Raw genomic sequence first — 115,343 nt, forward strand, 5'->3', positions numbered from 1 at the left:
TCTCCAGGAGACGGGCGATGCCTTCGACCGTGGGTGTCGCGAACAGGGCGCGCAGAGAGGGGCGCCGGCCGCACCGTTCCGCGATCCGCTGGGCGAGGGTGACGGCGAGAAGCGAGTGGCCTCCCAAGGCGAAGAAGTCGTCCGTGACTCCCACCTCGGGCACGCCGAGCGTCTCCGCGAAGGCCTCGCACAGGGCGCGCTCGCGAGCGGTGCCCGGCGCCCGACGGCCGGCCGGTGCGGTCATGTCGGGCGCGGGCAGGGCGCGCCGGTCGGTCTTGCCGTTGGGAGTGACGGGCAGGACGTCGAGCCGTACGTGGGCGGCGGGGATCATGTGGTCGGGCAGGGTGGCGGCGAGGTGCGTGCGCACCTCGACGTCGTCCGGGCCTGCGGCACCGCCCGCGGACACGGTGTAGGCGACCAGCCGCCGGTCGCCGGGCCGGTCCTCGCGGACGACGACGCAGGCCGCGGCGACCCCGGGCAGGGCGGTGAGCGCGGTTTCGATCTCACCGAGTTCGATGCGGAAGCCGCGGAGTTTGACCTGGTCGTCGACGCGGGAGACATAGAGGAGCTCCCCGTCGGCAGTCCAGCGCACCAGATCACCGGTGCGGTACATGCGACCCCCCGCCCGGTCGAACGGGTCGGCCACGAAGCGGGACGCGGTGAGGGCGGCCCGGCCGTGGTACCCACGGGCCACTCCCGCACCGGCGACGTACAGTTCGCCGACGACGCCGGCCGGCACCGGTGCCAGCCGGTCGTCCAGGACGTGGACGCGGGTGCCGTTGACGGGCACGCCGATGGGCACGGTGCGGTCGGGGGCGAGCGGCCCTTCCGCGTGCTGGAAGGTGCTCATGGTGGCGCAGACGGTGGTTTCCGTCGGGCCGTAGGCGTTGACGAGAAACCGGTCCCGCGCCCAGGTGTGCACCAGGGCCGGTGGGCACGCCTCCCCGGCGAGGACCACTGTGGTCCCGACGGGCAGCGAGTCGGGCGGCATCACCGCGAGGGCGGCGGGCGGCAGGGTGAGGTGGCTGACGCCCCGCTCGCGGACCAGCGCGGCGAGGGTGGGACCGGGCAGCAGGGCGTCGCGTTCGTCGATCTCCAGACAGGCCCCGGAAAGCAGGCCCATGCACAGTTCCCAGAACGCGGCGTCGAAGCTGACGGATGCCATGTGCAGTACCCGGCTGCCCGGCGCGACGCGCAGCCGCTCGCTCTGGGTCCTGGCCATGGCGCCGGCCCCCCGGTGGGTGACCACGACCCCCTTGGGGCGGCCGGTGGAGCCGGACGTGTAGATGACGTACGCCGGGTGCGCCGGAAGCAGGGCCGGGGCGGGGCCGGTGGGAGCGGACGTCGATGTGCTGAGGTCGCCGACGTACATGCAGGGCGTCGTCGACCTGGGGAGGCGGCGGCGTACGGCGGGCGTGGTGAGGAGCAGGCGCGGCCGGGAGTCGTCGAGCATGTAGGACAGGCGACGGGCCGGGTAATCCGGGTCGAGCGGCACGTATGCCGCGCCGGCCTTGAGGACGCCGAGGAGGGCGACGACGAGGTCCTGGGTGCGGGGAAGAGCGACGGCCACCCGGTCCTCCGGGCCGATGTTCCGCGCCGCGAGGTGCCGGGCGAGGGCGTCGGCGCGGGCGTTGAGCTCACCGTAGGTGAGGGTGGTGCCCGCGTCGCGGACGGCCGGGGCGTCCGGGGTGCGCTCGGCCCACTGCTCGAAGAGTGCGGGGACTGTCGACTCGGGCACGTTCTCGACGGGACCGGTTTCCCAGGCGGCGAGGCGGGTGCGCTCGGCGGCGGTGAGAACGTCGTACGTGCTCAGCCTGCGCTCCGGGTCGGTGGTGACGGCGGTGAGCAGCCGGACGAGCCGTCCGGCGAGGCCGCCGACCGTGGCCGCGTCGAAGAGTTCCGTCGCGTAGTCGACGGCGGCCCGCATACCGCTGGGCGTGCCGCTGTCGTCGTACGTCTCGGTGAAGGTGAACGACAGGTCGAACTTGCTGACCCCGAGGTCGACCGGTACGCCGCACGCAGTGAGGCCGGGCAGGTCGACCGGAGCCGCGGGGGTGTGGTTCTGGAGAATGATCATGGTCTGGAAGAGCGGGTGGTGGTTCCGCGAGCGCTCGGGGTTGAGCAGCTCCACCAGGCGCTCGAAGGGCACGTCCTGATGCGCGTACGCGGAGAGGTCGAACTCCTTCACGCGGTCCAGGAGTTCGAGGAACGTGGGGTCGCCGGTCAGGTCCGTGCGCAGCACGAGTGTGTTGACGAAGAAGCCGACGAGGTCCGAGGCGGCCTCGTCGGTGCGTCCTGCGACGGCCGTGCCCAGCGGGATGTCGTCGCCCGCGCCGTGCCGGGAGAGAAGGGTCGACAGGGCGGCCTGGAGCACCATGAAGACGCTGCACCCGCGGGCGCGGGCGAGCTGCGCGAGCCGCCGGGCGGTGCTGGGGTCGAGGGCGAAGTCGTGGGTGGCGCCGGTGTGCCGGGGCGTGGCGGGACGCGGCCGGTCCCACGGCAGGTCGACCATCTCGGGCAGTCCGTGCAGCGCGCCTTTCCAGTACGCCAGCTGTCGTCCCACGAGGCTCTCGGGGTCGTGCTCGTCGCCCAGCAGGCGGCGCTGCCAGAGGGTGTGATCGGCGTAGTCGACGGGAGGTTCCGTCCATGCCGGCGCCCCGCCGCGAACGCGGGCGCGGTAGGCGACGCCGAGGTCGCGGGCGAGGGGTGCCAGGGAGGAGCCGTCGGCGGCGATGTGGTGGATCACGAGGACCAGGACGTGGGCGTCGTCGGCTGGGCGCAGCAGCACCGCCCGGAGCGGGAGACGGTGCTCGATGTCGATCGGTGTGGTCGCGGCGGCTCTGATCCGGTCGGGGAGCCTCTCCTCCCGGACGGCTTCGAGGGTGAACGGGAGGCGGACGTCGTCCGGGGCGGTGATGTGCTGGTGCGGTCTGCCGTCACCGGCCGGGAAGACGGTGCGCAGGGAGGCGTGCCGGTTGATGACGTCGCGGAGGGCCCGGCCCAGGGCTTCCGTGTCGAGCGGTCCGTCGATGCGCAGGGCGAAGGGAATGTTGTAGGTGGCGGAGGGGCCTTCGAGGCGGTGGAGGAACCACAACCGCTGCTGGGCGTAGGAGAGCGGAAGCACGGTGGGGCGTTCCTGCGGCACGAGGGCGGGGCGGGCGGGACGGTCCGCGTCCTGCAGGGCGGTGGCGAGGGTGGCGACGGTGGGGTTCTCGAAGAGGGTGCGGATTTCGGTCTCGGTGGCCAGGGCGGTGCGGATGCGGCCCACGAGCCGGGTGGCGAGCAGGGAGTGTCCGCCCAGGGCGAAGAAGCTGTCGTCCATGGCGACGCGGGTCACACCCAGTACGCCGGCGAACAGCCCGGCGAGGATCTCCTCGTACGCATTTCGCGGCGGACGCCCCCCCGCGCCGGGCAGGGTGTCGGGCGCGGGCAGGGCCGACCGGTCGAGCTTGCCGTTGGGAGTCAGCGGCAGCGCGACGAGTGACTGGATGGCGGCCGGCACCATGTAGGTGGGCAGCTGACGGCCTACGTGTGCGGCGAGCAGTTCCGGGTCCGCGGTGTGTCCGGGGGCCGGGACGACGTAGGCGGTCAGGGTGCGATCGCCGGGCAGATCCTCGCGAACGAGGACGCAGGCCGCGCGCACGGACGCGTCGGCGCGGAGGACTGCTTCGATCTCGGCGGGCTCGATGCGGTGGCCGCGGAGTTTGATCTGCTGGTCGACTCGGGCGATGTAGTGCAGGGTGCCGTCGCTCCCCCGGCGGACGAGGTCGCCGGTGCGGTACATCCGCGCGCCGGTCCCGGCGAACGGATCGGCGACGAACCGGGTGGCGGTGAGGCCGAAGCGCCCCAGGTAACCGCGGGCGACACCCGTGCCGGCGACGTACAGTTCGCCCTCGGCACCGGGCGGCACGGGCCGCATCGCCGCGTCGAGGACGTAGGCGCGCATGCCGTCGAGCGGCCGGCCGATCGGCGGCACGCCGTCGGGAGCGTCGCCGGAGCGTACGCGGTGCCGAGTCGCGAACGTGGTGGTCTCGGTGGGCCCGTAGACGTTGAAGAAGGCGGTACCCGGATGGGTGGCGGCGATGCGCTGCAGGACGCCGGGCGCCGCGGCCTCGCCTCCGGAGGCGGCCAGCCGCAGCAGGCCCAGGGCACCGGGGTCGGTCTCCGCGACGACGTTGAACAGGGCCGTCGTCAAGAACGCCGCCGTCACGCCGTCGCGGGCGACGAGGTCCCGGAGCACGGCGGGCTGGAGGGCACCCTCGGGGGCCACGACGACGCGGCCCCCGTTGAGGAGAGGGGCCCAGATCTCGAAGGTGGAGGCGTCGAAGACGTACGCCGAGTGCAGCAGGACGGCTTCGGCCGCGCCGTCACTCCACGTCCGGTCGAACGCGAGGGCGGTGATGTCGGCGTGGGAGACGCCGACGCCCTTGGGCAGGCCGGTGGAACCGGAGGTGAACATCACGTACGCGAGCCGGGCGCCACCCGTGACGGTGGGGAGAGCCCCCGGGACGGTGGGCCCTCCGTGGACGACCCGACCCGCACCGTCTACGGTCACCACGCGCACCCCGGGGCCGAGTCGGCACACCCACGGGTGTGTGCGGGTCGTCCCGTCGACGATCAGGACGCGCAGGGCGGCCACCTCGGCGACACGCGTGAGCCTTTCGGCGGGCCAGCTCGGATCGAGCGGTACGTAGGCGGCGCCCGCGCGCAAGACCGCCAGGGATGTGGTGACCAGGGCCGTCGAGCGGCCCAGGAGGATGCCGACACCATCCTCCGCGCCCGTGCCGAGCCCAGCCAGGGCACCGGCCAAACCGGCCGTCATGTCCGTGAGTTGACGGTACGTCAGCTGTTCACCCGCTCCGGAAACGGCCACGGCATCCGGATGCCGGGCGGTGCGCCTGGCGACGGCGTCCGGGATGCTCTCGTCGAGGGAACCGCATGCGAGCTCCGAGCCACGCCCTTGGGCGAGCAGCGCCTCACGCTCGCCGTGCAGGAGGACGGGGGCGGCGTCGACGCGACTGTCGAGCCCTTCCGCCATCGCGGTCAGCAGCCGCCGCATGCGGACGACCGTGCGGGCCACCTCGTCACGGTCGACGGCAGCGGCCCGATGACCGAAGGTGATCCTCAGGGCTTTGCCCGGAGCGATGGTGAGGGTGAGCGGGTAGTGAGCCGCGTCCGTCCCGCTGAATCCGGTCACGGTGATTCCGAGACCCTGCTGGGCGGTGCGCAGGGCCTCGGCGTCCATCGGGTAGTTCTCGAATACGACCAGGGTGTCGAAGAGTTCGTCCAGGTCCGTGACGCCGCGTATCTCGGTCAGACCCACGTACTGACTGCCGAGGAGACGGCCCTGTTCCTCCTGGAGGCGGGTCAGGAGGGCTGCCAGGGTCTCGCCCGGTGCCGGGCGGACCCGTACCGGCACGGTGTTGATGAAGAGGCCGACCATCGACTCGATGCCGGGGACCTCGGGCGGTCGGCCGGAGACGGTGGTGCCGAACACGACGTCGGAGCGTCCGGTGAGGTGCGCGAGCAGCAGACCCCAGGCGCCCTGGACCAAGGTGTTGAGGGTGAGCCGGTGGGCGCGGGCCGTCTCACGCAGCCGGTGCGTCGTGGCCGCGTCCAGGTCGAGCACCAGGGTCTCGGGCAGGTCACCGGACTCCGGCACGTCCGCCCCGCCACGCCCCGCGAGCAGGGTCGGCGTCTCGATTCCGGCCAGGGCGGTGCGCCAGACGTCCAGGGCGGCGGCACGGTCCTGCTGGGCCAGCCACGCGAGGTAGGTGCGGTAGGGGGCGACGCGCGGCAGGGCGCTGTCGTCGCCTCGGCGTGCGTACAGCTCGAAGAGTTCCCGCACGAGCAGGGGCATCGACCATCCGTCGAGCAGGATGTGATGGCTCGTCATGACGAGCCTGTGGCGTTCCGCTCCGGTTCGCACCAGGGTGAAGCGCATCAGCGGCGGGGTGGCGAGGTCGAAACGCCGGGTACGGTCGGCGGCGAGGAACGCGGTGAGACGCGCCTGTGCCGTACCCGTGCCGTCGGCGCCGCTCAGGTCCAGTTCCTCCAGCGGCGCCGGAACCTCGGCGGCGACCGCCTGGACGGGCTCGTCCAGGTCCTCGTGGAGGAAGCCGACCCGCAGGTTGGCGTGCCGCCGCAGCAGGCCGTCGACGGCTGCACGCAGAGCGGGGACAGCGACGGGGCCTTCGAGGTCGAAGACGAACTGCGCGGTGTAGACGTCCACGGCGTGGGAGTCGTACAGCGCGTGAAAGAGCATGCCTGCCTGCAACGGCGTCAACGGAAGTACGTCTTCCAGTCGGAACCCGGTCACTTGCGTCCACCCCACTTGTTCTGCAGTCGGTCGATCTGGGCCTGGTCGAGCGAGACCAGCGGCAGGTCGGAGGGCGTCCAGCCGCCGGCCTCGGGCCGTCCGGCATGTTCGGCGATGGCGCGCAGGGCGCGGACGAACGTGCCGGTAAGGGCCTCCACGTCCTCCTCCTTGAGGAGGTCGCTGGGCCAGGTCCAGCGGGTCACCAGGCGTGGACCCTCCGGCAGGTCCTCGGTGTGCGCGTTGATGTCGAGCACGTGGTGGACGGGCATGTCGGGGTCCTGAGCACGCGGCCCGCCGCCGTCGAGCAGTACCTCCCAGTCGACGCCTTCGCCCCCGTACGCCGTCCCGTGCGCGGCGGCGTACCTGCCGAGGTAGTTGAAGCCGATCTGGGGGTCGGGCGCAGTGGCCAGCGGAGGACGGGTGGCCGGGTTGAGGTGGCGCAGCATTCCGTAGCCGACACCGTGGTCGGGGATGGTTCGCAACTGTTCCTTGACGCGCTTGAGGGCGCGTTCGACCAGAACCGCGTCGAAGCGTCCGGGACGGTGGGCGTCGACGGGCCCGGGGTCGAGCCGGACCGGGTAGAGACTGGTGAACCAGCCGACGGTACGGGAGAGGTCGAGGTGGCCGGCGATCTGCTCGCGGCCGTGGCCCTCCAGGTCGAGGAGCACGGCGGTGCCGCCCGGCCGGGCCCCACCGAGGGCGTCGGCCCGCTCCGCCCGCCAGGCGCAGACGGCAAGAGCGAGTCCCGTGAGCAGGACGTCGTCCACCCCTGCGTGGAAGGCGGCGGGCACGTTGGTGAGCAGGGCTTTCGTCCACCTGGCGGGCAGGTGCGTGATCAGGGTGCGCGTCCGGTCGGCGGTGTCCCGGTCGGGGTCGAGCGCCCGGTACCCCATCTGCGGGTCGGGGGTACTCAGCGCCGTTCGCCACAGATCGAGTTCCGCCTCGCGCGTGGCGTCGCGCGCCTGGGAGGCGAGGAGTTGTGCCCACTGCCGGTAGGACGTGGCAGCCGGGAGAAGTGCCGCCACCCGTTCCCCGGCGGCGGGGGCCTCGGTAGTGACCTGCCAGGCGGTGGCCACGTCGGCGGCGAGGATGCGCCAGGACACCGCGTCGACGGCCAGGTGGTGCACGACGAGCAGCAGCCGCCCGCGTGTGCGGGGCCCGGCGTCGCACCAGACGGCCTCGATCACCCGCCCGTGTGCGGGCCGCAGCCGCCTGCGGGCCTGTTCGCCCGCCTCGGTGACGGCGGCGCGGACGCCGTCGGTGTCGAGACCCGCGACGTCGACCCGGGTGAAGCGGCGTCGGGCCGGCACGGAGCCGGGTGGCAGGGCCTCGAGGACGGGTGCGCCGTCCGCCGACCGGGTGGTGCGCAGGCGGAGCATGTCGTGGTGGTCGATGAGCAGTTGGAGGGTGTCGACGAGGGAACCCTCGTCGGCGCCTGCGGGCGTCCGCAGCACCCCGGACTGGTTGTATCCGTCAGTGGTGCCGGGCCGTTCCAGGAACCAGGCGGCGATGGGCGTCGGTGGCATCTCGCCCGTGCCCGGCCCGGCCGGGGCGGCGGTCTCGCGGCCCAGGGGGGTGGCGACGGCCGCGATGGCCTCGGGCGTGCGGTGGACGAAGACATCGCGCGGAGTGACACCGAGGCCGGCCTCGCGGACGCGGCTGACCAGCTGGATGGAGAGGATGCTGTCACCGCCGAGCGCGAAGAAGTCGTCGTCGGTGCGGACGGCGGGTGTACGCAGGACGGAAGCGAACACGTCGCACAGGACGCCTTCCGGGGCGGTGCGCGGCTGTCCGCCGGGCCGGGTGGCCGCGGGGCGCTCCGGGGCGGGCAGGGAGCGCCGGTCGGTCTTTCCGTTGGGCAGCAGGGGCAGCGCGTCGAGGGGGACGAAGACGGCGGGCACCATGTACGGCGGCAGGGCCGACATCAGCCGGGCACGCAGCTCACCGTCGGTGAGGGGTGCGGTGCCGCCCCGCTCGTCGGAGACGGTGTAGGCGGCCAGACGCCGCTCCCCCGGGCGGTCCTCCCGGACGAGGACGCAGGCGGCGGCGACGCCGTCGAGCGCGGCGAGAGCGGCCTCGATCTCGCCGAGTTCGATGCGGAAGCCGTGCAGCTTGACCTGGTCGTCGGCACGGGAGACATAGCTGAGCAGGCCGTCGGTGTCCCTCCGGACGAGATCGCCCGTGCGGTACATGCGGCTCCCCCCGGGACCGTACGGATCGGCGATGAACCGTGAGGCGGTCAGGCCCGGGCGCCGGAGGTAGCCGCGCGCGAGGCCGTCGCCCGCGACGTAGAGCTCACCGGTGACGCCCGGCGGCACCGGCTGGAGACCGGCGTCCAGGACGTAGGCGCGAGTGTTGTCGACGGGGCGGCCGAGCGGGACGGTCCCCTCGCCAGCCGGGACGTCCGCCTTCCCGCCCCGGTAGTGGTGGGCGGCGGCGTCGATGGTCGTCTCGGTGGGCCCGTAGAGGTTGTGCACGTCGACCGACCACACCGACCGGACTCGCTCCGCCAGGCTCCGGGGCAGGGGTTCACCGCCGCACAGGACGGCACGCAGCGTCGTGGGCGCCTCCTCGGGAGCGGTCTCCGTGAGGACGAGCGAGAGGTGTGAGGGCACGAACTGGGCGAGGGTCGTGCCGGCCTCGCGCATCCGGGCCAGCAGCTCCGCCGGGTCGTGGTTGACGGTGGGCGGCACGGGACAGGTGGCACCGCCGTGCAGGAGGGGCAGCCAGGTCTCCCAGACCGAGGCGTCGAAACTCGGCGACGTGCGGGCGAGGACCCGGTCCTCGCCTGTGAGGCCGAGGTGGTCCGCCATCCACGCCATGTGGTTGGTCAGGGAGGCGTGGGTGACCATGACGCCCTTGGGGCGGCCGGTGGAGCCCGAGGTGTAGATGACGTACGCCGCGTCCTGCGGGTCAGGCACGACGGCCTGCGGAGCCGCGCGCCCGGTGGACCAGGCCGCCCGGTCGTCGAGGGCGAGGCAGGGTATGGACGCGCCGTACCGCGCGGCCCGGGCGGTGCCGTGGGTGAGGAGAAGCGCCGGACGGGCGTCGTCGAGCATGTAGGTGATACGCGCCTCGGGGTACTCCAGGTCGACCGGCAGGTACGCGGCCCCGGCCTTGGCGACCGCCAGCATCGCCACGACCTGGTCGGCGGTGCCTTCGAGGGCGAGGGCGACGAGGTCGTCGCGGCCGATGCTCCGGCTGTGCAGGTGGTGCGCCAGGTCGTCGGAGAGCGCGTCGAGTTCGCCGAAGGTGAGGCGGTGCTCGCCGTCCAGCACGGCGGTCGCCGCGGGGGTCCGTGCGCACTGGGCGCGGAACGCCTCGGGCGCCGTGCGGGCCTTGATCGGCCGGACCGCGGCGTGCGCGGCGCGGTGGAGGTTCCGCCGCTCGGCCGGGTCCAGGACGTCGGTGGTGTGGACGCGCCGTCCGGGATCGGCGGCCAGTGTGGCGAGCAGGCGGGTCAGCCGGGCGGCAAGCGTGTGCGCGGTGGCATGGGCGAAGAGTTCGGTGGAGAACTCCAGGACGCCGTAGAGGCCGGCCGGCCGGCCTGCGCCGTCACGTGTCTCGGTGAAGGTGAAGGTCAGGTCGAATTTACTGATGCCGGTGTGCACGGGCTGTTCCGTCACCGTGAGACCGGGCAGATCGACCACCGCGTCCGCCTGGTTCTGGAGGACGAGCATGGTCTGGAACAGCGGGTGGTGGTTCTGGGCCCGGGCCGGGCTGAGGGAGTCCACCAGCCGTTCGAACGGTACGTCCTGGTGGGCGTAGGCGGCCAGGTCGAATTCCCGCACGCGGTCGAGCACCTCGCCGAAGGTGGGGTCCCCGCTCAGGTCGGTGCGCAGGACGAGGGTGTTGACGAAAAAGCCCACCAGTTCGTCGAGGGCTTGGTCGGTGCGTCCGGCGACGGCGGTGCCGAGCGGGATGTCCTCGCCGGCGCCGTGACGGGACAGGAGCACCGACAGAGCCGCCTGGAGCACCATGAAAAGGCTGCACCCGCGGGCCCGGGCGAGTTCCACCAGGGCCCGGTGGGTGTCCGCGTCGACGGGGAAGGTGAGCGCGTCACCGCTGTGCGCCGTGACGGCGGGGCGCGGGCGGTCGTAGGGCAGATCGAGCAGGTCGGGAGCGCCGGCGAGTGCGGCGCGCCAGAATTCCAGTTGGCGGGCGGCCTGCCCGGCCGGGTCTTCCTCGTCGCCGAGGAGCGCACGCTGCCACAAGGTGTAGTCGGCGTATTGGACGCCGAGTTGTGTCCAGGAGGGCTCCACCCCCTCGGTACGTGCCCGGTGCGCCTCGCCCAGGTCGCGAGCGAGTGGGGCGAGGGACCAGCCGTCACTCGCGATGTGGTGGACGACCAGCACCAGGACGTGGTCTTCGGCGTCCAGCCGCACCAGCCGGGCCCGTACGGGAATGTCCGTGCTCACGTCGAAGGTGTGCGCCACCTCGGCGCTCAGGATGTCGTCGAGGAGGTCGGGGGCGGTGTCGCGGGGCGTCAGGTCGAGGTCGGCGCCGGCGGCGTCGAGGACGACCTGACGCGGCACGCCGTCGGTGTCGGGAAAGACCGTGCGCAGGCTCTCGTGGCGTTCGACGACGTCCGCGAGGGCGTTCTCCAGCGCGTCCGCGTCGAGCGGGCCGTGCAGGCGGAGCACCAGCGGCACGTTGTACGTGGCGCTGGGGCCCTCGAACCGGTTGAGAAACCACAGGCGCTGCTGGGCGTAGGACAGTGGCAGCGGATCGGGGCGGTCCGTGACGCGCTCCAGGGGGCGTTCGGCCGTTTCGGCGCCGTCCAGCGTGGCGGCGAGCGCCGCCGGGGTGGGGTGTTCGAAGAGGGCCTTGACCTGGACCTCCACGCCGAGTGCGGGGCGTATGCGCGCGGTGAGGCGGGTGGCGAGCAGCGAGTGGCCGCCCAGGGCGAAGAAGTCGTCGTCGGCGCCCACCCCGTCGAGGCCGAGCACGTCGGCGAAGAGTCCGCACACGATCTCCTCGACGGCGGTGCGGGCGGCGCGTCCGCGGGCCGGAGCATGGAGCTCGGGGGCGGGCAGAGCGTGCCGGTCGACCTTGCCGTTGAGGGTCAGCGGCAGTGCGTCGAGCACGACGAAGGCGGAGGGCACCATATAGGCGGGCAGGGACCGGCCGACGGCGTGGGCGAGGTCGCCGGGTTCAGGGCGCGCGCCGTCGGCGGGCGTCACGTAGGCGACCAGCCGCCGGTCGCCGGGCGTGTCCTCGCGGACGACGACGACGGAGTCGGCGATGCCGTCGCAGTAGGCGAGCACGCCTTCGATCTCGCCGAGTTCGATGCGGTATCCGCGCAGTTTCACCTGCCCGTCCGCGCGGTCGACGTAGGCGATCTGGCCGTCGTGGGCCCACCGGACGAGGTCGCCGGTGCGGTACATGCGCCCGCCTGCGGGATCGAACGGGTCGGCCACGAAACGGGTGGCGGTCAGGCCCGGGAGGCCGGTGTACCCGCGTGCCACGCCGCGTCCCGCGAGGTACAGCTCGCCCACGACTCCCGGTGGCACCGGGCCCAGGGAGCCGTCGAGGACGTACAGGCGCATGCCGTCCAGGGCGCGGCCGACGGGCGGCGGGCCGGACGGCAGGTCGGCCGCCACGTCGTAGCGGGTGGCGAAGGTGGTGGTCTCCGTGGGCCCGTACACGTGCAGGACACGCACGCCGGGCACGGTGCCGGCGACCCGCTGCATCGCCTCCGGTGAAGCCGGTTCCCCACCGGCGCACACGAGTCGGAGGCCTGCGAAGGCGCCCGGCCCGGTCTCGGCGATCACATTGAAGAGAGCCGTCGTCAGGAAGACGGCGGTCACGCCGTGCTCCTGGACGGCGTCGCCCAGTACACCGGCCTCCAGGAAGCCGTCCGGCGCCACGACGATCCGGCCGCCGCGCAGGAGCGGAGCCCAGATCTCGAAGGTGGAGGCGTCGAATACGTACGCCGAGTGCATCAGGACCGCGTCGGCGGCGCCTCCGTCCCAGGCGGAGTCGGCCGTGAGCGCGAGCACGTCGGCGTGCGTGACACCGACGCCCTTGGGCAGGCCGGTCGAGCCGGAGGTGAACATCACGTAGGCGAGCGCACCGGGGCCCGGTACGGCGGCCGGGCGGCCCGGCCGATCGGGAGCGCCCCGAAGGACCCGGCCGAGCCGGTCCACGACCACGACCGGCAGCCGGCGGGCCGTCGCGGTGACCCAGGGAGTGGCCGAGGCCTCCTCGTCGACGACGAGGACGCGCACAGCCGCCACCTCGGCGACCTGGTCGAGCCGTTCCTCCGGCCAGCGCGCGTCCAGCGGAACGTAGGCGCCTGCCGCGCGGACCGCGCCCAGGGACACCGACACCACGGCCGGCGACCGGGCGAGCAGTACGCCGACCCCGGCCTCGGGTTCGACGCCGTGGCCCGCCAGGGTGCGTGCGAGGTCGTCGGAGATCTGGTCGAGTTCGGCGTACGTGAGGGTGGCGTCGCCGCCTGTCACGGCCACGGCGCCGGGTGTGCGGTGTGCCTGAGCCGCGTAAAGCACGGGCAGCGTGGCGTCCACGGCACGCGTGGGCAGGCTGCGGCCGGTGCCCCAGTGCGTGACACGGGCGTGCTCGTCCGGGGTCATCAGGCCGTAACCCGCCAGGGGCAGGCCGGGGTCGGCCGCCACCTGCTCCAGGAGGCGGACCAGGCGGGTGGCGAGGGTTTCGACGGTGGTCCGGTCGAAGAGGGCGGATGCGTACTCGATCCCGGCGGTGAGGCCGCCCTCGGCCCGCTCCTCGGTGAAGGCGAAGGTGAGGTCGAACTTGCTCAGGCCGTTGTGCGCGAGCCGGTCCTGGACGGTGAGACCCGGCAGGTCGGCGCGGGCCGCCTGCTGGTTCTGCAGGACCAGCATGGTCTGGAACAAAGGGTGGTGGTTGCGCGCCCTGACGGGGTTGACACTCTCGACGAGACGCTCGAAGGGCACGTCCTGGTGTGCGTACGCGGCCAGGTCGAATTCTCTCACCCGTACGAGCAGTTCCCGGAAGGTCGGGCTACCGGACAGGTCCGTGCGCAGGACGAGCGTGTTGACGAAGAACCCGACCAGTTCCTCCAGTGCCTCGTCCGAGCGGCCGGCGACGGGCGAGCCGAGCGGGATGTCGTCACCCGCGCCGTGCCGGTGCAGCAGGGTGGCCACCGCCGCCTGGAGCACCATGAACAGGCTGCTGCCCGACTCCGCGGCGAGACGCAGAAGACGGGTGTGCAGATGGGCCGGGACGTCGAAGGTGTGGACGGCTCCCCTCGGGTCGGTCGTGACCGGGCGAGGCCGGTCCAGCGGCAGGTCGATCAGACCCGGCAGGCCCGCCAGGGCGACGTGCCAGTGGTCGAGCTGCTGCCGCAGGACGCTCTGCGGCGCGACGCCGTCCCCCAGGACCGCGTGCTGCCAGAGGGTGTAGTCGGCGTACTGGAGCGGGGTGCCGACCGTCTGCTCGGGTTCCTGGCCCGCCAGCCGGGCCCGGTAGGCGTCGCCGAGGTGGCGGGCGAGCGGAGCGAGTGACCAGCCGTCGGCCGCGATGTGGTGCAGGACGAGCACCAGGACGTGGTGGCCGGGTGCGGCGCGCAGAAGCAGGCCGCGCAGCGGCGCGTCCGTCACGACGTCGAACGGCTCGCGCACGGCGGCCAGGACGGCGTCCTCGAGGTCCGCGGGCGCCGAAGTCACGACGGGCAGGCGGGGTGCGGCGGTGCTCGCGGGGAGCACCACCTGGTGCGGGACGCCGTCCCGTTCGGGGAAGACGGTGCGCAGCGCCTCGTGCCGCTCCACGACGTCGAGCAGGGCGACGCGCAGGGCGTCGCTGTCCAGGGCGCCGTCGAGTTCGAGGACGAGCGGGATGTTGTAGGTGGAGCTGGGGCCCTCGAGCCGGTTCAGGAACCACAGGCGCTGCTGCGCGAAGGACAGCGGCAGCGGGTCCGGCCGTTGTGCCACGGGCACCACCGGTGGGCGGGTCCGGCCCGGTGTGCCGAGGACACGGGCCAGGCCGGCGACGGTCGGGTGCTCGAAAAGGGTGCGTACGGCTGTCTCGGCACCCAGGACGGCACGGACGCGGCTGACGACGCGCATGGCCAGGAGCGAGTGCCCGCCGAGGTCGAAGAAGCTGTCGTGCGGTCCGACGAGGGACCGGCCCAGGACATCGGCGAAGATTCCGGCGAGCACGTCTTCCTGGAGTGTGCTCCCGCCCGGCCCGCCGGGGGTGTCGCTGCCCGCCTCGGGTTCGGGCAGGGCACGCCGGTCCACCTTGCCGTTGGGCAGAAGCGGGAGGCTGTCCATGACGACGACGGCGCCGGGAACCATGTGGCGCGGCAGGGTCTCGGCGAGGCCGTCGCGCAGAGTGGCGGGGCGCAGCGCGGGGTCTTCCGTGACGGCGTAGGCGACGAGCCCGCGCCGCCCCGGTATGTCCTCGCGGATCAGCGCGCAGGCGGCGGTGACGCCGGGTCTCGCCAGGAGGGCGGCCTCGACCTCGCCCAACTCGATCCGGTAGCCGCGGAGTTTGACCTGGTCGTCGGCGCGGGCGACGTAGTCGAGCAGACCGTGCCCGTTCCACCGCACGAGGTCGCCCGTCCGGTACATGCGGGCACCGGTGGCGTCGAACGGGTCGGCCACGAACCGCGCGGCAGTCAGGCCCCGTCGGTCCAGGTAGCCGCGGGCGAGGTTGGGGCCCGACAGGTACAGCTCCCCGGTGACGCCGGGTGGTACGGGCCGCAGCCGGCCGTCGAGGACGTAGGCGCGCATGGTGTCGACGGGGAGGCCGATCGGCACGGTCTCGGACGGCGTGCGGGCATCCGGGTGTCCGTCCGTGCGGTGGGCGGTGGCGTCGATGGTCGCTTCGGTCGGCCCGTAGAGATTGTGCACCTCGGTCCGCCACAGCTCGGTGACGTCGTCGGCGAGGGCGCGCGGTAACGGTTCCCCGCCGCACAATACGGCGCGCAGGTTGGGGAGCGGCGCGGCGTGCGCCGCCTCGGCCAGGACGAGGGCCAGGTGCGAGGGAACGAACTGGGCGACCGTGACGCCGAATCGGCTCATCCAGGAGACGAGGGTGCGGGCTTCCCGGTTGGCGTCGTGCGGGAGCAGACAGACTTCGGCGCCGTTCGTCAGCGGGAGCCACAGCTCCCATACGGAGGCGTCGAAGCTGCTCGAGGTGCGGGCGAGGACCCGGTCGCCCGGGGTGACGGCCAGGTGCCGCGCCATCCAGGCCATGTGGTTGGCCAGAGCGGAGTGTGGCACGACCACACCCTTGGGGCGGCCGGTGGAGCCGGAGGTGTGGATGACGTACGCGGGATCCGCCGGGTGGGGTGGGTCCGGGACGGGTCCGGTGGGCCCCGTGGGCCGGGCGGCCGGGCCGTCGAGGGCGAGCCACGGTACGTCGCAGGCGGGCAGGCTCGCGTGGACGTCCGCGGTGGTGAGCAGCAGGACGGGCCGGGCGTCGTCGAGCACGTACCGGATGCGGGCGGCCGGATACTGCGGGTCGACGGGCAGGTAGGCGGCGCCTGCCCGCAGAACGGCCAGCATGGCGACGACGGTGTCCACGGACGGCGGCGCGGCAAGGGCCACCCTGTCCTCCCGGCCCGCGCCTCGCTCGCGCAGGACGTGGGCGAGTGCGTCGGCGCGGGCGTCGAGCTCGGCGTAGGTGAGGCTCGTGTGCTCGTCGCGCACGGCGACGGCGTGGGGTGTGCGTGCGGCCCACTCCCGGACCGCTCCGGGCGCCGTACGGGCGGGCAGTGGAAGATCCGCCCCGCGCCCCAGGCCGAGGAGGCGGTCCCGCTCGCCCGGAGCGAGGGGGTCGAGGTCGCCGACTGAACGGTCGGGGTCGGTCACGGCCAGGGTGAGGACGCGGGCGAAGCGTGCGCACAGAGCGTGTGCGGTGGCGGCGTCGAAGAGGTCGGTGGCGTATTCGAGGTGACCGCCGATGCCGCCGGTCGCGGCGAAGGTGTCCGCGGACGCGCCCTCGGCCGGGTCGGGGTGTGCGGCGGGTCGGGTGACTTCGGTGACTTCGGTGACTTCGGTGACTTCGGTGAGCGAAAACGTCAGGTCGAACTTGCTGACTCCGGTGTGCCGGGACCGGTCGTGGACAGTGACTCCGGGAAGATCGAGCCTCGCCCGCTCCTGGTTCTGGAGGACCAGCATGGTCTGGAAGAGCGGGTGGTGGTCACCGGACCGCTCAGGGTTCACCGCCTCCACGATCCGCTCGAAGGGGATGTCGCTGTGACTGAGGGCGGCGATGTCGAACTCCTTGACCCTCTCCAGCAGTTCACGAAAGGTGGGGTCGCCGGACAGGTCGGCGCGCAGGACGACGGTGTTGACGAAAAACCCGACCAGGTCGTCGAGTGCCTCGTGGGTGCGCCCGGCCACCGCGGTGCCCATCAGGATGTCGGTGCCGGCGCCGTGGGCCTGCAGCGTCACGGCGAGGGCCGACTGAAGCACCATGAAGGGGGTGCAGCCGGTGGCGCGTGCCAGCCGGGTGAGCGCGGCGTGCGCGGGCGCGGGCAGTTCGAAGGGGACCGCGTCGCCCCGGTGGCTGGGCACGGCCGGGCGGGGCCGGTCGAGAGGCAGGTCGAGCAGGTCAGGGGCGCCGCGCAGCGCCTTCTGCCAGAAGGCGAGCTGGCGTGCGGCCAGGCTGTCCGGGTCGCGGTCGTCGCCGAGCAGCCGACGCTGCCAGAGGGCGTAGTCGGCGTACTGCACCCGCAGCACGGGCCAGTCGGGCGTGCCCGTGCCCGAGCTCCTGGCGCGATAGGCGGCGCCGAGGTCGCGGCTGAGCGGGGCGAGGGACCAGCCGTCGGCGACGACATGATGGAGGGCGAGGATCAGGACATGGCGGGTGGGGCCCAGGCGGAGCAGATACGCCCGGACGCCGACGTCGCCGGTGAGGTCGAAGGGCACCGCGGACAGGCGGCGTACCGACTCCTGGGCCCAGGCTTCGGCGCTCTTCCCGGCCGGGGGCAGCTCGGCGAAGAGGGGGACGAGCGTCGCGGCGGCGGATGCGTCGAGGACTTCCTGGCGGGCTGTGCCGTCGTGCTCGGCGAAGACGGTGCGCAGGCTTTCGTGCCGGACGACCACATCGGCCAGGGCGCCACGCAGCGCTTCCGTGTCCAGAAGGCCTTCCAGTTCGAGGACGAGCGGGACGGTGTAGGTGTCGTTGGGGCCCTCGACGCGGTTGAGGAACCACAGGCGTTGCTGCGCGAAGGACAGCGGCACCGTTTCAGGCCGTTGCTGCGGGATGAGAGCAGGCCGGGCTGTCCGGGTCGTGTCGAGGACGGCGGCCAGCGAGGCGGCCGTGGGGTGGCCGAAAAGGGTACGCAGATCGAGTTCGGCGCCCAGGACGGCCCGCACCCGGCCGGTGAGGCGGGTGGCGAGCAGGGAGTGGCCGCCCAGGGAGAAGAAGTTGTCGTCGGTACCGACGGCGGCCACCCCGAGGACATCGGCGAAGAGGCCGGTCAGGACCTCTTCGTAGGCCGTGCGCGGGTAACGGCCCGTGGCGGCGACGACGCGAGGGGCGGGCAGGGCGCGGCGGTCGACCTTGCCGTTGGCGTTCAGGGGCAGCGCGCCGAGGAAAACGAACGCGGAAGGCACCATGTACGCAGGCAGTGTGCGTCCTAGGCGGCGGGCAAGCGCGGTGTCGTCCGGCCGGGCGCCCGGTACTCCCACGACATAGGCCACGAGCCGCCGGTCGCCCGGTATGTCCTCACGGACCACGACACAGGCGGCGCGCACGGCCGGGTCGGTGAGCAGGGTGTTCTCGATCTCAGCCGGCTCGATGCGGAACCCGCGGAGTTTGACCTGCCCGTCCGCGCGTCCGACGTACTCGATGTCGCCGTGCGCGGTCCAGCGCACGAGGTCGCCGGTGCGGTACATGCGGCCACCGCGCGCGTCGTACGGGTCGGCGACGAACCGGGTGGCGGTCAGCGCCGGTCGCCCCTGGTAGCCGCGGGCGACCCCGCGGCCGCTCACGTAGAGCTCCCCCACGACGCCGGGCGGCACCAGTCCGAGGGCGCCGTCGAGCACGTACAGGCGCATTCCGTCGAGGGCCCGGCCGATGGGCGGGACACCCGGTGTGCCGGTGGCGACCTGGTGGCGGGTGGCGAAGGTCGTGGTCTCCGTGGGCCCGTAGACGTGCAGAACGCGCGTGCCGGGCGCGGCCGCGGTCACCTGCTGCATGAGGTCCGGGCGGGCGGCCTCACCACCCGTGGCGACGAGGCTCAACCCCGCGAACGCCGCAGGGTCGGCTTCGGCCACCACGTTGAACAGAGCTGTCGTCAGAAACAGTGCGGTCACCCCGTGCCGGTCCACCAGATCTTCGAGGTCCGGGCCTTCCAGGACACCGCCGGGCGCGACGACCACAGAGCCGCCGTTCAGGAGCGGCACCCAGATCTCGAACGTCGAGGCGTCGAACACGTAGGCCGAGTGGAGCAACACCGCCTCACAGGCACCGTCCGTCCAGGCGGCGTCGGCGGCCAGCGCCAGGACGTCGGCGTGGGTGACACCGACGCCCTTGGGCAGGCCGGTGGAGCCGGAGGTGAACATCACGTAGGCGAGCCGGTCGGCGCGGTTCACTCCCGGCAGCGGTCTCGGTCGTGGTGGAGCGCCGCGTACGACACCGCCGAGACCGTCGACGACGATCACCGGCACGGAGGCGGCCGTCTCCTCGACCCAGGGCCGAGTGGCGGTGGCTTCGTCGACCACCAGGGCGCGGACGCGGGCCACTTCGGCGACACGGCCGAGCCGCTCGGCAGGCCAGGCCGCGTCCATAGGTACGTACGCGGCTCCCGCGCCGGTCGTGCCGAGCGTGGCGGACACCAGAGCTGCCGACCGGCCCACGAGGACACCGACGCCGTCTTCGGCGCCGATGCCCCAGCCGGCCAGGGCGCCGGAGAGGTCTTCGGCCGCCTGCGCCAGCCGCTGGTACGAGAGCGTGACGGTACCGTCCACCACTGCCGGGGCGTCGGGGGTCAGGCGGGCCTGCGCGCCGAAGGCCTCCGGCAGGCTCGAGGCCGTCTTCATGAGCGGCAGGTCAGTGCCTCGCCCCCGGGCGAGCAGCGTTTCGGCGGCGGCGCCGTCGAAGAACGGCAGGTCACGGAGAGGCGTCTCGGCGTCTGCGCGGGCCAGAGCCGACAGGAAGGACACGAGCGCCTGCTGGAGCAGCCGCACGTCTTCGGTGCGGTACAACTGCGGGTTGGCGTCGAAGCCGATCAACGGCCCTTTGCCCTCCGCCCGTTCGGAGACGAAGAGAGCCACGTCGTCGACCGGTCCGATGGACAGGACGCGGGAGGGGGCAGGGCTGCCGGCGAAGTCGAGGTCGTAGTCGTAGCCCATGATGTTGACGACGACATCGGAGAGGCGCGCGGCACCTTCCGGCATGTTCAGCTCACGGGCGAGCTGGTCGCGGGAGAAGCGGCGATGGCGCAGGGCGCCGCCCATCTCGGCCGCGACGGCACGTACGAGAGCGCCGACCGTCATGTCGGCGGTGACGGTCAGGCGTAGCGGCAGAATGTTGGCCGTCATGCCGACGACGTGCCGCAGTCCGCTGTGACGGCCGTTGGAGGCGAGGCCCACGGTGATGTCCCGTGCGCCGGTGACCCGGCCGACGTAGGCGGCGACCGCGCTCACGAGGACGGCGGTCCACCTGGTGCGATGAGCGGCGGCGAGCCTGCGCAGGTCGTCGAGGACGGTGACGGGCAGGGTCTCGCCGTGGTGCATCCGCATGTCCGCTCCGGCGGATGCGGCCGGTGCCGGAGCGTCGGTGCGCCGCCGGATGAGCGCCCTGCCGCCGCGCGCGTGCACATCGGTCCCGGCACCGGCCGGATCCACCGCGTCGGCGCCCGCCAGGTCGGCGAACTTGCCGGTCCAGTAGGCACGGTCGGCCTCGTAGCGGCCCGAGCCGCGGTAGGCCGCCTCGTCGGCCACGAGGTCGCGCAGGGGTGCGGCGGGCAGCTCGGCCAGGGCGAGGTTCTCGCCGCGCACGGCCCGCCCGTAGAGATCGGCCACGGCGCGGCCGAAGACGGCGCCGCTCAGGCCGTCGAAGGCGATGTGGTGGAAGCGGACGTACCAGTAGCGCAGCCGGACGCCCAGGCGCAGCAGCGCGAAGTGGTGGCGCGGGGCGTCCAGCCGGTCGACGGTGGACATGTCGTCGGCCATGTAGACCTCGGCCGCGGCGGCGGCATCGTCCGCGCCGGACAGATCGACCATGCGGAGCCGCTCGGTGCCGGCCGTGGGGCGGCGTGCGACGTGCTGCCGCACTGTATCGCCCTGGGTGACGAACTCGAGGTGAAGGCTGTCGCACAGGTCGACGGCCCGGCCGAATGCCTCGGCGAACAATACCTCGTCGAGGTCGCCCAGGATCTCGAAGCATTCCCCGATGTTGTATTTGGGGCTGTCAGGGTCGATGAGCTGCCCGTACCAGACGCCCTGCTGAGCCGTGGTCAGTTCGAGGAGATCTTCGGGAAGTATGTTCGTCGGAAGTGAACGGTTTTCCTGCATGCCGGTCCACACCTTTGGGGAGAGTTTCGGGGACGGTGAAGAAAGGCCGGGTAAAACCGACCACGCCAGTGCATCCTCACCAACGCCGGGGTAGGCGCAGGCGCAGGCGGAGAAAAGCATGCCATGCCCACGACGACAGGCGCGGCTGGAATCATGTACCGGCCATGGCCGCCCGACAGCAGGCTCGTCGACCCGCGCGTCGAGGGCGGCGGGCACGAGGTAGTCATTGGTCATATATGAACGCCGCGCGAAGGAGACATGAGCACGCGCGAGCGAACTGCGACAACTACGCGGTCACACCTGATCGATTTCGCTCAAAAGCGAAATCGATCAGCCGGAGTGCGCCTGCACTCCCCTTGACCTGGGGAAGCACCTCGGCGGCCGGCCGTCGGCCTATCCGGCGTCGGCCTCCATCACCCGCACCAGACTGGCGGGGCGCATATCGGTCCAGGCGCCTTCGATGACGTCCAGACATTCCTGACGCGACCCTCCGGTCCCGTCGACGCGCCAGCCGCCCGGAACATCGATGTGCGCGGGCCACAGCGAGTACTGGCCCTCGTCGTTCACCAGTGCCACGAACCGTCCCGACTCGTCATCGAAAGGATTGGTCACGGCCGTCCCCCACCTGTTAGCACACGTCTACGACATGTTCATGAATTGTGCCCGGTCATACCGTGCCGGTCGCTTCCGCGGCACACCGTCGAGCCCCCAGCCCTTCTGATCAATCCAGGGCCAACCCGACTCCACCCGTTCGCGCCAATCACATTAGAGGACTCGAGGCGGGGAACGGCGTGTATTCGCCAGGTTACCCACAAGTCCCCGATCAGCCGCCGGGAAGCACAAGCACCCGGGGTGTATGCCAACGGGATCTCCGCAGAAATATTCAGCCACCAGATGTCCTTAAAGTGCGGGTAGAACTTGATATGCACCACGCACTTTCGGATAGCCTCCGGCGTGCGCCCGCGCACTCCAGTTACATCCGAATATCACGCCGCGCCCCCATACGCCGGAGCGCGCCCCCACCCGACCGGCGAGCCGGACAACCCACCGGAGGGGAGGTGCCGGACCGTGCCGCATCTTCGCGGGCCCGCCTCTGATCCGTAACCACCTCTTCCGAACCGAGGCATTGGCACACTCCCCGCCCCTTCCCGCACCGCGAAGCGCCGCTCTCGCCACATCGCCCGCAGCGGTCAGGTCCCCGTGCAGATCAGAGGCCGGCCATCCGGGGCAAGCCGCCGGTGGAGGCACGAGTCGGGCGGTACGCCGGGTTCCGTCCGGCCCGCAGGTGCATGGCAGGCGTGAGGGTCGCACGCCCGATGCCGCTCCCAGCGGCATCGGGACTGCGTAGCCGCTCCTCACGGGCGAGCACTAGAGTGCGATGCGAAGTATGTACGCGTCTATCCCGGTGTTGGAGCAACAGGCTCAGGATCCGCGCCGCGTACTGGAAGGGAACGAAGCCGTGCATGGCGAGTACAAGGTGCCCGGCGGCAAGCTTGTCGTCGTAGATCTGGACGTCGAGGAAGGCGTCCTGCGCAACGTGCGCGTCGCCGGGGACTTCTTCCTGGAGCCCGACGAGGCGATCCTCTCGATCGACAGAGCCCTGGAGGGCGCCCCTGCTTCGGCGGATGCCGCAGACCTGGCCGCCCGGATCACGGCGGCACTCCCGGAGCCGACCGTCATGCTCGGACTGACCGCGGAGGGCGTCGGCATCGCCGTTCGGCGAGCCGTGGGCCACGCGACCGAGTGGAGCGACTACGACTGGCAGCTGGTGCACATGGGGCCGCAGGCCCCGGCCCTGCACATGGCGCTGGACGAAGTCCTCACCGCCGAGGTGGCCGCCGGGCGACGGGCACCCACCTTGCGGGTCTGGGAATGGGCTTCGCCTGCTGTGGTCATCGGCAGCTTCCAGTCGCTGCGGAACGAGGTGGACCCCGGAGGGGCGGCGAAGCACGGGATGACCGTGGTACGCCGTATTTCCGGTGGCGGGGCCATGTTCGTAGAGCCCATGAGCACCATTACCTACTCCCTGTCCGTGCCGGAGCCGCTGGTGTCGGGCCTCTCCTTCGCCGACAGTTACGCCTACCTCGACGACTGGGTCCTGGGCGCACTCGGCGACATGCGGATCAAGGCCTGGTACCAGCCTCTCAACGACATCGCCACCGACGCCGGCAAGATCGCCGGTGCCGCCCAGAAGCGCGTGGTCGGCCCCGGCGGTGGTCCTGGAGCCGTCCTGCACCACGTGACCATGTCGTACGACATCGACGCCGACAAGATGCTCGAGGTCTTGCGTATCGGCAAGGAGAAGATGTCCGACAAGGGCACCAGGAGCGCCAAGAAGCGCGTCGACCCACTCCGCCGCCAGACCGGCCTCGCCCGGGAGCAGGTGATCGAGAACATGATCGCCTCCTTCCGTGACCGCTACGGGCTGACCAGCGGCGAGGTCACAGCGGAAGAGCTGGCCCGGGCGGAGGAGCTGGTGCAGATCAAGTTCGCCACCGAGGAGTGGACCGCACGGGTGCCGTGAGCGCCCTGCCCCGTACAGCCATCGATCATGGAGCAGCCATGGACTCCCCCCACGTCGCCCGCGAGCCGGGCGAAGGCCAGGACGGTCTGTTCGGCATCGAGGACATCCGCAGCGGACCGGAGGTCCCCCGGCCGGCCGGGCCGCTCTTCCGCGACTCGGACGACGCCCGGAGGATGCTGGCGGTACGCGAGATCCACGCCGAGCCCGGCGCCGCCGCCTCACCGCGTGGCAGGCAGATCCTCGCGAGATACCCGGACGCCGAGCTCATCCCCACGGACTCCCACTGGCGCATCCCGGAACTCCACGGCAACAAGGGGAACGCGGAACGCTGGGTACGGGTCAAGAGCACGGTCCTGGTGCTCGGGGAGAAGAAGTCCCTGACCGTGCGGCCCAACGGCCGGTCGGCGGACTGGATCGCCCCGGGCGCCGCGAACGGATGCGCCATGGCGTGCGCCTACTGCTATGTGCCACGGCGCAAGGGCTACGCCAACCCGATCACCGTCTTCACGAACATCGACGCCCTCGTCGGCCGGCTGAGGCGCCACGTGACCGCCCAGGGCCCGAAGAAGGAGCCGAACCAGTGCGACCCGAGCGCCTGGGTCTACGACATCGGAGAGAACAACGACTGCTCGGTCGACGCGTTGATCAGCGAGAACACCGCTGATCTGGTGCACGCCTTCACCCGCTGGCCGACCGCCAAGGCCTCCTTCGCGACGAAATTCGTGAACCCCGACCTTCTGCAGCTCGAACCCCGCGGCCGCACCCGCGTGCGCTTCTCCCTGATGCCGCCGGACGACTCACGCCTGCTGGACATCCGCACCAGCCCGGTCGAGCAGCGCATCGACGCGGCGGCGGACTTCGTCGAGGCCGGTTACGAGGTTCATTTCAACCTCTCCCCCGTCGTCATCAGGCCCGGCTGGGAAGAGGCCTGGGCTCAGCTGCTCGAGCAGATGGACGACGTACTGCCCCGCACGGTCAAGGATCAGGCGGCGGCCGAGGTGATCATGCTGACGCACAACCGGGACCTGCACGACGTCAACATGAACTGGCACCCGCGTGCCGAGGACGCCATCTGGCGTCCGGGGCTTCAGCAGGCCAAACGCTCGGAGAACGGCAGCTGGAACGTGCGCTACCGCAACGCCGTCAAGGCGGAGGCGGTCGAGACCGTACGCCGCCTGGTGCGCACGCACACGCCGTGGCTGCCGATCCGCTACGCGTTCTGACACCGTCCCGCCGGGCCGGGTGGTGCGCGCCACCCATCGGAACGACGGAACGGGAACGGCCGCCCCGGCAGGCACATGCCTGCCGGGGCGGCCGTTCGACGTGCTACGCGGCCCGGATCAGCCCAGGGTCGCGATGGCCTTGTTGAAGGTGGCCGACGGGCGCATGACGGCCTCCGCCTTCGCCGGGTCGGGCTGGTAGTAGCCACCGATGTCGGCCGGCTTGCCCTGGACGGCGACCAGCTCGTCGATGATGGTCTGCTCCTGCTCGGACAGCGTCTTGGCGAGCGGCCCGAACGCCTCGGCGAGCGCGGCGTCGTCGGTCTGCTCCGCCAGCTCCTGGGCCCAGTAGAGCGCCAGGTAGAAGTGGCTGCCTCGGTTGTCGATACCGCCGAGCTTGCGGCTCGGGGACTTGTCCTCGTTGAGGAAGGTGCCCGTGGCCCGGTCCAGGGTGTCGGCGAGCACCTTGGCGCGCGCGTTGTCCGTGGTGGTGGCCAGGTGCTCGAAGCTGACCGCGAGGGCGAGGAACTCACCCAGGCTGTCCCAGCGCAGGTAGTCCTCCTTGACCAGCTGCTGGACATGCTTCGGCGCGGAGCCGCCGGCACCCGTCTCGAACAGTCCGCCGCCGTTCATGAGCGGGACGACGGAGAGCATCTTCGCGCTGGTGCCCAGCTCGAGGATGGGGAACAGGTCGGTGAGGTAGTCACGCAGCACGTTGCCGGTGACCGAGATGGTGTCCTCGCCGCGGCGGATGCGCTCCAGGGAGAAGGCCGTGGCCTCCTCCGGCGTCCGGATGGAGAGGTCCAGGCCGTCGGTGTCGTGGTCGGCCAGGTAGGTGTTGACCTTGGCGATGAGGTTGGCGTCGTGCGCGCGGCCCTCGTCGAGCCAGAACACGGCCGGGTTACCGGTCGCGCGGGCGCGGGTGACGGCGAGCTTGACCCAGTCCTGGATCGGCAGGTCCTTGGTCTGGCACATCCGGAAGATGTCACCGGCGCCGACGGCCTGCTCCAGGACCACGTCGCCCTTGCCGTCGACGACCCGCACGGTGCCGGTGGCGGGGATCTCGAAGGTCTTGTCGTGGCTGCCGTACTCCTCGGCCTTCTGCGCCATCAGACCGACGTTGGGTACGGAGCCCATGGTCGACGGGTCGAAGGCGCCGTTGGCGCGGCAGTCGTCGAGGACGACCTGGTAGACACCCGCGTAGCTGCTGTCGGGCAGGACCGCCAGGGTGTCGGCCTCGTTGCCGTCCGGGCCCCACATGTGGCCGGACGTACGGATCATGGCCGGCATGGACGCGTCGACGATGACGTCGCTCGGCACGTGCAGGTTGGTGATCCCCTTGTCGGAGTCGACCATCGCCAGGGCGGGGCCCTCGGCGAGCTCGGCCTCGAAGGACGCCTTGACCTCGGCGCCGATGTGCGGCACGGAGTCGAGACCCTTGAGGATGCCGCCGAGACCGTCGTTCGGGGTCAGGCCGGCCGCCGCGAGCACATCCCCGTACTTGGCGAAGGTGTTCGGGAAGAAGGCGCGGACCACGTGGCCGAAGATGATCGGGTCGGAGACCTTCATCATCGTGGCCTTCAGGTGCACGGAGAACAGCACGTTCTCGGCCTTGGCGCGCGCGACCTGGGCGGTGAAGAACTCACGCAGCGCGGCGACGCGCATGACGGCCGCGTCCACGACCTCACCCGCCAGGACCGGAACGGACTCGCGCAGCACGGTGGTCGTGCCGTCGTCGCCCGCGAGCTCGATACGCAGCGAGCCGGCCTCGGAGATGACGACGGACTTCTCCGTCGAGCGGAAGTCGTCGACGCCCATGGTGGCGACGTTCGTCTTGGAGTCGGCGGTCCAGGCACCCATGCGGTGCGGGTGCGCCTTGGCGTAGTTCTTGACCGACGCGGGGGCGCGGCGGTCGGAGTTGCCCTCACGCAGGACGGGGTTCACCGCACTGCCCTTGACCTTGTCGTACCGCGCGCGGACGTCCTTGTCCTCGTCGGTCTGCGGGTCGTCCGGGTAGTCCGGAAGCGCGTAGCCCTGCTCCTGGAGCTCTGCGATCGCGGCCTTCAGCTGCGGGATCGAGGCGGAGATGTTGGGCAGTTTGATGATGTTCGCGCCGGGAGTCCTGGCCAGCTCACCGAGCTCCGCGAGCGCGTCATCGATACGCTGATCGGCCTTGAGACGCTCCGGGAAGCCGGCGATGATCCGCCCCGCCAGGGAGATGTCACGGCGCTCCACCGTGACACCCGCGGTCGAGGCGTAAGCCTCGATGACGGGCAGGAACGAGTACGTCGCCAGGGCAGGGGCCTCGTCGGTGTGCGTATAGATGATGGTCGAGTCAGTCACCGGGTGCTCCGCTCCACGTCTGCAACATTGCTTGACATCAAGATATCTCGTTGACCGGCCCCTCTCCACAGTGGCCCGCGCCCTTTTCCGGCGGAACCGGTCACTCCTGTCCGGCCGGGCGCGGAGGGCGGGACCGCCTGCGCGGCTTCGACCGGCCCCGACTCGTACGCGAAGACCGCCGGCTGGGCCCGGCACGGGCGCCCGGCTCGGTCATGGCCCGGCTGATGTGGGTTCCGGCCGTGGAAGGACTGACCACCATGTGGACGGCGATGTCACCTCGCTCCCGGTGACGCGGTGGATTTCTGGCTGGTCAGGGCCCGACAGCCGTCCCGCTGAGCGGCGGCGCCCCCGGGGCCGGCGGCCGGTGTTCGTACCAACGACGGTCGGCCTCCAGCTGGGCGGCGAGCGAGATGAGCCGGGCCTCGCTGCGGGAGGGGCCGAGGAGCTGGGCACCGATGGGGAGGCCGTCGTGCGTGAAGCCCGCCGGGACGCTGATCCCGGGCCAGCCGAGGACGTTCCAGGGCCAGGCGTAGGGGCAGGCCGAGGTCATCGCGAGATCGGTGCGCCAGGCGTTGAGGTGGTCGAAGGCCCCGACCCTCGGCGGCGGGGCGGCCGTGGTCGGGGTGAGCAGCACGTCGTATCCGTGTCCGGATCCGCCGCGGGCCGTGTCGAAGAAGGTCCCGATCCTGGCGTGCTGGCGCACCTCGCGCGCGCGGGCGGCCCGCACGATACGGCCGCCGAGACGGGTCCCGGTGCGCAGGGCACTGCGGGTGCGCGGGTCCAGGAGCCCGGGCTCGGGGTGCAGCGCGGCGAGCTCGGCGATGCCGGCGGTGGCACGGGGGACGAAGGAGAGGCCGATCAGGCCGTAGCGGGGGCGGGCCTCCTCGACATGGTGGCCCAGCCGGGCGAGAACTTCGGCGAGCGCGGTGACGGCTCGCAGGACCTCCGGGTGGGGCGCGTTGCGGGTGAGGGTGAGCGGGGGCCGCAGGGACAGGCCGATGCGCAGCCGGCCCGGGTCGCGGCGGGCCGCGGCGGACGCGTCGACGGCGGGCGGGCGGTGCGGGTCATGGGGGTGCGGTCCCGCCGCGGCATCCAGGAGCAGGGCGGCGTCCGCGACGGTACGGGCGAGGGGGCCGTTGACCGTGAGGCCCTGGAAGGCGTCGATGCGCGGGTGGACGGAGATCCGGCCGCGCTGCGGCTTGATGCCGACGAGGTGGGTCCAGGCGGCGGGGATACGGATGGACCCCGCGCCGTCGGAACCCAGGGCGGCGGGGACGAGCCCGGCGGCGACGGCCGCCGCGGAGCCGCCGGACGAACCGCCGGGCGTGTGCGCGGTGCTCCAGGGGTTGCGGGTGACGCCGAAGGCAGGCCCTTCGGTGAAGGCCCACTGCCCCAGCTCGCAGGAATTGGTCTTGCCTACGACGACGGCCCCGGCGGCCCGGAGCCTGCGGACGGCCTCGCTGTCGGCGGTGGCGGGCGGCAGTACGCCGTCGCACCCGAAGTACGTGGGGAGACCGGCGACGTCGGTGTCATCCTTGACTGCGATCGGCACCCCGAGCAGCGGAAGCCGCTCCCCCGCCCCGAGCCGCCGGTCGGCCTCGGAGGCCTCGGCGAGCGCGGCTTCCGCCCGCAGCTGACGGAACGCGTTGAGGGTGGGCCGGCTCGCCTCGATGCGCGCGAGCGCCGCGGCGACCAGGGCGGACGAGGTCGTCCGGCCCTCGGCCAGTTCCCGGACGCAGTCCAGGAGTCCGGGCTGTACGGGCGGCTCCGCCGGGCCGAGGGGCCCGGTCCGCTCCGTGGGGTCTGCTGAGGACATCGCCACCGCCTCCTCACGTCCGCCGGAGCACCGGCCCTCGGGGGTCCGCCCAGGGTCCGACCGGGCGGGTCTACTGGAGAGTAACGAGGCCGGAGAGCCCACTCAAGCACGCCGCACGCGAATCGGAGCCCGTCTCCCCTCCCCGAAGAAGCGAGACGGGGTTCCCACGGCGGGTCGCTACGGCCGCACGTGGATCTCGCCGATGCCCGAGCCGAGGCCGGCACAGTGGGCGGTCGACTGCCCGGACTCGCCCGGCCTCAGCGTGACGTGCTCACCGTCCACATCGGGGGACCAGCCGCAGACCAGGTGCACCCAGAAGGTCTGCGTGGCCGAGCCGTTGTTCCTGCAGAGCGCGAATCCGGTGTAGTCGTCGATCGCGTGCTTACCGGTGTCGCAGGACAGCCCCGGCGGAACGGCGGCGGCCTGTGCGACGGCGGCCGCGGCGGTGGCCGGCACGGCGAGTGCCATGGTGAGACCCGTGACGGCAGCGCCTCGTACCAGCGCGCGGGCGGCGTTCCCCTTGAGCGTGTTCTTCATTTCTCCCCTTGATTCCGGTCGAGTTCCGGTGATCTCCAGGGCAGCTCTCCCCCACGTTCCGTAGCCGAAAACAGCGCCGAACCTCACCCTCCGTACACCGGGCCCGTCGCGCAGGGGACCGTGCGCGGGCGTACGCTCGCCAAGAGGGGTGAGTCCAGCTTGTGAAGGCCCTGACCAGGGATGTTCCCGAGGAGGCGCGGTGACAGAACAGCGCATCGCCACACGCGCTGCCGCGTGCGCGGCAGTGCTCGTACTCGCTGCCACCGGCGGCACTGCGGCGCAGGCGGACGACGACATCGAATCGCTCCCCGCCGAGCAGATCGCAGACCGCTCCCGTGACGCCCTGCTGGACGCCCGGTCCCTGCATCTGCGGGCGCGGGGCGACCTCGGGGAGAACCGCTCTCCGATGACGGTCGACCTCAGCCTGGACCGGGACGGCAATTGTGTGGGCGGCGTCGACCTGGGCGAGGACAAGGGTTCGGTCGAGATCGTCAAGCGGGGCGACTCGGTCTGGCTGAAGCCGGACGCAACCTTCTGGAAGGACCAGGTCCCGGTCGGCGGCTCGGCCTTCGACGCCGTCCTCGCCGGGCGGTACATGAAGGGGTCGGCCGAGGACTCCAGGCTGCGGCCCGTCGTGGAGGCGTGCGATCTGGACACTTTCCGCGAACTGGTCTCGGACAACGCCGACACGGCCGCCGGGGCGTTCTCCAAGGGGAAGGTGACGACGGTCGACGGCGTACGGACCGTCCCGGTCACCAGGACCCTCCACGGACAGCGGCTGACGGCCTACGTGGACACCGAAGGCGCGCACCACCCGGTGCGGATCACCGTGCGGGGCGACGGGGCGGACGCGTCCGTGGACTTCTCCGGCTTCGACGATCCGGTACCCACGGCCACACCGTCCGCGGAAGACACGGTCGACGTCAGCGCCCTGCTCGGCCGGGCCCCGGCGCAGTCCTGACCTCCGGGCTCGGCACGGGGTGCGACAGCACCAGCCCTGCCGCTCAGCCGTCACGGGTCGTCGTCAGCCGCCGGCCAGCAGACGTACGAGGTGTGCGCGAGACGACGGAGACGGGTGGTGGCAGCCAGTTCCGTACGCTGGGGGCCATGCGCATGCGCCCGACTCTGAGCTGGACCCCTGCCGAGAACCTGCCGCCGGGCACCACGGATCCGGAGCCGGTCGCCGGTGCGCTGCGCGCCGGCGGTGTGCTGGTACTCAGCGGGGCAGGCATCTCCACGGAGTCGGGCATTCCCGACTACCGGGGCGAGGGCGGGAGCCTGAGCCGGCACACCCCGATGACCTATCAGGACTTCACCGCCGGCGCCCAGGCCCGGCGCCGGTACTGGGCGCGCAGCCATCTCGGCTGGCGCACCTTCGGCCGCGCCCGCCCCAACGCCGGGCACCGGGCCGTGGCCGCGTTCGGGCGGCGCGGCCTGCTCTCGGGTGTGATCACCCAGAACGTCGACGGCCTGCACCAGGCCGCCGGCAGCGAGGGTGTCGTGGAACTGCACGGAAGCCTGGAACGGGTGGTCTGCCTGTCCTGCGGTGCTTTCAGCCCGCGTCGCGAACTCGCCCGGCGGCTGGAGGAGGCCAATGCGGGCTTCGGGCCGGTGGCCGCCGCGATCAACCCGGACGGTGACGCCGACCTCACGGACGAACAGGTCGGGGACTTCCGCGTGGTGTCCTGCACGGTCTGCGGCGGCATCCTCAAACCGGACGTGGTGTTCTTCGGCGAAGCCGTGCCCCCGCGGCGGGTCGAGCTCTGCCGCGAACTGGTCCGTGAGGCGTCCTCGCTGCTGGTCCTGGGCTCCTCGCTGACGGTGATGTCGGGGCTCCGGTTCGTCCGCCAGGCGGCCCAGGACGGAAAGCCGGTACTGATCGTCAACCGGGACCCGACCCGGGGTGACCAGCACGCCGTCACCCGCGTCTCGCTCCCGCTGGGAACGGCCCTCACCACGGTGACCGGCCTGCTGGGCATCCCCGCCGATACAGAGGCGGCAGGGCCCGCGTGAGCTGGTGACGGTGGTGGGGGGCGTCACCGGCGTTCGTCGGCGGAGCAGCCGGGTGCGGTGAGGGGCTGCCGCGAGACCGTGCCCGCCTCACTCCTCCGTGAGAGCGGGCTCGCTTGCTTTACCGAGCCAAAACCTCTGGAATACCTCAGATTTGTTTTCGTCAGGTACAAAGCACTGCCAGAATCACAGGGCTCCTGATCATGCACCTCAGGCCATCGCCGGGTCACTCCCCCACGGGCCCCGGCCGGGACCGACCATCTTCCCCTCACAAAGGCGAACCCCCTCCATGAGTGACGGCAGCATCACAGCAGCCGATCAGCTCGCCGCCGGCACACCGGCGACGAGCTCCCCCCATGTGGACGCCGGCGACGCCGGTTACAGCAAGGACCTCAAGTCCCGCCACATCAACATGATCGCCATCGGCGGCGCGATCGGCACCGGGCTCTTCCTGGGTGCGGGCGGACGTCTCGCCGACGCCGGGCCCTCGCTCGCCATCGCCTACGCCGTCTGCGGTGTGTTCGCGTTCTTCGTCGTGCGCGCGCTGGGTGAACTGATCCTCTACCGCCCGTCGTCCGGCGCCTTCGTCTCCTACGCCCGTGAGTTCATGGGCGAGAAGGGCGCCTTCGCGGCCGGCTGGCTGTACTTCCTCAACTGGTCGACCACTGCGATCGCGGACATCACCGCGGCGGCGACCTACGCCCACTTCTGGGGCATGTTCAGCGACATCCCGCAGTGGATCCTCGCGTTGATCGCCCTCGCAGTGGTGCTCACGGCCAACCTGATCTCGGTGAAGTACTTCGGCGAGATGGAGTTCTGGTTCGCGATCATCAAGGTGGCGGCCCTTGTCGCCTTCATGCTGATCGGCATCTTCCTCGTCGTCACCCAGCATCCGGTGGACGGCCACACCCCAGGTCTGTCCACCGTCTCGGACACCGGTGTCTTCCCCGTCGGCACACTTCCGATGCTGCTCGTGATCCAGGGCGTCGTCTTCGCCTACGCGTCCGTAGAGCTGGTCGGCGTCGCCGCCGGCGAGACCGAGAACCCCGAGAAGATCATGCCTCGTGCGATCAACTCGATCATGTGGCGGGTCGGACTGTTCTACGTCGGCTCTGTCGTGCTGCTCGCGCTCCTGCTGCCCTACACCGCCTACTCCGGGGGCCAGAGCCCGTTCGTCACCGTCATGGACAAACTCGGCGTACCGGGTGCGGCCGGCGTGATGAATCTGGTCGTGCTGACTGCCGCCTTGTCCAGTCTGAACTCCGGTCTCTACTCCACCGGCCGCATCCTGCGCTCCATGTCGCTGTCAGGTTCCGCACCCCGCTTCACCGGCCTGATGAACAAGGGGCAGGTTCCCTACGGCGGCATTCTGCTGACCGCGGGCTTCGGGGTGCTGGGAGTCGGGCTGAACTACGTAGTTCCCGGCCAGGCGTTCGAAATCGTGCTGAACTTCGCGTCCATCGGGATCCTCGGGACCTGGGGCATGATCATGCTCTGCTCCCTGGTGTTCTGGCACCGCTCGCAGGACGGCCGGGTCACGAGGCCCGCCTACCGCCTGCCCTGGGCCCCGTACACCCAGATCGTCACCCTGCTGTTCCTCCTCGGGGTTGCCTTCCTGATGTGGTGGGGCGGCGGCGTCGGCCGGACGACCGTGACGTGCCTGCCGCTGATCGCGGCGGCACTGGTCGGCGGCTGGTTCCTGGTCCGCGGCCGGGTGAAGGAGATGGCGCGGGCGGCCGGGCAGGGCGTCTGAGCCCCTTCGCACCGGCCCGGAGAGGGTTCTCCCGGCCGGTCCTACGGTGTGTGGTCCCCCACCTGCGGGTGGGGGACCACACACCGTAGGACGCTGAGCGTTCGGCGGCTCGGCCGCGGTGGAAGAAGCGGTCAGACGGAGAGCGCGGGGATGACCGTGGAGCCGTAGGCATCGATGGTCGCCTCACGCGCGTCGTGCATGTCGTAGACGGCGAACTGGTCGACGCCCAGGTCCCGCAGGACCTGGAGCTTTTCGATGTGGGCCTCGGCGGGCCCCAGCAGACAGAAGCGGTCCACGATCTCGTCCGGGACGAAGGCGGTGTCCGGGTTTCCGGTGCGGCCGTGATGGCTGTAGTCGTATCCGGAGCGTCCGGCGATGTACTCCGTGAGCGCGTCGGGCACGAGGCCGGAGTGCTCCCCGTAACGGGTGACGAGGTCGGCCACGTGATTGCCGACCATCCCGCCGAACCATCGGCACTGCTCGCGGGCGTGGTCCAGGTCCTCGCTCACGTAGGCGGGCGCGGCGACGCAGATGGTGACGGAGTCCGGGTCGCGGCCGGCGCCGGCGGCCGCGTCACGTACCGCGTTGATCATCCATTCGGTGAGGTAGGGATCGGCCAGCTGGAGGATGAAGCCGTCGGCCTTCTCCCCGGCCAGCGCGAGGGCCCTGGGCCCGTACGCGCCCATCCAGACGGGGAGTCTGCCGTCCTTCACCCATGGGATCCGGACCGGCTGTCCGTCGACGGTGGCCTCGCGTCCCTCGGCGAGGTCCCGGATCACCTCGATGGCCTCACCCAGTCTGGCCAGTGTGTTCGGCCTGCGGCCGGCCACTCGCATCGCGGAGTCGCCGCGCCCGATGCCACAGACGGTGCGGTTGCCGTACATCTCGTTGAGGGTGGCGAACGTGGAGGCGGTGACCTCCCAGGCGCGGGTCCCCGGGTTCGTCACCATGGGCCCGACGATGAGCCGCTCGGTGTGCTCCAGGATCCGGCTGTAGATGACGAAGGGCTCCTGCCACAGCACGGCGGAGTCGAAGGTCCAGCCGTAGCGGAACCCGTTCCGTTCCGCGCGGCGCATGAGTCCGACGACGGCCGAGGCGGGCGGGTCGGCCTGGAGGACGAGTCCGAAATCCATGACAGATGCTCCTACTCGAAGTACTGACACATGGCGCCCGGTCAGAAGGACTGCGGGCGATTTTCCGGGCGGCCCGCTCCGGGCAGAGTCTTCCGCATCGGGCAGCGCCGGGTCCGCCGCCGCGGCTCATCGGATCGCGAGTCGCGGGGGACAAAAGTTTGGAGCATGGACGGCGGACCCTGGGGCCGGCCCACCCGTGAACGGCTCGGCGCGCGCCCGATCGCCCTCCGGTAGGCCGTGAAGCCACGAAGTGAGGGTTTCACCACGTGAAGGTATCGTTTGTGGCGTTTGGTCGCGGTCTCGGCCTCGTCCGCGCCGGCACTTCCTGCCGCCCCCACGAGGCTGAGCATGTCGCACGTCTCACCGCACAAGCACCTCGAGCGGAAGGATCGGCCATGGGCACGGTCACTACGGCTGACGGCACCGACATCTATTACAAGGACTGGGGCCCGCGAGACGCCCAGCCGATCGTGTTCCACCACGGCTGGCCGCTCAGCTCCGACGACTGGGACAGCCAGCTGCTCTTCTTCCTCGCCCACGGCCATCGGGTGATCGCCCACGACCGGCGGGGTCACGGGCGCTCCACCCAGAGCGCGACGGGGCACGACATGGACACCTACGCCGCCGACGTGGCGGCGTTGGCCGAGGCGCTCGACCTGCGGGAGGCCGTGCACATCGGCCATTCCACCGGTGGCGGCGAAGTCGCCCGGTACGTCGCCCGGGCCCAGCCCGGCCGGGTGGCGAAGGCCGTACTGGTCAGTGCGGTGCCGCCGGTCATGGTGAAGTCCGAGTCGAATCCGGGCGGCCTGCCGATCGAGGTCTTCGACGGGTTCCGCGCCTCCCTCGCCGCACATCGCGCGCAGTTCTACATCGACGTGCCGTCGGGCCCGTTCTACGGATTCAACCGTCCCGGTGCCGAGGTGTCGCAGGGACTGATCAACAACTGGTGGCGGCAGGGCATGCAAGGTGCGGCCAACGCCCACTACGAGTGCATCAAGGCCTTCTCGGAGACCGACTTCACCGAGGACCTCAAGAAGATCGAGGTGCCGGTCCTGGTCGCCCACGGCACCGATGACCAGATCGTGCCCTACGAAGACGCGGGGCCCTTGTCCGCCGAACTTCTGCCGAACGGCAGGCTGAAGAGCTACGAGGGCTATCCCCATGGCATGCTCTCGACGCAACCGGATGTCATCAATCCCGACCTCCTGGCGTTCGTGAGGGAGTAGGGCTTCACGTGTACCAGCGGATCCCCCACGACGGCGACTGAGGAGGCTCGCAGATCGGACAGCATGCGCCGCGCCGCTTCCATCAGTATCTCGTCGCGGCCACTGACGGAGGCCCCCTCAGCCTGCCGGCCATCACCTGACGTGTCAGAGCCCATACCGTTCAGCTCCACGCGTTATCGGGCACGCCCCCCACGTCAGCTTGCACGGTCCACGCTCAGCCGCACCCCCTCCGGTCCTCAGCGCCCCGGCGGGCCGGGGCGCCCGGAGCGTCAGCCATGAACGCGACACATGAACATGCGACCTCACCGGTCCCATGCCGGTGGTAGGCCACGGGCCGAGCGCCCGTCCGCTCACAGGTACTGGCACAAACCTCGTGGCACGTACACTCCGTGGCCCGCACGCCCCACGTACGAGCCGTCCTCGATGACGGGGACGCCGCGCGACAGGACCGTCTCCACCCGCCCGGTGATCCGCTTGCCCTCGTACGCGGAGTAGTCCACGTACATGTGGTGCGTCTCGGCGGACAACACCTGCTCGGCCTCCGGGTCGTACACGACGATGTCCGCGTCCGCGCCCGGCGCGATCGTTCCCTTCCTCGGGTAGAGGCCGAACATCCGGGCCGGGGCGGCGCAGGCGATCTCGATCCAGCGACGGCGGGAGATGTTCCCGTCCACCACGGCCTGGTGCAGCAGATCCATCCGGTGCTCCACGCCCGGCATTCCGTTGGGGATCTTCGAGAAGTCCCCCATGCCCATGTCCTTCTGTCCCTTGAAGCAGAACGGGCAGTGGTCCGTGGAGACGACCTGCAGGTCGTCGGTCCGCAGCCCCCGCCACAATGCCGCCTGGTGCTCCTTCGGCCGGAGCGGCGTCGAACAGACGTATTTGGCGCCCTCGAAGTCCGGCTCGGCCAGGTTGTCGGTGGACAGGAAAAGGTACTGCGGGCAGGTCTCACCGAACACCGGCAATCCCTCGTCGCGGGCTCGTGTCACTTCCGCCAGAGCCTCCTGAGCGGAGACATGAACGACGTAGACCGGAGCGCCGGCGACCTGACTCAGCCGAATGACGCGATGTGTCGCTTCGGCTTCCAGGAGAGCCTTTCTGACCTCTCCGTGATACCGCGGATCACGTTCTCCTCGTGCGAGGGCCTGCTCCACGAGGACGTCGATAGCGATGCCGTTTTCGGCGTGCATCATGACCAGCCCGCCATTCGCACCCGCTCGCTGCATGGCGCGGAGAATCTGACCATCATCCGAATAGAACACTCCGGGATACGCAGTGAAGAGCTTGAACGAGGTCACGCCGGCCTCGATCAGGGCATCCATCTGCTTGAGGGAAGACTCGTTCACGTCGGACATGATCATGTGAAAGCCGTAGTCGATGGAACATTTACCGTTGGCCTTCTCATGCCATGTATCGAGACCTTTCCGGAGAGAGCTGCCTTTCGACTGGATCGCGAAATCGACGATCGTGGTGGTGCCTCCCCAGGCGGCCGCCCGGGTTCCCGTTTCAAAGGTGTCGCAGGACATGGTGCCGCCGAACGGCATCTCCATATGGGTGTGCCCGTCCACCCCGCCCGGGATGACGTATTTCCCTCTCGCGTCGATGACTCGGTCAGCCGTCCACCCCTGGCTGCCGGGAGTGGCCAGCGCGACAACCCGGCTCTCGTCCACGAGCACGTCCACGTGGAGTTCGTCGGACGCGGTGATGACCAGACCACCGGTGATCAGAGTGCGTGCCACAGCTCGGCTCCATTCGCTTCGGATCACGAGTTCTCGTCCAACGGGACCCCGGCACCGGCTCGCCGTCAGGACGGCCCCGCCCCGGCAGAGGGCGGTGGCGGGGGGCCGGCCCCTCCCCGCAGGGAAGCCGTCGTCGATGGCACTGTTGCCGTCGGCCTTCGCATGCCGGGCACCGAGTCGTTCGCGCAGGGAGCGGCCACTGGTCCGGATGGCGAAGCCGACGATCGTGGTGGTATCGCCCCCGGCCGCGGCCCGGGTCCCGGTCTCGAAGTTTTCGGCGGCGCAGACCCCTCCGAACGGCGTCTGACGGTACGTGTGTGCGTCGACGCCGCCCGGGACGACGAAGATGCTTCCGTTTTTCCCCGCCCAGACGGGTCACCGCGCCGCGTGCAGAGCCTCGCCGAGGATCTCCGCGCCCTCCTCGGCCTCGGTGACGGTGAGAGACAGGGGCGGAGCGATCCTCAGGACGCTGGTGTTGTGACCGCCGCCCTTCCCGATGAGCAGCCCGCCCGCGCGGGCCGCTTCGAGTACGGCCGCCGCGGCCTCCGGGTCGGCCTCGTCCGTGCCGGACTTCACCAGCTCGATGCCGATCATGAGCCCTCTGCCGCGCACCTCCCGTACGGCCGGTGAGCCTGCGCCCACCGCCCGGAGCCGCTCGATGAGCAGGCCGCCGACCCGCCGGGCGTTGCCCTGGAGGTCGTGCTCCAGCAGGTACGAGAGGTTGGCGAGCCCGGCCGCCATGGTGACCGGGGATCCGCCGAACGTCGAAATGGAGTGGGCGTCGAGGCAGTTCATGACCTCGGCGCGAGCGACCACTCCACCGATGGACATGCCGTTGCCGAGGCCCTTGGCGAAGGTGAGGATGTCCGGAGGCCCGTTCGAAGCGTGCGCCTGCCAGCCCCAGAAGTGGTCACCCGTACGCCCCCAGCCGGTCTGCACCTCGTCGGAGATCCACAGGATGCCGTGCCGGTCGAGGACCTCACGGAAGGCCGCGTACAGCCCGTCGGGCGGCGCGGTGAACCCGCCGACTCCCTGCACGGGCTCGGCGATCAGCGCCGCGACACCCCTGGTGTGCCCGAGCAGGTCTTCCAGATCGGCCACACAGGCCTTGATGAACCCTTCGTCGCTCAGCTCCGCGTACGGTCCCCGGCCGCGCACCCCGCCATGGACGTACAGCGTCTGCAGCGGCGAAAGGCTGGTGGTCGACCAGACCTTGTTGCCGGTGACGGACACCGCCGAGAACGACCTGCCGTGGTAGCTGTTGCGCATCGCCAGGATCTGGTTGGACCCGCGGTAGGCGGTGGCGAGCAGCAGGGCGGTGTCGTTGGCCTCGGTGCCCGACGTGGTGAAGAAGACCCGGGCGTCGGGGATACCGGACAGCGTGGCGACCCGCTCCGCGAGTTCGACCATCGGGCGGTTGAGGTAGAGGGTCGAGGAGTGGATGAGCCGGCCGGCCTGCTCGGCGACGGCCTTGGTCACCTCGGGCAGGGCGTGCGCGGTCATCGTGGTGAGGATGCCGCCGAAGAAGTCGAGGTAGCGGTTGCCGTCCGCGTCCCAGACACGGCGGCCCTCGCCGTGGGTGAGCTCCAGGGGGTGCCGGTAGTAGAGCGCCAGCCAGTCGGGGCTGACGGCCAGGTGCCGTTCGTGCAGTCCGGTCACGGCTCCACCAGCCCGTCGTACGCGTCCGGCCTGCGGTCCCGGTAGAACGCCCATTGCCGGCGGACCTCGTCGATCAGACCGAAGTCCAGGTCGCGTACGACGAGTTCCTCCTCCTTGTCGCTCGCGACATCACCCACGAACTGCCCGCGCGGGTCGACGAAGTAACTCGTGCCGTAGAAGTCGTTGTCGCCGTACTCCTCCTGGCCCACGCGGTTGATCGCCGCGACGAAGTACTCGTTGGCGACGGCGGACGCGGGCTGTTCCAGCTGCCACAGATGACCGGAGAGCCCCCGCGAGGTGGCGGACGGGTTGTACACCAACTGGGCTCCGTTGAGTCCGAGTTGTCGCCACCCTTCGGGGAAGTGCCGGTCGTAGCAGATGTAGACGCCGACCTTGCCGGCGGCGGTGTCGAAGACCGGCCATCCGACGTTGCCGGGCTTGAAGTAGTACTTCTCCCAGAAGCCCTTGACCTGCGGGATGTGGTGCTTGCGGTACTTGCCGAGGTACGAGCCGTCGGCGTCGATCACCGCCGCGGTGTTGTAGTAGAAGCCGGACTGCTCGACCTCGAAGACCGGCACGACGATCACCATGCCGGTCTCACGGGCCAGGTCCCGCATACGCCGGACCGTCGGCCCGTCCGGGACGGGTTCGGCCCAGCGGTAGTGCTCGGGCTCCTGGACCTGGCAGAAGTAGGGGGCGTTGAACACCTCCTGGAAGCCGATGATCTTCGCGCCCTGCCGGGCGGCTGCGCGCGCGTGTTCCTCATGCTTGGCGATCATGGATTCGGTGTCGCCGGTCCAGGTCGCCTGGACAAGTGCGGCGCGTACGACGTGGGCCACGAGCTGCTCCTTCGACGCGGCGTCAGAGAGCCTTTACGCGTTCTCTACGCCCGTAGCCACGGTGCGTAGGAGGAGAACGTAAGCCCCGTCACACAGCGGGGCAAGACCATCGCCGTGAACCGGCGGAGTCGATCATGTTTCACACTCGAGCGGTCCACACCATCCCCGGGGCTGTGACTCCGGTCCGTACGGAGTTCCGTACGCGGACAGGATGAAGGGTGCAGGCGAGGTGGGAGCCGTGTCGGTGCGAGCTACGAGGCCCGTGGCCGAGCCGGGAAGGAAGCCGGCGAAGGCGGTGAAGCGCGGGACCCGCCGGAGCGGTGCGGCAGCGCGTCGCCCGGGCGGGGGCGGAGGGTTCCGGATGAGGACCGGTCGCCAGCCCTACGGCGCCGCGATGCCCGCCATCCGAAGCGCGTGAATCAGGTCCCCCTCCCTCGCGGCAGATACCTCGCGTGCCGCTGCGAGCAGTTGGGGGACGAGGTGGCGTGGCCCTCCCTCGGCGATGCTCGCCGCGTCCCGCGGAGTCCGTACGCGGACGAACGCGCTGAGCAGTGCCCGCGCCTCGGGTTGCAGACCCGCCCGGTCGAGGGCTGAGACGGCGTCGGCGATCTCACCGGCGGGCCGGGCCACCCCCTGCCGGAGCAGCTGCCCGCAGTCGTCGGCGCGGCCCGCGGCCGCCAGCGCACCCGCGGCGGCGGCGAGTGACGCGGGTGGCTGGGAGGACACCTCCCACAGCAGGGTCGCCCAGTCGGGACCCAGGCCCGCCTCGTGCAGGGCGACGGCCAGCACCGGCAGATGCCCGGCCGGCCACGCTGCCGCCTCGCAGAGCACCACGTGCGCCTCACCGCTGCGGCCCTCCGCGCGTAGCCGTACGAGCAGCGCGACAGCGTCTGCGGCGGCCCGGCGCGCGGCGGGGCCGGGCGCCGGGGCCTGCGGTGCGGCCGGGCCGGCGCCTTCCTCGGCCGGGGTGCCGCCGAAGCGGGCCCCGCGTGGCAGGGAGGCGGCCGACGAGGGGACCGGCAGTACGGGCACCTCCGACGGGAGCGGACCCGCTTCCGCCCCGTCCTCGATCTCGAGGCCCGCGAAACGCGCACCGCGCGGCTTCCTGCGCTTCTTCGCGGGGGTGGGCGCATCGGATCGCGCACCGTCGGCCCCGGGCGCTTCCGGGCGGCGGGGGTCTGGGGCCGTGGGCGCGTTGCCGGGCTCCGGTGTGTTCATGTCCCCGCCTTCGTGGGACCGGACGTACGCCACCGCCCTCTCCGTCGCCGAGAGCCGGGCACGGAGCTCCGCACAGCGCGCCGTGGCACGGGCGTGGTCGTCCCGCGCCCAGGCCAACGCCTCCGTCTCCCCGTCCGCCCCGGCGGCCCGCATCCGCCGGGCCGCGTACGCCTGCTCCCTGAGCATCACGTTCAGCCGGTCGGCGAGGGCCTGCCGCCCGCCCGGGCGCCTGTCGTGCGCGGCCGCCGAGGCGGCGCACAGCGCGGCGGCCTGTACGGACTCCCGCACGGCGAACGCCGTGCCGCGCACCGCTGCGAGGTCCTCGAGCAACGACTCGACCACGTCCCAGGGCGGGACCTCCGAGCCGTCGAAGCAGGCGCGCATGCCTTGGGGATCGCGTGCGCAGAAGATTCCGTACCAGCCCTGCCCGGGATCGAGCGAGCCAGCCATGTCACGTAAATACAGCGCGAACGCCCTTACTTCCACCGCGTGCTGATGCTCTGTCATCGCCGCCCCATCGGTCGCCCGGGACTGGGACGTTCCAGTCCGCGGGCATTCGACCGCACGCGTGTTACGGGAGGACTACACGCGCTTTTCCGGCACGGTGCGTCCGGAGCGCGACCGGGGCCGGCGCGCCCCCTGTCAGAACGTGACGGCGATCCCGGTGTGGGGCCTCTTGCCGAGCCGGACGACCATGGCGGGCCAGTCCACGAGCCAGAACTTCCAGGTGTACTTGCGGGCGAGCACCTTGCGCGCCTCCGCGGTCCCGTCGCGGTCGAGCAGCCGGGCCGTCCCCTCGGTGCTCGGCGCGCCCTCGGCGATCCGGCCGCGGACGTCGCAGACGGTGACGAGGACCCTGCTGTCGTTGCGCAGCCGCTTGACCTTCCAGGAGTCGGACCGGGTCCAGACGTACAGCACGTCACCGTCCGCCGCGGCCCAGACAGGCGTGGCGACGGGCGTGCCGTCCTTCCGGTACGTGGTCAGGCTGACGTACTCACTGTGTGCGAAGTCCTGGAGAGTCACGGGCGCGACCCTACTCGGCCTGCGCGGTGAGCAGCAGCACCCCCCCGTTCCGCCCACGGCCTTGGGGGCTCCCGTCGGCCCCCGCCGTGAGGTCGCACAGCTGTCGAGGCCCCATCATGTCGGCTCAGCCGAAACACACCCCGTCATCGGTCGCCGTGGACGAACGAACGGGCCAGCGACCGGCCGGCGGCGACGGCGGCCCGGTGGCTCTCGATCGGCGACGCCTTGGAGTTCTTGAACAGGATGTAGGTGACGCCGGACGCGGTTCCGCCGCTCTTCGGATCCGGGTCGATACCGAGGGCTTCGGCCGTGGCATACGAGGCCTCCCCGATGATCCCGGTGGGTCCGGTGTCCCCGACGACGGCGTACTGCACCTTGCCGCGGTAGATGACGGCGGCCACACCGCCACCGCTGATCCCGGACTCGGTGTGTTTCCAGAGCGGCCCAGGGCCCGGTACGACGACGTACGGCAGCCGGGCGGCGTCCAGGGGCTTGCCCCGCGACGTCTGGAACGTTGTAGCCGGCAGGAAGGAGGGGTCGATTCTGTTGTTGCAGGCCCTGGTGATCCGGCCGTCGCAGTCGATGTCCATGTCCGCCTTCCAGAACACGACTCCCTTCGTCCCGCACACCGGTACCTTCGCCGGGCCGCCTTGGTCCGTTCGGTACTTCCCGTCGGAGATCCGGGTGCAGGTCTTCACCCGGGCCAGCAACTCGGCGGCGCTGACCGAGCCCTCCCCGGTCACGCCGTCGGCATCGCCGGCCGCGGCGGGAAAGGCTGTGGGAGCGAGCAGAACGGCGCCGGAGACGGCCGAGAGGGCGAGCATGCTCGTACGCACCGTGGGGGATGCCTTTCGCTGGACGCGAAGAACCCCGGCGGGTCCTTCCTCTTCTACGCGGCGGGGGCAGTCCCCGCCGCGCACGGCCTCGGGGCCGGCAGAACGCGACTGAGCGCGTTCTGCCGGCCCCGAGGCCACTGCTACTGCTGCTACTGATGACCGGTCACGAACGACCGCTCGGATACACCACCATGGCCGAGCCACCACCGCGCCGCACCTTTTCGGCGGCCGCGAGCCAGCGTCCGCCGGGGAGCCTCTGGATGCCCGTGGCGGCCCCGATCTCCGGGTTCGCCTTGAACACGTGCCCGAGCGCCTCGAGCTCCGTGCGCACCGGGCTGTTCCACAGCCCCGGCTCGATCTCGGTCGTGGCCGAGTTGCGCTGGCTGGCACGCGGCGCGGCGATCGCGTCGACCAGTGGCAGCCCCCGGTCCAGATGGCCGGTCAGCGACTGCAGGACGGTGGTGATGATCGTGGCACCGCCCGGCGATCCCAGGGCCACTACGGGCTTCCCGTGCTCCAGCACGATGGTCGGTGAGATCGAGGAGCGCGGACGCTTCGACGGGCCGGGCAGGTTCGGGTCATGCACCGCCGGGTTCGCCGGTGCGAACGAGAAGTCGGTCAGTTCGTTGTTGAGCAGGAAGCCCCGCCCCGGCACGGTGATGCCGCTGCCGCCCGTCGACTCGATCGTCAGGGTGTACGCGACGACGTTGCCCCACTTGTCGGCGGTGGTCAGATGCGTCGTGTTCTCACCCTCGTACGTCGTCGGGGCGGCCTGGCCCCCGGTGGCGCAGCGGGCGGGGTCGCGCGGATCGCCCGGCGCGAGCGGGCTGGTGAGGACCGCGTCGTCCTTGATGAGGCACTCGCGGGAGTCGGCGAAGCGCTGGCCGGTCAGCTCTCGCGTCGGCACGTCCTCGAACGCCGGGTCGCCCACCCAGCGGCCCCGGTCGGCGAAGGCGATGCGGCTCGCCTCGATGAGGCGGTGCAGGTACCGCGTCTCACTCGCCTTCGAAAGGTCGGTCGACTCAAGGATGTTGAGGGCCTCGGCCACGCTCGTGCCCCCGGATGAGGACGGTGCGATGCCGTACACGTCGAGGCCCCGGTACGCGGTCTTCGTCGGGGCCTGGCGCAGCGCGCGGTACGCCTTCAGGTCACCGGTCGTCAGGTCTCCCGGTCGCACCACACGCGTCGCCTCCGGGTCCACGGGCGGCTTCCGCACCGTCGACACGATGTCCCGGGCCAGCTCGCCCCGGTACAGCTCGTCTACGCCCTCGCGGCCCAGCGTCCTGTACGTACGGGCGAGGTCGGGGTTCTTGAACACCGATCCGGTGACCGGCAACTGGCCGCCGGGCAGGAACAGTTCGGCGGACGCCGGGAAGTCGGCGAACCGCGCATGGTTGGCCGCGGTCTGGGAGCGGAAGGTCTCGTCCACGACGAACCCCTCGCGGGCCAGCCGCTCGGCCGGCCGGAGCAGCTGTGCGAGCGGCTTGCTGCCCCAGGCGTCGAGCGCCTTCTCCCAGGTGGCGGGCGTACCGGGGGTGCCGACCCCCAGTCCGCTGGTGACGGCGTCGTTGAACGGGATCGGCTGCCCGTCCTCCAGGAAGAGAGAGGAGTCCGCGCTGCGTGGCGCGGTCTCGCGGCCGTCGACGGTCTGTACACGCCCCGTCCGGGCGTCGTAGTGGACGAAGTACCCACCGCCTCCGATACCCGCCGAGTAGGGCTCGGTGACACCCAGTGCGGCGGCGGTGGCAACGGCGGCGTCAACGGCGTTACCTCCCTTGCGGAGCACCTCGATGCCGGCCGCCGAGGCGTCCGGGTCGACGCTCGACACGGCTCCCCCGTAGCCCACCGCCACCGGCGACTTGGGGGGCGGCACGGGTGGCGCCGAGGCTGCGGGCGCCGCGGCGCCGAGTGTGCCGATGACGGCGATCACGATGGGGAACGACACATTCCGGCCGACGGAATGACGCATCCATACCTCCAGTGCAGGATCGTCCGCGCAGGGTAACGCCGCACCACCCGTATCGTCAGGACCGCCTCGGCCACACGTCCGAAAGGACCAGGTATGCCCGCTCATGCATGACGACGCACGAGCGAGCTCGGTCTCACGGTTGCCGGAATGAGCGGTGTGCGTCGCGAATTCCGCAGATCAAATGGGCTGGTGTGCGGGCATGTTGCTGTGCTCCCGTGGGTCGGGGACCGAATGTCCGCAGCGTGAGCTGTTGGGCGGCGGACCACAGCAGGAGGCTGCGCTTCGACATGGCCCAGCTGTCCCGGCGCATGTGGGTGAGTAATCGGTCTGTTCACCCGGAACGTGGTGGATTCCTTCGATCCTCCCACTGCCGCGATGGCCGTCCGGGAAGATCCGGACGGCCTGGCAGTCGGTGTGGCCACCGCAGCCCCCAGCCTGACGTTGCCGGCCTGCCCGGTCAGCCGGTGACCGCCGGTACCGCCGCACGGTCGGCGATCATGCGGATGATCTCCTGCTGATGCGCGACCAGGTAGAAGTGGCCGCCCCGGAAGACGCGGAACTCGAAGGCCTGCTCCGTGTGCTTCGACCAGGCCCGTGCCTCGTCGAGGGTGACCTTGGGGTCGTTGTCGCCCACGAGGCTCCACACGGGGCAGTGCAGCGCGGAGCCCGGCTCGTAGACGTAGGTCTCGGCAGCGCGGTAGTCGGCGCGGATCGCCGGCAGGGCCATGCGGATCAGTTCCGGGTCATCGAGGATGGCCGAGTCCGTACCGCTCAGCAGCCTCATCTCCTCGACGATGCCGTCGTCGTCCCGGAGGTGGACGGTCTCCGTGCGGGGCGCTCCGGGGGCCCGGCGCGCGGAGGCGAACAGAGCGTGCGGCACGACGCCGTGGTCGCGCTCGAGCCGACGCGCGACCTCGAAGCCGAGGGTCGCGCCCATGCTGTGCCCGAACAGAACCAGCGGGCGGTCCGCCCACTCCAGGAGTACGGAGGTCACCTGGTCGGCCAGTTCGGTGATCGTGGCGACGCAGGGCTCGGCCCGCCGGTCCTGTCGTCCCGGGTACTGCACGGCGAGCACGTCCGTGTCGGCGGGCAGGCCCGCCGACACGGGCCGGTAGAAACTCGCCGAGCCTCCCGCGTGCGGCAGACACACCACCCTGACCGCCGCGTCCGGACGGGGGTGGTAGCGGCGTATCCACAGGCGGTTGAGCTCAGCCGGCGTGGTCATGGGGTGCGGGTTCCCTTCGTTGCGGCGGCGCGGACCTGCCGCACCGAGCGTGCCCCAACAGTCTCACCGGCCGGGTGCGTGGGCCACACCCCTACCGCCCCCCTTGGCCGGGGGGCGGTAGGCGGGACTCACGCGTTGAGGTAGGCCAGGACCGCCAGGACGCGGCGGTTGTTGTCGCTCGACGGGGGGAGCATGAGCTTGGAGAAGATGCTCGAGATGTGCTTGGCCGCCGCGCCCTCGGTGACGGTCAGCCGTTGGGCGATGGCGGTGTTGGAGCATCCCTCCGCCATGAGTTCCAGCACCTCGCGTTCGCGGGCTGTGAGCGCGGACAGCGGCTCGTCGCGGGAGTGGGAGGTCATCAGCTGGGCCACGACGGCGGGGTCCATGGCCGTGCCGCCGGCCGCGACCCGGCGGACGGCGTCGATGAACTGCCCGTCGTCGAGGACGCTGTCCTTGAGCAGATAGCCGATGCCGCCTGTACCGTCGGCCAGCAGTTCGCGGGCGTACATCTGCTCGACGTGCTGGGACAGGACGAGGATGGGCAGACCGGGCTGCTCCCGGCGGGCGAGCAGGGCCGCCTGCAGGCCCTCGGTGGTGAACGTCGGTGGTAAGCGGACGTCCACCACTGCCACGTCGGGACGGTGTTCGGCTATGGCCTGCCTCAGGTCGGTCCCGTTGTCGACGGCGGCGACCACCTTGCAGTCGTAGGCCTCCAGCAGCTGGATGATTCCCTGTCTCAGGAGGAAGAGGTCTTCGGCGAGGACAACGCGCACGGCAACTCCATTTTCATGACGGTCGGACCGCCCGGGGGACTGTTGATCTCCAGGACACCGTCAAAGGATGCCAGCCGCCGGCGGATACCCTCCAAGCCGCTCCCGGCCGACATCTCGGCGCCCCCTCGGCCGTCGTCGGTGACCTGCCCGTGCAGGGCGCCGTCCGCGTACCGGAGAGCCACCTCGACCTGTCGGGCATCGGCGTGCTTGAGCGCGTTGGTCAGCAGCTCCGACACCGAGAAGTAGATGGCGGACTCGACCGGATCGGGCAGTTTTCCGGGCACGTCCGCCATGACCGTGACGGGCAGTGGACTGGCCAGGCCCAAAGCCCTTACGGCGTCGGCGAGTCCGCGCTCGGCCAGCACCGGGGGGTGGATCCCCCGGACCAGGCCGCGCAGTTCACGCAGCGCCTGCACGGAGGAGCTTCGCGCATCGTGCAGCAGCCGGCGGGCCTCGTCGGTGTTCCGGTCCAACTGCCGGTCGACGGCGCCGAGGGTGAGACCGAGGCTGACCAGCCGGGCTTGGGCGCCGTCGTGCAGATCGCGTTCGATGCGGCGCAGTTCGGCGGCCTGGATGTCGAGCGCGCCGGAGCGCGTCTCCGACAGGTGCCGCACCCGGGAGTCCAGGCGGGCGCGCTGGGTCGGGCCCAGCAGGAACAGGACGAAGTAGGCGTAGCCCTTCAGCACCCAGGGGCTGAGGTACAGCCAGCCGGCGAACACGGCGAGTGCCGCCAAGGCCACGGCGAGGGCGTCAGGCCAGCTGTCGACGGTGATGAACGCGTACCAGCGGCCTACGCCGTCGGCGGCGACGGGCCGCCACAGTCCGCAGGCCAGCGCCAGCCCCTCCGCCGCGTAGTACAGCAGCGCGGCCGGGGCGCAGCCGAGCAGAAGGCCGACGGCGCTGTTGAGGAGCAACCACAGCAGGTCCCGCCAGCTCGCCGGGTCGGCCAGGATCCACTTGCAGCGGCGCACCCAGCCGACGATGTCCTGTTCGATCTCTTCCGGCTCGGGCCGGTACGGCCGTTCCACCGGGACTCCGGAGCGTGCGGCGGCGCGCCGGTTCAGGTCGCAGAGCCAGCGCACCGCGGTGGTCAGGTGGGGCAGGGCGAGGAAGCCGATCCCGATGACGCACATGATGACGAAGTACGTGGTCGTGACGAACAGGACGACCGAGGTCAGGGCTCCGGCGGCAATCAGTGCGCCGACCAGTGTGTCCTGGGCGGCCCGGCTCAGTCGCATGCGCCCATCCTCCCATCCGCGAGGAAGGGCGAGGGATGGGCCGTCCCCGTACGGGGGTGCCGGGGACGGCCCGGTTGGGATGCGGCTCACGCGGCCTTCACCACGTCGACGGCGGGCGTGCGCATGCCGCGCCACGAGGGCAGGAGGGTGGCGCCGAAGATCAGCACCACGGACCCGCCGACGATGGCGAGGTAGATCCCGAGGGATCCGGAGGGCAGGTAGGAGTCGGCCTTGACCATGCTGTAGGGCACGATGGTGGTCGCCGCGGCGATCGTGCCGAGGACCGTGGCGATGATTCCGATGAGTACGCCCTCGACGGTCAGCATGCCGAGCACTTGGCGGCGCGTCGCCCCTGTCAGCTGCTGGAGGCCGAACTCCGCACGGCGCTTGCGGGTCACCGCCACAAGGGTGTTGACGACGGTGATGGCTGCGTATCCGACGATCATGGCGACGATCGTATAGTTCGCGGCGACCAGGATCTGCTGAATCTGGTTGTTCCGGCCGGCCAGTGAGTCTCCGTCGTCCAGCTCGGTGCCGGGCACACTCGCCGCCAGCCCGGCCAGTGCGTCGCGGACTTCGGCCGGGGCGCCCGGTTCGGAGCGGACCAGGATCTGGTGCGGGAGCCCGTCGCTCGTGTGCGGGGCCAGGGTCGCCACCGGCAGGGTCACGTACTGCTGCTTGGGGTTGTCGGTGTAGAGGGCGACGACGGTGGGGCGTACGGCGGTGCCGTCCCCGAGGCGCATCGGCAGCCGGTCGCCGACCCCCACGCCGTATTCCTCGGCCTTCTTGTCGGAGAGGGCGACGGTGTCGCCGCGCAGGCCGGACAGTGATCCGGCGACAGGCCGCAGGTCGAGGCTCTGCCGCACGCCGTCGGCGGACACGCCCCGCAGTTCGGCGTCGGCCGGCCCGCCGGGTGCGTCGACGAATCCGCGGCTGGTGACGAACTCCGAGGCCGCGGCCACACCGGGGGTCGCCCGGACCCGGTCGACGACGCCGGGGGCGAATCCGCCCGTGGTGGAGTCGAGGACGTAGTCGGCCAGGACGTTCTGGTCGTAGGAGCGCTGGGAGACTTCGTCCTCGGTGGCCTGCATGTAGAGGGTGCCGGTGGCGATGCCGATGAGCAGGACGATGGGCGCGACGGCGCCCGCCATACGGACGTTGGCCGTGGCGGCGTTGCGCAGGGCGAGCATGCCGGAGATGCCGGAGAAGGCGCGCACCGGCAGTCGCAGCAGGGCGACCATCGCCTTCGTGATGCCGGGGGCGAGCAGCGCCAGGCCGATGCAGAACAGTACGGATGCGGGTCCGGCGGTGCTGGCGAGGGTGGGGCCGTCCTCCATCACCGTGGCGGTGGCGATGGCGAGGCCGATGCCGTTGGCGAGGAAGAACAGCGCGATCAGCAGCCGCGGCACGCTGAACCAGCGGGTGCCCGCGGCGCTCTCCGCCAGGGCGGCGACCGGTTCGGTGCGGGCGGCGCGACGGCCCGCGAAGCGGGTGGCCCCGGCTGCGGCGAGCACGGTGACGACGGCGCCGACGGCCATCGGCATCCAGCCGGCGTGGTAGACGATCGCCGACGAGACGACGCCGCTGGAGGTGAGCACGCCGAAGAGCAGCCGGCCGAGCAGATAGCCCGGGTACAGGGCGAGCAGTACCGAGCCCACCGAGAGCACCGCCGTCTCGGTGAGGATCATGCGGCGCAGTTGCCGCGGGGTGGAACCCACGGCCCGCAGCAGGGCCATCTCCCGGGTGCGCTGCTGGAGCGACAGCCCGAGGGTGCTGGCGACGCCGAACATCACGATCAGCACCACGGACGAGCCGAAGATGGCCGCCAGGATCACGACGGTGCGCTGGCTGGAGAGGGTGCCGGGCAGTTCCGCCAGACCTCGCCGCTCACCGGTGAGTACCTCGGCCCGGTCGCCGACGGCGGACCGCACCACGTCGGCGACCGCCGCCGTGTCCGCGCCGTTCTCCGGCAGTACGCCGATCGAGTCGATTCGGCCGCCTGCCAGGGTGCGGGCCTGCTCGTCGCTGAAGAACACCGCCGCGTCTGGGTTGCCGCCGCCGCGCTGGCCGGCGACACCGCTGACCGTGAACTGCCGGGTGTCGCCGTTGACGACGATGTCGACGACGGAGCCCGGGCGGGCACCGGCGTTCTCGGCGAGCTCGGCGTCGAGGACGACCTCGCCACCGGCGGCGGGGGTTCCACCGGCGGCGAGGGCATAGGGGGTGAGCCGGGCACTGGCCCAGCCATGACCGTACGAGGCGTCCTCGCCGGTCAGCGCCTTGCCGTCCTTGAGAACGGTGGCGGGGAACGACACGTCGCCGACGGCCTCGCCGACGCCTTCCACCCGGGCCACCTCACCGACCAGCGCCGGGTCGATGCGGTGCCGTTCGGTCAGGGCGGCGCCGTCGTAGGACTGTTCGCCGGTGACCACGACCGGGGCGCCGTTCAGGCGCAGCGGATCGGCGGCCATCCGGACGCCGGTTTCCATCAGGCCGCCGCAGCCGATGACGATCGCGGCGCCGAGGAACATGGCCAGGAAGGTCGCGACGAAGCTGGTCCGCCGGAACTTCAGGGTGCGCAGGGCGAGCCGCCACATCAGTACATTCCTCCGGACGTCATCGATGCGGCCTGCTGGCGGTTCTCGTCCTCCCAGGCGCCGAGCCGTGTCATCCGCGCCGCGACCGCGTCGGCCGTCGGCCGCTGCAGTTCGCCGGCGAAGGCGCCGTCGGCGAGGAAGATCACGTGGTCGGCGTACGAGGCGGCCACCGGGTCGTGGGTGACCATGACCAGGGTCTGGCCGGCCGTGTCGACGGACTCGCGCAGCAGGGAGAGCACGGCAGACGCGGTGCGGGTGTCCAGGGCTCCGGTGGGCTCGTCGGCGAAGACCACGGCGGGCTGGGTGATCAGGGCGCGCGCGATGGCGACGCGCTGCTGCTGGCCGCCGGACAACTCGGACGGCAGATGGCCGAGTCGTTCGGTCAGGCCCACGCGCTGCACGACGGTGCGGATCAGGTTCTTGTCGGGCCGCTTTCCGGCGAGTTGCAGCGGCAGGGTGATGTTCTGCATCACGGTCAGAGCGGGCAGCAGGTTGAACGACTGGAAGATGAAGCCGATTCGATCGCGGCGAAGCATGGTCAACTGGGTGTCGTCCAGGCCGGCGAGGTCGGTGCCGCCGACGGTGACCGTTCCGGAGGTGGGCCGGACCAGGCCTGCGGCGCAGTGCAGGAACGTGCTCTTGCCGGAACCGGACGGTCCCATCACCGCGGTGAAGGTGGCGTCGGCGAAGCTCAAGGAGAGCTCCCGGAGCGCGGCCACCTGACTGTCCCCTCGTCCATAGATCTTCGACACGGTGTCCAGTCGTACCGCCTCCGCCCGGCGGAGGTCGTGTGATGTGTGCATCGGGCTCCCCAATGATTGACGCGCTTCGCACGCGGTGTCTGCAGATCAGATTAGGAGGGGCGGGGCCGCTGCACATTGGCTTTATTCCGCCGATTCGAGGTAGAGGTTTCTCTACCTCCGTACCGCATGTATGTGGAGTCGTGCGGCGGTTTCATGTCATGGAGCTATTTCCAACTCACGTCGAGGCGTGATGAAGGAGACCGTGGACGGATCCCCGCGACGCGGGTGCGACCCCCAGCAGGCGGCCGGCCGGCGGCAGCATGCCGTCCAGGGTCACGCATGTTCCCCTGCGCGAGGTCTTCTTGCCTCGGCCGGGGTCGGGGCGGGGCGGCCGGGGCGTCGACGGCTTCGACCATGGAGCGGTACACGGTCGTCATGGCGATACCGAACCCGGCGGTGAGCTGGGCGTATGCGTCCCCGCACCGTGGATGAGCCAGAACGGGCGGAGCCTGACAGCCGGCGGGAGCCCGCCGCCGGTGCGTCCCGGCCCGCCGTTGACGGGCCAGGAGGTGCCCGGCCGAATGCCGCAGGGTGTGGCTGGACAGATCGATCGGCGGGGGATGGACAGACGCACGAACGCAGGCCGGGAAAATCTCAGGTGCGGCGCATTTTTTTCGAAAGTGTTACTGACACCCTGTCAAGGGGGCAGAAATACCCGTAGGACAGTGCATCTGGCGTCGCCCTGTCCGAATCGTTTACCCCACCGTAAAAGTGCGGTCACTGCCAGTGCGACAGTGTGGATGAACGGGTAACGTCGAAGCATCCGAAAAACCGTCAAGGGATAGGATTCTCTGTGTCCAGGACAGCCGGCCTCCCCACGGCCGAGAGGTATTACGGCACCGCACAATTGAGGTCGGTGCGGCATGGGGCATGACCACGGGCTGATCGCCAGCGTGCAGCCCGACGGGCACCTGGAACTGCTCGTACCGCTCACCGGGAAACGCCACCGGTGCGGTCCTCGCGGCACGACGATGTGGCTGGCCCTGCAGCGCAGTGATTGGCAGACAGAAGTGGCCGCGGAAGAGATCTCTGTGCGCTTGGGTGTGGATCCGGACAGTGTTCGGTGTGATATCGAGGCCTGGATGTCGCATTTCCTTGAGGCGAGTGAGTGACGAAGCCGCGACGCGGCGGCCGTTCGGCCGCCGCGACGCGCGGCGGGTCCGGCGGCCGGTGCGTGCTTCACGACCGCCGGTTTCCTTCCGGTGCTCCTTGCGTCAGGTCGCCACGATGCCGGACAGCCACTTCTCCACCGCTCCGGCGGTCGACTCGGCCCGGTCCTCCAAGATCGTGAAGTGCGTGCCGGGCACCTCGGCGAGTTCGTGCGTGCCCTCCCAGACCGCCTGCCAGCCGTCGAGACCGGGGGCGAAGGGCTCCTCGGGCCGGACGAACAGCACCGGAGCGGTCAGTGCTCCCGGCAGGCAGTCCGCGATCAGGTCGCTGTAGCGGCTCATCGCGGCGAGGCGCGCGGTGCCGAAACCGCCCACGGACGATTCGCGGTCCAGCATGCCGTTGAACATCTCGCGCCGGAGCTGTTCGGTGCCGTCGTCGGCGAGCAGGTAGGTGTCCAGCAGGACCACGCCGGAAGCCGGCCGGCCCGCCTTCTCCATCGCCTCGGCCGCCGCGTAGGCGAACTGCCCGCCGGAGGAGTAGCCCAGCAGCACGTAGGGCCGTCCGTCCGCGCAGGCCCGTTGGATGCCTTCGACCACGACCTCCACGACCGCCGCGGCGGAGCGCGGCAGCGGCTCCCCGGGGACGAAGCCGGGCACGTCCGGTACCAGGACGTCGCGCCCGCCGTGGAAATGCCGGGCGAACCGGGCGTACTGGTGGGCGCCACCCAGCGCCATCGGGGAGGGCAGGCAGAACAGGCGGGGTCCCGCGTCTCCCGTGGCCAGCCGCACGGGATCGCTCACGTCGCCGAACTCGGCCGCCGAGGAGAAGCCCGGCAGGATGTCCGCCACGCTGTGCAGCAGGGTGATGGCTCGTTCCCAGCCGCCTTCGGCCGCCGCGCGCCGTACCAGCCCGCTGATCGATTCGATGTCGTCGTCCGCCGGCTCGGCCTCGCCGCCCCCGGCGAGGTGCTCGCGCAGGTGGGCGGCGAGCGCGACGGGCGTGCGGTGGTCGAAGACAGCCCCGGCCGCGACGGTGACGCCGAGGGCGTTGCCGAGGGCTCCGCAGAGTTCGGCTGCGGAGACCGAGTCCATGCCGATCTCCAGGAACGCGTCGTCGGGTTCGACGGCCTGCGGCCCCTCGTGTCCGAGGATCGCGGCGGTCTGCGCCCGCACCAGGTCGGCCAGCAGGGCCTCCTGCTCGGTATCCGAGGCCGCCGCCAGCCGCTCCCGCAGCCCCTGCGCGTCCGGAACCGCGGCGGGGGTGAAGGATTCGGCCGGGCCGGCGGCCGGCTGCGCGGTGGGCCGGTCCATGGTGAGGGGGACGTCGGCGTTCAGCCAGTACCGTTCGTGCCGGAACGCGTACGTGGGCAGCTCGGCGCGGACCGTACCGGGGAAGAGCGCCGCCCAGTCCAGGGGCAGGCCGTCGGAGTGCAGCCGGGCGAGCCCGGCCAGCAGGACCGCCGGTTCGGCGCCGTTGCGCCGGCCGAGGGCCACGAAGGCGGCGTCGCCCTCGCCGACGCACTGCCGGACGAGCCCGGTCAGGACGGCGTCGGGACCGACCTCGACGTAGCGGGTGACGCCCGAGCCGGCGAGGGCGGCGACGGCGTCGGAGAAGCGGACGGTGCCGCGCACGTGCCGTACCCAGTGCCGCGGGTCGCGCAGCTGCTCCCCGGTGGCGGTGCGTCCGGTGAGCGCCGAGACCACGTCGACGCTGGGTTCGTGGAAGGTGAGCTGCTCGACGACCGCGTGGAAGTCGTCGAGCATGGCGTCCATCAACGGGGAGTGGAAGGCGTGCGAGACGCTGAGCCGCTTGGTCTTCGCGAACGTCGCGGCGGCGGAGAGGACCGCCTCGCGCTCCCCGGACAGGACGACCGCCGCCGGTCCGTTGACCGCGGCCAGGCCCACCCGTTCGTCCAGCAACGGGCGGACCTCGTCCTCGCCGGCCTGCACGGCGACCATCGCGCCGCCCTCGGGCAGGGCCTGCATGAGCCGGCCGCGTGCGGCGACCAGGGTACAGGCGTCGGCCAGGTCCAGCACTCCGGCGACATGGGCGGCGGCGATCTCTCCGACGGAGTGCCCTGCCAGCACGTCGGGCCGTACGCCCCAGGACTCCAGCAGCCGGAAGAGGGCTACCTCGTAGGCGAACAGGGCGGTCTGCGCGTACTGCGTGCGGTGCACCGCCTCGGTGTCGTCGCCGCTCAGTACGCCCGCCAGGTCCAGGCCCAGGTGGGCGTCGATCGCGTCGAACGTCTCGGCGAACACCGGGTAGTGGGCGCGCAGTTCGAGTCCCATGCCGGGGCGCTGGGCGCCCTGCCCGGTGAACAGGAAGGCGGTGCGGCCACCGGTGCGGGCCCGGCCGGTGACGGCGGAGGCCGACGGGCGTCCGGTGGCGAGGGCGTCCAGGCCGGCCAGGAGCTGCTCCCGGTCGCCACCGACGACGGCGGCCCGGTGGCCGAAGGCCGCGCGCCGGGTGCCCAGCGCCCGCGCGACGGCGGACACGGGCAGGCCGGGGCGGGCGTCGAGGAAGTCGCGCAGCCGTTCGGCCTGTGCGGGGAGGGCGCGCGCGGACCGGGCGGACAGGGGCAGGAGCACGGCCGGTGCAGGGGGTTCGGCCTCGGCGCGGGGTGAGGTGCCGGCGCTGTCCTCGGCGGGGGCTTCCTCCAGGATCACATGCGCGTTGGTCCCGCTGATCCCGAACGACGACACCCCCGCACGACGCACCCGCTCACCCCGCACCCACTCCCGCTCCTCCTCCAGCAACCGGACCCGACCCGCACCCCACTCCACCTTCCGCGACGGCTCACCCACACCCAACGTCCGAGGCAACACCCCCTCCCCCAACGCCAACACCATCTTCATCACACCCGCCACACCCGCAGCCGCCTGCGTGTGACCCACATTCGACTTCACCGACCCCAACCACAACGGCACCTCACGCCCACCGCCATACACCGCCAACAACGCCTGCGCCTCGATCGGATCACCCAACTCCGTACCCGTACCATGCGCCTCCACCACATCCACATCCGCCGCCGACACCCCCGCCGACACCAACGCCTGCCGCAACACCCGCTGCTGCGACGGACCATTCGGCGCCGTCAGACCATTCGACGCACCATCCTGATTCACCGCACTGCCACGCACCACCGCCAACACCCGATGCCCCAGCCGACGCGCATCCGACAACCGCTCCAGCACCAGCACACCGAGTCCTTCTGAGAACCCCGTGCCGTTCGCGTCGTCGGAGAAGGACCGGCACCGGCCGTCCGGCGAGAGGGCACCCTGCCGGCTGAACTCGACGTAGGTACCGGGTGAGGCCATGACGGTCACCCCGCCGGCCAGGGCGAGGGTGCACTCGCCCTGGCGCAGCGCCTGCGCGGCCAGGTGGAGGGTGACCAGGGAGGAGGAGCAGGCGGTGTCGACGGTGAGGGCGGGGCCCTCCAGGCCGAGGGTGTAGGCGACCCGGCCCGAGACGACGCTGCCGGAGCCGAAGCTGCCGAAGTAGTCGTGGTACATGACGCCCGCGAACACCCCGGTGGGGCTGCCGCGCAGCGACGTCGGGTCGATGCCGGCGTGCTCCAGCGCCTCCCACGACCCTTCCAGCAGGAGCCGCTGCTGCGGGTCCATCACCAGTGCTTCGTGCGGTGAGATACCGAAGAACGCGGCGTCGAAGTTTCCGGCGTCGTACAGGAACCCGCCCTCTCCCGTGGAAGAGCGGCCCGGGGTCCCGGGCACCGGGTCGTACAGGTCCGGGTCCCAGCCACGGTCGTCGGGGAACGTGCCGATGCCCTCGCGGCCTTCGGCGACGAGCCGCCACAGGTCCTCGGGCGAACGGACTCCGCCCGGGTAGCGGCACGCCATGCCCACGATCGCGATCGGTTCCCTGGCCGCGGCGGTCTGAGCCCGGTTGCGCTCCCGCAGCCGCTCGATCTCCTTCAGCGAGGCGCGCAGCGCCTCGACCATCCTGGTGTCCGGCTTCTCGGACTCGGCCATGGTTCTCTTCCTTCTCACAGGGCGTCGTCGTCGCCGACGAGGTCGTCGAGCGCCAGGGTGATCAGACTCTCGGCGTCCATCTGGTCGATCGCGGGGCGGCTGGGCTCGTCGTTCGCGGACTGCTCCCGCGAGGGTCGCAGCCCGGCGAGTTCGAGCAGGCTGTCCAGCAGTCCGGCTTCGCGGAGCCTGGCCACCGGGAGGGCGGCCAGGGCGGCGCGGACGGTGTCCTCCTCGCGCGGGCCGCCGGCGGCGGACGGCGCCAGCTCGGCGGCGAGGTGGTCGGTGAGGGCAGCCGGGCTCGGGTGGTCGAAGACGAGCGTGGCGGACAGCCGGAGCCCGGTCGCCTCGTTGAGCCGGTTGCGGAACTCGACGGCGGTCAGTGAGTCGAAGCCGAGGTCCTTGAAAGGCAGCTCCGCCTCGAACTCCCCGGTCCCGAGCACCTGCCGGGCCTCGTCCCGCACCAGTGCGAGCAGCCGCACGGTCCGCTCCTCGGGCGTGCGCCCGGCCAGGTCGCGGCGGAGCGCCGCCGAGGCCACGGACGTGGTGGCACCCGTACGGCGGGGCGCGCGCACCAGGCCGCGCAGCAGCGGGGCGATACGGCCGGCGTCCAGCGGGGTGCTCAGGTCCAGGCGGGCGGGCAGCAGGACCGGCTCCTCGCGTCCCACCGCGGTGTCGAACAGGTCCAGGCCGGCCGCCGCGTCGAGGGCGAGCACGCCCCCGGAGGCCATGCGGCGCGCGTCGGTGTCGCCGAGGCGGTCGGCCATGCCTCCGCTGCCCGCCCAGGCGCCCCAGGCGAGCGAGACGGCCGGCAGCCCCAGGGAGCCCCGGTGCGCGGCGAGGGCGTCGAGGAACGCGTTGCCCGCGGCGTAGGCGGCCTGGCCCGGGCTGCCGAACAGGCCGGCCGCGGACGAGAACAGTACGAACGCGGTCAGCGGACGGTCCGCGGTGAGTTCGTGCAGATGCCAGGCGGCGTCCAGCTTGGGCCGCAGCACCGTGTCCAGTTGCTCGGGCGTGAGAGAGGTGAGGACGGCATCGGCGAGGACACCGGCGGTGTGCACCACCGCGGTGACGGGGTGGTCGTCCAGGACGCGGGCGAGGGCGGCGCGGTCGGAGGCGTCGCAGGCGACGAGGGTGACCCGCGCACCGAGGGCGGTCAGTTCCTCCCGCAGTTCGCCGGCGCCGGGGGCGTCGGCTCCGCCGCGGCTGAGCAGGACGAGCCGCGTGGCGCCGTGCTCGGTGACCAGGTGGCGGGCCACCTCCCGGCCGAGAGCGCCGGTACCGCCGGTGATCAGTACGGTGCCCGTCCAGTCGGCGGGGGCGTGCCCGTCCCGGCGCGGGGCGCGGACGAGGCGCGGGGCGCTCACCGTGCCGTTACGGAGCACCAGTTGGGGTTCGCCGGAGGCGACCGCGGAGGGCAGCAGGCGGCGGGACGCGTCGGTGTCGTCGAGGTCGGCGAGGACGATCCGGTCGGGGTGCTCGGACTGGGCCGAGCGGATCAGGCCCCACGCTGCGGCGGCACCGGGGTCGGTGATCTCCGCGGGATCGGGGCCGGTGGCCCCCCGGGTGGTGACGACCAGTCCGGTGCCGGCGAACCGCTCGTCCGCCAGCCAGTCCCGCACCACGGCGAGCACCCGCCGGGCGCCGGCCCGGATCTCCTCGGGGTCCCGTCCGCCGGGGTGCGGGACGACCAGGGTGTCGGGGGCCTGGGCGGCGGCATCCGGCAGTGCGGTGACGGTCGCGACCTCGGCGACCTCCCCGGCGAGTACGGCGGCCAGGTCCTCGTGGCCGGCGCCGAGGACGGCCCACCGGCCGGCCTGGGGTGCGGTCGGGACGGTGACGGGCACCCAGTCGAGGACGAACAGGTCCTCGTGCCCGCCGGCGGCGGTCGCGGCGATCCGCGCGGGGTCGACCTCCCGCAGTGTCAGCGACGCGACCCGGGCCACGGGCCGTCCACCGGCGTCGGCGGCGTCGATACGTACGGCGCCGGAGTCCAGTGGCGTGATCCGCACACGCAGGGCGCTCGCGCCCGCGGCGTGCAGTTCGACGCCGTTCCAGGCGAACGGCAGTGCCATCCGCTCCGGGGCTCCGGTGCGTAGTCCGATGGCGTGCAGCGCGGAGTCGAGCAGCGCCGGGTGCAGTCCGAAGGGAACTCCGTCGGTGTCGACGGCGACCTCGGCGTACACCTCCTCGCCGAGGCGCCAGGCGGCACGCAGCCCCTGGAAGCGGGGCCCGTACTCGGCGCCCAGTGCGGAGAGCCGTCCGTAGACGTCGTCCAGGTCGACGGGTTCGGCGCCGGGCGGCGGCCAGGACGTCAGGTCGTGGGCGGGTGCCGGGTCCGCGGGGCGCAACGCGCCGGTGGCGTGGGTGGTCCACGGGTCGTCGTCGGCCGCCGCGCCGTACACGGTGAAGGCCCGGGCGCCGGTGGCGTCCGGCTCGCCGACGGTGCACTGGAGGCGGACGCTGCCGTGCTCGGGCAGCACCAGCGGTTCGGCGACGGTCAGTTCCTCCACCACGGGGCAGTCCAGCCGGGCCCCGGCGGCGAGGGCCATCTCGACGAACGCCGTGCCCGGCAGCAGCACTACGCCGCCGACGGCGTGGTCGGCCAGCCACGGCTGGGCGGAGAGCGAGAGCCGGCCGGTGTGCAGGGCAGCGTCGGCGTCGGCGCGTTCGACGGCGACGCCCAGCAGCGGGTGGCCGACGGCCGGCCCTGCCTGCCCCTGGTCGCCGGTCATCCAGTAACGGTCGCGCTGGAAGGCGTAGGTGGGCAGGTCAGAGCCGTCGCGGTGGGACAGCAGGTTCGTCCAGTCGACGGTGACGCCGTGCACGTGCAGCGCGGCGAGCCCGGTGACCAGGGCCTCGGTCTCCTCACGGTCCTTGCGCTGGAGCGCGACGACGGCGGCCGTGCCCTCGGGCAGGCAGTCACCGGCGGCGGCGGTGAGCGCGCTGCCGGGTCCGACCTCGGCGAAGTGCCGGGCGCCCGCGTCGTGCAGGGCGGACACGGCGTCGGCGAAGCGGACCGCCTCGCGGGCGTGCCGTACCCAGTACTCGGGGGTGGACAGTTCGTCGGCCGCTGCGGGGGCGCCGGTGAGGGTGGACACCAGCGGAATGCGCAGCAAGCCGTACGACAGCGACTCGGCGACCTCGCGGAACTCCTTCAGCATCGGTTCCATCAGGGCCGAGTGGAAGGCGTGGCTGACGGCCAGTTCCTTGCTCCGGTCGAAGCGGGCGGCGAGCGCGCGGGCCGGGCCGGCCGGGCCGGAGACCACCACGGACGTGGGCCCGTTGACGGCGGCGAGACCGACCCCGTCGCCGAGCAGCGGCACGATCTCGTCCTCTCCCGCGCGTACGGCGATCATGACGCCGCCGTCCGGGAGCGCCTGCATCAGCCGGCCCCGGGCGACGACGAGCCGGCAGGCGTCCTGGAGGCCGAGGACGCCGGCCACGTGGGCGGCGGCGAACTCGCCGACGGAGTGTCCGGCGAGCAGGTCCGGCCTGACGCCGAACGACTCCAGCAGCCGGAACAGAGCCACCTCGAAGGCGAACAGGGCGGGCTGGGTGTACTCGGTGCGCTCCAGCAGTCCGGCGGAGCCGAGGACGTCGCCGAGCGGCCGGTCCAGCAGCGGGTCCAGGTGGGCGCGTACCTCGTCGAAGGCGGTGGCGAACGCGGGGAACGCGGCGCCGAGCCGGGAGCCCATGCCGGGCAGTTGGGAGCCCTGGCCGGAGAAGAGCAGCGCCAGCTTGCCGTCGGTCGCCGGGCCGGCCGTGCCGGCAGGGGGTGTACGACCCTCGGCCAGCGCCCGCAGCCCGGTGATCAGGTCCTCGCGGGAGTGCCCGACCACGGCGGCGCGGTGGCCGAGTGCGGTACGGGCGTGGGCGAGTGCGCCGGCGAGCTGGTGCGGGGCGGCGTCCGGGTGGCCGTTCAGGTGGTCGAGCAGCCTGCCGGCCTGGGCCCGCAGTGCCTGCGGCGTGTGACCGGACAGCAGCCACGGCACGGCACCCACCGCGGGTACGGCGGGCAGCTCGGCAAGGGCGGGCGGAGCGGCGGGGGGCGCCTCCACGATCACGTGGGCGTTGGTGCCGGAGATACCGAAGGAGGAGATGCCCGCGCGGCGCGGGCGGCCCGGGTCCGGCCACGGCAGGGACTCGGTCAGCGGACGGACGTTGCCGCCCTCCCACTCCACGTGCCGGGAGGGCCGGTCGATGCCGAGGCTGGCCGGCAGGGTCTCGTGGTGGATCGCCTGGACCATCTTGATGACGCCGGCCACACCGGCGGCAGCCTGGGTGTGGCCCAGGTTCGACTTGACCGAGCCGAGCCACAGCGGGCGTTCCTCGGTGTGTTCCGCGCCGTAGGTGGCGATCAGGGCCTGGGCCTCGATGGGGTCGCCGAGGGTGGTGCCGGTGCCGTGGGCCTCGACCACGTCGACGTCCGCCGCGCCGACGCCCGCCGCTTCCAGGGCGCGGCGGATGACGCGTTGCTGGGCGGGGCCGTTGGGAGCGGTGATGCCGTTGGAGGCACCGTCCTGGTTGACGGCGGTGCCTCGGAGCACGGCCAGGATCGTCCGGCCGTTGCGGCGGGCGTCGCTGAGCCGCTCCAGCAGCAGTACGCCGGCTCCCTCGCCGAAGCCGGTGCCGTCGGCTGCGTCGGCGAACGGGCGGCAGCGGCCGTCGCTGGAGAGGCCTCGGTGCCGGCTGAACTCCACGAAGGTGCCGGGGGTGGCCATGACGGTCACTCCCCCGGCCAGGGCGAGCGAGCACTCGCCCTGGCGCAGTGCCTGCGCGGCCAGGTGCAGGGCCACCAGCGAGGAGGAGCAGGCGGTGTCGACGGACAGGGTCGGCCCCTCCAGGCCCAGGGTGTAGGCGACCCGGCCGGAGACGACACTGCCGGAGCCGAAGCTGCCGAAGTAGTCGTGGTACATGACGCCGGCGAAGACGCCCGTGTCGGAACCGCGCAGGGTGGCCGGATCGATGGAGGCCCTCTCCAGGGCTTCCCAGGAGGTCTCCAGCAGCAGCCGCTGCTGGGGGTCGGTGACGAGGGTCTCCTCCTCGTCCATGCCGAAGAAGGCCGGGTCGAAGTCGGCCGCGCCGTACAGGAAGGCGCCGTGCCGGGTGTAGCTGGTGCCCGGCCGGTCCAGGGTCGGGTCGTGGAGGGTCTCGACGTCCCAGCCGCGGTCGGCGGGGAACTCTCCGACGGCGTCGCGGCCTTCGGCCACGAGGCGCCACAGCTCCTCCGGGGAGGAGACGTCGCCGGGGAAGCGGCAGCCCATGCCGACGATGGCGATGGGTTCGTCGGCGGTGGTCCGTGCCGCGGTGACGGATACGGAACGGCCGAGGGCGCCGGTCAGTTCGCCCAGCAGGTACCGGGCGAGTTCGGCCGGGGTGGGGTGGTCGAAGACCAGGGTGGCGGGCAGCCGCAGTCCGGTCGCGGCGGCGAGTCCGTTGCGCAGTTCGACCGCGGCCAGCGAGTCGAAGCCCAGCTCCCGGAAGGGCAGCGTGCGGCCGACGTCCTGGGCGGAGCGGTAGCCGAGGATGGTGGCGACCCGGCTCTGCACGAGTTCGGTGAGGAACGGTTCGCGCTCCGGCTCCAGCAGCCCGGCGAGCCGGTCGCGCAGCGAGTCCGCGCCGCCCGTAGCCGCGTGGCCGGCGGTGGCGCGGCGTACGGGTACCAGGCCGCGGAAGAGCGGGGCCAGGGCGTCCGCCTGGCCACGCAGCGCCGCGGTGTCCAGCCGGACCGGGAGGACGACGGGTTCGGTGCCGCGCAGGGCGGCGTCGAACAGGGCGAGTCCCTCCTCGGTCGGCAGCGGGGCGACACCTCCGCGGGCGATGCGTGCCCGGTCGGTTTCGTCGAGGGTGCCGGTCATGCCGCTCGCCTGTGCCCACAGGCCCCAGGCCAGGGAGTGCGCGGGCTGGCCGTGGGAGTGCCGGTGGGCGGCGAGAGCGTCGAGGTAGGCGTTGGCGGCGGCGTAGTTGCCCTGGCCCGGGGAGCCGAGCGTGGCGGCGGAGGAGGAGAAGAGCACGAACGCCGACAGGCCGAGGTCCGCGGTGAGCTCGTGCAGGTTCCAGGCGGCGTCGACCTTGGGCCGGAAGACCGCGTCGACCCGTTCGGGGGTGAGGGAGGCGAGTACGCCGTCGGCGAGGACACCGGCCGCGTGGATCACGGCGGTCAGCGGCCGGTCGGCGGGGATCTCGGCCAGCACTCCGGCGAGGGCGTCGCGGTCGGCGGCGTCGCAGGCGACGCTGGTGACCTCGGCACCCAGCTCGGTCAGCTCGGTGACCAGGCCGGCGTCGGCGCCGCTCCGGCTGAGCAGCAGCAGGTGGCGCACGCCACGGCGGCCGGCCAGGTGGCGGGCGATGATCCCGCCGAGCGCGCCGGTCGCACCGGTCAGCAGGACGGTTCCGGTGCCCAGGCCGGAGTCGGTGGCGGTGTCGGCTTCGGCGTCCGGGGCGGCGTCTTCGGCGGCAGTTTCCGTACCCGGAACGCGGGCCAGGCGCGGCAGGTACCAGGCGCCGTCGCGCAGCGCCAGGTGCGGTTCGCCGCCGGCGACGGCCTCGGCGAGACGGTCCGGGCCCGGGTCCGTCCCGCTCTCGACCAGGACGATGCGGCCGGGGTTCTCGGACTGGGCCGAGCGGATCAGCCCGCCTACCGCGGCGCCTGCCGGATCGGTGCCGGTGACGACGACGAGGCTGCTGTCGCCGCGCTGGTCGTCGGCGAGCCGGTCGCGCAGCTCGTCGAGGACGGTGGCGACGGCCACGCGCGTCTCGGCGGCGCCGACACCCGCCGGGGCGCGCAGCACCTCTCCGTCCCACGCTGCCTGCGCGGTCCCCGCAGGGGCCGGTGCGGGGACCCAGTCGACGCGGTGCAGCGCGCCGGCCCCCGCCGACCGGACGGCCGCGTCCACCAGGTCGGTGCGCAGCGGGCGCAGGGTGAGGGAGTCGACGGTGGCGACGGGGTCGCCGGCCGGGTCGGCGAGCGTGAGGGCCACGGTGCCCTCGCCGGTGGCGCGGACCTTCACGCGCAGCGCGGTGGCCCCGGTGGCGTGCAGCCGGACCCCGGACCAGGAGAACGGCAGCAGCGCCTGGTCGCCGGCGGCGTCGGTGAGGCCGACGGTGTGCAGGGCGGCGTCGGAGAGGGCCGGGTGCAGCCCGAAACCGTCGACGGGTGCGTCGGTGGCGATCTCGGCGTACACGGCGTCCTGGGTGCGCCAGGCGGCGCGAAGGCCCTGGAACAGCGGGCCGTAGCCGAGCCCGAGGGCGGCAAGTTCGTCGTACAGGCTGTCGAGGGGAACCGGTTCGGCGTCGCGCGGCGGCCAGGAGGTGAGCGGTTCGACGACGACCGGGAGGGTGCCGGTCGGCGCGAGCAGCCCGTCGGCGTGCCGGGTCCAGGGCAGTTCCTCGTCGGCGCTCTCGGGACGGGACCACAGGGTGAGCGGGCGGGTCGCCCCGTCGGGCGGCCCGACGACGGCCTGGAGCTGGACGGCGCCGTGGTCGGGCAGCACCAGCGGGGCGTGGAGGGTGAGTTCGGCCAGGTCACCGCAGCCGACCTGGTCACCCGCGCGCAGGGCGAGTTCGAGGTGTCCGGTGCCGGGGAACAGCAGCCGGTCCCCGACCCGGTGGTCGTTCAGCCAGGGATGCGTACCCGCCGAGAGCCGGCCGGTGAGGACGGCCTCCTCGCTGCCGGCCCGTGCCATGGCGGCGCCGAGCAGGGCGTGGTCGGTGGCCGCGAGGCCGGCGGAGGTGACGTCGGCGCCGGTGGTGGTGCTGTCGAGCCAGTACCACTCCCTCTGGAAGGCGTACGCGGGCAGGGGGACGACGCGGGCGCGACGGCCCTCGGCGACCGCGGCCCAGTCGACGCCGGCGCCGTGGGTGAAGGCCTCGCCCAGGGCGATGAGCAGCCGGTCCCGGCCGCCCTCGTCGCGGCGGAGCGAGCCGACGGCGGCGACCGCGTCGTCGGTCTCCTGGATACCGACGGTCAGCACCGGGTGGGGGCTGGACTCCACGAACAGGGTGTGGCCACCGGCCACTGCGCCGCGCACCGCCTGCTCGAACAGCACGGTGCGGCGGAGGTTGGTGTACCAGTACTCGGCGCCGAGTTCGGCGGTGTCGATCGGGGCGCCGGTGACGGTGGAGTAGAACGGCACGTCGGTGCTGCGCGGCTCGATGCCGGCCAGGTCCTCGGCCAGGCGTTCACGCAGGGACTCCACGTGGGCGCTGTGGGAGGCGTAGTCCACGGGCAGGCGTTTGGCGCGGACCTTCTCGGCGCGCAGCCGATCGAGGAGTTCGTCGAGAGCGTCGGAGTCCCCGGAGACGACCGTGGAGGCGGTGCCGTTGACCGCGGCGACCGACAGGCGGCCGTCCCAGGCTGCGAGCCGGGCGCGGACCGTGTCGGCGCCCTCGCCCACGGACATCATGCCGCCGGAGCCGGACAGCAGCTCGGCGATGGCCTGGGAGCGCAGGGCGACCACACGCGCGCCGTCCGTCAGCGAGAGCGCTCCGACCGCGCAGGCGGCGGCGATCTCGCCTTGTGAGTGGCCGATGACCGCTGCCGGCGTGACGCCGTAGCCGCTCCAGGTGTGCGCCAGGGACACCATCACCGCCCACAACAGGGGCTGGACGACGTCGACCCGGTCGAGCCCGCCGCGCAGTTCGGCGGCGAAGTCCCAGTCGATGTAGGGCTCCAGGGCGGCGGCGCACTCAGCCATGCGGTCCGCGAACGCCGGTGATTCGGTGAGGAGTTCCGTGGCCATGCCGGACCACTGCGAGCCCTGGCCGGGGAAGACGAAGACGGGCCGTGCCCGTCCGGTGGCGGTGCCCTCGGCGAGGTTGCGGGCGGTGTCGCCGTCGGCCAGTGCGGTGAGCGCCGCCCGCAGTTCGGCGGGGTCGGTGCCGGTGATGGCGGCACGGTGCGCGAAGTGGGCGCGGCTGGTCGCCAGCGACCAGCCGACGTCGCGGGGGTCGAGTTCGGGGTACGCGTCGAGGTGGCCCAGCAGCGCGGCGGCCTGTCCGGCGAGCGCGCCGGGCGACTTCGCCGTCAGCAGCCACGGGACGGCGGGTTTCGGGGTGGCACCGGCGTCCGCGGCGGGCTCCGGGGCCGCAGGGGCCTGTTCGAGGATGACGTGGGCGTTGGTGCCGCTGATCCCGAAGGACGACACCCCGGCCCGGCGCGGCCGGCCGGCCTGGGGCCACGGCTGCTCCTCGGTCAGCAGGCGCACCTGCCCGGCCTCCCAGTCGACCTTGCCGGACGGCTCGTCGACGTGCAGGGTTCTGGGCAGGCTGCCGTTCCGCATCGCCATGACCATCTTGATCACACCGGCGACGCCGGCCGCTGCCTGGGTGTGCCCGATGTTGGACTTGACCGACCCCAGCCACAGCGGCCGGTCCTCGGGCCGGTCCTGTCCGTACGTGGCCAGCAGGGCCTGCGCCTCGATCGGGTCGCCGAGGGTCGTGCCGGTGCCGTGCGCCTCCACCACGTCGACGTCGGCGGTGGTGAGGCGGGCGTTGTCCAGCGCCTGGAGGATGACGCGTTCCTGGGAGGGGCCGTTGGGCGCGGTCAGGCCGTTGGAGGCACCGTCCTGGTTGACGGCGGTGCCTCGGACGACGGCGAGGACCGGGTGACCGTTGCGACGGGCGTCCGAGAGACGCTCCACCACCAGGACGCCGACGCCCTCACCCCACACGGTGCCGCCGGCCGCGTCGGCGAACGCGCGGGTGCGGGCGTCGGGGGCGAGGGCGCCCTGCCGGCTGAATTCGATGAAGGTCTCCGGCGTGGCCATGACGGCGACGCCGCCGACCAGCGCGAGGGAGGACTCGCCCTGGCGCAGCGACTGCCCGGCCAGGTGCAACGCCACCAGCGACGAGGAGCAGGCGGTGTCGACGGACAGCGACGGGCCCTCCAGGCCGAGGGTGTAGGCGACCCGGCCGGAAATGATGCTGCCGGAGCCGAAGCTGCCGAAGTAGTCGTGGTACTGCACGCCCGCGAACACGCCGGTCGGGCTGCCCTTGAGGGAGTGCGGGTCGATGCCGGCGTGCTCCAGCGCCTCCCAGGAGGCCTCCAGCAGCAGCCGCTGCTGCGGGTCGGTGACGAGCGCCTCCTTGGGACTGATCCCGAAGAACGCCGCGTCGAACTCGCCCGCGTCGTAGAGGAACCCGCCCTCGCCGACGTAGGAGGTGTCGGGGCGCTGCCGGGCGGGGTCGACGACGCGGTCGACGTCCCAGCCGCGGTTGGCGGGGAACGGGGCGATGGCGTCGGTCCCGTCGGCGACCAGCCGCCACAGGTCCTGTGGCGTGCGGATGTCGCCCGGGTAGCGGCAGGCCATGCCGACGATCGCCAGCGGCTCGTCGGCGCGGGCCCTTCCCGTGCGCCGGGTGCGGCGTGTGGCGCCGCCGGCTCCGGCGACCAGGGTGCCGAGGTGGGTGGCGAGCGCCTCGGGCGAGGGGTGGTCGAAGACGAGGGTGGCGGGCAGCCGCTGCCCCGTCTCGGCGGACAGGGAGTTGCGCAGTTCGATCGCGGCGAGCGAGTCGAAGCCGAGGTCTTTGAAGGCCCGGTCGGTCTCCACGGTGTCCGGTCCGGCGTGTCCGAGGACGGCGGCCACATGGGCGCGGACGGTGTACAGCAGGGCTTCGGTCCGCTCCGCGTCACCGAGGGCGGCCATGCGCTCGGCGAAACCGGACCCGGTGTCCGCGACGGCGGCCTCCCGGCGCACCGGGCGCCCGGCCAGGGCACGGAGGACGGGGGCGAGTTCGCCGCCCTGGGCGCGCAGCGCGGACAGGTTCAGCCGTACGGGGGCCACTGCGGGGCGGCCGGTGCGCAGTGCCCGGTCGAACAGGGCGGTGCCCTCCTCGGCGGACAGGGGGATCATGCCGCCGCGGGACATGCGGGCGAGGTCGGCCTCGTCCAGGGCGCCGGTCATGCCGCCGGTCGGGGCCCAGGGCCCCCAGGCCAGGGCGAGGGCGGGCGAGCCGTTCGCGCTGCGGTGGGCGGCGAGCGCGTCGAGGCAGGCGTTGGCGGCGGCGTAGTTCCCCTGTCCGGGGGCACCGACGGTGCCGGCGACGGAGGAGAACAGCACGAACGCGGACAGGTCGTGGTCGCGGGTCAGCTCGTGCAGGTGGAGGGCGCCGAGTGCCTTGGGGGCGAGGACGGCGTCGAGACGCTCGGGCGTCAGGGAGGACACCACTCCGTCGTCGAGGACACCGGCGGCGTGCACGACCGCGGTGAGCGGACGGTCCCGTCCGATGCCGGAGAGGAGGGCGGCGAGGGCGTCGCGGTCGGCGACGTCGCAGGCGTGCGCGGTGGCGCTCGCGCCGAGCGCGGCGAGTTCGGCGACCAGGTCGCCGGCGCGGCCGCCGCGGCTGACCAGGGCGAGGTGGCGCACGCCGTGGGCGGTGACCAGATGCCGGGCGAGTACGGGTCCGAGTCCGCCGGTGGCACCGGTCAGCAGCACGGTGCCCTCGGGGTCGAGGGTCGGGCCCGCCGCGTCTTCGAGCGGCTCTGCGCGTACCAGCCGGGCAGCGCGGGCTGTGCCGGAGCGGACGGCGACCTGCGGTTCGCCGGTGGCGAGGACCGCGGGCAGCAGGGTGCCGGGGTCGGTACCCGGTTCGAGGTCGAGCAGGACGCACCGGCCGGGGTTCTCCGACTGCGCGGAGCGTGCCAGACCCCACACCGCCGCGCCGGCCAGGTCGGGCACGTCCTCGCCGGCGGTGGAGACGGCGCCCCGGGTGACGACGGCCAGCGGTCGGGCGTCGTCGTCCTGGAGGGCGGCGAGCGCGGTGTGCAGCGCGGCGCGTACCGTCTCGGCGTCCGAGCCGGACGGGATCTCCAGCAGGCGGTGGTCGGCGGCGGGGGCGTCGGTGTCGAGCGCCAGCGGCTGCCAGTCGAGGGTGAACAGGGCCTCGGCTGCGGCGTCCTGTTCGCCACGCAGCCGGGTCAGCGGACGGGAGGCCAGGGATTCGACGGTGGCGACGGGTGCGCCCGTGGCGTCGGCCAGGTCGACGGCGAAGGTGTGGTCGCCGGCGGGCGTCATGCGGGCCCGCAGTACCGAGGCGCCCACGGCGTGCAGGGTGACGCCCGCGAACATGAACGGCAGCCGGGCGGTGTCGTCACCGGAGCCGTCGCCGAGCAGGGCCAGGGAGTGCAGGGCGGCGTCGAAGGCGGCGGGATGGAGGCCGAAGCGGGGGGCGTCCGCAGCCGGCCGCTCCGGAAGGCGCACCTCGGCGAAGACCGCGTCGCCGTCCCGCCAGGCGGCGGTCAGGGCGCGGAAGGCGGGCCCGTAGTCCAGGCCGGCGGCGGCGTGCCGCTCGTACAGGCCGGTGAGGTCGAGCTCCTCGGCGTCCTGCGGCGGCCAGACGTCCAGCCGGGTGCCGGGGGTCGCGGTGCCGTCTGCGAGCAGACCGGAGGCGTGCAGGGTCCAGGGTTCGTCGGCGGGCGGGTTCTCGGCGCGCGCGTAGATCTGGACCGTGCGGGCCCCGGCCGGGTCGGGGGCGCCGACGGCGACCTGGACGCGGACGCCGTCGGAGGGTGGCAGCACCAGCGGTATCTCCAGGGCCAGCTCCTCCAGCCTGCCGCAGCCGACCTGGTCGCCGGCGCGGACCGCGAGTTCCACCATGGCGGTGCCGGGGACCACGACGGAGCCGCCGACGACGTGGTCGGCGAGCCAGGGGTGGGTGTGCACGGACAGCCGGCCGGTCAGGACCGCGCCGTCGGAGTCGGCGAGCACGGTGACGGCACCGAGCAGCGGGTGATCGGCGGAGTCCAGTCCGGCGGAGCCGACGTCGCCGACCGGGGCGGCCGTCTCGGGCCAGAACCGCTCGCGCTGGAAGGCCGTGGTGGGCAGGTCGACGGTGCGGGCCCCGGAGAACAGCGCCTCCCAGCGCACGTCGGCGCCACCGGCGTGCAGCTGGGCGAGGGCGGTGAGCAGGGTCTCGGTCTCGTCCCGTCCGCGGCGGGTGGCGGCGGCCAGGACGGCGTCGCCGCCGGCCTCGCCGTCGGCGGCGGCCAGGCACTCACGGGCCATGGCGGTCAGTACCGCGTCGGGGCCGATCTCCAGGAACCGGGTGACGCCCTCGGCGGCGAGGGTGCGGATCCCGTCGTGGAAGCGGACGGCTTCGCGCACGTGCCGTACCCAGTACTCGGGGGTGCCGATGTCCTGGGTGGCGAGCCGGCCGGTGACGTTGGACACCACGGGGACGGTCGCCCGGTGGAAGGTCAGGGATGACACCACGGTCCGGAACTCGGCCAGCATGGGTTCCATCAGCGGGGAGTGGAAGGCGTGCGACACCTTCAGCCGGCGGCTCTTCTCGAAGTGCGCGGCGACCGCCTCGGCCTCGGCGGCGTCGCCGGAGATCACGACGGAGTCCGGCCCGTTGACGGCGGCCACGCCGACCCGGCCGGTGAGCAGGGGGCGGACGGCCTCCTCGGTGGCGCGCAGGGCGATCATCGCACCGCCCTCGGGGAGGGCCTGCATGAGCCGGCCACGTGCGACCACCATCGTGGTGGCGTCCGCCAGGTCCAGTACGCCCGCGACGTGCGTGGCGGCGATCTCGCCGATGGAGTGGCCCGCGAGGTAGTCGGGTGCGAGGCCCCAGGACTCCACCAGCCGGTACAGCGCGACCTCGAAGGCGAACAGCGCGGTCTGGGTGCGAGCCGTGCGGTTCAGCGGCTCGGGATCGTCGCCGAGGACCAGTTCGCGCAGGCCGACGTCGCCGGACAGCTCGCAGATCTCGTCGAAGACACGGGCGAAGACCGGGAAGTGGGCGTGCAGTTCGCGGCCCATGCCGGGACGCTGGGAGCCCTGGCCGGTGAACAGGAAGGCGGTCTGACCCTTGCGGACGCGGCCGAGCACGGTGGCCCGGCCGCCCTCGGCGACGCGGGTCACGGCGTCGAGCAGCGTGTCCCGGTCGGCGCCGAGGACCACGGCCCGGTACGGGTGGGCGGTGCGTGTGACGGCCAGCGAGTGCGCCACGTCCACGGGGTCGGCTTCGGTGACCGCCGCGGCCAGGCGGGCGGCCTGCTCGCGCAGGGCTCGCTCGCTGCGGCCGGAGAGCACCCACGGCACCAGCGGAGGCGCGGTGCGCTGAGCGGGTTCCTCGGCAGGTTCCTCGGCGGGAGCCTCTTCCAGGATGGTGTGGGCGTTGGTTCCGCTGGCGCCGAAGGAGGAGACCGCGGCCCGCCGGGGGCGTCCCGGGTCGGTCCAGGGGCGGTTGGCGGTGAGCAGGCGGACGTTGCCCTGGCTCCAGTCGACCTTGTCGGACGGTTCCTCGGCGTGCAGGCTCTGCGGCAGCACGCCGTGCCGCATCGCCATGACGACCTTGATGATTCCGGCCACGCCCGCGGCGGCCTGGGTGTGGCCGATGTTGGACTTCACCGAGCCCAGCCACAGCGGTGCGTCCTGCGGCCGGTCCTGCCCGTAGGTGGCGAGCAGGGCCTGCGCCTCGATGGGGTCGCCGAGTGTGGTGCCCGTGCCGTGCGCCTCCAGCAGGTCGACGTCGGCCGGGGTGAGCTGCGCCCCGGCCAGCGCGGCGCGTACGACCCGTTGCTGGGAGGGGCCGTTCGGGGCGGTCAGGCCGTTGGAGGCACCGTCCTGGTTGACGGCGGATCCCCGGATGACGGCGAGGACCTCGTGGCCGTTGCGGCGGGCGTCGCTCAGCCGCTCCAGCAGCAGCATGCCCGCGCCCTCGCCCCATCCGGTGCCGTCGGCCGAGTCCGCGAAGGACTTGCAGCGGCCGTCCGGGGCGAGGCCCCGCTGGCGGCTGAAGGCGACGAACGAGTTGGGGGTCGACATGACCGTGGCGCCGCCCGCCAGAGCGAGGGTGCACTCCTTGCCGCGCAGGGCCTGCACGGCAAGGTGCACCGCCACGAGCGCCGACGAGCAGGCGGTGTCGATGGTGACGGCCGGGCCCTCCAGCCCGAGGGCGTAGGAGATCCGGCCGGAGATCACGGCAGCCAGGACGCCGGTGCCGAGGGCCGCCTCGGAGTCCTGCGGCATCCGCGCCAGCAGGTCCCGGTAGTCCTGGCCGTTGGTGCCGGCGAACACCCCGACCCGGGCACCGTGCACCGAGTCCGGTGCGATACGGGCGCGTTCCAGCGCCTCCCACGACACCTCCAGCAGCAAACGCTGCTGGGGATCCATCGCGACGGCCTCCCGCGGGCTGATGCCGAAGAAGTCCGGCTCGAACCCCGCGGCGTCGCGCAGGAAGCCGCCGCGCGTGGAGTACGTCTTCCCCGTGGCGTCCGGGTCCGGGTCGTACAGCGCGTCGACATCCCAGCCGCGGTCCCCGGGGAAGTCCCCGATGGCGTCGGTGCCCTCGTGGACCAGCCGCCAGAACTCCTCGGGGGTGGTGACCCCGCCGGGGAAGCGGCAGCTCATTCCGACGATGGCGATGGGTTCCCGGTCCTGGGTCTCCACCTCGCGCAGCCGCTGGCGGGTCTGGTGCAGATCGGCGGAGACCCGCTTGAGGTAGGAGAGCAGCTTTTCGTCGTTGGTCATCGGGTGTCGCCACTCCTGTGCGAAGAGGTGGACTGCGGGTGGGCCGGGGTGTCGTGGGAGTGCCGGGTCACGCCGAGCCGAGTTCGTTGTCGATGAACGCGAAGACGTCGTCGGCGGAGGCCTCTTCCAGGCGGCCGGTGACGACTGCCGCATCCTGGCCGAGGGTCTTGTCCAGGTCGTTGAGCAGGGTCTGCAGGCGGGTGGTGACCCGGCTCTGCTCCAGGTCCTCGGCGGTGAGATCGCCGAGCCTGGCGGCGACCCGTTCGAGCTCGGCGACCACGGCGTCCACGGAGGTGTCCGCGCCGGCGAGTTCGGCGCCCAGGTACTTGGCGAGGGCGGCGGGGGTGGTGTAGTCGAAGATGAGCGTGGCCGGCAGCGGCACTCCGGCGGCGCCACTGATCCGGTTGCGCAGGTCGACCGAGGTGAGCGAGTCGAAGCCGAGGTCGCGGAAGGCGCTGGTCGGTTCGACGGCGCCGACGTCGCCGTATCCGAGGACGGCGGCCGCCTGGCCGCAGACCAGGTCCTGCAGGGCGCGCTCGCGTTCCCCTCCGGTGAGTCCCGCCAGCTTTTCCGCGAAGCCGTCGGCCGCGCTCGTGCCGTCCGGACCGGCCGTGGTGCGCCGGGCCTCGGGCAGTGCGGACAGCAGCGGGCTGGGCCGGGTCGAGGTGAACGCGGGGGCGAACACCGACCAGTCGACGTCGGCGACGGTGACGGTGGTGTCGCCGCCGTCCAGGGCGCGGCGCAGCGCGGTGAGTGCGGTGTCCGGGTCGAGCAGGGACATGCCCATCGCCCGGGCCGAGCTGCGCACCGTACCGTGCGCCGCCATGCCGTCGCCGCCCCAGGGTCCCCAGGCCACGGAGGTGGCTGGCAGCCCAACGGCGTGGCGGTGCTCGGCCAGGGCGTCCAGGTAGGCGTTGGCGGCGGCGTAGTTGGCCTGGCCGGCGCCGCCGACGGTGGCGGTCAGGGAGGAGAACAGCACGAACGCCGACAGGTCGAGGCCGGCGGTCAGTTCGTGCAGGTGACGAGCGGCGTCCGCCTTGGGGCCGAGCACGCGGGCGAACCGGTCGGCGTCCAGGGCGTCGAGGACTCCGTCGTCGAGGGCGCCGGCCAGGTGCACGACGGCCGTCAGCGGGTGCTGTGCCGGTACGGAGTCCAGCAGACCGGCCAGTGCGGTCCGGTCGCCGACGTCGCAGGCGGTCAGCGTGACGCCGGTACCGGTGGCGGTGAGTTCACGGACCAGGTCGGCTGCGCCGGGCGCGTCGGGGCCGCGGCGGGAGGTGAGCAGCAGGTGTTCGGCGCCCTCGGCGGCGAGCCGGCGGGCGACAACTGCGCCGACCGCGCCGGTGGCGCCGGTGACCAGTACGGTGCCGGACGGCTTCCAGGGGGCGCCCGCGCGGGCCGGGGCGTGCTCCAGCCGGCGTCCGTAGGCGCCGGATTCGCGGATCACGACCTGGTCCTCGCCGCCGGCGTCGCCGAGCAGCGCGGCGAGGCGCGCCACGGTCCGCGGACCGGTCTCGGCGGGCAGGTCGACGAGGCCGCCCCACCGGTCGGGGTGCTCCAGGGCGGCGACCCTGCCGAGACCCCACAGCCCGGCCTGGGCGACGCCGGTGACGGTGGCACCGGCGCCGTGCGCGACGGCGTCCCGGGTGGCGCACCACAGCGGGGCGTCGGCGCCCGCGTCGCCGAGGGCCTGGACGAGGGCGGCGAGGGAGTCCGGCGGCGTCGCCGGGGCGGGCAGGTACAGGATGCCGTCGGTCGAGGCCCGGCCGGTGAGCGCGGCGGCCAGTGCGGCGCGGTCGGCGGTGTCCGGCACGGTCAGGGTGTCGACGTTCAGTCCGTGGCCGGTCAGGCCTTCGATCACGCCGCTGGTCCACGGGGCGTCCGCGGTGGACTCGGGGACGACGGCAAGCCAGGTCGCGCCGAGCGCCGGGGTGGCGGAGGGCGCCAGTGGTTCCCACGCGACGCGGTAGCGCAGCCCGTCCGCGGCGGCGTGCGCCTGTCGCCGGCCGTGCCAGGTGGCGAGGGCGGGCACGACGGCGGCGACGGAGCGCTCGTCGTCGAGACCGAGGGTGGCGGCGACGGCGCTCACGTCCTGCTCGCGCACCAGGTCCCAGAACGGGTCGCCGGCGTCGCCGCCGGAGCCGGACCCGGCCTGCCGCTCGGCCTGCAGGATGGGGGCGTCCTCCCAGTGCCTGTCCCGGCGGAACGGGTAGGTGGGCAGGTCGACGGTGCGGCCGCCGGTGAAGACCGTCCGCCAGTCGGGGCCGGTGCCGGTGAGGTGGAGGCGGCAGAGGGCGTCGACGAGGGCGGCGTCCTCTGCGCGGTCGCGCCGCTGGGTTCCGATGGCGTCGGGGACGACGTCCTGCGCCATGGTGCTGAGCACCGAGTCCGGGCCGATCTCCAGGAAGCGGGTGGCGCCCTCGGCGGCGAGCGTGGTGACCCCGTCGTGGAAGCGGACGGCCTCGCGGACGTGCCGTACCCAGTAGTCCGCGCCGGCCAGGTCTTCGGCGATCCGGCCGGTGACGTTGGAGACGACCGGGAGCGCGGGCTCGTGGAAGGTGAGGCCGGCCAGTACCTCGCGGAAGGACTCGAGCATCGGGTCCATGCGGTGCGAGTGGAAGGCGTGCGACACCTTCAGCCGGGTGCTCTTCTCGGCCTGGGCGGCGACGGCGAGGACGGCCTCCTCGTCGCCGGAGACCACGACGGAGCGCGCGCCGTTGACGGCGGCGATGTCGACACCGTCGGTGAGGAGCGCGGTGACGTCGGCCTCGGAGGCGCGCAGGGACACCATGGCGCCGCCGGCCGGCAGGTCCTGCATGAGGCGGCCGCGGGCGGCGACCAGCGTGACCGCGTCCTTCAGGTCCAGCACGCCGGCGACATGGGCGGCGACGATTTCGCCGATGGAGTGTCCGGCGAGCAGGTCGGGACGGATGCCCCAGTGCTCCAGCAGCCGGTACAGGGCGGTCTCGAAGGTGAACAGCGCCGCCTGGGTGTAGACGGTGCGGTGCAGCGGCGCGTCGGCGCCGTCGGCGTCCTCTTCGAACATGACGTCGCGCAGCGGCCGGTCGAGATGCGCGTCGAAGGCGGCGCAGATGTCGTCGAAGGCGGCGGCGAACACCGGGAAGGCGGCGTGCAGGGTGCGGCCCATGCCGGGGCGCTGCGAACCCTGTCCGGAGAAGAGCACGGCGAGGCGGCCGGGTTCGGGGGCCACGACGGGCGTGCGGGTGCCGTCGGCGACCTCGCGCAGGGCTGCCAGCAGTTCGTCCCGGTCGCGTCCGGTGACGGCGGCGCGGTGGGTGAACAGGGAGCGGGTGGTGGCCAGCGAGTGGCCGACGTCGTACGGGTCGAGGTCGTCGGCGACCGCCAGCAGCCTTTCGGCCTGCCGCTGTACGGCGTCGGCGCCCTTGCCTGAGAGCAGCCACGGCACGACGGGGAGTTCGGTGCGGTGGGAGGTGCCCTCGTCGGTCTCGGCGGGCGGGGCCTCCTCCAGGACGGTGTGCGCGTTGGTGCCGGAGATACCGAAGGAGGAGACGCCGGCGCGGCGCGGCCGGCCGTCGCCGCCCCAGGGGCGGGGCTCGGTGAGCAGTTCGACGTCGCCCGCGCTCCAGTCGACGGCGGTGGTGGGGGTGCCGACGTGCAGGGTCCTGGGGAGGGTGCCGTGGCGCATCGCCATGACCATCTTGATGATGGCGCCGACTCCGGCGGCGGCCTGGGCGTGACCCATGTTGGACTTGATGGAGCCCAGCCACAGCGGCCGGCCCTCGGGGCGGTCCTGCCCGTAGGCGGCGATGACGGCCTGGGCCTCGATGGGGTCGCCGAGCGTGGTGCCGGTGCCGTGGGCCTCCACCGCGTCGATGTGGTGCGGGGCCAGCTGGGCGTCGGCGAGCGCCTGTCGGATGACGCGGACCTGGGCCGGTCCGCTGGGCGCGGTCAGGCCGTTGGAGGCACCGTCCTGGTTGACGGCGCTGCCGCGGACGACGGCGAGCACCTTGTGGCCGTTGCGCCGGGCGTCGGACAGCCGCTCGACGAGGAGCATGCCCGCACCCTCGGCCCAGGCGGCGCCGGCGGCGTCGTCGGAGAAGGAGTGGCAGCGGCCGTCGGGCGACAGGGCGCGGCGTTCACTGAACTCGACGAACATCTCGGGGCTGGCCATGACGGCGGCCCCGCCCGCCAGTGCGAGGGAGCACTCCCCCTTGCGCAGCGACTGGATCGCCGAGTGGAGGGCGACCAGGGAGGAGGAGCAGGCGGTGTCCATGGTGACCGCCGGGCCCTCCAGGCCGAGGGTGTAGGCGATCCGGCCGGAGACGATGCTGCCGGAGATGGTGCCGCCGAGGTAGTCGTGGTGCATCAGGCCGACGAAGACACCGGTCTGTGTGCCCTTCACGGCCGTGGGGTCGATGCCGGCCCGCTCGAAGGCCTCCCAGGTGACCTCCAGCAGCATGCGCTGCTGGGGGTCGGTGCCGGGCGCGTCCTTGGGGCTGATGCCGAAGAAGGCGGGGTCGCACTCGGCGGCGTCGTACAGGAAACCGCCGTGGCGCACGTAGGTCTTGCCCGGGTTCCCGGGCTCGGGGTCGTAGAGCGCTTCGACGTCCCAGCCGCGGTCGGTGGGGAAGTCGGAGACGACGTCGACGCCTTCGTCGACGATCCGCCACAGGTCCTCGGGGGTGCGTATTCCGCCGGGGTAGCGGCAGCCCATACCGATGATGGCGACGGGTTCGTGGTCCTGCTCCTCCAACTCCCGTACGCGGCGGCGGCTGCGCTCCAGCTCGGTCGTGGCCCGCTTCAGGTAGTCGCGGAGCTTGTCGGCCGTGGCCGGGTCTTCCATCAGAGGGCTCCCAGTTCGTTGTCGATCCTCGCGAAAAGTTCCGTGTCGCTGGCCTCGCCGAAGTCCTGCGGCGGCTCGGGCGCGGCCTCGCCGCCGCGTGCGTCCTGCCAGCCGCGGAGCAGTGCTTCGAGGCGCGCGGTGACGCGGGCGTGGCTGTTGTCCTGGTCGGGCAGGGCGAGCAGCGCTGCCTCGAGTCGGTCCACGTCGGCGAGGGCGGACCGGGCGAGGTCGGCCGGTCCGGGGACGAGTTCGGTCTTGAGGTGGGCGGCGAGTGTGCGGGGCGAGGGCTGGTCGAAGACCAGCGTCGCCGGGAGGGTGAGGCCGGTGGCGCCCGCGAGGAGGTTGCGCAGTTCGACGGCGGCGAGCGAGTCGAAGCCCATCTCCTGGAAGGCGCGTCCGGGGTCCACCGACTGCGGTGAGGGGTGCCCGAGCACGCCGGCGACATGGGTGCGGACCAGGTCCAGCAGGGCGCGGTCGCGTTCGGTGTCGGGCAGGGCGGCGAGCCGCTCGCGCCAGGAGGCGGCCGAGGGGCCGCCGGCGGTGTCGGCGCCGGATTTCCGTGCAGCGGGGCGGACGAGTCCGCGCAGCAGCGCGGGGATGCCGTCCGGCCGGGCCCGTACGGCCGCGCCGTCCAGCCGGACGGGGACCACGAGGGCGTCCTCGGCGCCCAGGGCCTCGTCGAACATGCGCAGTCCCTGGGCGGGGGCCAGAGGCGGCAGACCGAGGCGGCGCAGCCGCTCCAGGTCGGCCGCGTCGATGCCGGCGCTCATGCCGCCGCCCGATGCCCACAGGCCGTAGGCCAGGGAGACGGCGGGCAGGCCGAGGGAGCGGCGGTGGGCGGCGAGGCCGTCGAGGAAGGTGTTGGCGGCCGCGTAGTTGGCCTGGCCGCCACCGACCAGCAGACCCGCGGTGGATGACAGCAGGACGAACGCGGAAAGGTCCGAATCCCGTGTCAGGTCGTGCAGGTGCCAGGCGGCGTCCACCTTGGGCCGCAGGACCCGCTCGACCCGGTCCGCGTCAAGGGTGGCCAGGACGCCGTTGTCGACGACTCCGGCGGCGTGCACCACGGCGCGGACCGGGTGCCGGCCGAGCAGCGCGGCGAGGTCGGCGCGGTCCGCGACGTCGCAGCGGGCGAGGGTGACGTCGGCGCCGAGCGCGGCGAGTTCGGCACGGAGGTCGGCCGCGCCGGGGGCGTCCGCGCCGCGCCGGCCGGCCAGCAGCAGGCGGCGTACGCCGTGTCCGGTGACCAGGTGGCGGGCGATCAGGGCGCCCAGGCCGCCGGTGCCGCCGGTGATGAGGACGGTGCCGTCCGGATCCCAGATGAGGGGGCCGCCGGGCTTGGCGCGGGCCAGGCGTGGCACGCGTACCTCGCCGTCGCGCACCGCGATCTCCGGCTCGTCGGAGGCCAGCGCGGTGGCGAGGGCGGCGTCCGGGGCGGCGCTGCCGTCGGTGCCGATCAGCAGGAAGCGGCCGGGGTTCTCGGCCGCCGCGGCGCGCACCAGGCCGAACAGCGGGGTGTGCGTGAGGTGGTCACCGCGCAGCAGTACGGCGAGCCGGCGGCCGGTGAAGCGTTCGTCGTCGAGCCAGTGGCGCAGGGTGTCCAGAGTGGTGCCGACCAGGTCCCGTGCCCGCTCCGGCAGGTCGGCGCCGGTGGCGGGGTCGGCGGGTACTGCCAGGACGACCGTGTCGGGCACCTCCCCCGCGTCCGCGAGTGCGGCGAGGTCGCGGTGCCGGGGCGCGTCGAGGCCTGCGTCGGCACCGCACACGGCCAGATCGGACGGGGCCGGGTGCGCCGCGCCGGGGGCCGGGACGAGGTCGACCCGGTACAGGGGGTCGTCGGCGTCCGCGGTGAGCTGGTCGGCCGTGACGGGGCGGGCCACGAGGCCACGGACCGTGGCGACGGGTGCGCCGTCTGCGTCGGCCAGGTCGAGGCGTACGGCATCGTTGCCGGCCGGGGAAAGACGCAGACGCAGACGGTCGGTGCCCGCCCGGTGCAGGGTGACGCCGCTCCAGGCGAACGGCAGCACGGCCTGTCCGCCGGGCAGGTCCAGCAGGTTGACGTGCAGGGCGGCGTCCAGCAGGGCCGGGTGAAGGCCGAAGGCACCGGCCGTGGTGCGTGCTCCGTCGGGCAGGGCGGCTTCGGCGTACAGCTCCTCGCCCCGGCGCCACATGGCGCGCAGGCCCTGGAAGACCTCGCCGTAGCCGTATCCGGTGCGGGCCAGTTGGGTGTAGAGCCCGTCCAGGTCTACGGGTTCCGCGCCGGCGGGGGGCCAGGCGGCGGAGTCGGCGGGCGGCGCCTCGTCGGGCGGCGCGGTGGTCAGGACGCCCCCGGCGTTGCGGGTCCACGGGGTGTCGGGGGTGTCGGTGCGGCGGGACCAGACGGTCAGTTCGCGGCGTCCGTCCCGTTCCGCGTCGACGGCGACCTGCACGGCCACGGAGCCGTGTTCGGGCAGGGTGAGGGGGGCGTGCAGGGTGAGTTCCCCTACGGTGTCGCAGCCGGTCTGCGCCGCGGCCCGCAGCGCCATCTCGACGAAGGCGGTGCCGGGCAGCAGGACGGTGCCGTGGACGGCGTGGTCGCCGAGCCAGGGGTGGGAGGACAGGGACAGCCGTCCGGTGAGGACCGCGCCCTGGGTGTCGGGCAGTTCGGTCGCGGCGGTCAGCAGCGGATGGCCGGTGGCCTGCTGTCCGAGTCCGTCGGCGTCGCCGGTGCCGCCCGCGGTGGCCTCGAGCCACAGGCGGGTCCGCCGGAAGGCGTAGGTGGGCAGGTCGGTGCGCCGGGCGTGGTGCGGGGCGTGGAAGGCCTCCCAGTCGACGGTTCCCCCGGCGGCGTGCAGCCGGGCCACCGAGGTGACGAGGTCGTGCGGTTCGTCCCCGTCGCGGCGCAGGCCGGGCACGCACACGCTGTCCGGGGGAAGGCACTCGGCGGCCAGGGGGGTGAGCGCCGCGTCCGGGCCGACCTCCAGGAACGCCCGGACGCCCAGCTCGTGCAGTGCGGCGAGGGCGGGGGCGAAACGGACGGGGCGGCGGACGTGGTCCACCCAGTAGCCGGGGGCGCTGAGCTCGCCGGGTCCGGCGAGGGCTCCGGTGAGGGTGGAGACGATCGGGATCCGGGGCTCCTGGTAGTCGCACCGGGAGGAGGCCTCGGCGAAGGCTTCCAGCATCGGGTCCATCAGCGGCGAGTGGAAGGCGTGGGAGACCTTGAGCCGCTTGGCGCGTTCGAAGCGGGCGGCGAGTGCGTCGACGGCCTCCTCGGTTCCCGAGACCACTACCGAGCGGGGGCCGTTGACGGCGGCGAGGCCGACCCGCTCGTCGAGGTACGGGGCGACTTCCTCCTCGGTCGCCCGCAGCGCGGCCATGGCACCGCCGGCCGGAAGCGCCGCCATCAGGCCGCCACGGGCGAGGACGAGGGAGACCGCGTCCGGCAGCGAGAGCACTCCGGCGACGTGGGCGGCGGCCAGTTCACCGACGGAGTGGCCGGCCAGGTAGTCCGGCACCGCGCCCCAGGACTCCAGCAGCCGGTACATGGCCACCTCGGTGGCGAAGATCGCGATCTGCGCGTAGTCGGTGCGGGTCAGGAGCGCGGAGTCGCCGTCGATCACCTCGCCGAGCGGACGCTCGAGATGGGGGTCGGCGAGCGCGCACACCGCGTCGAAGGCCTCGGCGTAGACCGGGTAGGCGCGGTGCAGTGCGCGGCCCATGCCGGGGCGCTGGGCGCCCTGCCCGGTGAACAGGAACGCCGTCCTGCCGCCCACCGGGGTGAGCGGGCTCGCGGCGGCCAGGGCGTCCAGCAGCGCACCGGTGTCGCTGCCGACGGCGACGGCACGGTACTCGAAGTGGGTGCGGGCGGTGGCCAGCGAGAGGGCGACGTCCGCCGGGGCGGCGTCGTCGCGTCCGGTGAGGTGCTCGCGCAGACGGGCGATCTGGCCGTCGAGGGCCTCGGGGCTACGGCCGGTGACGATCCAGGGCACGGGTGTGGCGGCGGGGGCGCTCGCGCGGAGTTGTGCCACTGCGGCGGCGGGGGTCGCCTCCGTGCCGGGGGTGGCCGCCGGTTCCTCTTCGAGGGGGGCCTGTTCCAGCACGACGTGGGCGTTGGTGCCGCTGATGCCGAAGGAGGAGACGGCTGCGCGGCGCGGACCGCCGGTGTCGGGCCAGGGGCTTCGCTCCAGGGCGAGTTCGACGGCTCCCGCGTCCCAGTCGACCTGGTCCGTGGGTGCGTCGACGTGGAGGGTGGGCGGCACCTCGCCGTGGCGCATGGCCATGACCATCTTGACGACCCCGGCGACGCCTGCGGCGGCCTGGGTGTGGCCGAGGTTCGACTTGACGGAGCCCAGCAGCAGCGGCCGGTCGGCAGGGTGTTCGCGGCCGTACGTCGCCAGCAGCGCCTGTGCCTCGATCGGATCGCCGAGCGAGGTTCCGGTGCCGTGCGCCTCGACCACGTCGACGTCGGCGGCTGTGAGGCCGGCTCCGGCCAGTGCCTGGCGGATGACTCGTTGCTGGGAGGGGCCGTTGGGTGCGGTCAGCCGGCTGCTGGCTCCGTCGGAGTTGACGGCGCTGCCACGGACGACGGCGAGCACCGGGTGGCCGTTGCGCCGGGCGTCGGCCAGTCGTTCCACGAGCAGCATGCCGGCACCCTCGCCCCAGCCGGTGCCGTCGGCGGCGGTGGAGAAGGCCTTGCAGCGGCCGTCGGGGGCGAGGCCGCGCTGCCTGCTGAAGTCGACGAACGTCTCAGGGGTGGACATCACGGTGACCCCGCCCGCCAGCGCGAGGGAGCACTCGCCGGCCTGCAGCGCGCGCACCGCCCAGTGCAGGGCGACCAGCGAGGAGGAGCAGGCGGTGTCGACGGTGACGACCGGGCCCTCCAGGCCGAAGGTGTAGGCGATGCGCCCGGAGGCGATGCTCGCGGCGCTTCCGTTGGCGAGGTAGCCGTCGAGGTCGTCGGGGACGGTGTCGAGGCGGGTGGCGTAGTCGTTGTACATCACCCCGGCGAACACGCCGGTGCGGCTCCCGCGCAGGGAGGCCGGGACGATGCCCGCCCGCTCGAACGCCTCGAAGGAGGTCTCCAGCAGCAAGCGTTGCTGCGGGTCCATGGCAAGCGCCTCACGGGGGCTGATGCCGAAGAAGTCGTAGTCGAAGTCGGGAGCGTCGTACAGGAAGCCACCGGTGCGTGCGTAGGTCGTGCCGGGCCGGTCCGGGTCGGGGTCGTACAGGGCGTCCACGTCCCAGCCGCGGTCGCCGGGGAAGTCCGACACGGCGTCGGTTCCCGTCGCCACCAGGTTCCACAGGTCCTCGGGCGAGGTGACACCGCCCGGGTAGCGGCAGCCGATGCCGACGATGGCCACCGGGCCGTGTGCGCGTTGTTCGTTCTCGCGCAGCCGGCGTCGTGCCTCCCGCAGATCCGCGGTCGTCCGCCTGAGGTAGTCGAGCAGCTGCTCTTCGTTGTTCACCAGCGCGCCATCCGATCGGGATCGAAAGTGGGCCTCGGTCCTGCGGACTGTCTCCGGACGGGATCCCGGTCCGCTTCCCCCTCCGTTGACGGAGGCTAGGTAGGGGCCGGTGGCGCTCGGTACCCCTACGGCCCCCAGGGGCCCGTGAGCCGGTACGGGGGGGGCGGCCTGACGGCATGCCCGAACGGGCGGCGCGGTACGTGAACGTGACCGGTTCGCAAGCATTGCGGCCCGAGTCCTTTCTTTACTTCCCGGTAATTTAACCGGCCGGGGAAAGTCGCCTCGGTAGGCACCGTGAGCGAGAAGTAACTTCCGGAAGAGCCTGGTTGACAACGTTGGCAACCACCTATACCCTCGCTATTTGTTTGATCGGGTAGCTCTTTTTCCTTCCCTCCGTAAAGACTTGCCGAACCGATCAAATCGCACCACAAATGACTGATACTCATTCTTACTGCGCTCCTATTCAGAACCGTCGTAAGGTTGGACCGCGACATCGACGGACTGTCGCCGCGGCGACGCGGTGACGGCACTCGACGCAAATTTCAGGTAAAACCGGGGGCTCGGGCGGTCCCGCCATCACAGCACTTCACCCCAGACGGGCGCGAATCCACGGGCGTTACTGGACACAGGGGGAACACTATGCGCCTCTTCGACCGCTCCAAAGAATTACAGATACTTAACGAGGCGTTTACCGAAAGCACCCGAAGATCCGGGCGGCTGGTCATAGTCACGGGTGGCCCCGGTTCCGGGAAGACCCAGCTTCTGCACGAATTTCTGGCCGCTCCGGACCGATCAGGCGCACGCATACTCCAGGGCACGGCGCACCCGGCCGAACGCGACCGACCGATGAGTCTGCTGCGGCAATTACTGCGCAACGGTGAGGTGCAGCCCGTTCCGGTGAACCCCGCTCGGCCGGCGGGCAGACATACGAAGACGTTCTCCCGGCAATTCGAGCACCGGCTCAAAACGGAGCCTGGCGATCCGGAACCGGGCACGACGGAGGCGTTGCTGAGGCTCGCGGACGGCGAACGCCCCCTGGTGGTGGCCGTGGACGACGCCCACCTCATGGACGAGGCCTCGCTGAGCGCCGTCGTCCACCTGCTGGGCAGGAGCCGCTTCCGGCCCGTCCTCGTGGTGTGCGCCACGTCCGGCCATCCCGGCACCGGACGCTCGGCCGCCCACGCCGAGCTGATCCGCCGGCCGCACCGCCGGGCCCGTCTCGGGCCCCTGTCCGAGCGCGGCGTCGGCGAACTGATCGCCGCCCAGTCAGGAGCCGCCCGGCCGGCCGGGGCGGGCCGGGCCTTCCACCGGGCCACGGCCGGCAACCCCCTGCTGGTGCACGCCCTGCTGGACGACAGCACCCGCTTCGGCCACGAAATCGATCGGCCCATCGCCAGCACCGCCTACCGCCAGGCGGTGCTGTCACTCGTGCACCGCGGTGAGCCGCGCCACATACGGGTGATCCGGACGCTCGCCGCCCTCGGCGCACCGGCTTCCCCGGGCACCCTGGGCGAGCTGGCCGACACCACGCCCGCCGGTGTCGAGGAGGCCCTCGAGGCCCTCAACTCCGTGGGGCTGCTCGACGGTCACGTCTTCCGGCTGCCGGCCGGGGCGACCGCGGTGCTCGAGGACATGGACTCCACCGCGCGCGCCGCACTGCACGAACGCATCGCCGACCTGCTGTACCGCTGCGGCGCGCCCGCCGGCGACATGGCCCGGCACCTGCGCGCCGCGGACCGGGTCCCGCACCCGTGGGGTCCGGGCGTGCTCCGCGCCGCCGCCGAGCAGGCCTTGGCCGCGGACGACGTGGAGTTGTGCGGCAGTTACCTGAATTTGGTGCTGCGCGACTGCACCGACCCGCAGGAGCGCAACTCCCTGTCGGCTGCCCTCGCCCGGGCGGAGTGGCGCGTCAACCCCGCCGCGGCGGGCGCCCACCTGGAGCCGCTGCGCCGGCCCGCGCTGGACGGCACGCTGAGCATGCGCGACACCGCCACCGTCCTGCGGCACATGCTGTGGCAGGGCGACACCGGACTTGCCGCCGAGACGGTGGCCACGCTGGTGCCCGTGCACTCCCCCGGTGACGCGCAGATCCTCGCCGAGGTCGAGTTCGTACGACAGTGGTTCTACGGTGTCGCGCTGCCCGCCAGGAGCCCGCAGGGCGCCGGTGCCGACCCGCGTCGGCGGGCTTCTGCCGACCGCAACGGCGGACTGGCCGCCCAGGTGGCGGTACTGGTCGGCGGCGTCGCCACGGACGACTCCGCGGCGGCCGTGGCCCAGGCCCTGCAGAGCCGCAGACTCGACCACCTCAACCTGGAGCTGGTGGCGATGGCGCTCCTCGCGATCGCCCACGCCGACCGGCCCGCGGTCGCCGCCGAGGCGTGCGACGCGCTGCTCGAGTCAGCGGTCGAGCGCAAGGCGACGACGTGGCAGGCGCTGCTCGGCAGCGTACGGGCGGAGATCGCGCTGCTGCGCGGGGACATGACGACCGCGGCCGAGGGGGCCGACAGGGCGCTGAGCAGCCTGCACGACGGAAGCTGGGGAGTCCTCGCCGGGCTCCCGCTGTCGACGGCGATCTTCGCCCACACCGCCATGGGCGCCTACGACGAGGCCGAGCGGGTGCTCAAGCGGGATGTCCCCGAGCCGATGTTCGGCACCGTCTTCGGCATCCAGTACCTGCGGGCCCGGGGACACCACTACCTCGCCACCGACCGGCCGTTCGCCGCGCTGAACGACTTCGACACGTGCAGCCGCCTGATGCGGCAGGGAAACTCCAGCCTGCAGAAGGGCATCCCCTGGCGGTCCGACCTGGCCCTGGTCAATCTGCGGATCGGCAAGGCCCGCACCGCCAGGGAGTGCGCCGAGGAGCAGTTGCGACTGCCTGGCGGTCACAGTTCCCGGGCGCGGGCGATGGCGTTGCGGATGCTGGCCGCCACCAGCAAGCCGCACCGCCGGGCCTCGCTGCTGCGTGAGGCGATCGACCTGCTCAAGCTGTGCGGCGACCAGCACACCCTTGCCCAGGCCTACGCCGACCTGTCCGCGGCCCACTACGAACTGGGCGAGTACGCCCGCGCCCGGCTGGTCGCCCGCCAGGCGGCCCGTGAGGCGAAGGCGTGCAGCGTCGACTCGCCGGTCGACCCGCATCTGCTGGAGGATCCCGGGCAGTCCGAGGGGTCCCAGGCGGAAGGCCCGGCCATTTTGAGCGACGCGGAGTGCCGGGTCGCGGGCCTGGCCGCGCTGGGGTACACCAACCGCGAGATCAGTGGCCGGCTGCACGTCACGATCAGCACGGTGGAACAGCACCTCACCAGGGTCTACCGCAAGCTGAACGTGGCCAGCCGGTCCGAGCTGCCGCCGAAGATGCTGGAGCACCGCATCCCGAAACTGTCCGACCGCTGGGCGACCACCCACTCCTCGGCGGGCTGACCTCCGGTCCTGTCCCGCCGTATCCCGTGAAGAGGGGTCCGGCGTCTCCCCGCACGGCCCCCTTCGCGAGTCCCCACGGGCTCCTCCGAAGGGGGCCGTCGGCAGTTCGGGCCAGGCTCACGGACCGCGGACCACCCGGTCATGGCTCGGCGGTCACGGATTCTTGGATCCGGATGCCCGGGCCCTGGTCCTGGTTCCCCCGACGGCCCGGGCTCCGTGACGATGCGGGCGGGCTTCCCGGTCCGGGCCGGTACTCCGGAGGGCCGAGGACGAGGGCGCCTCTGGGGGCACGTCCTGGAAGGGCGCACCCCGCTCCCGGGACCCGCGCATCTCGCCGGTTGCCACGCCGCCCCGGGCCCGCCCGCTCCCCCGCGGGGACGAGGACGGGTGGGCCCGGGGCGCGCGTCCCGCGCCCCGGGCTCACCCGTCCCACCGTTCGACGGTTCAGCCGAAGCTGCCGAGTTCGTCGTCCAGGATGCCGAAGAGCTCGTCGGCCGTGGCCGCCTCCAGCCTCTTCTCGCCGGCGTCGTCGGCCGTTCCGGGCTCCCGCCACTGCGCCGAGCCGTCCCAGCGGGCGGTGAGGGCCTTGAGGCGCGTGGCCACCCGGGCACGCCGCTCGTCGTCGAGCCCGTCGGAGCCCAGCGCGGCACCCAGCAGCGTCTCCAGGCGTACCACCTCGGCCTCGACGTCGACGAGTTCCTCGTCGGCCCGGGCCCCGCCCAGTTCCTCGAACAGGTGCTGGGCGAGGGCCTCGGAGGTCGGGTAGTCGAAGGTGAGCGTGGTGGACAGCCGCAGCCCGGTCTCGGTGCTGAGGCGGTTACGCAGCTCCAGCGCGGCGAGCGAGTCGACGCCGAGGTCACCCAGGGGGCGTTCGGGGTCGACGGCACTGCCGGAACCGTGTCCGAGGACGTCGGCCACGTGCCCGCACACCGTGTCGACCAGCAACCGCCTGCCGTCCGCGGCGCCGAACGCGGCCAGCCGCAGCGACAACGGCTCCGCCGCCTCCGGGGCGGCCTCCACCGCTCGGGCTGCCCGGCGGGCCGGCGCCGACGTTTGTGCCAGGGCACGGACCAGGGCCGGGGCGTCCTCGGTGACCTGGACGCGCATCGGCAGCAGCAGAGGACCCTCGGTGGCCAGGGCCCGGTCGAACAGGGACAGCGCCCGGTCGGCGGGCAGCGGCAGGATGCCGTCGCGGGCCAGCCTGCGCATCTCGGCCTCGCCGAGCCCGGCCGCCATGCCGTCGCCCGTCTCCCACAGACCCCAGCCCAGTGACAGGGCGGGCAGCCCTTCCGCGCGCCGCCGGGCGGCGAGGGCGTCGAGGAAGGCGTTGCCCGCCGCGTAGTTGGCCTGTCCCGCCGCGCCGAGGGTGCCGGCGGCGGAGGAGAAGAGGACGAAGGCGTCCAGGTCCAGGTCGCGGGTGAGTTCGTGCAGGTGCCAGGCGGCGTCCGTCTTGGGCCGCATCACCGTCTCCGTGCGCGTGGCCGTGAGGTCGGTGAGCAGACCGTCGTCCAGGACGCCCGCGGCGTGCACGACGGCGGTCAGCGGATGGGCTTCGGGAACGGAGGCCAGCAGTTCGGCCAGCGCGGCGCGGTCAGTGGTGTCACAGGCGGCGACCCTGATCCGCGCGCCGGGGGCTACGGGCTCCTCGTACCCCTCCGCGTCCGGTCCGCCGCGGCCGACCAGCAGCAGGTGCCGGGCGCCGTGGTGCTCGGCCAGGTGCCGGGCGAGCAGGCGGCCCAGGCTGCCGGTGCCGCCGGTGATGAGGACGGTGCCCTCCGGGTCCAGCGGTATGGCGGGCGTGGTCCTGGGCTCGCCGGCCCGGGTCAGCTCCGGCGTGTGCACCGTGCCGCCCCGCAGGGCGAGTTCGGGCGCGCCGGTCGCGACGGCGGCCGGCAGGACCGCGGACGAGGCGGCGTCGCCGTCGGTGTCGGCCAGCACGAACCGGCCTGGGTGCTCGACGGCGGCGGACCTCACCATGCCCCAGATGACGGCCTGGGCCGGGTCCGGCGCCCCGTCGTCAGCGACGGCGACCGCGGACCGGGTGACGACGACCAGGGGGGTGCCGTCCGCCGGTTCGGCCAGGTGTTCCTGGAGCGCGGCGAGGGTGCGCACGGCGGTGGCGCGGGCCCGCGCCGGCAGGTCGCCCTCCGGGGCGTCGTCCAGGGTCACGGTCAGGGTGCGGGGCTCAGCCGCCGCCCCGTGGGCGCTCACGTCCGCCGGGGTCCACCGCAGGGCGAACAGGTCTCCGGGGGCGGGCGCGGCGGCGTTCAGCTGCTCGGCCGTCACCTGGCGGATGCGCAGCGAGGCCGCCTCGGCGACCGGTGCGCCCGAGGCGTCGTACAGGCCCAGGGTCATGTGGTCGGTGCCGTGCGGGGTGAGCCGCAGCCGCAGGGCCGTGGCGCCGGTGGCGTGCAGGGTGACGCCCTCCCAGGCGAACGGCAGGGTCATGACGTTCGGGTCCTGGCCGTCGAGCAGGTCGATGACGTGCAGCGCCGAGTCGAGGAGCGCCGGGTGCAGTCCGAAGCCGTCGGCCGCGTCGGCGTCGGGGAGGACGAGTTCGGCGCAGACCTCGTCCCCGAGCCGCCAGGCGGCGCGCAGGCAGCGGAACAGCGGGCCGTAGCCGTACCCCTGCTCGGCGAGGTGGTCGTACAGGCCGCTCACCTCGACGGGTACGGCGCCCTCGGGCGGCCAGACGGCGACGGGGGCGGGTTCGGGCGCGGTCCGCGGGGCGAGGACGCCGGTGGCGTGCCGGGTCCAGTCCCCGTCGGTGCCCTCGGGCCGGGCGTGCACGGCCAGTTGCCTGCGGCCGTCGGCGTCGGGAGCCGCGGCGGTCACCTGGAGGTGCACGGAACCGTGCCGGGGAAGAACCAGTGGCCGTTCCAGGGTGAGTTCCTCCACGTGCGGGCAGCCGGCCCGGTCGCCGGCTTGAAGGGCGAGCTCCACGAAGGCGCTGCCGGGGACCAGGACGACTCCCGCGACGGCGTGGTCGGCCAGCCAGGGGTGGGTGCCCAGGGAGAGACGGCCGGTCAGCACGACGGTGTCGGCGGCGGCCAGGGTGAGGGCGGCGCCGAGCATCGGGTGCCCGGCGGACGACTGGCCGAGTCCGCCGGCGTCGGTGGCCGTCCCGGGCCCGTCCGCCAGCCACAGCCGCTGCCGCTGGAAGGCGTACGTCGGCAGGTCGACGCGGCGGGTGTCGGTGCCGGCGTGAACCCGCTGCCAGTCGACGGCCAGGCCGCGGACGTGGGCGGTGGCGACGAGCGCGGCGAGCGTCACCTCCTCGTCGCGCTCCCGGCGCAGGGCCGGCACGAACACCGACCGATCCGGGTCGGCGAGGGCGTGCGTGCCCATGGCCGACAGGACGGCTTCGGGGCCGAGTTCGAGGAAGGTGCGGACGCCGTCGTCCTCCAGGGCGCGGATCGCGTCCCCGAAACGGACCGCCTCGCGGACGTGACGCACCCAGTACTCGGGCGAGCACAGGTCGTCCTCGGTGGCGTACGTGCCGGTGACGACGGGGATCGCGGGCGCGGAGTAGCGCAGTTCGCGGGCGGCCTTCTCGAACTCGGCCAGCATCGGGTCCATCAGGGGCGAGTGGAAGGCGTGGCTGACCCGCAGCCGCTTGGTGCGGCGGTCGGCGAAGGCGGCGGCGACCGCGTCCACCGCCGCCCGCGTACCGGAGACCACGACGGCGCGCGGGCCGTTGACGGCGGCCAGGGACACGTCGGGGCCGAGGTGGGGCAGCACCTCGTCCTCGGTCGCGTCCACGGCGAGCATGGCGCCACCTGCGGGCAGGGCCTGCATGAGCCGGCCGCGCGCGGTGACCAGCCGGGCCGCGTCCGCGAGGTCCCAGACGCCGGCGACGTGGGCGGCGGTCAGTTCGCCGATGGAGTGGCCGGCCAGCCGGTCCGGGCGGATGCCGTAGGACTCCAGCAGGCGGTACAGGGCCGTTTCCACCGCGAACAGGGCGCTCTGGGTGTAGAGCGTGTGATCGAGCGACTCGGCCGCGTCGGTACCCGGTTCGGCCCACATGACCTCGCGCAGCGGGCGGTCCAAGTGGGCGTCCAGGGCCTCGCACACCTCGTCCAGGGCCCGCCGGAAGGCGGGGTGGGCGTCGTACAGGCCGCGGCCCATGCCGGGGCGCTGGGCGCCCTGCCCGGTGAACAGGAAGGCGGTGCGGCCGGCGACGGGCCGCCCGCGCACGACGGTGTCGGTGGTGGCACCGTCGGCCAGCGCGGTCAGGCCGGCCAGCAGTTCGTCCCGGTCACGGGCGACGATCGCGCCCCGGTGGGTGAGGGCGGCACGGCCCGTGGCCAGCGAGCGGACGAGGTCGGTGATCCGCTCGTCGGCGACGGCGCGCAGCCGGTCGGCCTGGGCGGCCAGTGCCTCGGGGGTGGCCCCGGAGACGACCACGGGCAACAGGGGGGCCGGGGTCTCCGCCTCGGCGCGGGGTGAGGTGTCGGCGCTGTCCTCGGCGGGGGCTTCCTCCAGGATCACATGCGCGTTGGTCCCGCTGATCCCGAACGACGACACCCCCGCACGACGCACCCGCTCACCCCGCACCCACTCCCGCTCCTCCTCCAGCAACCGGACCCGACCCGCACCCCACTCCACCTTCCGCGACGGCTCACCCACACCCAACGTCCGAGGCAACACCCCCTCCCCCAACGCCAACACCATCTTCATCACACCCGCCACACCCGCAGCCGCCTGCGTGTGACCCACATTCGACTTCACCGACCCCAACCACAACGGCACCTCACGCCCACCGCCATACACCGCCAACAACGCCTGCGCCTCGATCGGATCACCCAACTCCGTACCCGTACCATGCGCCTCCACCACATCCACATCCGCCGCCGACACCCCCGCCGACACCAACGCCTGCCGCAACACCCGCTGCTGCGACGGACCATTCGGCGCCGTCAGACCATTCGACGCACCATCCTGATTCACCGCACTGCCCCGCACCACCGCCAACACCCGATGCCCCAGCCGACGCGCATCCGACAACCGCTCCAGCACCAGCACACCGGCGCCCTCCGACAGGGCCGTGCCGTCCGCCTCCTCGGCGAAGGACTTGACGCGGCCGTCGGCGGCGAGATTGCGCTGCCTGCTGAAGTCGACGAACGTGTCGACGGTCGACATCACGGAGACTCCGCCGGCCATCGCCAGGGTGCACTCGCCCCGCCGCAGCGCCTGCGCCGCCAGGTGCAGCGCCACCAGCGAAGAGGAGCAGGCGGTGTCGACGGTGAGGGCGGGGCCCTCCAGGCCGAGGGCGTAGGCGACCCGGCCCGAGACGACGCTGCCGAGGCTTCCGTTGCCGAGGTAGTCGCGGACGGCTTCGGGGACGTCGCGCAGCCGGCTGCCGTAGTCGTGGTACATGACGCCGGCGAACACCCCGGTGCGGCTGCCGCGCACGCTGTGCGGATCGATGCCGGCGCGCTCCAGGGCCTCCCAGGAGGTCTCCAGCAGCAGCCGCTGCTGCGGGTCCATGGCGAGGGCCTCGCGGGGGCCGATGCCGAAGAAGTCATGGTCGAAGTCGGCGGCGTCGTACAGGAATCCGCCCGAGCGGGTGCTGCAGTGGCCGGGCTTGCCGGGCTCCGGGTCGTACAGGTTGTCCAGGTCCCATCCCCGGTCGTCCGGGAAGTCGCCGATGCCGTCTCCACCGTCGGCCAGCAGACGCCAGAGCTCCTCGGGAGTGGTGACACCGCCGGGGTAGCGGCATGCCATGCCGACGATCGCCACGGGCTCGTCCGCCGCTTGTGCCGTCTCCGGTACCGCGGCAACGGGGGCGTCCCCGGCGTCGGCGCCGAGGAGTTCCGTCCTCAGGTACCGCACCAGGGCGTCTGCGTCGGGGTGGTCGAAGACGAGGGTGGCGGGAAGCCGCAGGCCGACGGCGCTGCCCACACGGTTACGCAGTTCGACCGCGGTCAGGGAGTCGAACCCGGCCTCTCGGAAGGAGCGGCGCGGGTCGAGCACCATGTCGCTGCCGTGGCCGAGGACGGCGGCCACCTGGGTGCGGATCAGCTCCATCAGCTCCGCGTCCCGTTCGGCGGGGCCCAGGGCGGCCAGCCGGTCGGCGAGCGAGGACCCGGTGGCCCGGGCGGCCGCGGCCCGGCGGGCGGGGGCGGGCACCAGGCCGCGCAGCAGGGCAGCGACCTCGTCGGCGCCGCGCAGGGCACGCAGGTCCAGGCCGATCGGCAGCAGCAGCGACTCGTCGGCGGCGAGCGCGGTGTCGAGCAGCCGCAGTCCCTCCTCGGTGGGCAGGGGCCGGACTCCGGCCCGGGTCATGCGCTCGACGTCGGCGTCGGTGAGGTGGGCGGTCATGCCGGTGCGCTGTTCCCAGAAACCCCAGGCCAGCGAGAGCGCCGGCAGCCCCAGGGAGCCCCGGTGCGCGGCGAGGGCGTCGAGGAACGCGTTGGCGGCGGCGTATCCGGACTGTCCGGCTCCGTCAACGGTGCCCGCCGCCGAGGAGAACAGCACGAACGCCGCCAGGTCCATGTCCTGGGTGAGTTCGTGCAGGTTCCAGGCGGCGTCCGCCTTGGGCCGCAGGACCGCGTCCAGGCGCTCGGGGGTCTGGTCGGTGACCAGTCCGTCGTCGAGGACGCCCGCGAGGTGCACCACGGCGGTCAGCGGGTGTGCGTCGGGCACGTCGGCCAGGAGCGCGGCCAGCTCGTCGCGCTCGGCGGCGTCGCAGCGGGCGACGACGACCTGGACGCCGGACTCGGCGAGGTCGGCGAAGTCGTCGGCGGAGGTGCCGCTGCGTCCGGCCAGGACCAGGCGGCGCACGCCGTGGCCGGTGGCCAGGTGCCGGGCGACCACGGCGCCGAGCACGCCGGTTCCGCCGGTGATCAGTACGGTGCCGTCGGGGTCGAGCGTGGCGGCGCTCCCCCGGACGACGGCGCGGGCCAGCCGGGGCACCCGGACGGTGCTCCCGCGCAGGGCCAGTTGGGGTTCGCCGCTCGCCGCGGCGGCTCGTACGGCGGCGGCGATCCGGTCGCCGTCCGGTGCGTCCGCCGTCCCGGGGGCGCCGTCCACGAGGACGACGCGGTCCGGGTGTTCGCCCTGGGCGGCGCGGACGAGGCCCCACACGGCGGCGCCCGCCAGATCGCCCGCGCCCTCCTCGCCGGTGGTGACCGCGCCGTCGGTGAGGACCAGCAGACGGGCAGCCGCCGTCCGGTCGTCCGCCAGCCAGTCGTGCAGGGCGGCCAGGACCCGTCCGGTCGCCTCGCGCACCGAGGCCACCGGGTCGTCGCCGCCGGCCACCGGCAGGACCACCCAGTCGGGCAGCGATGCGAGAGCGGCTGTGCCCCTCTCGTCCAGCACGGCGTAGGCGGGGGTCGCCGCATCCGGTACGGGCACTGCGGGCCAGTCCAGCCGGTACAGGTCGTCTGCGCGGACCGGCGAGGCCAGCGCCCGGCCGTCGACCGGGCGGGAGACCAGGGCCTCGACGGCGGCGACCGGGGCGCCGGTGGGGTCGGCCAGTTCCAGGGAGAGCGTGTCGCCGCCTCGGAGGCGGACCCGCAGGGCTGTGGCCCCGGCCGCGTACAGCGACACACCGGTCCAGGCGAAGGGCAGCCGGGCCGTCTCCTGGCCGTGCGCGCCGAGGCCGTCGGCGTGCAGGGCGGCGTCGAACAGGGCCGGGTGGAGGCCGAACCCGCCCGCCTCGCCGGGAAGTTCGACCTCGGCGTACGTCTCGTCGCCGCGCCGCCAGGCCGCGCGCAGGCCCTGGAAGGCGGGCCCGTAGTCGTAACCGAGGGCCGCCAGTTCGGCGTAGGCGTCGTCGGCCGGGACCGGTTCGGCGCCGGGGGGCGGCCAGGCCGCGAGGTCGAAGGCGGGGGGCGCGGTCTGCGGTGCGAGCAGGCCCGAGGCGTTCAGGGTCCAGGCGGCCTCGTCGGCGCCCTCGGGACGGGAGTGGACGGTCACCGCGCGGTGCCCGTGTTCGTCGGCGGCGGCCACGTGCAGCTGGAGCTGGACGGCGCCCCGCTCGGGCAGCAGCAGGGGTGCCTGCAAGGTGAGTTCGGTGACGTGTCCGCAGCCGAGGTCGTGGCCGGCGCTCAGCGCCAGCTCCACCAGCGCGGTGCCGGGCAGCAGGGTGGTGCCGGATACCGCGTGGTCGGCCAGCCAGGGCGTGGTGGACAGCGAGAGCCGGCCGGTGAACAGGGTGCCGCCGCCGGCGACCGGGACGGCCGCGCCCAGCAGCGGGTGACCGGCGCTCTGCAGACCGGCGGCGGTGACGTCGCCGGCGGCCGCGGACCGGCCGAGCCAGTAGCGCTCACGCTGGAAGGCGTAGGTGGGAAGGTCCGCGGCCCGCACCGGCATCCCGGCGAACACCGGGGACCAGTCGACGGGGACGCCGGCCACGAACGCCTCACCCAGCGAGGTGAGCAGGCGTTCGGCGCCTCCGTCGTCGCGGCGCAGCGAGCCGAGGCCGGTGATGACCACGTCCGCGGCGTCGGCGGTCTCCTCGATGCTGTTGAGCAGGACCGGATGCGGGCTGCACTCGACGAACACCCCGTAGCCGGCGTCCAGCAGGGTCCGGGTGGTCGGCTCGAACAGGACGCTCTGTCGCAGGTTGGTGTACCAGTAACCGGCGTCCAGCGTGGTGGTGTCCAGCACGCTGTTGGTGACGGTGGAGTAGAACGGCACGTCGGCGGTTCGCGCCCGCACGTCCGCGAGGTCGGTGAGGAGCCGTGCGCGGATCGACTCGACGTGGGCGCAGTGCGAGGCGTAGTCCACCGGCAGCCGCTTGGCGCGTCCGCCGTCGGCGACGATCGTCTCGCGCAGGGTGTCGAGGGCGTCGGCGTCCCCGGAAAGCACCACGGAGGAGGCACCGTTGACCGCGGCCACGGCCACCCGGCCGTCGTGGGCGGCGACGAGTTCGCGTGCCCGGGACTCGGGCAGGGCCACCGACATCATGCCGCCACGGCCGGAGAGCGCCTCGGCGATGGCCTGGCTGCGCAGGGCCACGACGCGGGCTCCGTCGGACAGGCTGAGCGCGCCGGCCACGCAGGCGGCGGCGATCTCGCCCTGGGAGTGGCCGATGACGGCGGCGGGACGCACTCCGTGCGCGCGCCACACCTCGGCCAGCGACACCATGATCGCCCACAGCGCGGGCTGCACGACGTCCACCCGTTCCAGCGGGCGGCGTTCGCGCACGGTCCCGATGAGATCCCAGTCGGTGAAGGGGGCGAGGGCCTCGGCACAGTCGGCCATGGTGGCGGCGAACACCGGAGAGGCGTCCAGCAGGTCGGCGGCCATGCCGGCCCACTGGGAGCCCTGTCCGGGGAAGACGAACGCGATACGGGACTCCCCCGCCGGTGCGCCGCGCACCACGCCGGACGCCGGGTCGCTCTCGGCCAGGGCGGTGAGGTCAGCGGTCACCGCGGTCAGGTCCGCGCCGACGACGACGGCCCGCCGGTCCAGGCCGGCGCGGGCGGTGGCCAGGGCGTGGGCGACGTCGGGCACGGGATCGGTGCCGGTCTCCAGGTGGTCCAGGAGGCGGCGGGCCTGAGCGGCGAGCCCCGGTTCGTCCCGGGCGGACAGCACCAGTGGCAGGGGACGGTCCCACACCGGCTCCTCGGCACGGGGCTCGGGGTCGGGGGCAGCCTCGACGATGACGTGGGCGTTGGTGCCGCTGATCCCGAAGGAGGACACGGCGGCACGGCGGGGCTCATCCGGAGCGGGCCACTCACGCGGCTCGGCGAGCAGTTCGACGGCGCCGGCCTCCCAGTCGACCTGGGTGGTGGGCCGTTCGGCGTGCAGGGTCCGGGGCAGCCGGCCGTGGCGCATGGCCATCACCATCTTGATGACGCCGGCGACTCCGGCGGCGGCCTGGGTGTGCCCGATGTTGGACTTCACCGAGCCCAGCCACAGCGGCTCCTCACGGTCCTGGCCGTAGGTGGCCAGGAGCGCCTGGGCCTCGATCGGGTCACCGAGCGGGGTGCCGGTGCCGTGCGCCTCCACGGCGTGCACCTGGCGGGGTTCCAGGCGGGCGTTGGCGAGGGCGGCGCGGATGACACGCTGCTGGGAGGGTCCGTTGGGGGCGGTCAGGCCGTTGGAGGCACCGTCCTGGTTGACGGCGGTGCCCCGTACCAGGGCGAGCACACGGTGGCCGTTGCGGCGGGCGTCGCTCAGCCGCTCCAGGAGCAGCATCCCCACGCCCTCGCCCCAGCCGGTGCCGTCCGCCCCCTCCGCGAAGGACTTGCAGCGGCCGTCAAGGGCGAGGCCGCGCTGGCGGGAGAAATCGATGAAGGTGTCCGGGGTGGACATGACGGTCACACCTCCGGCCAGGGCGAGACCGCACTCACCGGTGCGCAGGGCCTGCACGGCGAGGTGGAGGGCGACCAGCGAGGAGGAGCAGGCGGTGTCGATGGTGACGGCCGGGCCCTCGAGGCCGAGGGTGTAGGACACGCGGCCGGAAGCGACGCTGCCGAGGTTGCCGTTGCCGAGGTAGCCCTCGACGCCCTCGGGAACGTCCGTGAGCCAGCTGCCGTAATCGTGGTACATGACGCCGGCGTAGATGCCGGTGCGGCTGCCGCGCAGGGTGTGCGGGTCGATGCCGGCGCGTTCGAACGCCTCCCAGGCGGTCTCCAGCAGCAGCCGCTGCTGCGGGTCCATGGCGACGGCCTCGCGCGGGCTGATGCCGAAGAACCCCGGGTCGAACCGCGGCGCGTCGTGGAGGAATCCGCCCTCGCGCACATGGGTGCGGCCCGGCACGTCGGGGTCGGGGTCGTAGATGGCGTCGACGTCCCAGTCCCGGTCCGCGGGGAAGTCGCCCACGGCGTCCACCCCGGCGTCGACCAGTTGCCACAGCTGTTCGGGCGTGCTGACGCCGCCGGGGTAGCGGCAGCTCATGGCCACGACGGCGACGGGCTCGTGCGCGGCTTCGGATATCCGGTCGTTGTGCCGGCGCAGCCGCTCGTTCTCGAGCATGGCCTCGCGCAGCGCCTCGACGATCTGCTCGACAGATGTGTCCACGGTCGGTGTCGCTCCCTGCTGACTCGGCGGCGCTGATGATGCGGTGGAGGTGCGATGGAGGTGCGCCGGACGCGAATCGCCGGTGCCGGACGCGACGCGTCGTCCGGCACCGGGGCGGATCACTCGGGGCTGCTGCGGTTCAAGGCGGCCCGCACCAGGTCGGCCACGCCCATGGACTTGATGTCCATGGGCTGCTCGGCCACGGCCTCGGCCGGGGTGGGCCCGGACAGTTTCAGCAGCCCGTCGAGCAGTCCCGCTTCGCGGATCCTCGCGAGCGGGATCCGGGCGATGAGGTCCCGCACCTCGTCGTCGCCCCGCGGGCCGGCGGGTTCCGGGCCGGAGTCCGGGGTGAGCCGGTCGAGCAGGTGGTCCGCCAGGGCCGTCGGGGTGGCGTAGTCGAAGATGAGGGTGGAGGGCAGGCGCAGTCCGCTGGCGGCGTTGAGCCGGTTGCGCAGTTCGACCGCGGCGAGTGAGTCGAAGCCCAGCTCGGTGAAGGCGCGCCGGGGGGCGACGGCCGCGGGTCCGTCGTGGCCGAGGACCGCTGCGACCTCGGTGCGGACCGCTTCGAGCACGGTGTGCCCGTGGTCGGCCTCCGGCAGCCCGGCCAGGCGCTCCCCGAGGGTGCGGGCCCGGTCGTCCTGTGCCACGCGGGCGGTGACACCGGCCAGGGAGCGCAGCACGGGGGGTACGTCGTCACCGCGGCGGCGCAGGACGGCGGTGTCCAGCCGGACCGGCACCAGGGCGGGGAGCCCGGACTCCAGGGCCGCGTCGAACAGTTCCAGTCCCTCGGCCGGGTCGAGCGCGCCGATGCCCGACCTTTCGATGCGCTGTACGTCGTCCGGGTCGAGGCCGGCCCCCATGCCGCCGCCGGCCCACAGGCCCCAGGCGAGCGAGGTGGCGGACAGGTTCTGGGCGGCGCGGTGGGCGGCCAGGGCGTCGAGGAAGACATTGGCGGCGGCATAGTTGCCCTGGCCCGCGGCGTCGATGGTGCCGGCGGCCGAGGAGAAGAGCACGAAGTGGGACAGGTCCCGGTCGAGGGTGAGCTGGTGCAGGTGCCAGGCGGCGTCCGCCTTGGGCCGGAGCACGATGTCCAGGCGCTCGGGGGTGAGCGAGGGGACCAGCCCGTCGTCGAGGACGCCGGCGGTGTGCACGACGCTGTCGACGGGGTGGGCCGCCAGCAGTGCGGCGAGTGCCGCCCGGTCGGCGACGTCACAGGCGACGACGTCGGTGTGGGCGCCCAGGGCGGCCAGTTCCCGGGCCAGTCCGGTGGCGCCGGGGGCGGCGGGCCCACGCCGGCCGGCGAGGACCAGGCGGGTGACGCCGTGCCGGGTGACGAGGTGGCGGGCCACAAGGGCGCCGAGCCCTCCGGTGCCGCCGGTGACGAGGACGGTGCCCCAGGGGCGGCCGGTGCGCGGGGCGTCCGGTTCCGCAGCGCGCGTCAGACGCGGGGCATGGGCCCGGCCGTCCCGCCACAGCACCTCCGGCTCGCCGGAGTCGAGGACGGCGGCCAGCGCGGCGCGGTCGGGTACGGAGCTGTCGGGCACGGTCCGGCCGACGAGCACGATCCGGCCCGGGTCCTCGGCCTGCGCGGCCCGTACGAGTCCGTGCACGGCGGCGTCGGCGAGGGTACCGGCGGTGAGCACCAGCAGCACGGAGCCGGCCCACCGCTCGTCGCCCAGCCACTCCTGGACGGTCGCGAGCGTCGCGTCCAGAGTGGTGCGTACGGCTTCCGGCAGCTGCTCCCCGTCGGCGTGCGGGGCGCGCACCGGGAGGACGACGACGTCGGGCACGGGGTCGCCGATCGCGGCCAGGCCGGGGTGGGCGGGGACGCCGAGGCCGGCGTCGTCCGGGCCGAGCACGGCCCAGGTACGGCGCTCGGGCCGCCCGGCGGACTCCGGCAGCGGTTCACCCTCGCTGACGTAGAGCGAACGCGCGGGTCCGGTGAGCCGCTCGGCGGTGACGGGGCGGGTGACGTAGGACTGGACGGTGGCCAGCGGCCTGCCCTCGGTGTCCGTCAGGTCGAGCCGGGTGCCGTCCTCGCCCGGGGTGACGCGGACACGTGCGGTGAGCGCCCCCCGGCCGTGCGCGGTGACGCCGGTCCAGGCGAAGGGGAGGGCGATCGTGCCGGCGGGCGTGTCGTCACCGGCTTCCCCGTCGGTGAGGGACGTGGCGTGCAGGGCGGAGTCCAGCAGCGCGGGGTGCAGGGTGTGCCGGGCTGCGTCCTGCCGGGCGTCGACGGGCAGCTCCAGCTCGGCCAGGACGGTGTCGCCGAGCCGCCAGGCGGCCCGTACGCCGCGGAAGACGGGGCCGTAGTCGTAGCCCTCGCCGTGCAGGCGCGGGTAGAGGCCGTCGGCGTCGAGCGGGACGGCGCCCGGCGGCGGCCAGGCGCCGCCCGCGGCCGGTTCGGTGCCGGTGAGGGCGCCGGTGTCGGTGAGGGTGCCGGTCGCGTGCCGCGTCCAGCCCTCGTCCTCGGGGGCGTTTTCGGGCCGGGAGTGGATCTCCACTGCGCCGTCGGGCCGCGCGGCGACCTGGAGACGTACGGCGCCGTCCCCGGGCAGCGCCAGCGGGGCCTGGAGGGTGAGTTCCTCCAGGACGGGCCGGCCGGTCAGCCGGCCGGCGTGCAGGGCGAGGTCGACCAGGGCGGCACCGGGTACCAGCACCGAGCCGAGCACGGCGTGCTGGGCGAGCACCGGGTGGGTGGCGGTGGAGATCCGTCCCGTGAGCAGCAGTCCCGCGTCGCCGGGCAGGTCCAGGCGGGCGCTGACGAACGGGTGGTCGGCGGTGGCGAGACCGTGTCCCGCGGCGTCGCCCTTGGCGGCGGTCGTCGGCAGCCAGTAGTGGCGGTGCTCGAAGGCGTAGGTGGGCAGTTCGGTGCGGCGACCCTCGTAACCGTCGTACAGGACCGACCAGTCGATGTCCGTGCCCCGGGTGTGCACGGCGGCCAGCGCGGCGAGCAGGCCGGGTACCTGGGCGGTGTCCTTGCGTGCGGTGGGGACGAACGCGGTCCCCTCGGCGTCGGGGAGGCAGTCCGGGCCCAGGGCCGTCAGGACGGGCGCGGCGCCCAGTTCGAGGAAGGTGTCGACGCCCTGCGCGGCCAGCGTCCCGACGGCGTCGGCGAAGCGCACGGTCTGCCGTACGTGCCGCACCCAGTAGTCGGCGGAGCCGAGTTCGGCGGCCGTGGCCTGGACACCGGTGAGGGTGGAGACGATCGGCAGGACCGGTTCCGCGGCCTGGATGGCCGCCATGACCCGGCGGAACTCGTCGAGCATGGGCTCCATGCGGGGCGAGTGGAAGGCGTGCGAGACGCGCAGCCGCCGGGTGGTGGCGAAGTGCGCGGCGACGGCGGTGACGGCGTCCTCCTCCCCCGAGACGACCACGGCGCGCGGGCCGTTGACCGCGGCGATGCCGCACCGTTCGTCCAGCAGCGGCGCCACCTCCTCCTCCGAGGCCTGTACGGCGATCATCGCGCCGCCCGCGGGCAGCGCCTGCATGAGCCGGCCGCGTGCCGCGACGGCGGTCACGGCGTCCTGCAGTGACCAGACCCCGGCGACGTGCGCGGCGGCGAACTCACCGACGGAGTGGCCGGCCAGCCATGCGGGCCGCGCCCCGAAGGACTCCAGCAGGCGGTAGAGGGCGACCTGGGTGGTGAACAGGGCGGCCTGGGTGTAGGCGGTCTGCTCCAGTACGTCGGGGTGGTCGCCGAGGACCACCTCGGTGAGCGGCCGTTCCAGGTGCTTGGCGAAGAGTTCGGCGACGCGGTCGAAGTGTTCGGCGTAGACCGGGTAGGCGTCGTACCAGTCACGGCCCATGCCGGGCCGCTGGGCGCCCTGTCCGGAGAACAGGTGGGCGAGGGTTCCGTCGGTGGCGGCACCGGTGACGAGCAGGCCGGGCGCCTCGTGTCCGCGGGCCAGGGCGTCCAGTGCTTCGGCGGTCCGCCGCTCGTCGGTGGCCAGGACGACGGCCCGGTGCGGGTGGGTGCCGCGGGTGGTGGCGAGGGCCAGGCCGAGGTCCGCGGGTGCGGTGCCGGTCAGGTCCCGCAGGCGGGCGGCCTGGCCGCGCAGTGCCTCGGGCGAGCGCGCGGAGACCGCAAGGGCGAGCACGGGCGGCGCGGTGGCCGGGTCGGGCTCCGCGGTCTCCGGCTCGCTGCCGGTGAACTCCTCGAGGATGACGTGGGCGTTGGTGCCGCTGATCCCGAAGGAGGAGACCCCGGCGCGGCGCGGCCGGTCCGGTGCCCGCCAGGGCCGCTCGTCGGCGAGGAGCCGCACCGCGCCCGCCGTCCAGTCCACCTGGGGCGAGGGCGCGTCGACGTGGAGGGTGCGCGGCAGGGTGCCGTGCCGCATCGCCATGACCATCTTGATGATGCCGGCGACTCCGGCTGCGGCCTGGGTGTGCCCCATGTTGGACTTGACGGAGCCCAGCCACAGCGGCTCGTCGTCCGTCCTCTCCTGTCCGTAAGTGGCCAGCAGCGCCTGGGCTTCGATCGGGTCGCCGAGCGTGGTGCCGGTGCCGTGCGCCTCGACGGCGTCGACGTCGGCCGGGGTGAGCCCGGCGGAGCTGAGCGCGGCACGGATCACACGCTGCTGGGAGGGGCCGTTGGGGGCGGTCAGGCCGTTGGAGGCCCCGTCGGAGTTGACGGCGGAGCCGCGCACCGTGGCCAGCACCCGGTGGCCGTTGCGGCGGGCATCGGAGAGGCGTTCGACGACGAGCATGCCGGCGCCCTCGCCCCAGCCGGTGCCGTCGGCCGCCGCGGCGAACGACTTGCAGCGGCCGTCGGCGGCCAGGCCGCGCTGCCGGGCGAAGTCGACGAAGGTGTCCGGGGTCGACATGACGGTGACGCCGCCGACCAGGGCGAGGTCGCACTCGCCCTGCCGCAGGGCCTGCGCGGCCAGGTGCAGGGTGACCAGCGAGGAGGAGCAGGCGGTGTCGACGGTGACGGCCGGGCCCTCCAGGCCGAGGGCGTAGGCCACCCGGCCGGAGACGACGCTGCCGAGGCTGCCGTTGCCGAGGTACGCGGCGAGGTCCTCGGGGACCTCGGTCAGCCAGGTGCCGTAGTCGTGGTACATGACGCCCGCGAACACGCCGGTGCGTGAGCCGCGCAGGGCCGCCGGGTCGATGGCGGAGCGCTCCAGGGCCTCCCAGGAGATCTCGAGGAGCAGGCGCTGTTGCGGGTCCATGGCGGTGGCCTCGCGCGGGCCGATGCCGAAGAAGCCGGGGTCGAAGTCGGCCGCGTCGTAGAGGAAGGCGCCCTCACGGGTGTAGGTACGGCCGGGGGTGCCGGGCTCGGGGTCGTACAGGGTGTCGGTGTCCCATCCGCGGTCGGCGGGGAAGTCGCCGACCGTGTCGACGCCGTCGGCGACGATGCGCCACAGATCTTCCGGGGAGCGGACGCCGCCGGGGTAGCGGCAGCCCATGCCGACGATGACGACGGGGTCGTCGCCGTCGGCGGGGCGCGGTACGGCGGCTGGCTCGTCGGCCGGCCGCGAGGTGCCGAAGAGGGCGTCCCGGATGTGGTCGGCGAGGGCGCGGGAGGTGGGGTGGTCGAAGACGAGGGTGGCCGGCAGCCGCAGTCCGGTGAAGGTGTTGAGCTGGTTACGCAGTTCGACGGCGGCCAGGGAGTCGAAGCCCAGCTCGGTGAAGGCCCGCCCGGGGTCGATGGCGGCCGGGGAGTCGTGCCGCAGGACCGCGGCCACTTCGGTGCGGACCAGGTCCAGCAGAGCGCGTTCCCGGTCGGCGGCGGGCAGTTCCGCCATCCGCCGCTCCTGATGGGGCGCGGTGCGGGCGGCGGCCCGGCGGCTGACGGGGCGGACGAGGGCGCTCAGCAGGGGCGGCGGGCCGTCGGGCCGGCGGCGTACGGCGGCGGCGTCGATCTCCACGGGGACGAGGTGGGGGCTGCCGGAACGGACGGCGGCGTCGAAGAGTTGCAGGGAGCGTTCGGCGGACAGCCCGGGGACGCCGTATGCGGCGAGGCGCTCCAGGGCGCCGGCGTCCAGTGCGGCGCCCATGCCGGTGCCGGTGTCCCACAGGCTCCAGGCGAGGGCCGTGGCGGGCAGTCCGTGCGCGGCGCGGTGGGCGGCGAGGGCGTCCAGGTAGGCGTTGGCGGCGGCGTAGTTGCCCTGGCCCGGTCCGTCGAGGACGGCGGCGAGCGAGGAGAACAGCACGAAGTGGGAGAGGTCCCGGTCGAGGGTGAGTTCGTGCAGGTGCCAGGCGCCGGCGGCCTTGGCGTGGAAGACCTCGTCGATCATGTCGTCGGTGAGGCTCTCGACGATGCCGTCGCGCACGGTGCCCGCGGCGTGGACGACGGAGTCGACCGGGTGTCGGGCCAGCAGGTCGCGCAGCGCCTCCCGGTCGCCGACGTCGCAGGCGGCGACCGTCACCTCGGCGCCCAGCGCGGTCAGTTCGGCGTGCAGCTCGGGGGCGTGCCCCCGGCGGCCGGCGAGGACCAGGCGGCGCACGCCGTGGGCGCGCACCAGGTGGCGGGCGAGCAGGGCGCCGAGGCCGCCGGTGCCGCCGGTGATCAGGACGGTGCCCCAGTCGGCGGCCGGCCGGGGCGCGGCGGCTGGTTCGGCGGCCAGCCGGGGCACGGCGAACCGGCCCTCGGTGAGGGAGAGTTCGGGTTCACCGGTGGCGAGCACCTGGCGCAGCTCGGCCTCGGACGGCAGGCCGTCGTGCTCGACGAGGACGTAGCGGCCGGGGTTCTCGGCCTGTGCCGAGCGGACCAGGCCGCGTACCGCGGCGTGGGCGGGGCTGCCGGGCGCGGTGACGAGGACGAGGCGGGTACCGGCCGCCCGTTCGTCCGACTGCCAGGTCTGCAGCAGGCGCAGGGTGCCCAGGACGTGGGCGCGCGCCTCGGCGGCGTCGGCGCCCGCAGGCCCGGCCGGGCGGTACACCACGGCGTCCGGCGCGGGCCCGTCGAGCAGCGCGTCCACGGCTCGGGCGAGCGCGTCTTCGACGGGACCGTCACACGGCGGGCCGGCCGGGTGGGGGGCGCCGTCGAGGACGGCGGTGCGCAGGGGCGCGGTGGTCGCCGGCCGGGGGTGCGACGCCCATTGCACGGCGTACAGGACGTCGTCGTCCGGTACGGGCAGGGAGGTCATGGCCTCGATGTCGGCGACGGGGGCGCCGGTGGTGTCGGCGAGGTGCAGACCGATGGTGTCGCCGTCGCCCCGGGTGATCCGTACGCGCAGGGCCGCGGCGCCGGTGGCGTGCAGGCGGACGCCGGTCCAGGCGAACGGCAGCAGCACCTCGCCGCGCGGCGGGGCGCCGAGGTCGGCGGCGTGCAGCGCGGCGTCCAGCAGCGCGGGGTGGAGTCCGAAGCGCGCCGCGTCCGCGGTGGCGTCCTCGGGCAGGGCGACTTCGGCGAGGACGTGCTCGCCGTGCCGCCAGGCGGCGCGCAGGCCCTGGAAGACAGGGCCGTAGGCATAGCCCTGGTCGGCGAGGTCCGCGTAGACCTCCGTGGTGTCCAGGGGTTCGGCGTCCGGCGGCGGCCACGCGCCCGGCTCGGTGCCGGCAGCCGGCGGGGCGGTGTCGGTGAGCACGCCGGCCGCGTGCCGGGTCCAGGGCGCGTCCTCGTCGGCGCGCGAGTGGACCGTGACGGTGCGGCGTCCGGTGTCGTCGGGTTCGCCGACGGCCACCTGGACGGCGACGAGCTCGTCCGGGGCGAGCACCAGCGGGGCGCCGAGGGTGAGTTCCTCCAGGTCGGTGGCGCCGACGTGGTCGCCGGCCCGCAGAGCGAGTTCGACGAAGGCGGTGCCGGGCATCAGCACGCGACCGGCGATCACGTGTTCCGCGAGCCAGGGGTGGGTGCGGGTGGAGAGCCGTCCGGTCAGGACGACGCCCTCCGCGCCGACCGCGACCACGGCCGCCAGCAGGGGGTGTCCGGCCGCGATCTGCCCCAGGCCTGCCGCGTCGGCGGAGGTGCCCGGCTCCAGCCAGAAGCGACGCCGCTGGAAAGGGTAGCCGGGCAGGTCGACGCGGCGGGCGTCCTGGCCGGCGTAGTGCCGTGCCCAGTCGACGGGAACGCCGCGGGCGTGGGCGGCGGCGAACGCGGTGACGGCCTCGCGTGCCTCCGGCCGCTCGCGCCGCAGCACCGGCAGGAAGGCGGTGCCGGGCGCGTCGACGCAGTCCGGTCCCATGGCGGTCAGCACCGCGTCGGGGCCGATCTCCATGAACGTCCGGACGCCGGCGTCGGCGAGCCACCGCACGGCGTCGTGGAAGCAGACCCGGGCGCGGACGTGTTCCACCCAGTACTCGGGATCGCGCAGTTCGGCGCCGACGGGGGCGCCGGTCACGGTGGACACGACCGGCACGGTGGGTTCGGCGTAGTCCAGTACCTGTGCGACCCGGCGGAACTCGGCCAGCATCGGTTCCATCAGCGGCGAATGGAAGGCGTGGCTGACGCGCAGGCGCTTGGTGTCGTGTCCGCGGGCGGCGAGTTCGCCGGCGATGCGCTCCACGTCATCCTGGTCGCCGGAGATCACGACGGAGGCGGGGCCGTTCACGGCGGCGATGCCGGTGCGCTCGGTGAGCAGCGGCGCGACGTCGCTCTCACCGGCGCGGACCGCGACCATGGCACCGCCCTCGGGGAGGGCCTGCATGAGCCGGCCGCGCGCGGCGACCAGGATGGTGGCGTCCTGAAGGGTGAGGACTCCGGCCACGTGCGCGGCGGCGATCTCGCCGACGGAGTGTCCGGCGAGGTGGTCCGGGCGCATCCCCCAGCTCTCCAGCAGGCGGTGGAGGGCGACTTCGACGGCGAACAGGGCAGGCTGCGCGTACTCGGTGCGGTGCAGCAGGTCCGCCTCGGGTGTGCCCGGCCGGGCGAACAGGATGCTCTTGAGGGGCTTGGGGAGCTGGAGGTCGAAGTAGTCGCATACGTCGTCGAGGGCGTCGGCGAACGCGGGGTACGCGGCTGCGAGTTCGCTGCCCATGCCGGGGCGCTGGCTGCCCTGACCGGTGAACAGGAAGCCGAGTTCGCCGGGCGTCCGCACGGTGGCAGGGGTACTGCCCGAGGCCACGCCGTTGAGCGCCTCCAACAGCTCGCCCCGGTCGGCGGCGACGAGGACGGCCCGGTCGGGCAGGGCCGCGCGGGTGGTGGCCAGAGCGTGGGCGAGGTCGGCCGGTTCCGTGGTGTCGGCCAGTGGCAGCAGGTCGGCGGCGCGCGCCCGCAGGGCGGCCTCGCCGCGTGCGGACAGCGGGAAGGCGAGCGGGACCGGGACGCCGTCGGTGGCGTCCTCACGGGCAGCCTCGTGGGCGGCCTCCGGGGCGTTCCCTGGAGCGGCGTGCGCTGCCTCCGCATCCGGGGCCCGGACACCGTCCGGGTCGTCGGCGCGGTCCCCGGCGTCCGGCTGCTCCAGGATGACGTGTGCGTTGGTGCCGCTGACTCCGAAGGAGGAGACGCCCGCCCGGCGGGGACGGTCGGTCCGCGGCCAGGGTCTCGGCTCGGTGACCAGTTCCACGCTTCCGGACGCCCAGTTGGCGTGCGCGGTGGGGGCGTCGACGTGCAGGGTCGCCGGTACCTGGCCGTGCCGCATGGCGAGGACCGTCTTGATCACGCCGGCCACGCCCGCGGCGGCCTGGGTGTGCCCCAGGTTCGACTTGACCGAGCCGAGCAGCAGGGGGGCTCCGGCCGGGCGGCCCTGCCCGTAGGTGGCCAGGAGCGCGGTCGCCTCGATGGGGTCGCCGAGGCGGGTGCCCGTACCGTGCGCCTCCACCACGTCGACGTCGGCGGGGCCGAGTCCGGCTTCGGCCAGCGCCCGGCGGATCAGCCGCTGCTGCGCGGTGCCGTTGGGAGCGGTGAGCCCGTTGGAGGCACCGTCCTGGTTGACGGCGGAGGACCGGACGACGGCGAGCACCCGGTGGCCGTTGCGGCGGGCGTCCGAGAGCCGCTCCAGGACGAGGACGCCTACGCCCTCGGAGAAGCCCGTGCCGTCCGCGGCGGCGGCGAAGGCCTTGCAGCGGCCGTCGGTGGACAGACCGCGCTGCCTGCTGAACGCGGTGAAGACACCCGGTCCGCCCATCACCGCCACCCCGCCGGCCAGAGCCAGCGAAGACTCGCTCTGCAGCAGCGAGCGGCAGGCCAGGTGGATGGCGACCAGGGAGGCGGAGCACGCGGTGTCGACGGTGACCGCCGGTCCCTCGGTGCCCAGTACGTAGGCGACGCGGCCGGAGATGACGCTGGAGGCGTTGCCGGCCAGCAGATGGGCGTCGAGTCCGTCCGGTGCGTCGTGCAGGCGCGGACCGTACTCCTGCACCTCGGCCCCGAAGAACATGCCGGCCGCGGTGCGGCGCAGCGTGGTGGGGTCGATGCCGGCGTCCTCCAGGGCCAGCCAGGAGGTCTCCAGGATCAGCCGCTGCTGCGGGTCCATGGCCATCGACTCGCGCGGGCTGATGCCGAAGAACTCGGCGTCGAACTCGGTCGCCGTGTCGAGGAACCCGCCGGTGCGGGCGTAGGAGCTGCCGGGGACGTCCGGGTCCTCGTCGAAGAGCTGCTTCAGGTCCCAGCCCCGGTCCTGGGGGAAGCCCGAGAGCACCTCGCCGCCGTCGCTCAGCAGGCGCCACAGGTCGTCCGGCGTCTCGATGCCGCCGGGGAAGCGGCAACCGATGCCGACGATCGCCACGGGTTCGTCGGCGCGGCCGTCACCGGCCGGCTCCGGCGGGGTGTCGTCAGCGGCCCTGTTCCCGGCCAGCAGCCGGTCGGCCAGGTCGCGCACGGTGGGGCAGTCGTAGGCGAGGCCGACCGGCAGGTCGAGGCCGGTCCGCTCGGTCAGCCTCCGGTGCAGGTCCACCGCCGCGAGCGAGTCGAGTCCCTGTTCCGCCAGCGGTACGGACGGGTCCAGGGTCTGCGAGGTGCCCGGCCGGGCCGCCTCGACCGCCTCGGTCACGGCGGCACGCACCAGATCGGTCACCAGCCTGCGGTGCTGCGTCGGTGCGGCCTCGGCGAGCAGTCGCGCCAGGGCTGATTCGGATCCGGGCCCGTTCATCCACGCATCTCCACTTTCGACCGACACCGTTTTCCACCTTTTTTCTCACCGTAATGACGACCCCGGAAAGGCCACACCCTTAGGCACCCCTAGGGGCCGGTCCGGGCGAATCCCCCGCCCGCAGGGGGACGTTGTGGTCGAACGAACGCCGGACATAGGACAGGGAATCGAGCAGTTCCGCGGAAGTGACGGTGTGGGCCGGGCGGCGGTCCGTGACGCCGGACAGCGGCATCTTTCCCACGTCCGACCAGCGCAGCCGGCCGTCCTCGGCGATGTAACTCCGGCTCAGTCCCGCGTTGTCCGGATGCAGGCAGTAGGGCACGTCCAGCCGGCCCTCGGCGAACGCCCTCAGCAGTGCGGTGCCGAGGTCGTCGTCCAGGTTCAACACCGCGTCGACCAGCGCGTACGCCTCGGCGTACGTCTCTGTCCCGGTGCCTTCCAAAGGATCCGGCTCGGTGCGCGCGGCGACCGCTGCCGCGTATTCCAGCGCGGCCACGTTCTCCGCCACCGACGGAATGCGCCGGGATTCCGCGACGGTTTTCACGATGAGGCGCTCGGAACCACTCTCTACGGCCAGTTCGGCGGCCTGCGCGAGCAGTCGACGGGCGCCGTGGTCGGTTTCCGGGAACAATCCCATGTAGGCATAGACGACGACGTGCCATTCGGTGTCCGAAAGGAACCGCGTGCACAGGCTGCGCAACGCGGCGACCGCTTCAGAGTCCTGTCGCTGATTCGTCTGCTGGGCGTAACTCACCGAGATGCTCCGGATTCCGTGCCGTCGGAAGAACAGCGCCTCGAGCACGCTGACTGCGACGAGCAGGCCGGGCGGGCAGAGCTGGCCGAGCACGCATCCCCCGAAGGTCTCCAGGTGCGGTTCGGCGCCGGTCTCGCGGAGCGCGGCGAACAGTTCGCAGGATTCCGTCCAGTGGGCGACGGACTCGCGCAGCGGCACCCTGCCGTAGGGGAGGCAGTAGGAGACGGGCCCGCCCTCCGAGGCGTCGAGCCCCACGGCCGTCAGCGCCCGGAAGATGTGCTGGGGCGCCGCCGAGCCGTGCCGCACCTGCACCGGGAACTGCGGGCCGTGGATGCGGTCCAGGACCCGGCGGGTGGTGGCCGTTTCGTGGCTCACCAGCGGATAGCCGTTGAGGTCGACCCCTTCGAGGACGGCGAGTTGTGCCGACTCCAGGTCGCCGACCCGGGTGTAGCTGTCCAGGGTGAGGGTGCCGACGGTCGTCGCGTCGGCGTCCCGGGTGGCGAGCAGCCCGGCGCGCATGCGCTGCGGGCTGCTCATTCCCATCCGGGGCTGCACCACCAGCCGGCCGGCGTCGTGGGCCCGGCGCACGAACGCGCCGAATCCGGCACCGGTCACACCAGGGCCCGCTGGGGCAGCGCGTCGAGCATCCGGCGGAAGGCCGCGACGCCGTCGGCGGATTCCTCGAACACCGCGTCGTAGCCGGCCGCGCGCAGTGCGGCCGCCTCTTCCTTGCCGCAGGGCCCGGCGATGCCCAGCTTGCCGCCGATGACGACGGGCACGCCGCCGAGGCCGGGGTGCTCGCGCAGCCGGGTGACTGTGCGCATGCCGTCGTGGTAACCGTGCCCGTTGACGCTGCTGATCACGACCAGTGCGGGGTCGCACGCCAGGGCCTCGCCTATCAGCAGGTCCTCGGGGACGCAGGGGCCGAGGTTGACCACCCGGTGGCCGTGCTCCTCGATGAGGAGCTGGAGGTAGACCAGGTTCCAGGTGTGCGAGTCGGAGATGCCGCCCGCCACGAGCACGGGCTGGTCGCCGGGGGTGGGGGTGGAGGAATTGCTCATCACAGGGCCTGTCCGTGTTCGTAGGTTCGGGTGTGCTCGATACGGGAGACGGAGACGAGGTCGTCGCCGCGGACGACGATCTCCGCGGGGGCGGGCCTGCCGAGGAACATCAGGAGACTCGCGGTGGGTCCGTAGGAACCGGCGTTGGGGACGGTCAGCAGGTCGCCGGGGGCCGGGTCGGGCAGCGGGACCTGCCGTCCGAGCAGGTCGCCGGGCGTACACAGCGGTCCGGCGAGGTGGGCCGGGACGCCGTCCGTGCCGACGGATTCGTGCGGCTCGACGGAGACCGGCAGGATGCGACCGAGGCCGGACATGCCGCCGAAGGTGTTGATGCCGGCGTCGAGGACGACGTAGCGCGTGCCGCGGCTGTCCTTGACGTTGACGACGCTGGTGAGCAGGGTGCCGCTGTCGGCGACCAGGTACCGTCCCGACTCGCAGGCGATGCGCGGGGCGCCGTCGCGCCACCCCGGGAAGTGCTCGTCGAGCGACGTGGCCAGGGCGTCTCGCAGTGCGCCGTAGACCGGCCGCCGTCCCTGTACCGCGTACGGTGCGGCGAAGCCGCCGCCGAGGTCGACGATGCGGAAGTCGACGCCCAGTTCCCGCTGGAGTGCGGCGGCGGCGGCGATGGTGTGCCGGAACTCGGCGATGAGGCTCGCCTCGTCCTTGGCGTTGCTCAGCGGGAAGAAGTGCAGTCCGGCCAGGGTGGTGCCGGGTACGTCGCGCAGTTCGGCTGCGAGGGCGGGCAAGGTCTCGCCGTCGAACCCGAACTGCGAGGGCACCCCGGTCATGCGGATGCTGGTGGCCGCGGCTCCGGTGGCGTTGTTGACCCGGATCAGGCAGTCGGCGGTGATGCCGAGCCGCACGGCCGTCTCGCCGACGTGCCGCAGGTCGCCGGGCGACTCCACGGAGAACGTCCGCACGCCCCGGGTCATGGCCTCGGCCAGCTCCTCGGTGGTCTTGCCCGGGCCGGTGTACAGGATCTCGGTGCCTTCGTAGCCGGCCCGCAGGACGGCGTCGAGTTCCCCGACGGAGCTGATCTCCGCGCGGCAGACGCGGGGGCCGCCGGCTCGCATCTCGCGCAGGATCTCGGGATGCGGGTTGGCCTTGGCCGCGTAGTACACGGCGACCTCGTCGGGCAGCGCGGCGAACAGTTCGTCCCGCGCCGCCGCGACCCGGTCCAGGTCGTAGACGTAGGAGGGGGTGCCGAAGCGCCGGGCGAGGTCGGTGGTACCGGTCACGGCGTGGTTCCTTCCAGAAGGCTGACGAGCTGCTTGCGGTCGTGCTTGCCGTGCGCGGTCAGCGGCAGTTCGTCGACGACACGGCTGACGCCGGGCACCTTGGCGGGCTCCAGCCGCAGGGACAGCTCCATGAGGAGCTCGTGCGGGTCGATGTCGCCCTCGGCGAACACCGCGAGGGCGCGGCCGGGAGCGGGTGGCAGGACCGCGGCGGCGCGGACACCGGGTACGTCCGTGGCCGCGGCCTCGATCTCGGTGGTGCTCATACGGACGCCCTTGTGCTTGAACATGTCGTCCCGGCGGCCCTCGTAGTACAGGAACCCGTCCTCGTCGACGTGCCCGAAGTCGCCGGTGTGCAGCCGCAGTCCGCCGTCGGGCGCGGGCCGGAAGGCGCGTGCGGTCTGCTCCGGCGCGCGCCAGTAACCGGGCATGACGTGGGGGCCCTCGACGACGATCTCCCCGGTCTGCCAGGGGGGCAGCGGGTTGCCCTCGTCGTCGACGGCGAAGGCCCGGGTCCCGGGCAGCGGACGGCCGACCGACTCGGGCCGGGCGTCCTGCTGGTCGGGCGACAGGACGGAGACACGCTTGCACTCGGTCTGACCGAACTGGATGATCACCTCGGATCCGGGGAAGGCCGTGCGGAGCCCGTCGGCGGTGGGCTTCGGCAGCGCGGCTCCGGTGTTGGTGAACATGCGGACGGTGGAGTCCTGCCGTGGTTCGCGTTCGGCCAGCGCGCAGATCATGGTGGCCAGGGACGGCACGATGGGTACGACGGTGGCCCCGGTCTCCCGGATGCGGCGCAGCAGCACCAGGTCGGACTCGCCGTCGGCGAGCACGATTTCGCTGCGGCCGGCCGCGGTGAGGAGCACCTTGTAGAGGCCGTAGTCCCAGGAGATGGGGAAGCGGCAGAAGACCACGTCGTCGGGGCGGTAGCCGAGTTCGAGGTTGATGGCCTCGGTGGCGAAGACCATCCGGCCGTGCGGGCAGACGACGGCCTTGGGGGCCGCCGTGGAGCCGGAGGTGTAGACGAGGACGGCGAGGTCGTCGCTGTGGACGGGAGCACCGTCGCCCCGGGCCTCCTTGTCGCGCAGGCCGGTGACCGCCTGCCAGACCTCGTCCAGGCCGAGGACGGTGACCGGCTCGGCGAGCGCGGAGACCCGGGCCACGGCAGGATCGGTGACGACCACCAGGGAGGGCTCGGAGTTCTCGACGACGGCCCTGAGGTGGTAGTCCTTCATGCCGGTGTTGACGGGGACGAGGACGGCACCGCGGCGGGCGGTGCCGTACAGCAGGGCGACGAGCTCGCGGGTGCTGGCCAGTTGCACCAGGACCCGGTCGCCGTGTCCGATGCCCTGGGCCTGGAGCCACGCGTCGACGGCGTGGCTCCAGGCTGTGAGCTCCCGGTAGGTCCATCGCCCGGTGCCGTCGGTGACCGCCGCCGCGTCGGGGTGCTCGGCGGTGGCCTCGTCGAGCAGGTCGTGCACCCGGGCGTCGGTACGGGCCTGCGCTGTCGGTTGACCGTTCACTGCGACTCCTGCCGTCCTTCGGTCCTGCTCCCGGCCCCGGTCTGCTGCTGTCGCAGAGCCGTGGCGCGGGAGGCGAGCTTCCTGCGATCGGTCTTGCGGTTGGGGTTGAGCGGGAGTGCGTTCAGGTGGTGGTAGGCCCGGGGGACGACCGCGGCCGGCAGCAGTTCCCGCAGGTGGCGGGCGAGCCGGGCGGGCGGCACCGGGTCGCCGGTGTGGAAGACGGCGAGTTCGACCGTGCCGTCCACGGGGACGGCGACGGTCACCGCGTCCTCGACGCCCGGGCAGGCACGTACGGCGGCGTCGACCTCGGCCAGTTCCGTCCGGATGCCGTGCACCTGGACCTGGGCGTCCTGGCGGCCCAGATACAGCAAGCCGTCGCCGTCGGTGCTGCGGACCCGGTCGCCGGTGCGGTAGTAGCGCAGGCCGTCCCGTTCCACGAAGCGTCCGGTGTCGTCCGCCGGGTCGAGGTAGCCGGGTGTCAACTGGGGCCCGGCGATACACAGTTCGCCCTCGCCGGTGGTGCTCGGCGAGCCGGTGGCATCCAGCAGCAGTACCGCGTGGCCCTCGTGCACGGCCCCGATCGGCACCATGCCGTGCAGGTGCCGGTGGCCCGGCTGCCAGCGGTGCGCGGTGACGGTGATGGTCAGCTCGGTCGGTCCGTAGAGGTTCTCCAGCACCGTTCCGGGAGCCGCGGCCGCCCAGTCCTCGGCGTCCTGGCAGCTGAGCGCCTCCCCAGCGAAGAAGCTCCGGCGCAGTGAGGACAGCGCACCGGGTGCGAGGCCGCCGGTGCGCCGCACCAGGGTGACCGCGCTGGGGGTGGAGAACCACACGGTCACACCCTGCTCGGCCACGAACTCGGGCAGGCGCGCATACGCCCGCGCGGGGACCGGTACGACGGTGGCTCCGGCGCCCCAGGCGCAGAACAGGTCGAACATCGCGCAGTCGAAGTTGAGGTCGAAGGTCTGTGAGAAGACGTCCTCGGGGCTGAAGTCGTACCGCTCGTCGAGCAGTGAGAAATAGTGCGCGGTGTTGGCGTGGGTGACCGGCACGCCCTTGGGCCGTCCGGTGGAGCCGGAGGTGAACAGCACGTAGGCGATGTCGTCCGGGCGGGCGGGCATCGGTGCCTTCAGCGCGCTGTCGGGGTCGACGGTGAGCGCCGGCATCGGCTGCCCGCCGGGGGCGAACAGGGTGGGCAGGGTGACGCCGTCCTCGTGCAGCGCGGTCAGCGCGGGCAGGGCGTCGTCGTCGGCGAGCAGGGCGCCCACGCCGGCGGCCTCGATCATCTGCCGGGTGCGGGCGGCGGGAAAGGCCGGCTGAAGGGGGACGACGGTTACCCCGCTGTAGAGGCCGGCCAGCAGGCTCGAGTACGCCGACGGTCCCTTGCCGGCCAGCACGCCCACGGCGGGCGGCTGGTCGGGGAGACCGGCCAGCAGGGAGCCGGCGAGCAGGAGGGCCCGCTCGTGCAGCTCGCGGTAGGTGGGGGCGGCGCCGTCGGCCCGCAGCGCGGGCCGGTCGGGCGCCAGGGCCAGCCCGCGCAGGAACCGTCCGGACAGGGCTCCGTCCATGGTGGGGTCCAAGGGGTCCGTCCCGTCAGCTCGTGGTGCGCTGGAGCATGCCCTCGACGGTCTCCCACAGCGCGCCCGCGCTACGGAAGGTGTCCATGGTCAGGGCGCTGTCGCGGAAGCGCACCTGGTACGCCTCCTCCAGCATGCCGAGCAGCTGGACCATGCCCAGCGAGTCCAAGCCGAGGTCCTTCAGCTCGGCGTCGGCGGTCAGCGGCTCCTGCGGGGGCAGGAACGGCAGGAAGGTGCGGAGTATCTCTTCGAACTGGTCGTCCCACATGGGTGTGCCTCCTGCGGATAGGGCGGATCGGGCGGGTCAGGCGGCGCGCGGACGGCGCCGGGGGGTCATCGCCAGGCGGGGATGCGCGGCGACGACCTCGAAGGTGCGGGTGGTGCCGGGAACCCGGCCGAAAAGGCTGTCGGGTCCCGCGACGCAGAGGCGCCGGACTCCGGCGTCCCGCAGCGCCGTGGTGACGCTCGGCCAGTTCATCGGGTGGTCGAAGCTGTCGAGCAGCATGATGCGCAGTTCCTCGCCCGTGTGCAGCAGCCTGCCGTCCTGGTCGGCGACGACCGGCAGGGCGGGATCGGCGAAGGTGTAGCGGGAGATGACCTCGCGTTCCGCTTTGGCGCGCAGCGGCGCGAACGCCGACGCGTGCATGGGGGGACGCATGGTGTACAGGGGAAGGCTGCCGATGCCGCGCAGCCGTTCCTGCATCCACTCCACCCGCCGTTCGGCCAGGGAGACCATCCAGAAGCCGTCGTCGATGTGGCAGGAGATCTCGTGCCACTCCCCGGCCTCGTCGAGTTCGGCGAGGATCACGTCCAGTTCCTCGCGCGGGGCGCGGACGAAGGACAGGGTGACGATGTCCCGGTGGTGGTCGGCGAAGTACGCCTCGAGGCACCGCGCGATCTCGGCGGTGAGCCGGATCGCGTCGGGCAGGTCGAGGGCGCCGGTGTAGGCGAGGGCCGCCTTCTCCCCGAAGCTGGGGCCGGCCACGATGTCGGGGGCGATGTCCAGGTGCTCGCACGCCCAGTAGGCGCTGGCCAGGCAGTTCACGAAGAACGCGACCTGGGCGGCCTCCGAGTAGTCGCCCTCGGATCGGCGGAAGGCGTCCACCAGCGAGTAGCCGAGGGCGTCGTCGGCGACGGCGACCAGGTCCCGGGCCACGGGATCGGCGACCATGAAGCGGCCCACCTCGGCGAACGGAACGGGCCCCATGCCGGGGAAGACGAGAGCGGTGTCGTACGCCATGGCGGTGTCCCCGCCCCCTTTCACGGTGGTCTGCGACGCTCGGTCCGGCGTCGTGGCGTGATGTGTCACAGGCCGGCGAGGAAGTCGGTCAGCACCTCGAAGAACCGGTCCGGTTCCTCCAGGTGCGGCAGGTGGCTGGACTCCTCGAAGATCTCCCAGCGGGCCCCGGGGACGCGGTCCATGTAGGGCTGGACGACAGCCGGGGTGGCCTCGTCATGACGTCCGCTCAGGAGCAGGGTGGGCGTGCGGATGGTGTCCAGTCCGTCGACGATCGACCAGTCCTTCAGGGAGCCGATCACGTGGAACTCGGTGGGGCCGTTCATCGCGTAATAGACCGTGGGGTCGTTGTAGATCTCCATGAAGGAGGAGAGGAAGTCGCGGGGCCACGGGGTGAGGCGGCACACGTGGCGGTCGTAGAAGACACGCATCGCCGCCAGATACTCCTCGTTGTCGTAG

41 protein-coding genes and 1 pseudogene (2 of these 42 only partly in view) are annotated in these 115,343 nt (G+C 72.9%); 8 read left to right on the forward strand and 34 right to left on the reverse strand.

Going from position 1 to position 115,343, the window contains the following annotated elements; translation table 11 throughout:
* The 3 genes from ACWD04_RS10960 to ACWD04_RS10970 all read right to left on the reverse strand — a co-directional run.
* Nucleotides 1–6,319, reverse strand: the 5' portion of a protein-coding gene (locus ACWD04_RS10960; protein WP_451130369.1) for an amino acid adenylation domain-containing protein. Its footprint begins 1,244 nt before the window's first position; 6,319 of the gene's 7,563 nt are visible here — the first part of the coding sequence; the start codon lies at nucleotides 6,317–6,319; the stop codon falls past the left edge of the window.
* On the reverse strand, nucleotides 6,316–20,793 hold the full coding sequence (locus ACWD04_RS10965; protein WP_451130371.1) for an amino acid adenylation domain-containing protein: 14,478 nt from the start codon (nucleotides 20,791–20,793) through the stop codon (nucleotides 6,316–6,318). The genes ACWD04_RS10960 and ACWD04_RS10965 overlap by 4 nt, the downstream gene beginning before the upstream one ends.
* 393 nt (nucleotides 20,794–21,186) lie before the next feature.
* Nucleotides 21,187–21,405, reverse strand: coding sequence for an MbtH family protein (locus ACWD04_RS10970; protein WP_451130373.1), 219 nt, complete (start codon nucleotides 21,403–21,405; stop codon nucleotides 21,187–21,189).
* 847 nt (nucleotides 21,406–22,252) lie between these two features.
* Here ACWD04_RS10970 and ACWD04_RS10975 point away from each other — a divergent pair.
* Both ACWD04_RS10975 and ACWD04_RS10980 read left to right on the forward strand, forming a co-directional pair.
* Complete coding sequence (locus ACWD04_RS10975; protein ID WP_451130375.1) at nucleotides 22,253–23,317, forward strand: lipoate--protein ligase family protein; 1,065 nt, start codon at nucleotides 22,253–22,255, stop codon at nucleotides 23,315–23,317.
* A gap of 38 nt (nucleotides 23,318–23,355) precedes the next feature.
* The gene (locus ACWD04_RS10980; protein WP_451130377.1) at nucleotides 23,356–24,540 is read left to right on the forward strand and encodes a spore photoproduct lyase family protein; all 1,185 of its coding nucleotides are present in this window, start codon (nucleotides 23,356–23,358) and stop codon (nucleotides 24,538–24,540) included.
* 117 nt (nucleotides 24,541–24,657) lie between these two features.
* On the opposite strand, the gene ACWD04_RS10985 is transcribed toward ACWD04_RS10980, so the two are convergent.
* From ACWD04_RS10985 to ACWD04_RS10995, 3 genes are all read right to left on the reverse strand, one after another.
* Nucleotides 24,658–26,880, reverse strand: a complete 2,223-nt coding sequence (locus tag ACWD04_RS10985) for an NADP-dependent isocitrate dehydrogenase (RefSeq protein WP_451130379.1) — start codon at nucleotides 26,878–26,880, stop codon at nucleotides 24,658–24,660.
* A gap of 310 nt (nucleotides 26,881–27,190) precedes the next feature.
* Nucleotides 27,191–28,696 (reverse strand): amidase, encoded by a 1,506-nt coding sequence (locus tag ACWD04_RS10990; RefSeq protein WP_451130381.1) that lies wholly within the window; start codon nucleotides 28,694–28,696, stop codon nucleotides 27,191–27,193.
* A gap of 177 nt (nucleotides 28,697–28,873) precedes the next feature.
* Complete coding sequence (locus tag ACWD04_RS10995; protein ID WP_451130383.1) at nucleotides 28,874–29,233, reverse strand: hypothetical protein; 360 nt, start codon at nucleotides 29,231–29,233, stop codon at nucleotides 28,874–28,876.
* A gap of 199 nt (nucleotides 29,234–29,432) precedes the next feature.
* Between ACWD04_RS10995 and ACWD04_RS11000 the strand changes: the two genes are divergently transcribed.
* The 3 genes from ACWD04_RS11000 to ACWD04_RS11010 all read left to right on the forward strand — a co-directional run bounded on the left by ACWD04_RS11000 (nucleotide 29,433) and on the right by ACWD04_RS11010 (nucleotide 32,996).
* Complete coding sequence (locus tag ACWD04_RS11000; RefSeq protein WP_451130385.1) at nucleotides 29,433–30,194, forward strand: hypothetical protein; 762 nt, start codon at nucleotides 29,433–29,435, stop codon at nucleotides 30,192–30,194.
* A 146-nt stretch (nucleotides 30,195–30,340) separates the two neighbouring features.
* Entirely contained in the window at nucleotides 30,341–31,246 is a 906-nt protein-coding gene (locus ACWD04_RS11005) for an NAD-dependent protein deacetylase (protein WP_451130387.1), read from the forward strand.
* Between the two features lie 286 nt (nucleotides 31,247–31,532).
* Nucleotides 31,533–32,996, forward strand: a complete 1,464-nt coding sequence (locus tag ACWD04_RS11010; RefSeq protein WP_451130389.1) for an amino acid permease — start codon at nucleotides 31,533–31,535, stop codon at nucleotides 32,994–32,996.
* Between the two features lie 131 nt (nucleotides 32,997–33,127).
* On the opposite strand, the gene ACWD04_RS11015 is transcribed toward ACWD04_RS11010, so the two are convergent.
* On the reverse strand, nucleotides 33,128–34,129 hold the full coding sequence (locus tag ACWD04_RS11015; protein ID WP_451130391.1) for a TIGR03842 family LLM class F420-dependent oxidoreductase: 1,002 nt from the start codon (nucleotides 34,127–34,129) through the stop codon (nucleotides 33,128–33,130).
* Nucleotides 34,130–34,524: 395 nt separating this feature from the next.
* On the opposite strand from ACWD04_RS11015, the gene ACWD04_RS11020 reads away from it, so the two are divergent.
* Nucleotides 34,525–35,355 (forward strand): alpha/beta fold hydrolase, encoded by an 831-nt coding sequence (locus tag ACWD04_RS11020; protein WP_451130393.1) that lies wholly within the window; start codon nucleotides 34,525–34,527, stop codon nucleotides 35,353–35,355.
* A gap of 350 nt (nucleotides 35,356–35,705) precedes the next feature.
* On the opposite strand, the gene hydA is transcribed toward ACWD04_RS11020, so the two are convergent.
* From hydA to ACWD04_RS11085, 13 genes and pseudogenes are all read right to left on the reverse strand, one after another.
* Nucleotides 35,706–37,094, reverse strand: a complete 1,389-nt coding sequence (hydA, locus tag ACWD04_RS11025; RefSeq protein ID WP_451130395.1) for a dihydropyrimidinase — start codon at nucleotides 37,092–37,094, stop codon at nucleotides 35,706–35,708.
* A 123-nt stretch (nucleotides 37,095–37,217) separates the two neighbouring features.
* A pseudogene (locus ACWD04_RS11030) lies at nucleotides 37,218–37,439 on the reverse strand (dihydropyrimidinase); the annotation flags it as partial.
* A 30-nt stretch (nucleotides 37,440–37,469) separates the two neighbouring features.
* A complete protein-coding gene (locus ACWD04_RS11035) occupies nucleotides 37,470–38,753 on the reverse strand; it encodes an aspartate aminotransferase family protein (protein ID WP_451130397.1) in 1,284 nt (427 codons plus the stop codon).
* Nucleotides 38,750–39,592, reverse strand: coding sequence for a nitrilase-related carbon-nitrogen hydrolase (locus tag ACWD04_RS11040; protein ID WP_451130399.1), 843 nt, complete (start codon nucleotides 39,590–39,592; stop codon nucleotides 38,750–38,752). The genes ACWD04_RS11035 and ACWD04_RS11040 overlap by 4 nt, the downstream gene beginning before the upstream one ends.
* Before the next feature lie 381 nt (nucleotides 39,593–39,973).
* Nucleotides 39,974–41,317, reverse strand: coding sequence for a hypothetical protein (locus ACWD04_RS11045; RefSeq protein ID WP_451130401.1), 1,344 nt, complete (start codon nucleotides 41,315–41,317; stop codon nucleotides 39,974–39,976).
* A 135-nt stretch (nucleotides 41,318–41,452) separates the two neighbouring features.
* Complete coding sequence (locus ACWD04_RS11050) at nucleotides 41,453–41,833, reverse strand: PPOX class F420-dependent oxidoreductase (RefSeq protein ID WP_451130403.1); 381 nt, start codon at nucleotides 41,831–41,833, stop codon at nucleotides 41,453–41,455.
* A gap of 143 nt (nucleotides 41,834–41,976) precedes the next feature.
* Nucleotides 41,977–42,669 carry a glycoside hydrolase family 75 protein gene (locus ACWD04_RS11055; protein ID WP_451130405.1) on the reverse strand — a complete coding sequence of 231 codons (693 nt, stop codon included), beginning with the start codon at nucleotides 42,667–42,669 and terminating at the stop codon, nucleotides 41,977–41,979.
* Nucleotides 42,670–42,832: 163 nt separating this feature from the next.
* A complete protein-coding gene (ggt, locus tag ACWD04_RS11060) occupies nucleotides 42,833–44,638 on the reverse strand; it encodes a gamma-glutamyltransferase (protein WP_451130407.1) in 1,806 nt (601 codons plus the stop codon).
* 457 nt (nucleotides 44,639–45,095) lie between these two features.
* Complete coding sequence (locus tag ACWD04_RS11065) at nucleotides 45,096–45,863, reverse strand: thioesterase II family protein (protein ID WP_451130409.1); 768 nt, start codon at nucleotides 45,861–45,863, stop codon at nucleotides 45,096–45,098.
* Between the two features lie 128 nt (nucleotides 45,864–45,991).
* Nucleotides 45,992–46,636, reverse strand: a complete 645-nt coding sequence (locus tag ACWD04_RS11070; RefSeq protein WP_451130411.1) for a response regulator transcription factor — start codon at nucleotides 46,634–46,636, stop codon at nucleotides 45,992–45,994.
* On the reverse strand, nucleotides 46,600–47,874 hold the full coding sequence (locus ACWD04_RS11075) for a sensor histidine kinase (protein ID WP_451130413.1): 1,275 nt from the start codon (nucleotides 47,872–47,874) through the stop codon (nucleotides 46,600–46,602). Before ACWD04_RS11075 ends, ACWD04_RS11070 begins: the two co-directional genes overlap by 37 nt.
* Before the next feature lie 86 nt (nucleotides 47,875–47,960).
* On the reverse strand, nucleotides 47,961–50,471 hold the full coding sequence (locus ACWD04_RS11080; protein ID WP_451130415.1) for an FtsX-like permease family protein: 2,511 nt from the start codon (nucleotides 50,469–50,471) through the stop codon (nucleotides 47,961–47,963).
* Nucleotides 50,471–51,274, reverse strand: coding sequence for an ABC transporter ATP-binding protein (locus ACWD04_RS11085; protein ID WP_451130417.1), 804 nt, complete (start codon nucleotides 51,272–51,274; stop codon nucleotides 50,471–50,473). Before ACWD04_RS11085 ends, ACWD04_RS11080 begins: the two co-directional genes overlap by 1 nt.
* 863 nt (nucleotides 51,275–52,137) lie before the next feature.
* Between ACWD04_RS11085 and ACWD04_RS11090 the strand changes: the two genes are divergently transcribed.
* Complete coding sequence (locus ACWD04_RS11090) at nucleotides 52,138–52,386, forward strand: hypothetical protein (RefSeq protein WP_451130419.1); 249 nt, start codon at nucleotides 52,138–52,140, stop codon at nucleotides 52,384–52,386.
* Between the two features lie 102 nt (nucleotides 52,387–52,488).
* On the opposite strand, the gene ACWD04_RS11095 is transcribed toward ACWD04_RS11090, so the two are convergent.
* The 4 genes from ACWD04_RS11095 to ACWD04_RS11110 form a co-directional block, all read right to left on the reverse strand.
* Nucleotides 52,489–56,376 (reverse strand): type I polyketide synthase, encoded by a 3,888-nt coding sequence (locus ACWD04_RS11095; RefSeq protein ID WP_451130421.1) that lies wholly within the window; start codon nucleotides 56,374–56,376, stop codon nucleotides 52,489–52,491.
* A 14-nt stretch (nucleotides 56,377–56,390) separates the two neighbouring features.
* The gene (locus ACWD04_RS11100) at nucleotides 56,391–71,852 is read right to left on the reverse strand and encodes an SDR family NAD(P)-dependent oxidoreductase (protein WP_451130423.1); all 15,462 of its coding nucleotides are present in this window, start codon (nucleotides 71,850–71,852) and stop codon (nucleotides 56,391–56,393) included.
* Nucleotides 71,853–71,919: 67 nt separating this feature from the next.
* Nucleotides 71,920–76,677, reverse strand: a complete 4,758-nt coding sequence (locus ACWD04_RS11105) for a type I polyketide synthase (RefSeq protein WP_451130425.1) — start codon at nucleotides 76,675–76,677, stop codon at nucleotides 71,920–71,922.
* The gene (locus tag ACWD04_RS11110) at nucleotides 76,677–82,121 is read right to left on the reverse strand and encodes an SDR family NAD(P)-dependent oxidoreductase (protein WP_451130427.1); all 5,445 of its coding nucleotides are present in this window, start codon (nucleotides 82,119–82,121) and stop codon (nucleotides 76,677–76,679) included. The genes ACWD04_RS11105 and ACWD04_RS11110 overlap by 1 nt, the downstream gene beginning before the upstream one ends.
* A 639-nt stretch (nucleotides 82,122–82,760) precedes the next feature.
* Here ACWD04_RS11110 and ACWD04_RS11115 point away from each other — a divergent pair.
* Nucleotides 82,761–85,544 carry an AAA family ATPase gene (locus tag ACWD04_RS11115; protein ID WP_451130429.1) on the forward strand — a complete coding sequence of 928 codons (2,784 nt, stop codon included), beginning with the start codon at nucleotides 82,761–82,763 and terminating at the stop codon, nucleotides 85,542–85,544.
* Between the two features lie 444 nt (nucleotides 85,545–85,988).
* Here ACWD04_RS11115 and ACWD04_RS11120 read toward each other — a convergent pair whose 3' ends face one another.
* The 10 genes from ACWD04_RS11120 to ACWD04_RS11165 all read right to left on the reverse strand — a co-directional run.
* A complete protein-coding gene (locus ACWD04_RS11120; RefSeq protein ID WP_451130431.1) occupies nucleotides 85,989–96,521 on the reverse strand; it encodes an SDR family NAD(P)-dependent oxidoreductase in 10,533 nt (3,510 codons plus the stop codon).
* A 119-nt stretch (nucleotides 96,522–96,640) separates the two neighbouring features.
* Nucleotides 96,641–107,497: an SDR family NAD(P)-dependent oxidoreductase gene (locus ACWD04_RS11125; protein WP_451130433.1), complete on the reverse strand. Its 10,857-nt coding sequence runs from the start codon at nucleotides 107,495–107,497 to the stop codon at nucleotides 96,641–96,643.
* A 79-nt stretch (nucleotides 107,498–107,576) separates the two neighbouring features.
* Nucleotides 107,577–108,866 (reverse strand): methylaspartate mutase, encoded by a 1,290-nt coding sequence (locus ACWD04_RS11130; protein WP_451130435.1) that lies wholly within the window; start codon nucleotides 108,864–108,866, stop codon nucleotides 107,577–107,579.
* The gene (locus ACWD04_RS11135; RefSeq protein WP_451130437.1) at nucleotides 108,863–109,312 is read right to left on the reverse strand and encodes a cobalamin B12-binding domain-containing protein; all 450 of its coding nucleotides are present in this window, start codon (nucleotides 109,310–109,312) and stop codon (nucleotides 108,863–108,865) included. The genes ACWD04_RS11130 and ACWD04_RS11135 overlap by 4 nt, the downstream gene beginning before the upstream one ends.
* Nucleotides 109,312–110,550 carry a type III PLP-dependent enzyme gene (locus ACWD04_RS11140; protein WP_451130439.1) on the reverse strand — a complete coding sequence of 413 codons (1,239 nt, stop codon included), beginning with the start codon at nucleotides 110,548–110,550 and terminating at the stop codon, nucleotides 109,312–109,314. The genes ACWD04_RS11135 and ACWD04_RS11140 overlap by 1 nt, the downstream gene beginning before the upstream one ends.
* On the reverse strand, nucleotides 110,547–112,073 hold the full coding sequence (locus ACWD04_RS11145; protein ID WP_451130441.1) for a class I adenylate-forming enzyme family protein: 1,527 nt from the start codon (nucleotides 112,071–112,073) through the stop codon (nucleotides 110,547–110,549). The genes ACWD04_RS11140 and ACWD04_RS11145 overlap by 4 nt, the downstream gene beginning before the upstream one ends.
* Complete coding sequence (locus ACWD04_RS11150; protein WP_451130559.1) at nucleotides 112,070–113,638, reverse strand: AMP-binding protein; 1,569 nt, start codon at nucleotides 113,636–113,638, stop codon at nucleotides 112,070–112,072. Before ACWD04_RS11150 ends, ACWD04_RS11145 begins: the two co-directional genes overlap by 4 nt.
* Nucleotides 113,639–113,663: 25 nt before the next feature.
* Nucleotides 113,664–113,915, reverse strand: coding sequence for a phosphopantetheine-binding protein (locus tag ACWD04_RS11155; RefSeq protein ID WP_451130443.1), 252 nt, complete (start codon nucleotides 113,913–113,915; stop codon nucleotides 113,664–113,666).
* Nucleotides 113,916–113,951: 36 nt separating this feature from the next.
* Nucleotides 113,952–114,887 carry an ACP S-malonyltransferase gene (locus ACWD04_RS11160; protein WP_451130445.1) on the reverse strand — a complete coding sequence of 312 codons (936 nt, stop codon included), beginning with the start codon at nucleotides 114,885–114,887 and terminating at the stop codon, nucleotides 113,952–113,954.
* 65 nt (nucleotides 114,888–114,952) lie between these two features.
* A protein-coding gene (locus ACWD04_RS11165) for a proline iminopeptidase-family hydrolase (protein ID WP_451130447.1) crosses the window boundary here: on the reverse strand, nucleotides 114,953–115,343 show its 3' portion. Its footprint extends 527 nt past the window's final position; 391 of the gene's 918 nt are visible here — the last part of the coding sequence; its start codon lies beyond the right edge, outside the window; it ends in the stop codon at nucleotides 114,953–114,955.

The sequence above is a fragment of the Streptomyces sp. NPDC002911 genome, from assembly GCF_053591835.1.

What these genes read in the sequence shown, in the direction of transcription:
- ACWD04_RS11065 (WP_451130409.1), bottom strand. Translation starts at nt 45,863, where the DNA reads ATGACCACGCCGGCTGAGCTCAACCGCCTGTGGATACGCCGCTACCAC.
- ggt (WP_451130407.1), bottom strand. Translation starts at nt 44,638, where the DNA reads ATGCGTCATTCCGTCGGCCGGAATGTGTCGTTCCCCATCGTGATCGCC.
- ACWD04_RS11010 (WP_451130389.1), top strand. Translation starts at nt 31,533, where the DNA reads ATGAGTGACGGCAGCATCACAGCAGCCGATCAGCTCGCCGCCGGCACA.
- ACWD04_RS10980 (WP_451130377.1), top strand. Translation starts at nt 23,356, where the DNA reads ATGGACTCCCCCCACGTCGCCCGCGAGCCGGGCGAAGGCCAGGACGGT.
- ACWD04_RS11080 (WP_451130415.1), bottom strand. Translation starts at nt 50,471, where the DNA reads ATGTGGCGGCTCGCCCTGCGCACCCTGAAGTTCCGGCGGACCAGCTTC.
- ACWD04_RS11155 (WP_451130443.1), bottom strand. Translation starts at nt 113,915, where the DNA reads ATGTGGGACGACCAGTTCGAAGAGATACTCCGCACCTTCCTGCCGTTC.
- ACWD04_RS11075 (WP_451130413.1), bottom strand. Translation starts at nt 47,874, where the DNA reads ATGCGACTGAGCCGGGCCGCCCAGGACACACTGGTCGGCGCACTGATT.
- ACWD04_RS11005 (WP_451130387.1), top strand. Translation starts at nt 30,341, where the DNA reads ATGCGCATGCGCCCGACTCTGAGCTGGACCCCTGCCGAGAACCTGCCG.
- ACWD04_RS11150 (WP_451130559.1), bottom strand. Translation starts at nt 113,638, where the DNA reads ATGGACGGAGCCCTGTCCGGACGGTTCCTGCGCGGGCTGGCCCTGGCG.
- ACWD04_RS11020 (WP_451130393.1), top strand. Translation starts at nt 34,525, where the DNA reads ATGGGCACGGTCACTACGGCTGACGGCACCGACATCTATTACAAGGAC.
- ACWD04_RS11100 (WP_451130423.1), bottom strand. Translation starts at nt 71,852, where the DNA reads ATGACCAACGACGAAAAGCTGCTCTCCTACCTCAAGCGGGTCTCCGCC.
- ACWD04_RS11015 (WP_451130391.1), bottom strand. Translation starts at nt 34,129, where the DNA reads ATGGATTTCGGACTCGTCCTCCAGGCCGACCCGCCCGCCTCGGCCGTC.
- ACWD04_RS10965 (WP_451130371.1), bottom strand. Translation starts at nt 20,793, where the DNA reads ATGCAGGAAAACCGTTCACTTCCGACGAACATACTTCCCGAAGATCTC.
- ACWD04_RS11045 (WP_451130401.1), bottom strand. Translation starts at nt 41,317, where the DNA reads ATGACAGAGCATCAGCACGCGGTGGAAGTAAGGGCGTTCGCGCTGTAT.
- ACWD04_RS11085 (WP_451130417.1), bottom strand. Translation starts at nt 51,274, where the DNA reads ATGCACACATCACACGACCTCCGCCGGGCGGAGGCGGTACGACTGGAC.
- ACWD04_RS11125 (WP_451130433.1), bottom strand. Translation starts at nt 107,497, where the DNA reads ATGAACGGGCCCGGATCCGAATCAGCCCTGGCGCGACTGCTCGCCGAG.
- ACWD04_RS10995 (WP_451130383.1), bottom strand. Translation starts at nt 29,233, where the DNA reads ATGAAGAACACGCTCAAGGGGAACGCCGCCCGCGCGCTGGTACGAGGC.
- ACWD04_RS11135 (WP_451130437.1), bottom strand. Translation starts at nt 109,312, where the DNA reads ATGAGCAATTCCTCCACCCCCACCCCCGGCGACCAGCCCGTGCTCGTG.
- ACWD04_RS11095 (WP_451130421.1), bottom strand. Translation starts at nt 56,376, where the DNA reads ATGGCCGAGTCCGAGAAGCCGGACACCAGGATGGTCGAGGCGCTGCGC.
- ACWD04_RS10990 (WP_451130381.1), bottom strand. Translation starts at nt 28,696, where the DNA reads ATGTCCTCAGCAGACCCCACGGAGCGGACCGGGCCCCTCGGCCCGGCG.
- ACWD04_RS11160 (WP_451130445.1), bottom strand. Translation starts at nt 114,887, where the DNA reads ATGGCGTACGACACCGCTCTCGTCTTCCCCGGCATGGGGCCCGTTCCG.
- ACWD04_RS11105 (WP_451130425.1), bottom strand. Translation starts at nt 76,677, where the DNA reads ATGGAAGACCCGGCCACGGCCGACAAGCTCCGCGACTACCTGAAGCGG.
- ACWD04_RS11090 (WP_451130419.1), top strand. Translation starts at nt 52,138, where the DNA reads ATGGGGCATGACCACGGGCTGATCGCCAGCGTGCAGCCCGACGGGCAC.
- ACWD04_RS11115 (WP_451130429.1), top strand. Translation starts at nt 82,761, where the DNA reads ATGCGCCTCTTCGACCGCTCCAAAGAATTACAGATACTTAACGAGGCG.